Source organism: Halomonas rhizosphaerae (assembly GCF_030012485.1).
Taxonomy (GTDB): Bacteria; Pseudomonadota; Gammaproteobacteria; order Pseudomonadales; family Halomonadaceae; genus Halomonas; species Halomonas rhizosphaerae.
This window is the reverse complement of the sequence record NZ_JASCQQ010000007.1, coordinates 1-113,934: the sequence shown is the minus strand read 5'-3', so window position 1 is coordinate 113,934 and position 113,934 is coordinate 1. Positions and strand designations below refer to the sequence as shown.

Below are 113,934 nucleotides of genomic sequence, written 5' to 3'. Positions count from 1 at the left end.
GCCGTCGATGTCCAGCGCCCGGCGCGAGGCAAGGTGCTTCAGGGCCTCCTTGCGCTGGGCGGGGCAGTAGAGCCCCCCGGAGCAGCGCGCCACCACCTCGCCCTCCAGGTGCTCGATGTCCGAGCCACAGGCCGGGCAGTGCTCGGGAAAGACGATCGCTCGCGCATCGGCCGGACGGCGCTCCTCCAGCACCCGGACCACCTGGGGGATGACGTCGCCGGCCCGGCGGATCGCCACGGTATCGCCGATCATCACGCCGAGCCGGGCGATCTCGTCGGCATTGTGCAGGGTGGCGTTGGAGACGGTGACCCCGGCCACCGAGACCGGTTCTAGCCGGGCCACCGGGGTGATCGCCCCGGTGCGGCCGACCTGGAACTCCACGTCGTTGAGGCGGGTGGTCTCCTCCTGGGCGGGAAACTTGAAGGCGATGGCCCAGCGCGGGGCGCGCGCCACGAAGCCGAGTTCGCGCTGCAGGCGCAGGTCGTCGACCTTGATCACAACGCCGTCGATGTCGTAGCCGAGGCCGTCGCGCTTCTCGCCGAGCTGCCGGCAGTAGTCGATGATCCCCTCGGCCCCCTCGACCACCGCCAGTTCCTGGCTGGTGCGAAAGCCGTACTCGCCGAGCCGGGCCATCAGCTGGCTATGGCAGGCGTCGCCCCGCTCCGGCTCGAGGCGCGCCACCTGGTAGGCGCTGAACTCCAGCGGGCGCGTCGCGGTGACCCTGGGGTCGAGCTGGCGCAGGCTGCCGGCGGCGGCGTTGCGGGGATTGGCGAACACCTTGCCGTCCGACTCCCGGGCCCGCTCGTTCAACGTCTCGAAGCCCTCATGGCTCATGATCACCTCGCCGCGCACCTCCAGCAGGTCAGGCGGGTCGTCGCCACGCAGCTTCAGCGGAATGGAGCGCAGGGTGCGCAGGTTGGAGGTGATGCCCTCGCCGGTGCGGCCATCGCCGCGGGTGGCGCCACTGACCAGCATGCCCTGCTCGAAGACCAGCGACACCGCGGCACCGTCGAGCTTGGGCTCGCAGCAGAAGGCCAGCGGCTCGCCATGGGCCTCCAGCCGGTCGGCGACGCGCCTGACGAAGGCCTTGATCTCCTCCTCGCTGAAGGCGTTGTCCAGGGAGAGCATGGGCACGGCATGCCGCACCTCGGGGAAACCGGCATCGGGCGCGGCCCCCACCCGCTGGGTCGGGGAGTCGGGGGTCACCAGGTCGGGATGGGCCTCCTCGAGTTCCTGCAGGCGGCGCAGGCGGTGGTCGTAGTCGGCGTCGGTGAGCCGCGGTTCATCGAGCACATAGTAGCGGTAGTTGGCATCATCGAGCTCGGCACGCAGGCGCGTTACCTCGTCGAGGAGCTGCGGGTCGGCTTGGGTCATGGCGTCCCTGGTCTGGTTGCGTGAAGGCTCAACACTCTGGGCCCGGCATCATTCCGCATCCCTGATAACAGAACAACCCCATGGATTCATGGGGTTGTTCCTCTTCCGGCTTGCCGCTCGAGGCTTACCGCTAGTTCACCTGGTAGCGGTTGAGGCGGTTGCGCCGCTCGAACTCCTGGACCCGCTGGCGGGCGAACTCCACGGTCTGGGCGGTCATCACACTCTGGTTCTCGTCCTTCAGCTCGCCGCCAAGGTGGCGGACGATGACCATGGCGGTCTCGACCATCGCCTCGAAGGCGGCCGCGGTATCGCTGGCGCCCGGCAGCGGCATCAGCAGGGTGATGCCCTGGGTCCGGAAGTCGTCCATGGCCTCGATGGGGAAGGTCCCCGGCTTGACCACGTTGACCATGGAGAACTGCAGGCGGCTCTCGGGATCCTCGGTCTCGAAGCGATGGAAGATGCCCATGTCGCGTCCGTAGCGCAACCCACAGGCCAGCATCAGGTCGAGCAGAGCCGTACCGGAGAAACCCGCCTCGTCCCGGGACATCACGCTGATGACGATGATCTCGTCGGCCTGGCTCAGGGTCTCGCGGGCATGCTCGGCGTTGACGTCATGGCGAAGGGCCCTTTCCAGCACCGGGTGGGTGCGCACCACGTCGTCGCGCGGGGCCACGTCATCCATCGCGGCCTCGACCGGTGCCTCCTCGGGCGCCTGCCGCTGGCTACGGGAGGGCGTGAAGAGCGGGTCATCGTCATCGGCGGAGGCGACCGCCTCGGCCTCCAGGCGACGCCGTTCGGCCTCCTGGACGGCCTTCTCGTCCTCGGCCTGCTGGCGACGCGCCGCCTCGCGAGCGGCCTTCTCGGCACGCTCCTGCTCGCGGCGGACCTTCTCGCTGCGCTTGTGCTCACGCCGCTCGGCGAGGCTCTTCTGCAGGGAGGCCCCGAAGCGCTGCATGGAGGAGCCCACCCGCCTGGAACCGCTCTTGAGGGAATCGCCCATGCCCTCGAGGTCCACCAGGCGGTAATGCTCCTCGTCGGCGTAGGCGTCATGATCCTCGGGGTCGGCCGCCAGGGGCTGGGTGTCCTGCATCGCCGTAGTCTCCTTGGCCTTCTCGTCCAGGCCATCCAGGCTCGAGAGCCCGGGCTCGCGGCGCTCGTCGGCCTCGTTTTGCGCAGCAATCGCCCCCTCCGCCGCCGGATCCCGGGAGGTGGAGGCATGAGCACTGCGCTCGGGATCGCGCTGCGCCCTGAACTCAGGCTCACGGTTCACCGGCCGGACGGTCTCCCGTGCCTCGGCGGCAGGACGGGCGACGCTCGGCTCACGCTCGCCGCCACCTGCCGGCCGGCTGCCCGATGTCTCGGGGCCTTCGGCATGCCGCCGAAACTCCGCCAGCACCCGCGAGGGGCCGGGGTGCTCCTGGCGCTGCAGCTTGGGCTTGGATTGTACCCCCCGGTCTTCCGCCGGCCTGACGACCCGCGCCCCTCCGTTGGGCAGCTCCCAGTTGATTTCGGCCGCGCGGGCCGCGGCTTCAGGGTCCTCGTCGTTCCCCGTGGGGCCACGCTCGTCCCGGTCCGAGACCTGGTCGAGACGTGGAACACGACGCTGACGCTGCAGGCGACGCACACCATCGATGACGATGAGGGTCACCAGCGCCAGCCCTAGTATGATCAGCCACTCTCTTAGTTCCATGGGTCGTCATGCCTTTTGCTAAGGCGCCATGCCTGATGGTTGTCCGTCAACAGCATAGCGCGATTGCCAAAAAAAGGGCCACTTTTTTTATTTGTCAAGCTCGGCATTTTCGTGCCGCAACCCGACCGGGCCCTTCGCAATCGCCCTTCAGGTTCCCCGTGCTTCCGTGCAATGCAGTATTCATTATCTTCCTTGTTAACCCGTTTGCCGTTCACGTTCAAGCCCATCAGGCCTCGGCCAGGGCCGCGGCCTCCTCGACGCCGACCGACACCAGGCGTGATACCCCGGGCTCCTGCATGGTCACCCCCATCAAGCGTTCCGATGCCTCCATGGCGATCTTGTTGTGGGTGATGTAGATGAACTGGACGGTGTCGGACATCTCCTTCACCAGCTTCGCGTAGCGTCCCACATTGGCATCATCCAGCGGGGCATCCACCTCGTCGAGCATGCAGAAGGGCGCCGGATTGAGCTGGAAGATGGCAAATACCATCGACAGGGCGGTGAGCGCCTTTTCTCCACCGGAGAGAAGATGAATGGTGCTGTTCTTCTTGCCGGGGGGACGCGCCATGATGGCCACCCCGGTTTCCAGCAAATCCTCGCCGGTCAGGGTCAACCACGCGGTTCCCCCGCCGAATACCCGCGGGAAAAGTGCCTGCAGGCCGGCATTGACTCGCTCGAAGGTGTCGCGGAATCGCGTCCGGGTTTCCTGGTCGATGCGCCGGATGGCCCGGTCCAGGGTCTCCAGCGCCTCGGAGAGCTCGGCATGCTGGGCCTCCAGGTAGTCGCGGCGCTCGGCCTGCTGGTCGTACTCCTCGATGGCCGCCAGGTTGATGGCCCCCAGCCGGCGGACGCGCTCGCCAACCTCCTCCAGCCGGGCCTGCCAGGCGGACTCGGTGGCGTTGGGGTCAAGAGACTCGGACAGGCTCGCGGCGTCGTGGTTCAGCTCGGCGAGCTGCTCGTCCTGGGCCTCGGCCTTGAGGGAGAGGGCCTGGACCTGCATGCGCGACTCCTGGAGGCGCTCGCGGATGCCCTCGAGACTGCGCTCGTGGCCCTGGCGGGCCTGCTCGTCCTCGCGCAGCCGCTCGACCAGTTCGGCGGCCCGGGCGCGGGTCTCGTTGAGCACGCGCTCCTCGCGTTCGCGGCGCTCCAGCAGTTCGTCGAGCCGCTCGCGACGTTCCTCGTCGGGCTCATGGAGGCCTTCGCGCGCTTCCTCGAGCTCGGCACAGCGCAACTCGAGGCGCTCCCGCGACTCGCCGGCGCGGCCCAGCTGTTCGGCCAGCCCGTTGCGTTCGGTCACGGTGCGCTCCTGCTCCAGGGCCAGGCGCTGCGCCTGCTCGGCCAGGGGACGCTGACGGGCCCGCAGCGCGGCCAGCGTCTCGCGGGCCTCGCGACGCTCCCGCTCGAGCCGCTCTCGGGTCTCGGCCCCCTCCTCCAGCCGTGTCATCGCCGCCTGCCACTGTTCGCGCGACTCCTCGAGGGCCAACAGGGCCTCCTCACGGGATTCGGCCAGGCCGTCGAGCTCCTCGGCGAGTTCGGCGGCACGCCCCTCCAGGTGCTCGAGTCGGCTGGCCAGCCCGCTCTCCTGGACGGCCAGCTGCTGGCGCTGCTGTTCCAGCTCGCGCTCTTCGAGTCGCGCCTGCTCCAGGTCCGCCTCGGCCTGCTCGACCCGCGCCGCGGCCTCCTCGAGGTGGCGGTCCTGGTCGGCGAGGCGGGCTTCCACCTCGGCCAGCTCATCACGCACCTCCGCCTCACGGCGACGGCTGACCAGCAGGGCATCCGGACCGTTGCCGGCGCCACGATGGCGCACCCAGCCGAGTCCCAGCCAGAGGCCGTCAGGGGTGATCAGGCTCTCGCCGCCCGCCAGGCCCTCGCGGGCCGACCAGGCCGCCTCGCGGTCGGCGACGCAGCGGATGCCCGCCAGCCACTGGCCGGCCGCCCCGGCACCGCGCACCCTAGCCGCCAGGCTGTCGGTCGGGGCAGACGACTCGGCCGCCTCGAGCAGGCCGAGTTCGGCGTCCGGCGGCGAGGCCAGGGCCTCGCGGGTGTCGGGCAGCGACACCAGTCGCGCGCGCAGCCAGGGCGCCAGCACCCAGGAGACCGCCTCCTCCCAGCCGGGCTCGACCTCGAGGGCCTCACCGAGACGGGGCTGCTGACCCAGGCCATGGGCGGCCAGGTGCGCATCCAGGGCCTCGTCGTGATCGGCCAGGGCCGCCTGGATCAGCGCCTCCAGCGAGGCCAGCTCGCCCTGCAGGGTGCTGCGCCGCTGGCGGTCGGCCTCGCGGGCCCCCTCGGCCTCGCGCACCTGCTCCCGGGCGCCGTCGCGGCTGGCCTGATGCTCGCCGCGGCGCGCCTCGATCTCGGCCAGGCGCTCCTCGAGCTCGGCATGACGTTCGGCCAGTTCACGGCGCTGATCACCCAGGCCGGCGATGTCGGGCAGCTCCTCATGCTGCTGGCGACGACGACGCTCGTCGGCGGCCAGGCGCTCGAGTCGACTCTCCAGGTCGCGCAGCCGGTCCTGGGCGCGCTCCGCCTCGCGGCTCTGCGCCTGCCACCGCTCGCCGAAGCTCTCCCAGGCGGCGTCGGCCTCCTCGGCACGGGGTTCGGCTTCCTCCAGGGCGGCCTCCAGTTCGGCGAGCTGCTCCGCCACCTCCTCCTGTTCCGGCCCCAGGGTCTCGAGGCGCACGTCCAGGTGGGCCAGGCGTTCGCCGTCGTCGTCGCCGAGACGAGCGAGCTCGGCGAGCTCGTGACGGGCGGCCTCGAGGTCGCGGGCCAGCTGCTGGTCGCGGGCGCGGGTGTGCTCCAGGTCCTGCTCCAGGCGGGCGATGGCAGTGGTGGTCTCGAAGAAACTCGACTGCCGGCCGTCGAGCTCCTCGGCGAGGCGGTCGTGCTCGGCGCGGGCCTCCTCCAGGCGGCTCTCGGCCTGGCGCATGCCGAGTACCTCACGCTCCACGGCGGTCTCCAGCTCGCGGACGCGGGTCTCCTCCTCGGTCTGGCTGGCGCGCAGGGCGCGGCCGCGCAGCAGGGCCAGCTCGCCCTTGAGGCGATGCTCCTCCTGCTTGAGGGTCTGGTAGCGACGCGCCGCCTCGGCCTGGCGCTTGAGCCGCTCGAGCTGCTTGTCGAGTTCCTCGCGGATGTCCTCCAGGCGCTCCAGGTTTTCCTGGGTGCGCCGCATGCGGTTCTCGGTCTCGCGGCGTCGCTCCTTGTACTTGGAGATGCCGGCGGCCTCCTCGAGGGTCGAGCGCAGCTCCTCGGGGCGTGCCTCGATCAGTCGAGAGATCATGCCCTGGCCGATGATGGCATAGGAGCGCGGCCCCAGGCCGGTGCCCAGGAAGAGGTCGGCGATGTCGCGGCGACGGCACTTCTGGCCGTTGAAGAAGTAGCTGGACTGGGCGTCGCGGGTGACCTGGCGCTTGACGGCGATCTCGGCGTACTGGGCATAAGCGCCGCCCATGGCGCCGTCACGGTTGTCGAAATGCAGCTCGATGGAGGCGAGCCCCACCGGCTTTCGGCCGGTGGAGCCGTTGAAGATGACGTCGGTCATCGACTCGCCGCGCAGGGTCTTGGCCGACGACTCGCCCATCACCCAGCGCACCGCGTCGATGATGTTGGACTTGCCGCAGCCGTTGGGCCCCACGATAGCGGTCATGTTGCCGTCGAAGGGCACGGTGACCGGATCGACAAAGGACTTGAACCCCACCAGGCGGATCGACGTGAGGCGCATGGGCTTACTCGACGACCCGGTCGATCACCACCTCGACGGGCTCGCCATCGGTATCGCCCACCGTCACCCCCTCGAGGGTACCGAGCAGATCGCCGGGCTGGGGCGTGGCCTGGCCACTCTCGGAAACCCGAACCATCAGCCGCGCCTCGTCGACCTGGGAGATCCGCGCCTGGGGGGACATGGAGCGGCCATCATCGAGCACCACGGTGAGCGGCAGCTCGTGCAGCCGGGCCTGGGCCACGGCCAGCGGCGGCAGCTCCCCTTCGAGGTCCCGGGCCACCACGAAGACGGTGGCATCGGCGTCGAGCCGACCGGCGAGGTCGTCCGCCAGGCGAACCCTGACGGCGATGCCGGGCCCCTCGGCGACGGCCTGCTCGGCCTCGTCCGGCGCGATCCCCAGGCGCTGCTGGGCGACGCGGATGCCCTGGCGCAGGGCGTCGGCGGTATCGGGGTCATCCATGCCGGCGATGGCCCGACGCCACCGGTCGATGGCGGTCTCGTAGTCACCGTCGTCGAAGGCATCGATGCCGAGCATGCCAAGCACCGTGGGCTGGCTGGAATCCATCGCCAGCACCTCGTCGACCAGCGTCTGGACCTCGTCGGTCATCTCGCGGCCGGCGGCGAAGTAGCGGATCTGTGCCAGCTCGGCCAGCAGCCCGGGCTGGCGCCCCTCGAGCTCGACCAGCCGCTCCAGGGTGCGGGTGGCCTCGGCGGTGCGGCCGCTGTCACGGTAGAGCGGGAACAGCGCCCGCCAGACGTTGGGGTTGTCGGGCTGGCGGGCGGCCTGTTCCTCGAGCCGCTCGACCAGCATCGGCAATGACGCCTCGGGATCGTTCATCACCTGCTGCTGGACCGTGTAGAGGGTGAGGTCGCCCTCGGCCCCCTTCTGGACATACCAGAAGGCGCTGGCCAGCACGACGGCCACCATCACCAGCGGCACCGCCAGCTTGCCGGACGCGGCCGACTTCAGGGGCGCACGCTCCAGGTGCTCGGTGTCCTCGAGCAGGCTGCGCTCGAGCTCGAGACGATCCTCCTCGAAACGGGCCGGGTCGATGTCGCCTCGCTCCCGGGCGGCCTCCAGCGAGGCCAGCCGGCGGCGGTAGATGGCCAGGTTCTGGTCGGTCGTGCGGTCGTTGGCCTCATGATCACGCTGGGCGGCACTCACGGCGGCGGCGCGCCGCAGGGGGGCGACCAGCAGCCACAGGGCCGGCAGCAGCAGCAGGGCAAGGGCGATCCATAACAGGGTCATTCGGTCCTCTCGCGTTTGATCAGGGCATCCAGGCGCGCCCGTTCCTCGGCGCTCAGGTCGCGGGCCGAGGTGCGCCGGCGGGCACGCACCATGAGCACCACCACCAGGGCGCCCAGCAGCACCAGGCCGGCGGGGAGCCCCCACAGCAGCAGGGTGCGTCCCTCGAGGCGCGGGTTGTAGAGCACATAGTCACCGAAGCGGTTGACCATGAAGTCGAGGATCTCCTTGTCGGAACGGCCGTCCTGGAGCTGGAGATAGACCCGTTCGCGCATGTCGCCGGCGATGGGCGAGTCGGAGTCGTCGATGGCCTGGTTCTCGCACTTGGGGCAGCGCAGGGTCGCGGTGAGGTCGCGGTAGCGCTGCTCGGTGACCGGGTCATCGAACTCGCGAACCTCCACCGCCGCCTGGCCCAGGGTGGGCCACAGCAACAGGGCACACAGCAGCAGTCGGGTGATCAGCGCCATCTTTCCACCTCCGGCAGTATCGTCTCGCGCACGTCCTCCGGCCGGATGTAGCCGGTATGGTGATAGCGGATGATGCCCTCGCGATCGACCAGGAAGGTCTCCGGGGCCCCGTAGACGCCCAGCTCGAAGCCCAGGCTGCCCTCCGGGTCGAAGATGTTGACCTCGAAGGGGTTGCCGAACTCGGTGAGGAACTCGCGTCCCTTCTCCCGGGTATCCTTGTAGTCGACCCCCACCAGGCGCACGCCGCGGTCGGCGAGGTCGAGCAGCTGCGGCATCTCCTGCTTGCAGGTCGGGCACCATTCGCCCCAGACGTTGACCAGGGTGACCTCGCCCTCGAGCAGGGAGGCATCCACCACCCGCTCGGGATCCTCGAGGGTGGTGAGCTCGAAGGCCGGAAACTCCCGGGCCATCAGTGCCGAGTCGCGCTCGAAGGGATTGATCGACAATCCCATGTAGAGGAAGGCGCCGAGCACCAGGAAGCCGACCAGCGGCAGGAGCAGCAGCAGGCGACGCTTCATGTGGTGGCCTCCCGAGGCTCGGCAGCCACCGCGCGTTCCGGGTCGCGGGCCGTCACGGCGCGACGATAGCGCCGATCCGCCACGGCCAGCACGCCGCCGGAGGCCATCAGCAGCGCCCCCAGCCACAGCCAGCGCACGAAGGGCTTGTACTGGATGCGCATCGCCCAGCTGCCGTCTTCCAGGTCCTCGCCCATGGCGACGTAGAGGTCGCGGAACAGGCCGGGGCGCAGCGCGACCTGAGTCATCGGCATGCCACGGGCGATGTAGAGGCGCTTCTCGGGGGTCATGGTGAAGCTGCGCTGGCTGTCGCCGCGGCGCACCTCGATCTCGGCGGTGTCCGCCAGGTAGTTCGGCCCACGCCGGTTGGCGAGCTCGATCATGGTGAAGGTGTAACCGACCACCTCGACGCTGTCGCCCACGCCCATGCGCACGTTGCGCTCGATGGCGTAGTTGGAGACCACGGTGACGCCGATGATGGTCACCGCGATGCCCAGATGGCCGAGGATCATGCCCCAGTAGGCCAGGGAGAGGCGCCTGATGCCGGCCACGCGGCCGGCGGAGTGCCGGGACTTGGCCCAGAGGTCGCGGGCCATGGGCAGCACGATCCACAGGGCGATAACGACGCCCAGGCTCACCTTGAGGTTCCACTCGCCGCGATAGAGCAGCGGGGCAACCGCGCCGATCGCCAGGGCCGCCAGGCCGGCGAGCCAGCTGCGCCGGAAGAGGTCACGGGCCGGGGTATGCTTCCAGCGCGCCAGGGGACCCAGCCCCATGAACAGGCAGAGCACCACCGTCAGCGGCACGAAGAGGGCATTGAAGTAGGGGGGGCCCACGCTGATCTTGCCGAGGTTCAGGGCATCGAGCAGCAGCGGGTAGACCGTGCCGAGCAGCACCGTGACGGTCATGATCACCAGCAGGATGTTGTTGATCAGCAGCAGGGCGTCACGGGAGAGCCAGCTGAAGCCGACCTGGTGGCTGACCCGTGGGGCGCGCAGTGCGAACAGCAGCAGCGAGAGCCCCACGGTGATGCCCAGCAGCACCAGGATGAAGAGCCCGCGGGAGGGATCGTTGGCGAAGGCATGCACCGAGGTGAGCACGCCCGAGCGCACCAGGAAGGTCCCCATCAGCGACAGCGAGAAGGTGGTGATCGCCAGCAGCACCGTCCAGCTCTTGAAGGCGCCGCGCTTCTCGGTCACCGCCAGGGAGTGGATCAGCGCCGTGCCGGCCAGCCAGGGCAGCAGCGAGGCGTTCTCGACCGGGTCCCAGAACCACCAGCCGCCCCAGCCCAGCTCGTAGTAGGCCCACCAGCTGCCCAGGGCGATGCCCACGGTGAGGAAGGCCCAGGCGATATTGGTCCAGGGCCGCGCCCAGCGGGTCCAGGCCGCATCCAGGCGCCCGCCCAGCAGGGCGGCGATGGCGAAGGCGAAGACCACCGAGAAGCCCACGTAGCCCATGTAGAGCATCGGCGGGTGGACGATCAGGCCAAAGTCCTGCAGCAGCGGATTGAGGTCGGCGCCGTCCTGGGGGACGTTGGGCAGCAGCCGCTCGAAGGGGTTGGAGGTGATCAGCACGAAGGCCAGGAAGCCGACGCTGACCAGCCCCATCACGCCCATCACCCTCGCCAGCATGTCGCGGGGCAGCTCCCGCGAGAAGCGGCTCACCGCGAAGCTCCAGCCGGCCAGGATCAGGCTCCACAGCAGCACCGACCCCTCGTGGTTGCCCCACACGGCGCTGGCCTTGTAGTACCAGGGCAGCATCGAGTTGGAGTTGTTGGCCACGTTGGCCACGCTGAAGTCGTCCAGCAGGTAGCTGGCGGTCAGGCAGGCGTAGGCGATGGCCAGGAAGAGGAACTGGCCGGTGGCCATGGGCCGCGCGTAGGCCATCCACAGCGGGCGGCGCGTTGCCGCCCCGGCGAGTGGCATCACGCCCTGGACCAGTGCCATCAGCAGGGCAATGATCAGGGCATAGTGGCCGATCTCGGGGATCATCAGGGTCTGCATGGGCACTCCGCTCAGTTGGTCCGGCCGTCGCCGCTGTCTTCCGCCTGGGCTTCCACCTTCTTGCCCACCTCCTCGGCCTTGGCCTGGTAGTCCTCCGGCGAATAGCCGGCCTCCTCCAGGGCCTGGGCCACCTCGGGGGGCATGTAGTTCTCGTCGTGACGCGCCAGCACCTGGTCGGCTCGCAGCCAGCCGTCCTGCTGGAGTTCGCCGACCACCACCACGCCCTGCCCCTCGCGGAACAGGTCGGGGAGGATGCCGCTGTAGCGTACCTCGAGGTCGTCGACATAGTCGGTGACGGTGAAGCTCACCTCGAGGCTCTCCTTGTCGCGATCCACCGAGCCCTCCTTGACCATGCCGCCGGCTCGGATCTGCCGCTCCAGGGGAGCATCCCCGGCGGCGATCTGCACCGGGCTGAAGAAGAGGTTGATGTTGCTGCGCAGGGCGTAGAGGGTCAGGCCCACGGCGATGGCGGCCAGCGAGACCAGCCCCAGGATAACGAACAGCTTCTGCTTGCGTTTAGCTCTCACGGGCATGGCCCTCTCGATGTGAAACCGGTGTCGCGGCGGCGTCCGATGCGCCGTGGTGCTGCGCGCGACGCGCCCGGCGCCGCAGGTCACGCAGCAGCGCTCGACGCTCGGCGCGGGCATGGAGCACCACGCCCACCAGCAGCAGCCCGGTGACGCCCCAGGACGCCCAGACATAGACGCCATGGCCGCCCATGGCCAGGAAGGCCGACAGGGAATCGAACGCCATCAGCTCACCTCCCCGGCCAGCTCACGCACCCAGCGCTTGCTCGCTTCGCGACGCAGGATCTCGCTGCGGGTGCGCATCAGGGTCACCGCGATGAAGAAGGAGTAGAAGCCCAGCACCATGATCAGCAGCGGCGCCCACATCTCCACCGGCATGGCCGGACGCGAGGTGACGCTGAAGGTGGCCGGCTGGTGGAGGGTGTACCACCAGTCCACCGAGTACTTGATGATGGGGATGTTGATCACGCCGACCATGGCCAGTACGGAGGCGGCCCGGGAGGCGCTGTCGCGACTGGAGAAGGCGCCGCGCAGGGCGATGACACCGAAGTAGAGGAACAGCAGGATGAGCATCGAGGTGAGACGCGCGTCCCACATCCACCAGGTGCCCCAGGTCGGCACGCCCCACACCGCGCCGGAGAACAGCGCCACGAAGGTCATGGCGGCACCCAAGGGGGCCATCATCGCCGCCGCCATGTCGGCGATCTTGATCTTCCAGACCATGAAGATGACGCCGGCCACCGCCATGCTGACGAAGATCGACTGGGCCAGGAAGGCCGCCGGCACGTGCACGTAGATGATGCGGAAGCTGTTGCCCTGCTGGTAGTCCGCCGGGGCGAAGGCCAGCCCCCAGGCGCTGCCGACCAGGATCAGCACCGCCGCCGCCCCCCAGAACCAGGGCAGCAGGCGCGCGCTGATGGCGTAGAACCACTTGGGTGATCCGAGCTTGTGTATGAAGGCCCACATGCCGATTGTCATCCTCAACCGTTGATACTGATGCGCAGTGACGCCGCGATCGCCCAGGGGGCGAGGCTCAGCGCCACTGCCAGGAGCGCCCCCAGGATGGCCAGGTGCGCCGAGACACCATCGCCGAGGATGGCCGCCTGTACGGCCCCGGCGCCGAAGATCAGCACCGGGATATAGAGGGGCAGCACTAGCAGCGACAGCAGCACGCCGCCCCGCGAGAGCCCCACGGTCAGCGCCGCCCCGATGGCGCCGATCAGGCTCAGGCTGGCACTGCCCAGCGCCAGCGACAGTGCCAGCACCGCATAGCTGCCTGCCGGCAGCGACAGCATGATGCCCAGCAGCGGTGCCATCAGTGCCAGCGGCAGGCCGGTGAGCAGCCAGTGCACCGCCACCTTGGCCAGCGCCAGCGCCGGCAACGGCTGGGGCGAGAGAAGCAGCTGCTCCAGGGAGCCATCGTCGTAGTCGCTGCGAAACAGGCTGTCCAGGGAGAGCAGCGCCGCGAGCAGCGCCGCCACCCACAGCAGGCCCGGGGCGATGGTCGCCAGCAGCTCCGGGTCCGGCGAGATGCCGATCGGGAACAGGGTGATCACCAGGGCGAAGAACACCAGCGGGTTGAGCACCTCGCTGCGCCGGCGCATCATCAGCACCAGGTCACGCTTCAGCGTCGCTCGGATTGCGACCCCGGCACCGCCCTCGGGTTCCCGGAACAGCGGCATGTCACCCGGCTCCTGCGCCAGGCGTGACTCAGAGCGTGGCATCGTCGCCCCCCTGCCCCAGCCGGATGCGCCGCAGTGCCGGAGAGTCGGCCAATTCGTGGTGGGTGGTGACCAGCACGCAGCCGCCGCGCCGGGCATGGGCCGCCAGGCGCCCCTCGAGGGCCGCCACGCCGTCGCGATCGATGGCGGTGAAGGGCTCGTCGAGCACCCAGAGCGGACGCGGGATCAGCTCCAGCCGGGCCAGGGCCACCCGGCGCTGCTGGCCGGCGGAGAGCTGGCCGGCGGGCAGGTCCTCGAAGCCGGCGAGCCCCACGGCCGAGAGCGCCGAGAAGCGCGCGGCCTCATCATCGGGCTCGCCCGCCAGGGCCTGGTACCAGGCCAGGTTCTCCAGTGGCGTCAGCGCCGCCTTGACCCCCGGCGCATGGCCCAGGTAGAGCAGGTTGGCCAGGAAGTCCTGGCGCGTGCGTCGCATGGGGTGGTCGTTCCAGTAGAGCTCTCCCTGGAAGTCGGCCAGCTGCCCGGAAAGGATCTTCAGCAGGGTGGTCTTGCCGCTGCCGTTGGGGCCTTCCACACGCACGATCTCGCCGGCATGGATGTCCAGGTCAAGGTCTCTGAACAGCCAGCGATCGTCCCGCTCACAGGCCAGCTTTCGGGCTTGCAGCCGCAGGCTCAAGGCACTCTCCCGGCATGGGTAATTTCGCCCGGAACTCTACACGGAAAGGGCCCTGGCTACCAGTCGAGCCGTCTGCGTCAGCCGGTCGCACTTGCCCTGGATCAAGCCTTGCGTGGACAGCCATCCCTTGCCAGATTCCGGCCCCCTGCTATGCTCGTGAAACACTGTACGTATCGACAGGTTTCGACGACAGGGGAGACATCGCATGCCCAACGTCACACCGCAGTACCTGGAGCGCCGCCGCAACCTTCCGCTGGCCCAGGCCTGGGCGGCCATCGAGGCGGACGACCTGACCGAGATCCCGTTGCTCGGCCGCGTCTCGGCGGGAATGCCCATCGAGGCCTGCCCCGAGGCCGGCAGCATCCAGGTGCCCACGCGCATGGTGCGCCGCAACACCTATGCCCTGCGAGTGCGCGGCGACTCCATGGTCGATTGCAACATCTTCGACGGGGATGTGATCATCATCGAGCGCCGCGAGAGTGCCGAGAACGGCGAGACCGCGGTGGTGATGATCAACGACCAGGAGGTCACCCTGAAGAAGCTCTACATCGAGAAGTCGGGCGTGCGCCTGCAGCCGGCCAACGAGCGCATGGCCCCCATCTACCTGCGCAACGACGACATCCAGGTGATCGGCCTGGTGATGGGCGTGGTGCGTCAGGCGGAGCTGGCCGCCTGATGCGCTATCCGGTACCCGACCTGCTGCCCGGAGAGTGGCGGGAAACCGAGACCGACGTCGAGCGCAGCCGCTTTATCACCTGGCTCTGCCATACGCCGGATACGGCCGCCTTCGAGGCACTGCTGGCCGAGGCACGCCGAACCCACCCCGGCGCCAGCCACCACTGCAGCGCCTTCATCGCCGGCCCACCCGGCGAGCAGACCGCCATCGGCTTCTCCGACGACGGCGAGCCCGGCGGCACCGCCGGGCGTCCCATGTTCCAGGTGCTGGAGGGCGCCGGCCTCGGCGAGGTGGGCTGCGTGGTCACGCGCTACTTCGGCGGCACCAAGCTCGGCACCGGGGGCCTGGCGCGCGCCTACTCCCGCGCCGTGGCCGAGGGCCTGGAGGCCCTGCCGCGCCGCACGGTGGTCGAGCGCACTCCGCTGCGCCTGCGGGTCGACTTCGCCGGCGAGGCCGAGGCCCGCGCCTGGCTGGCCGGCCAGGAGGTGCCGGTCGAGCAGGCCGAGTACGGCGCCGACGGCGTGCGGCTCACGGTGGGCTGGCCAAGCGACGCCCCTGCCGACCTGACCGCCCTCGAGACACGCCTGCGGGGCCGGCTCGCATTGCTGGACGATTGACTCCGCCAGCACGAGGAACGGCGCCCGAGGGCGCCTCACCCCAGATACTTGATCATCACCCCGGCGGCCACCGCCGAGCCGATCACCCCGGCCACATTGGGGCCCATGGCGTGCATCAGCAGGAAGTTGTGGGGGTTGGACTCCAGCCCCACCTTGTTGGCCACCCGCGCCGCCATGGGCACCGCCGAGACCCCCGCGGCCCCGATCAGCGGGTTGATCGGCATCTTGCTCATCACGTTCATCAGCTTGGCCATCAGCACCCCGGCGGCGGTGCCGATGCCGAAGGCCACGATGCCCAGGCCGAGGATCCCCAGGGTCTCCATGGCCAGGAAGCTGTCGGCCATCAGCTTGGAGCCCACCGAGAGGCCCAGGAAGATGGTCACGATGTTGATCAGCGCGTTCTGGGCGGTGTCCGAGAGCCGCTCCACCACGCCACACTCGCGCATCAGGTTGCCGAAGCAGAACATCCCCAGCAGCGGCGCCGCATCCGGGAGGAAGAAGGCCACCAGCAGCAGGATCGCGATCGGGAAGACCACCTTCTCGAGCTTCGACACCGGCCGCAGCTGGGTCATGGTGATCTCGCGCTCCCGCTTCGAGGTGAGAAGCTTCATGATCGGCGGCTGGATGAGCGGGACCAGCGCCATGTAGGCATAGGCGGCCACGGCGATGGCACCCAGCAGCTCCGGGGCCAGCACGCTCGACACATAGATCGAGGTGGGGCCGTCGGCACCGCCGATGATGCCGATGGCGGCGGCCTGGTTGAGCGAGAAGTCCATCACGCCCAGGGCCGAGAGCCCTACCGCGCCGAACAGGGTGGCGAAGATGCCGAACTGGGCCGCCGCGCCCAGGAACAGGGTACGCGGGTTGGCCAGCAGCGGGCCGAAGTCGGTCATCGCCCCCACGCCCATGAAGATCACCAGCGGGGCGATGCCCGAGGCGATGGCCACGGCGTAGAAGCTGTAGAGCATGCCGTCGCCGTAGCCGACGCCGACCGCCACGTCGCGGGCGGCACGCAGCGCCTCCGGCGAGGCCCCGTCATGGGCCAGCCCCTTGAGGGTCTGGCGCCACGTCTCGGCGTCGGCCAGCGGGTCCAGGCTCGCGCCGAGGGCGGTCCCGAGCTGCTGGAGCACGGCGGGCCTGGCCACCTCGATGGCCTGGTCCAGCGCCGACAGCGCCAGGCCCGCCTCGGGAATGTTGGCCAGGATGCCGCCGAAGCCGATCGGCACCAGCAGCAGCGGCTCGAACTTCTTGCGGATCGCCAGGTAGAGCAGCACCAGCCCCACCAGGATCATCACGGCCTGGCCCAGATTCAGGTTGTAGAGCCCCGAGCCGTGCCAGAGTGTCAGTAGTTTCTCCATGAGGGGGCCCTTAGAGCTCGATCAGGACGTCACCGACGGCGACGCTGTCGCCCTCGCTGACCTTCACGGCGGAGACGGTGCCGGCGCCCGTGGCACGCACCTCGGTCTCCATCTTCATGGCCTCGAGGATGATCACCACGTCCCCCGCCTCGACGCTGTCGCCCTCGCGCACGTTGACCTTGAAGATGTTGCCGGCCAGCGGCGCGGTGATCGCCTCGCCGCTGGAGGCCGGGGCCGGCGCGGCCTCGGGCTGGGCGGGCGCGGCCTGCTCCTGGACAGCACCGACCTCGCCGCCCTCGGCGACCTCCACCACGTAGGCCTTGCCGTTTACCTTGACGGTGTAGGTCTCGGGGCCGGCCGGCGCCGTGCCCTGGGTGGCCGGGGCCCTGGCCTCGGCCTTCGCCGGCAGGCTGGCACTGGCGTCGGGGGTCTCCTTCCCGGGGGCCTGGGGCGCGGGCTCGAAGGCGTCGGGGTTGTCGCGGTTCTTGAGAAACTTCAGGCCGATCTGCGGGAAGAGCGCATAGGTCAGCACGTCGTCGATCTCGCGCTCGCCCTCGGCCAGGCGGATGCCTTCGGCCTTGGCCTTCTCCTTGAGCTCGGCGGTCAGACGGTCCATCTCCGGCTCCAGCCGGTCGGCGGGGCGGCAGGTGATCGGCTCGCCCCCCTCCAGCACGCGCGCCTGAAGCTCCTTGTTGAACGGCGCCGGGGCGGCACCGTACTCGCCCTTGAGCAGCGCCTGGACCTCCTTGGAGATCGACTTGTAGCGCTCGCCCATCATCACGTTCATCACCGCCTGGGTGCCGACGATCTGCGAGGTGGGGGTGACCAGCGGGATAAAGCCCAGATCTTCCCGTACCCTGGGAATTTCCTTCAGAACATCGTCGAGCTTGTCGCCGGCGCCCTGCTCCTTGAGCTGGCCTTCCATGTTGGTGAGCATGCCGCCCGGCACCTGGGCGATCAGGATGCGCGAGTCGATGCCCTTCAGCGAGCCCTCGAAGGCGGCGTACTTCTTGCGCACCTCGCGGAAGTAGGCGGCGATCTCCTCGAGCAGCTCGAGGTCCAGGCCGGTGTCGCGCTCGGTGCCCGCCAGGATGGCCACCACCGACTCGGTGGGGCTGTGGCCATAGGTCATGGACATCGAGGAGATGGCGGTATCGACGTTGTCGATGCCCGCCTCTGCGGCCTTGAGGGCGGTGGCGGTGGACATGCCGGTGGTGGCATGGCACTGCATGTGGATGGGGATGTCCACGGCGGCCTTGAGCTTGGTGACCAGCTCATAGGCATCGTAGGGCTTGAGCAGGCCGGCCATGTCCTTGATGGCCAGGGAGTCGGCGCCCATGGCGGCGATGGTCTTGCCGAGCTCGACCCAGCCGTCCAGGGTGTGCACCGGGCTCACGGTATAGGAGAGCGTGCCCTGGGCGTGCCCCTCGACCTTGCGGACCGCCTGAATGGCCCGCTCGAGGTTGCGCGGGTCGTTCATGGCATCGAAGACGCGGAAGACGTCGACGCCGTTGGTCCTGGCCCGCTCGACGAAACGGTCCACCACGTCATCGGCGTAGTGGCGGTAGCCGAGCAGGTTCTGGCCGCGCAGCAGCATCTGCTGGGGGGTGTTGGGCATGGCCGCCTTCAACGCCCGTATCCGCTCCCACGGATCCTCGCCGAGGTAGCGGATACAGGCGTCGAAAGTGGCCCCACCCCAGGACTCCAGCGACCAGAAGCCGACGCGGTCGAGCTTCTCGGCGATGGGCAGCATGTCATCGAGGCGCATGCGGGTGGCGAACAGCGACTGGTGGGCATCGCGCAGGACGACATCGGTGATGCCAAGCGGGCGTGTCTTGTCAGTCATGGTCGTGACCTTGTCGTTATGGATGGAAGGGGAAAGGGGGGAGTCGCCTCAGCGGCGGTGGCGGCGGCGATAGCGATGCACCGCGGCGGTGATGGCGACCATCACGTCATCGTCCTGGCGAGGCGCCGGCGGGCGGCGGTTGCCGGTCGCGGCAGGCGCGGGCGGCTCGGGGAAGAAGCGACCGATGGCCTTGGACATCAGGGTGGTGACGATCACCAGCACGGTAAGAAAAACAAAGACAAAGCCCATGCCGAGCCCCATCAGGGCAAGCCCCTCGTTGAGCAGCTGCGTGTCCTGCATGCGAATTCTCCTGCTTATTGCGCTCAGTTGGGCTCGATCTCACGAGAAAACCCGGCTTGCGCATTTTTTAGGATGCTATAACCTGCCACATCCCCGACAGATTGCAATGGCGTCATGGTGGAAGTCAGCGTTGTTAATTTACTACATAACGGGCGGATCGGCCTAGCGCCCATGGAGGGGGTCATCGATGCGGTGACTCGCGATCTCCTGACCCGCACCCCCGGTTTCGACTGGGTGGTGACAGAATTCGTGCGCGTGGTGGACGCCCGCCTGCCGCCCCGCGTCTTCCATCGGCACTGCCCGGAACTGGCGCGCCCCGGCGTCACCACGCCGAGTGGCGTCCCCGTGCAGCTGCAACTACTGGGCTCCGATCCCGAGGCCCTCGCGGCCAATGCCCGCCAGGCCCTGAGCCTCGGCGCCACCGGCCTGGACCTCAATTTCGGCTGCCCGGCCAAGCTGGTCAACCGTCACGATGGCGGCGCCTCGCTGCTGCGTGACCCGCGACGGGTTCACGCCGCCGTGTCGGCGGTGTCCCGGGCCGTGGGCGACGAGATCCCGGTGACGGCCAAGATTCGCCTGGGCTTCTCCGATCGCCGCCTGGCCCTGGCCTGCGCCCTGGCCACCCAGGACGCCGGCGCCCGGCGCCTGGTGGTCCATGGCCGTACCCGCGACGAGGGCTACCGCCCGCCGGCCCACTGGGAGTGGATCGGCCGCATCCACCAGCGCCTCTCCATCCCGGTGGTCGCCAACGGCGACATCTGGACCCTGGAGGACTACTGGAAGGCCCGCACCCTCTCCGGGTGTCGCGACGTGATGCTCGGCCGCGGCGCCCTGGCCGACCCCTGGCTGGCGGCACGCATCCGCCATTGGCAGGCAACCGGTAAGCGATTGCCCGACACGCCCTGGCAGGCCCGGGCACAGATCCTCGTCGACTTTGCTGCATTGCAGCGTAGCACACTTCCGGCGCGTGTCGTCACTGCCCTGATCAAGCAGTGGCTCAACCATATGCGCCAGCGCGACCACGAGGCGGCCCGACGCTTCCAGGCCGTGAAGCGGTTGCGCGACCTGGACGCCCTGCTGGCGGGCCTCGAGCCCCCTCTCCCCGATCACGCCGAACATCGCGCCGAGATGGCCTGACGCGGTTCACCAGCAGGCGACAGGCGCCCACAAAAAAGAGGCGCTCGTCGCATCACGACGGCGCCTCAAACGATCGCAGGGTCGGCACGCGAGACGCGCCGACCCGGCTAGCAGCACACTGCCCCCGACACACCGATGAAAGACTCGGATCAGCGGGCCCGGAAAGCAGAAGACCCGCCCTCGCAGAGAGGACGGGTCGAGATCTGGCGCGCCCGGGAGGATTCGAACCTCCGACCACCTGATTCGTAGTCAGGTACTCTATCCAGCTGAGCTACGGGCGCGTAAGGCAACGAGCAGGTTCGTTGCGGGGATCAATCAAGCGCTACACCGCCGATCACATCCGAAGTGAAGGTGGCGCGCCCGGGAGGATTCGAACCTCCGACCACCTGATTCGTAGTCAGGTACTCTATCCAGCTGAGCTACGGGCGCTTGACCTTCGCGTGACGACAATGGCGGAGAGGGAGGGATTCGAACCCTCGAAGAGGCTATAAACCCCTTACTCCCTTAGCAGGGGAGCGCCTTCAGCCACTCGGCCACCTCTCCCTCATCGACACGGTGCGTATCCTACCGTTTTAGAAGGCCATTGTCCAGCAACCCGGGCAATTTTTCGCCCTGGCCCCGCGATGGCGCTCCCGCTTCGCGCACCGGCCGCGTGCTAGTCATCGCTCTCGAGACCGGAATCGGCCTTCTCGCGCTGGATGCGCTGGTAGATCTCCTCGCGATGCACGGCGACATCCTTCGGGGCATTGACGCCGATGCGGACCTGATTGCCCTTGACGCCAAGGACGGTCACGGTGATGTCGTCACCGATCATCAGGGTTTCGCCGACACGGCGGGTCAGGATGAGCATGACTGATCTCCTTCTCAGACTTCTGGCTACGGGATGCTCGCCGGCAGGGACGACGAAATTACATTGTGCGACAAGTCGTCGTCCCTGACCAATGGCGCCGACCCATGAGACGCCCGCGCCACGTTGAAAGGAAGCCCTGTGGCACGGGGGTCGCGGCCTTCCCTACAAGCGTAGAAGGTGTCGTCGCCCCGAGAGAGCCTTATTCGGCCTCGATGTCGCTCTTGTCGAGGCCGAAGGCCTTGTGCAGCGCCTTGACCGCCAGCTCCATGTGCTTCTCGTCGATCACCACGGAGATCTTGATCTCGGAGGTGGAGACCATGCGAATGTTGATGTTCTCGTCGGCCAGCACGCGGAAGAACTTCGAGGCCACCCCGGCATGGGAGCGCATGCCCACCCCGACCAGCGAGACTTTGGCGATGTTGTCGTCCCCGCGCAGATCGCCGCCCCCCAGGTCGGGGATCACCTGCTCCTGGAGGATCTTCATGGTCTGCTTGTAGTCGCCCTTGGCCACCGTGAAGGTGAAATCGGTGTAGTCACCGGCCGGTGCCACGTTCTGGACGATCATGTCGACCTCGATGTTGGCATCGGCGATCGGCCCCAGGATGCGCGAGGCCACGCCCGGCACGTCGGGGGTGTTGAGCAAGGTCAGCTTGGCTTCGTTGGCGGTGAAGGCGATGCCGGAGATCAGCGGTTCTTCCATGGAATCCTCGTCTTGGTCGGAGTCTGCAACGATCAGGGTGCCGGGGCCATCCTCGAAGCTGGACAGCACGCGCAGCGGGACATTGTACTTGCCGGCGAACTCGACGGCGCGAATCTGCAGGACCTTGGAGCCCAGGCTCGCCAGTTCCAGCATCTCCTCGACGGTGATGGTGTCGAGACGCTGGGCCCTGGAGCAGACCCGTGGATCGGTGGTGTAGACGCCGTCGACGTCGGTATAGATCTGGCACTCGTCCGCCTTCAGCGCCGCTGCCAGCGCCACGCCGGTGGTATCGGAGCCGCCGCGGCCGAGGGTGGTGATGTTGCCCTCCTCGTCGACGCCCTGGAAGCCGGCGACCACCACCACCTGACCGTCGTCCAGATCGGCCTGCAGCTCATCGGTCTCGATGCGCTGGATGCGCGCCTTAGTGTGGGCACTGTCGGTCCGGATGCCCACCTGGGAACCGGTATAGGAGGTCGCCGGCACGCCGATCTTGTGGAGGGCCATGGCCAGCAGCGAGATGGTCACCTGCTCGCCGGTGGAGACCAGCATGTCCATCTCGCGCGGCGTCGGCTCGTCGTTGATCTCGTTGGCCATGCCGATCAGGCGATTGGTCTCGCCGCTCATGGCGGAGACCACGACGACGACCTGGTGGCCGTTGTCGCGAAAGCCCTTGACCTTCTCGGCCACGGCCTTGATGCGCTCCACGGAGCCCACCGAGGTGCCGCCGAATTTCTGTACGTATAGTGCCATATGCCGATTTCCCTCGTGCGTCGAGTGCGAATCGCGCTCGGATGAGTGAAAGGTGAGTGAAGATGACGAGGGCCGAGGCATCGCTGCCGCCGGCCCTGGTAGCCCTTACTGGAGCCGCTCCTCGACCCAGGCGGGCACGCCGTCCAGCGCGCCCGGCAGCGCCGCCACGTCGCTGCCGCCGGCCTGGGCCATGTCGGGCCGGCCACCGCCCTTGCCGCCGACCTGGGCCGCCACGTGGTTGACCAGCTCGCCGGCCTTGACCCGGCCGGTCAGGTCATCGGTGACGCCGGCGATCAGGCTGACCTTGCCGGCCTCGGCATCGGCCACGCCCAGCACCACGATGCCGGAGCCGAGCTTGTTCTTGAGCTGGTCGAGCATGCCGCGCAGCTCCTTGCCGGCCACACCTTCGAGGCGCTTGGCCAGCACCTTGACCCCCTTGACCTCCCGGGCCTCGTTGATCATGTCGTTGCCGGCGGCGCTGGCCAGCTTGGCCTTGAGGCGCTCGAGCTCCTTCTCCAGGGTGCGGTTGCGTTCGAGCAGCGCCTCGACCCGCTCCTCGGCCTGCTCCGGCTTGGCCTTGAGGCGCTCGCCGATGCGATTGAGGCGCGCTTCCTGCTCGCGGAACCAGGCCAGCGCCCCCTCGCCGGTGATCGCCTCGATGCGGCGCACGCCTGACGCGATACCCGCCTCGCTGACGATATGGAAGCAGCCGATGTCGCCGCTGCGCGCCACGTGGGTGCCGCCGCACAGCTCGATGGAGAAGTCGTCGGCGCCAATGGTCAGGACCCGCACGCTGTCGGCGTACTTGGCCTCGAAGAGCGCCGCGGCACCCTTGGCCTTGGCCTCGTCGAGGGTCATCTGCTCGATGCGGGTCGGTGCGTTGGCCAGGATCTGCTCGTTGACCAGGCGCTCCACCTCGGCCAGCTGCTCCGGGATCATGGGCTCGAAGTGGCTGAAGTCGAAGCGCAGCCGCTCGGGGGTGACCAGCGAGCCCTTCTGCGCGACGTGGTCGCCGAGCACCAGGCGCAGCGCCTTGTGCATCAGGTGGGTCGCGGAGTGGTTGCGCACCGTGGCCGCGCGCAGGCTGGCGTCGACCCGCGGGTGGACCGCGGCGCCCACCGCCAGTGTGCCCTCGAGCAGCACGCCGTGGTGCAGGTGGTGACCGCCCTGCTTCTGGGTGTCGGTGACCAGGAAGCGCCCCCCCTCCAGCTCCAGGTAGCCGGTATCGCCCACCTGGCCGCCGGACTCGCCATAGAAGGGGGTTCGGTCGAGCACCACGACGCCTCGCTGCTCCGGCTCGAGCCGCACCAGGGGATTGCCCTCCCGATCGACCAGGGCGGTGACGGTAGCGCGATCCTCCAGCAGGTCATGGCCGGTGAAGGCGGTCTCGCCCTCGAGGTCCAGAGCGGCGCCGTAGTCGGCACCGAACTGGCTCGCCGCCCGGGCGCGCTCCCGCTGGGCTTCCAGCTGGCGTTCGAAGCCAACCTCGTCGAGGGTCACGCCGCGCTCCCGGCAGACATCGGCGGTCAGGTCATAAGGGAAGCCGTAGGTATCATAGAGCTTGAAGACCGTCTCGCCGGGCAGGGTATCGCTCTCGAGGCCGGCCAGGGCTTCCTCGAGCAGGCCCATGCCGTGCTCCAGGGTACGGGCGAACTGCTCCTCCTCCTTGAGCAGGACGCGCTCGATCTGATGGCGCGCCTCGCGCAGCTCCGGATAGGCGGCGCCCATCTCCACGTCCAGCGCGCCCACCAGCTTGTGGAAGAAGTTGCCGCGCGCACCCAGCTTGTGACCGTGGCGGATGGCACGACGGATGATCCGGCGCAGCACATAGCCGCGCCCCTCGTTGGAGGGCAACACGCCATCGGCGATCAGGAAGGCGCAGGACCGGATGTGATCGGCGATCACCCGCAGCGACGGCGTGGAAGTGTCGGCATGGCCGGTGGCGCGGGCCGCGGCCTCGAGCAGGTTCTGGAAGAGGTCGATCTCGTAGTTGGAGTGCACGCCCTGCATCACCGCGGCGATGCGCTCCAGGCCCATGCCGGTATCGATAGAGGGCTTGGGCAGCGGGTGCAGGGTACCGGCCGCGTCACGGTCGAACTGCATGAATACCAGGTTCCAGATCTCGATGTAGCGGTCGCCGTCCTCCTCGGGGCTGCCCGGGGGGCCACCCCATACCTCGGGGCCGTGATCGAAGAAGATCTCGGAGCTCGGCCCGCAGGGGCCGGTGTCGCCCATCTGCCAGAAGTTGTCCTCGTCGAGCCTGGAGAAGCGCTCGGGGTCGATGCCCATCTCGTCCTTCCAGATGCGCTCGGCCTCGTCGTCGCTGAGGTGCACGGTGACCCACAGCTTTTCCTTCGGCAGGCCCAGGGTCTCGGTGAGGAATTCCCAGGCGAAGCGGATGGCATCGCGCTTGAAGTAGTCGCCGAAGCTGAAGTTGCCCAGCATCTCGAAGAAGGTGTGGTGGCGGGCGGTATAGCCGACGTTGTCCAGGTCGTTGTGCTTGCCGCCGGCGCGCACGCAGCGCTGAGACGAGGCCGCACGCACGTAGGGACGGGGGTCGCGCCCCAGGAAGACGTCCTTGAACGGTACCATGCCGGCATTGGTGAACAGCAGGGTCGGGTCGTTGCCGGGAACCAGTGAGCTGGAGGGCACGACGGTATGGCCGTGCGCCTCGAAGTAACTCAGAAAGGCCTGTCTGATGTCTGCGCTTTTCATGGGGTATCCGTGGCGATGAACGGGGTGACCCGGCGGGCGACGCTGGCTCGAGGCGGGTACCACGACGCGCGGTCTCCAGCCGCATCGTGGTGCCGCGGGATGCCACCCGGGGCGTTCGCAAAGGGAGCCATTATAGCGCAGTTGTCAAGGGACTGAAGGGGCGCCAGCGCCAGCACCCCTCATGGCTGATGCGGGGGCTGACCTGGAGGACTACTGATCTGGTGTCGAATCCCAGGCGTGCTCCAGGGCGTGGCGCACCTGGTCGAAGTCGAAGCCGCGTTGGGCCAGGAAGCGCTCGCGGCGGGCGCGCTCGCGGGGCGACTCGCCGGGTCCGGTGAAGCGCCTCGAGAGCGCCTCGCAAGCCAGGGCGAGCCAGTCGCCCTCGCCGGCCTGCTCGCTCTCGGCGAAGGCGTGACGGACCGCCTCCCGGTCGAGGCCGCGTCGCTCCAGCTCCAGCCGGATCTTCAGCGGCCCCTGGCCCCGCAGGATGCGTGAGCGCAGGAAACTCTCGGCGAAGCGGGCGTCAGACTGCAGCCCCTGCTCGGCCAGGTCGTTCAGGCACTCGGCGATGCGCTCGGGCGCGTAGCCCTTGGCCGCCAGGCGCTCGGCCAGTTCCTGGCGCGAGTGCTCCCGCCGGGCCAGCAGGCGAATGGCATCGTCCCGGGGCGACGACTCGCTGCCGGAGGACTGTCCCAGCATGCCTTATGGCTGGTCGTCGTCGCGGCCGGCCTCGGCGGTGAGCGCCTCGTCAACGGCCTGCTCCTTCTTGGGCTCCACCGGGGCGAGCAGCTGGGCGCGGATCTGGCTCTCGATCTCCTCCATCACCGCCGGGTTGTCCTCAAGGAACTGGGCGGCGTTGGCCTTGCCCTGGCCGATCTTGTTGCCCTGGTAGCTGTACCAGGCCCCCGCCTTGTCAACCAGCTTGCACTGCACACCCAGGTCGACCACCTCCCCGGCATGGTAGATCCCCTTGCCGTAGAGGATCTGGAACTCCGCCTGGCGAAACGGCGGCGCGACCTTGTTCTTGACCACCTTGACCCGGGTCTCGTTGCCGGTGACCTCGTCACCCTGCTTGACCGAACCGGTGCGGCGGATGTCCAGGCGCACGCTGGAGTAGAACTTGAGCGCATTGCCGCCTGTGGTGGTCTCGGGGCTGCCGAACATCACGCCGATCTTCATGCGGATCTGGTTGATGAAGACCACCATGCAGTTGGCGTTCTTGATATTGCCGGTGATCTTGCGCAGGGCCTGGGACATCAGGCGCGCCTGCAGGCCGACGTGGGAGTCGCCCATCTCGCCCTCGATCTCGGCCCGCGGGGTCAGTGCCGCCACCGAGTCGATGATGATCACGTCGACACCGCCGGAGCGCACCAGCATGTCGCAGATCTCGAGGGCCTGCTCGCCGGTATCCGGCTGGGAGACCAGCAGGTCGTCGAGATTGACGCCGAGCTTCTCGGCATAGCTCGGGTCCAGGGCGTGCTCGGCATCGATGAAGGCGCAGGTCTTGCCCTGCTTCTGGGCCTGGGCGATCACCGACAGGGTCAGGGTGGTCTTGCCCGAGGATTCGGGGCCGAAGATCTCGACCACCCGGCCCAGCGGCAGGCCGCCGATCCCCAGGGCGATGTCCAGGCCCAGCGAGCCGGTGGAGACCGAGGGCATCACCACGCGCGGGGCGTCGCCCAGGCGCATCACGGTGCCCTTGCCGAACTGGCGGTCGATCTGGGAAAGGGCGGCGTCCAGCGCCTTGCTGCGGTTTTCGTCCTGAGCCATGAAGGAACTCCTGAGAGGTAGCGAATGAAGATGACGATGGCCGGTAACCACTGTATGACTGCACAGTAGTATGGCGAAAAAATCCCGGCGCGACCAGCATTGCAGTCGTGGCAGCACGACCGGACCAGGGGGTCAGTCCGACGCCAGCCGCCGCACCAGGCCGATCAGCGCCTCGCGCACGGCCTGTTCGCGCACCGCTGCCCGGTCGCCCGCGAAGTGGTGGCACGCCGCCTCGACCCGTTCGGTGTCGCCCCAGGCCAGCCAGACGGTGCCAACGGGCTTGTCGGCACTGCCGCCGCCGGGGCCGGCTACCCCGCTGATCGCCACGCCCAGCTCGGCGCCGCTGCCGTGGCAGGCGCCGACCACCATCGCCTCGACGACGGCGCGGCTCACTGCCCCCTGCTCGGCCAGCAGCGCCTCCGACACGCCCAGCAGGCGGGTCTTGGCACCGTTGGCATAGGTCACGTAGCCGGTCTCGAACCAGTCGGAGCTGCCGGCCACGGCGGTGATGGCGCTGGCCACCCCGCCCCCGGTACAGGACTCGGCCGCGGTGACCGTGATGCCCCGCTCGCGGCACAATTCGCCAAGGCGCTCGGCGAGCGCCACGAGGTCGAGGTCGGCCAGGCGGGAAGCGCGGGGGGACATGGCATGACTCCTGGGCATTCGCAGCGGCCGAGACGACGTCGGCCGCGCGTGAGCGATGACTTTTCCGTACAATAACGGCTTTGCCAGCGACATGCATGGCGCATTCGACGCCAGCCATCCGTCATCCGTCATCCGTCAGAGCAGGAACCCGATGTCACAGGCCAGTGCCCAGCATACCCCCATGATGAGCCAGTACCTGAAGATCAAGCGCGAGCACCCCGACGTGCTGCTCTTCTATCGCATGGGCGACTTCTACGAGCTGTTCTTCGACGACGCCCGGCGTGCCGCCGCCCTGCTCGACATCACCCTGACCCAGCGCGGCCAGTCCGCCGGCAAGCCGATTCCCATGGCCGGGGTGCCCTACCACAGCGCCGAAGGGTACCTGGCCCGCCTGGTCACTGCCGGCGAGTCGGTGGCGATCTGCGAGCAGATCGGCGACCCGGCCACCAGCAAGGGCCCGGTGGAGCGCCGCGTGGTGCGCATCGTCACCCCCGGCACCCTCTACGACGAGGCGCTGCTGGATGCCCGCCGCGACAACCTGCTGGTCGCCGTGGCCCCGCTCGGCGAGCGCTGGGGGCTGGCCTGGCTGGAGCTCTCCAGCGGTCGCTTCAGCGTGCTGGAGGTCGAGGGCGAGGGCGAGATGCTCGCCGAACTCCAGCGCCTCGACCCCGCCGAGCTGCTGGTCGCCGAGAGCCTGGCCCTGCCGGCCGCCCTGGAGGGGCGTCGCGGCCTGCGTCGCCAGAGCGACTGGCTGTTCGACCGCGAGAGCGCGACCCGCACCCTGTGCGACCAGTTCCAGGTCCAGGACCTGCGCGGCTTCGGCTGCGCCCATCTGGAGGCCGCCATCACCGCCGCCGGCGTGCTGGTCGACTATGCCCGGGACACCCAGCGCACGGCCCTGCCCCATGTCACCGCCATCGGCGTGGAGAGCCGCGACGATGCCGTGGTGATCGATGCCGCCAGCCGTCGCAACCTGGAGATCGACGTCAACCTCGGCGGCAGCGCCGACAACACCCTGGCCAGCGTGCTCGACACCACCGCTACCGCCATGGGCTCGCGGCTGCTCAAGCGCTGGCTCAATCGCCCGCTGCGCGACCGTGCCCAGGTCGGTGGCCGCCAGGCGGCGGTGGCGCTGCTGCTCGACGACGAGGGTTTCGTGGCACTGCGCGAGTCGCTCAAGGCGATCGGCGACGTGGAACGCATCCTGGCCCGGGTGGCCCTCTACAGCGCGCGCCCCCGCGACCTGGCCCGCCTGCGCGACGCCCTGGTCGCCCTGCCCGACCTCCAGGCCGAGCTCGAGGCCTACGGCGAGGGCAGCACGCTCGACGAGCTCCGCCACCATATCCATCCCTTCCCGTCGCTGGCCGACACCCTGACCCGCGCCCTGGTGGAGAACCCGCCGGTGGTGATCCGTGACGGCGGGGTGATCGCCGAGGGCTTCGACGCCGAACTCGACGAGCACCGCGGGCTCGCCGAGCATGCCGGCGACTACCTGATTCGCCTGGAGACCCGGGAGCGCGAGCGGACCGGGCTGCCCGGCCTCAAGGTGGGCTACAACCGGGTCCACGGCTACTACATCGAGATCCCCCGCGCCCAGGCCCGGGATGCCCCCGTCGACTATGTCCGCCGCCAGACCCTGAAGAATGCCGAGCGCTTCATCATCCCCGAGCTCAAGAAGTTCGAGGACAAGGCCCTCTCGGCGAAGTCCCGCGCCCTGGCCCGCGAGAAGCTGCTCTACGATGGCCTGCTCGACACCCTGAACGCCGAGCTCGCCGCGCTGCAGGGGACCGGCCGGGCGCTGGCGGCACTGGACGTGCTGTGCGCCTTCGCCGAGCGCGCCCGGGCCCTGGACTTCGTGCGTCCGGCGCTGCCCGAGACACCGGGCATCGACATCCGCGGCGGCCGCCACCCGGTGGTCGAACAGGTCACCGAGGCCCCCTTCGTGCCCAACGACCTGGTGCTGGACGACGCGCGCCGCATGCTGGTCATCACCGGCCCCAACATGGGCGGCAAGTCCACCTACATGCGCCAGGCCGCGCTGATCACCCTGCTCGCCCATACCGGCAGCTTCGTGCCGGCGGATGCGGCCGCCATCGGACCGGTGGACCGCATCTTCACCCGCATCGGCTCCTCGGACGACCTGGCCGGCGGGCGCTCCACCTTCATGGTGGAGATGACCGAGACCGCCAGCATCCTGCACAACGCCACCGACGAAAGCCTGGTGCTGATGGACGAGATCGGCCGCGGCACCAGCACCTTCGATGGCCTCTCGCTGGCCTGGGCCAGCGCCGAGCACCTGACTCGCACCCGTGCCTTCACGCTGTTCGCCACCCACTACTTCGAGATGACGGCGCTGGCCGAGCAGGCCGAGGGGGTGGCCAACGTGCACCTGACGGCCGCGGAGCATCGCGACGGGATCGTCTTCATGCACCGGGTGGAGGACGGCCCGGCCAGCCAGAGCTACGGCCTGCAGGTGGCCCAGCTGGCCGGCGTTCCCCAGGGCGTGATCGCCCGCGCCAGGCAGAAGCTTGCCACCCTGGAGCAGCAGGAGATCGACCAGGGCAGCCGGCTGCCGTCCGTCACGGCGGGCGACGGGGAGCGGTCGGCCGCGCCCCGCCAGGCCGACCTCTTCGCCAGCACGCCCCACCCGCTGGTCGAGCAACTGGGCGGCCTGGACCCCGACGAGCTGTCGCCCCGCCAGGCCCTGGAGCTGCTCTACCGCTGGAAGGAGGCCCTGTGAATGGCCGACAATGGCGCCGAGCTTGGCTTGCGAGATTGCCCTCGCCGCGACTAGAATGGCTCGATCAAATTCCTGAAATTATAAGAATGTTTTTTCTTATAACTCATTCAGCATCATCGACTATCGGCCGCGCCCTGCCACGGCCAGAGAATGGGAGACTGGCATGACATTCGTCGTCACCGAGAACTGCATCAAGTGCAAGTACACCGACTGTGTCGAGGTCTGCCCGGTGGACTGCTTCTACGAAGGCCCCAACTTCCTGGTGATCCACCCCGACGAGTGCATCGACTGCGCCCTGTGCGAGCCGGAGTGCCCCGCCGAAGCGATCTTCTCCGAGGATGAACTCCCTGATGGCCAGGAGGCGTTCATCGAGATCAACGCCGAGCTGGCCGAGGTCTGGCCGAATATCAGCGAGAAGAAGGATCCGCCGGAGGATGCCGAGGAGTGGGACGGCAAGCCGGGCAAGCTGGAACTGCTCGAGCGCTGACCCCGGCCCCCGGAGCGCACGAAAACGCCGCCGCCGAATGTCTCACGACATTCGGCGGCGGCGTTTCTGCCCTGAGCGAAGAAGGAGAACACTCGGCAAAAAGGCGGCCCGCAGGCCGCCCGCTCCCAGCCGATCCTCGGGCGGCTCCCTCCGCCCGACTCCCGTGATGCCTTCCCTGCCCGGGAGCGGCCTCCTGCCGCACCGAGCGCATCACTTGACGCATCCCGTTGCATCCTGCCGGAAGAGCATCCCCGCTCTCCCACATCCCGAGTGCAGTGTGGCATAGCCGCATTGCAGCACAACCCCGCCCGTAACGCGTCCGCCAGGGACATCCCGGCCCGCCCTGCCAGCGCTGTCTGGGAAAAACCCTTGTAAATCAATGAAATGAAAAGACCCGACTCCGTGAAGGGTCGGGCCTTTCCGACGCAGGGATGGCGGATCTCTTCGCTACCCTGTAGGCGATCTCCTACAGGAGGTCACGCAGAAGGCAACGCTGTTCGCTTATTGCCCCTTGATCGCGGTGCGCCCCGGGTACGCCACCTGGCCGTCCAGCTCCTGCTCGATCACCAGCAGCCGGTTGTACTTGGCGACGCGGTCCGAGCGGCTCAGCGAGCCGGTCTTGATCTGGCCGGCGCTGGTGCCCACGGCGAGATCCGCGATGGTAGTGTCCTCGGTCTCGCCGGAGCGATGGGAGATCACCGCGGTAAAGCCGGCATCCTGGGCCATGCGGATCGCCTCCAGGGTCTCGGAGAGCGAGCCGATCTGGTTGAACTTGATCAGGATGGAGTTGCCGATCTGCTCGTCGATGCCGCGCTTCAGGATGCGGGTATTGGTGACGAAGAGGTCATCGCCCACCAGCTGGACCTTGTCGCCCAACCGGTCGGTCAGCGCCTTCCAGCCGTCCCAGTCGGACTCGTCCATGCCATCCTCGATGGAGACGATCGGGAACTGCTCGCAGAGCTCGGCCAGGTAGTCGACGAAGCCGGCGGCGTCGAAGCTCTTGCCTTCACCGGAGAGGTCGTACTTGCCGTCCCGGTAGAACTCGGACGAGGCGCAGTCCAGCGCCAGGGTCACGTCGTCGCCCAGACGGTAGCCGGCGTCGGCCACGGCCTGCTGGATCACCGCCAGGGCCTCGGCATTGGAGTCGAGGTTCGGCGCGAAGCCGCCCTCGTCGCCCACCGAGGTGGCAAGCCCCCGGGCCGAGAGCACCTTCTTCAGGGCATGGAAGATCTCGGCGCCCATGCGCAGGCCCTCGCGGAAGCTCGGGGCGCCCACCGGCTGGATCATGAACTCCTGGATGTCGACGTTGTTGTCGGCATGCTCGCCGCCGTTGAGGATGTTCATCATCGGCACCGGCATCAGGTACTTTCCGGGCTGGCCGTAGAGCTCGGCGATATGGGCGTAGAGCGGCATGCCCTTGGCGTTGGCCGCGGCCTTGGCCGCCGCCAGCGACACCGCCAGGATGGCATTGGCGCCAAGCGATGCCTTGTTGTCGGTGCCGTCCAGCACCAGCATGGCGTCGTCCAGCCCGCGCTGGTCACGGGCATCCATGCCCACCAGGCGCTCTCGGATGGTCGTGTTGACGGCCTCGACGGCCTTCAGTACGCCCTTGCCGAGGTAGCGGCTCTTGTCGCCGTCACGCAGCTCCAGGGCCTCGCGGGAGCCGGTGGAGGCCCCGCTGGGCGCACAGGCCACGCCCACGGCGCCGCTTTCCAGGCGTACTTCGGCCTGCACGGTGGGGTTGCCGCGTGAATCGAGCACCTCGAGGGCACGGAGTTCGACGATCTTGGTCATCTTGTGGGTCCTTGTCGTGTCAGCGTGGGGGAAATCAGGAAATCTCGAGCGGGGCAAATCCCTTCACCAGCTCATCGACGGCCTTCAGCTGGGCCAGGAAGGGCTCGAGGCGATCCAGCGGCAGGGCACAGGGGCCGTCGCACTTGGCGTTGTCGGGGTCGGGGTGGGCCTCCAGGAAGAGGCCGGCCAGGCCGACCGCCACCCCGGCTCGGGCCAGCTCGGCCACCTGCTGCCGCCGCCCGCCGGCGCTATCGGCCCGGCCGCCCGGGCGCTGCAGGGAGTGGGTGACATCGAAGAAGACGGGATATCCGGTCTGCTTCATGTCACCGAAGCCAAGCATGTCGACGACCAGGTTGTTATAGCCGAAGCTGGCGCCGCGCTCGCACAGCAGCAGCCTGTCGTTGCCGGCCTCCTCGCACTTGCGAATGATGTGGCGCACCTCATGGGGCGCCAGGAACTGCGGCTTCTTGATATTGATCACCGCCCCGGTCGCGGCCATGGCCACCACCAGGTCGGTCTGGCGCGCCAGGAAGGCCGGCAGCTGGATGATGTCGGCGACCTCGGCCGCGGGCTCGGCCTGCCAGGGTTCGTGGACGTCGGTGATGATCGGCACTCCGAAGCGCGCCTTCACCTCGGCCAGGATCGCAAGCCCCTTCTCCAGGCCGGGGCCGCGGAAGGAGTGGATGGAGCTGCGGTTGGCCTTGTCGAAGCTCGCCTTGAAGACGAAGGGCATGCCGAGGCGGCTCGTCACCTCCACATAGGTCTCGGCGACCTCCAGGGCCAGTTCGCGGGACTCCAGCACGTTCATGCCGCCCAGCAGCATCAGCGGCAACGAATTGCCGGCCTGCAGGCCGGCGAATTCAATATGGCGTTCGGGGTCGGACTCGCTCATCACGGACATGGGCCTCACTCCTGATGGGAGGACTGGGCACGGATGCGTGCCGCCTTGTGCTCCAGCGCCGCATTGACGAAGCCGGTGAACAGCGGATGGCCGTCACGCGGCGTGGAGGTGAACTCCGGGTGGAACTGGCAGGCAACGTACCAGGGGTGATCCGGCAGCTCGACCATCTCCACCAGGGAGTTGTCGACGCTCTTGCCGGAGACCACCAGGCCGGCCTCCTCCAGGTCGTCGATGAACTGGTTGTTCACCTCGAAGCGATGGCGATGGCGCTCGACGATCTCGTCGCTGCCATAGGCCTCGCGCGCCCGGCTGCCGGCCTTGAGCTGGCAGACCTGGCCGCCCAGGCGCATGGTGCCGCCGAGGTCCGAGGCTTCATCGCGCAGCTCGACCTTGCCCTCGGGGCTGAGCCATTCGGTGATCAGACCGACCACCGGATGCATGGTGTCGTGGGTAAACTCGGTGGAATTGGCATCCTCCCAGCCGGCTACATGGCGGGCGAACTCGATCACCGCTACCTGCATGCCGAGGCAGATGCCGAGATAGGGAATGCCGCTCTCGCGGGCAAAGCGGGCGGTGGCGATCTTGCCTTCCACGCCGCGCTCGCCGAAGCCGCCGGGCACCAGGATGGCATCCTTGCCGGCCAGGCGCTCGGTGCCATGGCGCTCGATGTCCTCGGAGTCGATATAGTCGACGTTGACCTTCACCCGGGTCTGGATACCGGCATGGATCAGCGCTTCGTTGAGCGACTTGTAGGCGTCGAGCAGTTCCATGTACTTGCCGACCATGGCGATGTTGATCGACTTCAGCGGATTGAGCTTGGCATCGAGCACGTGCACCCACTCGCCGAGGTCGGCCTCGTGCGCCTCGAGGCGCAGCTTGTCGCAGACGATATCGTCGAGGCCCTGCTCGTGGAGCATCAGCGGGATGCGATAGATGGTGTCGGCGTCCTGCAGCGGGATGACGGCCCGCTCCTCGACGTTGGTGAACAGCGCGATCTTGCGCCGCTCGCTCTCCTCGAGCTCCACCTCGCTGCGACAGATCAGGATGTCCGGCTGGATGCCGATGGAGCGAAGCTCCTTGACGCTGTGCTGGGTCGGCTTGGTCTTGGTCTCCCCCGCCGTCTTGATATAGGGCACTAACGTCAGGTGCATGAAGATCGCGCGGCTCGCGCCCAGCTCGCTTCTGATCTGGCGGATCGACTCCAGGAAGGGCAGCGACTCGATGTCGCCCACGGTGCCGCCGATCTCCACCAGCGCCACGTCGAAGCCCTCACCGCCGGCATAGACGCGGCGCTTGATCTCGTCGGTGATATGCGGGATCACCTGCACGGTGCCGCCCAGGTAGTCGCCGCGGCGCTCCTTGCGCAGCACGTTCTCGTAGACGCGCCCGGTGGTGAAGTTGTTGGCCTGGGTCATCTTCGTGCGGATGAAGCGCTCGTAGTGACCGAGGTCCAGGTCGGTCTCGGCGCCATCCTCGGTGACGAACACCTCGCCGTGCTGGAAGGGGCTCATGGTGCCCGGATCCACGTTGATGTAGGGATCGAGCTTGAGCATGGTGACCTTGAGGCCGCGCGCCTCGAGAATCGCCGCCAGCGAGGCCGACGCGATGCCCTTGCCGAGTGAGGACACAACGCCGCCGGTCACGAAGATATATCGTGTCATGAAGAACCTGTCGAAACGTGATCGGTAGGCACGGCAGGAAGCCGCGCCAGGATGGGACGACAGACTAGCAGAATGCGACCAAAGGCTCAATTTCAGCGCCGAGCAGCATGGTGAATCCGCTGGAGACAATCATCAATCAGCGCCCACGCGATGGGCGGCGCCGGAACGCCCTCGCCTCATGCCGCTGACGGCGATAGCCCTACCGGAGGGGTGCCATCATGGCCACCAGTGCCTCATCTCGCCACCCAGCGGGTCGCGCTCGGGGCGTGACACCTTGGTGATGCGTGACACCGCCGCATCATGCTCGGCGGGGTCGGCACGGATCAGGTCGAGCTCGCGCTGATCCTCGGGATAGGCGGCGAGCAGCAGGAAATCATCGCTCGCCTGGAGGTGGCAATGCCCGGTGCCCGCCGGCAGCACCAGCGCATCGCCGGCACGGATGTCGACGTCCTCTCCCTGCTCACCGCCCAGTCGCAACCGGCCCCACCCCGACAGCACGCCGAAGGCCTCGTGGGCGATGGAATGATAGTGGTGATAGGGATAGACGCCGCCGCGCCAGCTCGGCCGCCAGCCACTGGTGGCAAAGACCCGCTCGAAGCCGTGGGCCACGGCCTCCCGGTCGAGCCGCGAATCGAGCCCCCGCGAGCGAAACAGCAGCGTCGCCAACAGTGTATTGGGGATGCTCCCATCATCGGCGAACGTCATCCGTTCAGGCGCGAGCGGCCCGCTTTCCGCCGCTGCAAGCCCCAGGGTGGCCAGCGTCGTCTCCATGAACGCCTCCTGAGCAATGGCTATGGGAAGAGTCTAGATGAAGCGTCCCGCCGCCATGCAGCTGCCCCGACGTTGGCCGGGGCGCTGAGTGGGCGTGAGGAACGGCTCGCCGTTACACGCCGAGGTAATCGAGGATGCCCTCACCGGCCTGGCGTCCCTCGTAGATGGCGGTGACCACCAGGTCGGAGCCGCGCACCATGTCGCCGCCGGCGAAGATCTTCTCGTTGGTGGTCTGGAAGGCATGGGCGCCCCCTTCCTCGGGCGCCTTGACCCGGCCGCGCTCGTCGAGCTCGATGCCCACCGTCTCGAACCAGGGCGCCGGGCTCGGCTGGAAGCCGAAGGCCACCACCACCGCGTCGGCGGGGATGATCTCCTCGGAGCCGGGTACCACTTCCGGGCGCTGCCGGCCGTTCTCGTCGGGCTCGCCCAGGCGGGTGCGCACCACCTTGACACCCTCGACCTTGCCCTCGCCGACCACCGCCACCGGCTGGCGGTTGAAGAGGAACTCCACCCCCTCCTCGCGGGCGTTGGCCACCTCGCGCTTGGAGCCGGGCATGTTCTCCTCGTCACGGCGATAGGCACAGGTCACGCTGGTAGCACCCTGGCGGATGGCCGTGCGGTTGCAGTCCATGGCGGTATCGCCGCCGCCCAGCACCACCACGCGCTGACCCTTCAGCGAGGTGAACTCCCGGGGATCCTTCTCGAAGCCCAGGCAGTGGTTGACGTTGGCGATCAGGTAGTCGAGGGCCTTGTGCACGCCGGGCAGGTCCTCGCCGGGGAAACCGCCCTCCATGTACTTGTAGGTACCCATGCCCAGGAAGACGGCATCGTACTCCTCGAGCAGGCGGTCGAACTCGACGTCCTTGCCCACCTCGACGCCGAGGCAGAACTCCATGCCCATCTCCTCGAAGACCGCCCGACGGCGCTCCATCACCGTCTTGTCGAGCTTGAACTCGGGAATGCCGAAGGTCAGCAGCCCGCCGATTTCCGGATACTTGTCGAACACTACCGGCTTGACGCCGTTGCGGACCAGGATATCGGCGCAGCCCAGTCCCGCGGGGCCGGCACCGATCACCGCCACCTTGCGGCCGGTCGGGGTGACGCGGGAGAGGTCCGGGCGCCAGCCCATGGCGAAGGCCGTATCGGTGATGTACTTCTCCACCGAGCCGATGGTCACCGCGCCGAAGCCGTCGTTGAGGGTGCAGTCGCCCTCGCAGAGCCGATCCTGGGGGCAGACCCGCCCGCACACCTCGGGCAAGGAGTTGGTCTTGTGGCACAGCTCCACGGCCTCGAGGATGTTGCCCTCGCTGACCAGCTGCAGCCAGTTGGGGATGTAGTTGTGCACCGGACACTTCCACTCGCAGTAGGGATTGCCGCAGTGCAGGCAGCGATGCGCCTGGCTGGCCGCCTCCTGGGGCTTGTAGGGTTCGTAGATCTCGGCGAACTCCCTGGCCCGGGTGCGCGCATCCTTCTTCTGCGGGTCCTGCCGACCCACGTCGATGAACTGGAAATCGTTGCTCAAGCGGTTAGCCATGGTCTCTTCTCCTGGTCTCTGCGTGGCGATATCGTCGTCTCGACAGTCACTTATTCCGGTCGACGCCGGGATTCAGCCAGCAGACTGCCCAGGCTCGCGGCCTTGGGCTTCACCAGCCAGAAGTGACGGACGAAGTCGCTGAAGTCCTCGAGGATCGCGCGGCCGCGCGCGGAGCCGGTCTCGGCCACGTACTCCTCGATGATCTCCCGCAGATGACGCCGATAGGCCTCCATGGCCTCGGTGTTCACCCGGTGGATCTCCACCAGTTCATGATTGTACTTGTCGACGAAGGTGCGGTCCTCGTCGAGCACATAGGCGAAGCCGCCGGTCATGCCCGCGCCGAAGTTGACGCCCACCTCGCCGAGCACGCAGACCATGCCCCCGGTCATGTACTCGCAGCAATGGTCGCCGGCACCCTCGATCACCGCATGGGCGCCGGAGTTGCGCACCCCGAAGCGCTCGCCGGCGGTACCGGCGGCGAACAGCTTGCCGCCGGTGGCGCCGTAGAGGCAGGTATTGCCGACGATGGCGGTCCGGTGGCTCTCGAAGGCGCTGCTGGCCGGCGGCACGATCACCACCTTGCCGCCGTTCATGCCCTTGCCGACATAGTCGTTGGCATCACCCTCCAGGTAGAGGTTGAGGCCGCGGGCATTCCAGACGCCGAAGCTCTGGCCGGCCACGCCGGTGAAGCGCGCGGTGACCGGCGCGTCCTCGAGCCCCGCCTCGCCGTAGCGCTTGGCGATGGCCCCGGAGGTCAGCGCCCCGACGCTGCGGTCGCAGTTGGTGATGGTGAAGGCGAACTCGCCTCCAGACCGCGCCTCGATGGCATCGCGCAGCCCCTCGAGTACCTCCTGATTCTTGGCCCCCGGGTCGTGGGGCACGTTGCGGCTGACCGTGCAGAACTGCGGCGCGTCTTCCGGCACGAAGTCGTTGCCCAGCAGCCCCGACAGGTCGAGCTTGCGCTGGGAGGCGGTGACGCCCTCCAGCACCTCCAGCAGATCGGTGCGGCCGATCAGGTCGGTGAGACGACGCACACCCAGCAATGCCATCAGCTCGCGCACCTCCTCGGCGATGAAGCGGAAGTAGTGCTTGACCATGTCCACGGTGCCGCGGAAGTGCTCGTCGCGCAGGTACTGCATCTGGGTGGCCACGCCGGTGGCGCAATTGTTGAGGTGGCAGATACGCAGGTACTTGCAGCCCAGCGCCACCATGGGCGCGGTGCCGAAGCCGAAGCTCTCGGCACCGAGGATCGCCGCCTTCACCACGTCGAGGCCGGTCTTCAGGCCACCATCGGTCTGCAGGCGAATCTTGTCGCGAAGGCCGTTGATGCGCAGCGCCTGGTGCACCTCGGGCAGGCCGAGTTCCCAGGGGCTGCCAGCGTGCTTGATCGAGGTCAGCGGGCTCGCCGCGGTACCGCCGTCGTAGCCGGAGACAGTGATCAGGTCGGCATAGGCCTTGGCCACGCCGGTGGCGATGGTGCCGATGCCGGGCTCGGAGACCAGCTTCACCGAGACCTGGGCATCGGGATTGACCTGCTTCAAGTCGAAGATCAGCTGCGCCAGGTCCTCGATGGAGTAGATGTCGTGATGCGGCGGCGGCGAGATCAGGGTCACGCCGGGCACCGAGTAGCGCAGCCGGGCGATCAGCTCGTTGACCTTGCCGCCGGGCAGCTGCCCGCCCTCGCCGGGCTTGGCGCCCTGGGCCACCTTGATCTGCAGCACCTCGGCGTTGACCAGGTAGGCCGGGGTCACGCCAAAGCGCCCGGAGGCGATCTGCTTGATCTTGGAGGAGCGGATGGTGCCGTAGCGGGCCGGATCCTCGCCCCCTTCGCCGGAGTTGGAGCGCCCGCCGGCCTCGTTCATGGCCTGGGCCAGGGCCTCGTGGGCCTCCGGCGACAGCGCGCCCAGACTCATCCCGGCGCTGTCGAAGCGCGGCAGCAGGTCCTCGACCGCCTCGACCTCCTCCATCGGCAGCGGCTCGGCGGCGGGCCGGAGCTTCAAGAGGTCACGCAGGGTGGCCGGCGAGCGCTCGTTGACCAGCCGGGCAAACTTCTTCCACTTGGCGTAGTCGCCCTCCTGGACGGCCTCCTGCAGCGCCATGACCACATCGGGGTTGTAGGCGTGGTACTCGTGGCCATGGACGTACTTCATCAGGCCGCCCTGGGAGACTCCCTTGCGTGGCGTCCAGGCCTCGCGCCCTAGCAGTTCCTGTTGCAGCTGCAGCTCGCTGAAGCCGGTGCCCTCGATGCGCGAGGCCATGCCGGTGAAGCACAGGTCGACCACCTCAGAGGAGAGGCCCACCGCCTCGAAGAGCTGGGAGCCACGGTAGGAGGCGAGCGTCGAGATGCCCATCTTGGAGAGGATCTTGAACAGCCCCTTCTGCAGGCCCTTGCGGTAGTTTTCCCGGGCATCGGCGGGGTTGCCGACCAGCTCGCCAGTGTGGTGCATGTCGGCCATGACCTGGTAGGCCAGCCAGGGAAAGACCGCCGTGGCCCCCACCCCGAACAGTACCGCCATCTGGTGGGCATCGCGGGCATAGCCGGTCTCCACCACGATGTTACAGCGCGGGCGCAGGGCCAGGCGGCCCAAATGATGGTGAACCGCGCCCACGGCCAGCGCCGCATGGATGGGCACCAGCCCCTTCCCCAGCTCGGCGTCAGAGAGCACCAGGATCACCTTGCCGTCGTTGACCGCCTGCTCGGCCTGGCGGCAGAGCTCCTGGATCGCGCCCTTGAGGCCGATCTCCTGGGGATCGTAGCCCAGCGACAGGGTATGGCTGGCGAAGGCCGGGTCGTCCTGGTTCACCAGGGCGGCGTACTTGCGCGGCGAGAGGATCGGCGTGGTCAGGATGATGCGATGGGCGTGCTCCGGGGTCGCCTTGAAGACATTGAGCTCTGCGCCGATGCAGGTCTCCAGCGACATCACGATCGCCTCGCGCAGCGGGTCGATGGCCGGGTTGGTGACCTGGGCGAACTTCTGGCGGAAGTAGTCGGTGAGCAGCCGCTGCTTGCCGGAGAGCACCGCCATGGGGGTGTCGTCGCCCATGGAGCCCACCGCTTCCTGGCCGCTCTCGGCCAGCGGCCGCAGCACCTGGTCGCGCTCCTCGAAGCTGACCTGGAACATCTTCTGCTGGGTGAGCAGGGCCTCGGGATCCATGTTCTGGAAGCTGGCGAGCTCGGTCAGCGCCGACTCCAGGTACTGGGCCTCCTCTTTCAGCCAGCGCTTGTAGGGATAGGCGGACTTGAGGCGCTCGTCGATGTCCGAGGTATGCAGCACCTCACCGGTCTCGGTATCCACGGCCAGTATCTGGCCCGGGCCGACGCGGCCCTTGGCCACCACGTCCTCGGGCTTGTAGCCGTAGGTGCCGATCTCCGAGGCCAGAGTGATGTAGCCATTGCGAGTGATCACCCAGCGGGCCGGGCGCAGCCCGTTGCGGTCGAGCATGCAGACGGCCTGGCGACCATCGGTCATCACCACCCCGGCGGGGCCATCCCAGGGCTCCATGTGCATGGAGTTGTATTCGTAGAAGGCGCGCAGGTCGCCGTCCATCAGTTCCACGTTCTGCCAGGCCGGCGGCACCATCATGCGCACCGCACGATGCAGTTCCATGCCCCCGGTGAGCAGCACCTCGAGCATGTTGTCCATGCTCGAGGAGTCCGAGCCGGAGGTGTTGACGATCTCGTCGAGCCCGGCGATCTCGGGCAACCGCTCGTTGACGAAGTTCTCCTTGCGCGAGTTGGCCCAGCCGCGGTTGGCCTCCACGGTATTGATCTCGCCGTTGTGGGCCAGCAGGCGGAACGGCTGGGCCAGCGGCCAGCGTGGCGCGGTGTTGGTCGAGAATCGCTGATGGAAGACACAGATCGCCGTCTCCAGGCGCTCGTCACCCAGGTCGGGATAGAAGGCCGGCAGGTCCACCGGCATCATCAGCCCCTTGTAGGAGACCACCTCGCGGGAAAGCGAGCAGACATAGAAGTCCTCGTCGTCACGCAGCTTCTCCTCGGCGCGGCGGCGGGCCATGAACAGATCCACATCGAAGTGGCCGGCCTCGCCATCGCCCGGCTCGACGAACAACTGGCGGATCCGCGGCAGGCAGTCCAGCGCCATGGGCCCGCAGACGCTGGCATCCACCGGCACGTCGCGCCAGCCGGCAACCCGCAGGCCACGCGCCTCGAGTTCGGCGACCAGGGTCTCGCGGCCGCGGGCCTCGCGGGCGTCGTCGTCGGGCAGGAAGACCACGCCCACGGCGTAGTGTTCGCCCAACTCGACATCGAGAGATGCCTTGGCGACTTCGCGCATGAAGGCATCGGGCATCTGCAGCAGCAGCCCACAGCCATCGCCGGTCTTGCCATCGGCCGCAATGCCGCCACGGTGGGTCATGCAGGTCAGGGACTCGATGGCGGTCTTGAGCAGGTCGTGACTGGCCTGGCCTTCCATATGGGCGATCAGGCCGAACCCGCAGTTGTCACGGAACTCGCCGGGCTGATGAAGACCTCTGTTCATGGGCGTGCCTCGGGTTGAAGGGTTTTTTTGGCAGTCATCACATGATATGATTATAGGTTTTTCTTTTATCATGCGGCGCCCGAAACGGCTGCACGACTGCTCGACAAAAGGCCGACCAGCATAGCCAGAGGCACCCCCACCGCGCAATATTTCGCCCCGGGAACGCCATGAAAAACCATCGACAAATCCACCACTTGCACCGCAAGTAAATCAAAAAAACCCATTAACTCAATGGCTTGCAAGGCCCAACGACGCTCCTTCAACGCGCTGGAAAGCGCATTAGACTTTGGTCTATATGCTTGCCATTTCCCCATGCCGATCCGGCATATGCCATGCAGATACTTGTGCCCGAAAGTCGCCGCTCCCCCCCTAACACGACGACGCCCGCACAGGGCGGGCGTCGGCGGACACGCAGGTGCAGGCGGGCGTCAGCGGCGCGGGAACGCCTCGAGCAGGGCGGCCAGAGTCTCGGGCGGGGTCGCGTCATGGATGCAGGCCTCGCCCAGCGTGCGCAGCAGGATCAGGCGCAGGCGGCTGTCGAGGTTCTTCTTGTCGAGGCGCATGATGGCGAGGAAGTCCTCCACCGACATCTCGGCCGGGGCGGCCAACGGCAGCGCCGCGGCCTCGATGATCGCCCGGGTGCGCGCCACCTCCTCGTCGCTCAGCCAGCCCTGCCGGCAGGAGAGCTCGGCGGCCATCAGCATGCCGGTGCCCACGGCCTCGCCATGCAGCCAGTTGCCGTAGCCCTGGTGGGCCTCGATGGCGTGGCCGAAGGTATGGCCCAGGTTGAGCAGTGCCCTCACCCCCTGCTCGGTCTCGTCCTCGGCGACGATCTGCGACTTGAGGGTACAGCTGCGCTCGATGGCCCGGGTCAGGGCGGCGGGATCGAGGCCGCGCAGCGCGTCCATCTCGGTTTCCAGCCAGGCCAGGAAGTCGGCATCGCGGATCAGCCCGTACTTGATCACCTCGGCGAGCCCCGCGGAGAGCTCCCGCGGCGGTAGCGTCACCAGGGTATCGGTATCGACCAGCACCACCCGCGGCTGCCAGAAGGCGCCGATCATGTTCTTGCCCCGCGGATGGTTGACCCCCGTCTTGCCGCCCACCGAGGAGTCGACCTGGGCGAGCAGCGTGGTCGGCACCTGCACGAAGGCCACGCCGCGCTGGTAGCAGGCCGCGGCGAAGCCGACCATGTCGCCGATCACCCCGCCGCCCAGGGCGATGAGGGTGCAGCGACGATTGAACCCGGCCGCCAGCAGGGCATCCCAGATCCGCTCGACGCTGGCCAGCGTCTTGGTGGCCTCGCCGTCGGGCAGGACCAGCTCGCGGACCTCGAGGTCGGCGGCGAGCCCCTGACGGAGACGCGACAGATAGAGGGGTGCCACCGTCTCGTTGGTGACCACCATGACCTGGCGCCCGGCCAGGTGCGGCGCAAGCCACCGGGGATCGCCGAGCAGCCCGGGGCCGATATGGATGGGATAGCTGCGGCTGCCCAGCGCCACCTCGAGGGTGCACGGGGTATTGCGGGAATCGCTCATGGCGTCAGGCCTTGCATTGCAGGGGATCGACCAGGCGCGTGACGCGCCGCACGATCTCGTTGACCACGGCGCGGGGGCCGCGCCGGTCGGTGCGCACCACCACATCGGCAGTGGCGCGGTAGAGGGGGTCACGCAGCGCGAACATGTCGCGCAGCAGCTGCTCACGGTCGCCGCGCTGCAGCAGCGGCCGGTTGCGGTCCTTGGCGGTGCGCCTGAGTTGCTGCTCCACGGTGGTGAGCAGATAGATGACGGTACCGCTCTCGCGCAGCACCCGGCGGTTTTCCTCGCGCAGCACGGCACCGCCACCGGTGGCGATGACCACGCCTTCGCGACGGGTCAGCTCGCGGATCATCTGGGTCTCGCGGTCACGGAAGCCCGCCTCGCCCTCGACATCGAAGATCCACGGGATGTCGGCGCCGCAGCGCGCCTGGATCTCGTGGTCGCTGTCGTAGAACTCGCGTGACAGTTCGGCCGCCAGAAGGCGGCCGATGGTGCTCTTGCCGGCCCCCATGGGGCCGATCAGTATCAGGTTGGGAAGTGCCTGCATCAGCGAATGGCCAGGTTGTCGTCCAGTATTCGGGGCGTGATGAATACCAGCAACTCTACCTTATCATTGGTGTTCTCGGTATAGCGGAAGAGGTTCCCCAGCACCGGCAGATCCCCCAGGAAGGGCGTCTTGAACAGGCTGCGCACCTCTTCGGTGGTGAGGATCCCGCCCAGCACCACGGTCTCGCCGTTGTCCACCAGCACCTGGGTGGTGATCTCGTTGGTATCGATGGAGGGCACACCGTTGAAGAGCTCCCCCACCGTATCGTTGTTGATCACCAGGTCCATGATGATGCGGTTGTCCGGGGTGATCTGCGGCGTCACCTCCAGCGCCAGCACCGCCTCCTCGAACTCCACGTTGGTGGCGCCGCTGGAAGCGGACTCTTGATAGGGGATCTGGGTACCCTGCTTTATCACCGCGGTGCGCTGGTTGGCGGTGATCACCCTCGGCTGGGAGATGGTCTGGCTCTTGCCCTCGCTCTCCAGGGCGCGCAGTTCCAGGTCGAGCAAGATATCGCCGGAGAGATAGCCAAAGGCAAAGGATGAGAGGTTATTGCGGCCATCTCCACCAAGATCCACTGCCAACCCTCCTCTCTCGCGATACACGAGCTCTTCATCCACGGGGTCAAAAAATACTTGCTCCGGGCTGTTACCAGATGCCGCTCCCCCTACATTAAAACCTCGACTGCCAGGGGGACGGTTTCCTGAAACACCCCAGTTCACTCCCAGCTCGCGGGTGGCACTGTCGCGGGCGATGACGATGCGCGCCTCGATCTGCACCTGGCGCACGGCGATATCCAGGCGCTCCAGGGTTTGGATAATGCTGCCGATCTGGTCGGCGGTATCCTGGACCAGCAGGGTGTTGGTGCGCGAGTCGACGGCTACCCGCCCGCGCTCGGTCAGCAGGCCGAAACCCTCCCCACCGCGCAGCAGATTGGCCATGTCCTCGGCCTTGGCATACTTCACCTGGATGTACTCGGTCTCCAGCGGGGCCAGCGTCTCGAGCTGCTCGCGGGATTCCAGCTCCTGGCGCTCCAGGTTCGCCAGCTCGCTGGCCGGGGCCACCACGATGACGTTGCCCTCCTGGCGGCTGGCCAGGCCGTGGCTCTTGAGCACCAGGTCCAGGGCCTGGTCCCAGGGCACGTCCTGCAGGTTGAGGGTGACGCGACCGGTCACGCTGTCGCTGGCCACCAGGTTGAGGCCGGTGAAGTCGGCGATGATCGCCAGCACCGAGCGCACCTCGATGTCCTGGAAGTTCAGGGTGATGCGCTCGCCGGTGTAGGGGAACTGCTCGCGGACGCGCTCCTCGCGCTCCGCCTGGGTGACCGGCTGGGCCTCGATGGTCAGCCGGCGGCCGCTCTGGGTAGAGACCATGGCGAAGCCGCCCTCGCCCTTGATGTCCAGGGTGACGCCATCACGCCCCACCCGCGGAGTGACGCGCCGCAGCGGCGTGCCGAAGTCGCTGACGTCATAGACCTGGTCCAGGGAGGACGGCAGCTCGACCCCGCGCAGCTCGGCGACGATGCGGTTGCGGCCACTCTCGCGCACCCGGGCATCCACCCCACTGCGGTCGAAGGTCACGACCAGTCGCCCGGCCCCGTCATCGCCGCGACGGAAGTCGATGTCCTGGATGCTCGGCTCGCCGGACGCCGAGGAGGTATCCCGGCTCGGGCTCGCCGAGACGGCGGCGGTCGAGGATGCCGGGGTCGAGGCGGTCGTGGCCGCCGGCGACTGGCCGGCCCCGCCGCCGATGGAGAGTCGCAGGCGGTCGCCCTGCTGACGGGTGTCGTAGGGCAGGGGCCCCTCGAGCTCGAAGACCAGCCGCGTGCGCGAACCGGCCTCCAGGGCCGTGACCCGCTCGACCCCGCCGATGCCGAGCTCCTCGCGGCGGCGCTCCAGGGCGCTGTCGGTCTCCATCAGGTCGATGGTCAGCCGCGCCGGGTCGTCGAGGCGATAGCCGCGGACCTCGGGCACCGGACCCCGGAAGTCGAGATCCACTTCCAGTGCCCCGTCACTGCCCTGGCGGAACGCCAGGTCGGTGAGGGTGGAGGCCGCCATGGCGGCCGTGGAGACCGCCAGCAGTGCCACGATTGCGAGACCACGAATCATCGGTTGCATTGTTCCCTTCCCCCTGCTGGCCTCTGCCGCCTCCAGCCCGGCGGCATGGCGTCATGTTGTCGAGTCGTCGAGTGTCAGCCGCGTGCTGCGCTCGGTCCAGCCGCCCCGCCCGGTAGGCACGATCTCCACCAGCTGGACCGAGGCTCCGGTGATGCCGATGATGCGTCCGAAGTCGGACCCCATGTAGTTGCCGGTGCGCAGGCGATGCACCTTGCCGTCCGGCGCCTGGATCAGGGCCGAGGGCTGCCCGCCCACCGTGAGGGTGCCCACCAGCTCGAGCTCGCTCAGGTCATAGGCCTCCAGCGGCTCCTTGGGGCGCGATTCGTCCGGCGCCAGGTCGCTGTCGGCACCGCCTCCGGGCAGCTCCTCGGGCTCCGGCAGGCGCGCCTGGAAGGGGCTGCGCTCGTCGGCGAAGTCGTAATCCACCGAGGTGTAGGTCGGCATGGGCGGCACCGGCTCCAGATTCACCTCGCCGGGGTCGACCCGCATCGCCTCGAGCTCCCGCTCGAGGCCGGGCAGGTTCGCGTCGCGGCAGGCCCCCAGGGTGAACAGCAGTGCCACCAGGGCGCCTCTGGCCAGCCAGTGAGTCATGGCGTTCCCTCCTCGGCGGTGGCCTGGGGCGGGCGGTAACTGTAGGTCTTGGCCAGCATCGACAGCTGCAGGCGGTTGCCGTCATCGACCGGCGCCAGGCTGAAGTCATGCTGGGTGACGATGCGTGGCAAATCGGCGACGCCGGCGATGAAGGAGGCGATGCGGTGGTAGTCGCCGTTCACCCGGATATCGAAGGGGCGTTCGGTGTAGAACTCCTGGAGAGAGGGACTGCGCAGGCGGATGAAGTCGATGGAGAGCTGGTTGTCGAGGGCCGTTTCACTGATGTCGTCGATCAGCGACGGGATCTCGGGACCGCCCGGGAGCATGGCCACCAGCCCCGCCAGCCGCTCGTCGAGCTCCTCGACCTGTTCTCGCAGCGCCGGCAGGTTGGCGGCCTGGGCCGACTTGCTGCGGTAGTCGCGCAGCAGGCGCTGCTCCTCGCGCTGGGCCTGCTCGAGCTCCTCGACCTTGGGTGCGGCCAGGTACCAGTACATGCCGGCGAGGGTCAGGCCCAGCACCAGCACACAGCAGATCAGCTGCAGCAGGAAGGGCCAGCCACCGGACTCCTTGATGTCCAGCTCCCCCCAATCCATGTCGCGCAGTCGACGAACTTCCGTGGACAGATTCATGGCGCCTCCGTGCCTTCCCCGTCGGGCATCTGCTGGTTCACGCTGAGGTTGAAGCGACGCATCTCGTTGTCGGTGGATTCCACCTCGGAGAGCACCGGGACGTCGAAGACCTGAGAGGCCTCCAGCTGGCGCAGCTGGTCAGAGACCCGACGGTTGTCCTCGGCCAGGCCGGTGAGCCGCAGCTGACTGCCCTGGCGGTTGAGCCCGGAGTAGTAGACGCCCTCCTCCAGGCTCGCCGCCAGCGCGTTGAAGACATGAACCGTCTGCGGCCGCCCCACCTGCAGCTGCTCGAAGACCTCGATCTGTCGCTTCAGCGACGTGACCTGCTCCTCGTACTGGCTCACCGCGCGGATGTCACGGTCCAGCTCGGCGGTGCGGGCACTGATCAGCTGATGGCGCTGCTGCTGGTCGGCCAACCGTTGTTCGTAGTACCAGGTCATGCCAAAGCCGCCGCCGAGGCCGATCAGCGCCATCAACGCCAGCGCCAGGTAGAACCGCTTGCTGCGCCGGGCACGCACTTCCTCCCGCCAGGGGAGCAGGTTGATCTCGATGGTCATTTGCCTACCCTCATCGCCAAGCCGCAGGCCGTGAGCATGGCCGGGGCATCACCGGCCAGGGTCGGGACGTCGATGCGGGGGTTCACCTTCATGCGCCGGAAGGGGTTGGCGATCACCACCTCCATGCCGCTCTCCTCGGCCAGGCGTTCCGCCAGCCCCGGCAGCACGCTGGTGCCGCCCGCCAGGATCATCCGCCGCACCTCCTGCTTGCGCCCGGCGGTATAGTAGAGCTGCAGCGAGCGCCCCACCTGCTGGACCAGGGTGTCGAGGAAGGGGTCGAGCACGCTGCGCTGATAGTCATCGGGCAGGCCGCCTCGCTTCTTGGCCAGGCCGGCCTCCTCGAGGGTCAGCCCGTAGCGGTTGCGGATCTCGTCGGTCAGCTGGCGGCCACCGAACACGGTGTCGCGACTGTAGGTGACGCGCCCCTCGCGCAGCACATGGAAGGCGTTCATGGTGGCGCCGATGTCCACCAGGGCCACGCACTCCTGCTCGCCCTCGGCCGTGGGCAGCTGGTGGCGAAGCTCCTGGAAGGCGCGCTCCATGGCGAAAGTCTCGACATCCACGGCCGCCGGGGTGAGCCCGGCCTGCAGCACGGCCTCGGTCAGCTGGTTGACGTCCTGCTGGCGACAGGCGACCAGCAGCACGTCCTGCTGGTCGCCGTAGCGCGAGTTGAGTCCCAGCCGCTGGAAGTCGAAGGCGACCTCGCTGAACGGAAACGGGATGTGCTTGTCAGATTCCAGCTGGATGCGCGCCTCGATCTCGTCGTCATCGAGCGAGGCGGGCAGAGTAAGGGTCTTGGTGATGGCGGCACTGGCCGGCACGGCCACGGCGGCGTTGCGCGACCCCGGCCGGGCATGGTCCACGGCGCGCTTGAGGGCGTCCACCACGGCCGACATGTCGCGGATCCGTCGCTCGATCACGGCGCCTTCGCGCAGGGGCCGCACGGCGTAGCTTTCAACCTGGTAGTGACTACCAGCGCGTTTGAGTTCGATGACCTTGACGGTTGCCGAGGTGATATCGACACCGACCAGTCCCTTGCCGGATGCTCTCAGTCGCATCTTGAGTCATGCCCCTGCCTGATCCATGCGGCGTGCCGCTCATTATGATTATCCACTCCGAACCGGGGCGGAACAGATGAAACTCATCATACCCGATCCGTAATCGAAGGTTACATGATATTTCCGGATCTCACACGAATGACGGTGTCGCCACGCGTCAACGCTGGTGACCACTCCCTCGGCTTCCTATAATGGCGGCCGCAAGGGAAGGCCACTTTCATCGCCACCACTCCGCCCCCGTTCCCAGCATGGATACCGCGTTTTCATGAAGTTACTCAGAACCCTGGTTGTCTCCGTCCTCTGGCTGCTGGTCTCGCTCTCCGCCGCCGGGGTGCTGGGCGTGGTGGGTGCCGCGCTCTATTTCGCGCCCGGCCTGCCCGATGTGCGCCAGTTGCAGGACTTCGAGCTGCAGACCCCGCTGCGCATCCTCACGCGCGACGGCAAGCTGATCGGCGAGTTTGGCGAGGAGCGCCGCACGCCGGTGGAGTATGAGGAGATCCCCCAGGAGCTCATCGGGGCCCTGCTGGCCGCCGAGGATGCCACCTACTTCGACCACCGTGGCGTCGACCCCAAGGGCCTGGCGCGTGCCGCGGTGGAACTGGCCGCGAGCGGCGGCGACATCCAGTCCGGGGGCTCGACCATCACCATGCAGGTGGCGCGCAACTATCTGCTGACTCTGGACCGGACCTTCACCCGCAAGATCCGCGAGATCCTGCTGGCGCTGCAGATGGAGCAGATCCTCTCCAAGGAGGAGATCCTCGAGCTCTATGTCAACAAGATCTACCTGGGCAACCGTGCCTACGGCATCGCCGCCGCCGCGGAGGTCTACTACGACCGGCCGCTGGCCGAGCTGACCCTGGCCGAGACGGCGATGATCGCCGGCCTGCCCAAGGCGCCCTCCGCCTTCAACCCGCTGGCCAACGCCGAACGGGCGCTGATCCGCCGCAACTGGATCCTGTTCCGCATGCGGGAGCTCGAGATCATCGACCAGGCGGCCTACGAGGAAGCCGTGCAGGCCCCGGTCACCGCGCGGCGCCACCTCGCCCAGCTCGAGGTGGAGGCCGACTACGTCGCCGAGATGGCCCGGCAGTTCGCCGTGGAACGCTATGGCGACCGGGCCTACACCGGCGGTTATCGCATCCACACCACCCTAGACAGCGAGCTGCAGCCGCTGGCGGGCCAGGCTCTGGCCGGCGGCCTGATCGAATATGACACACGGCACGGCTGGCGCGGCCCAGAGCAGACCGACATCCCGCGCAGCCTGGCCGAGGCCCAGGAACAGACCGGACGCGAGGGCCTGGAGGAGGAACTCGCCGAGTCGCCCGAGATCATGCAGACCGCCCGGCGCGCCGCCGAGCGCAGCCAGACCGAGGTCGAGGGTATCGAGGGCGACGTCAGCAACTGGCTGCAGGTGCTCGAGCGCACCCCCGCCTATGGCCCCCTGCAGCCGGCCATCGTGGTGGAGAGCGAAGGCCGCGAGATGCGGGTGCTGGCCCGCGGCGGCGAGTTGCACACCCTCGACTGGGCCGGCCTGGAGTGGGCGCGCCCCTATCGCAGCGCCAATAGCCGGGGCGCCGCCCCGGGCGCGGCCGGCGAGATCGCCAGCCGCGGCGACCTGGTGCGCATCCTGCAGCGGGAAGACGGCAGCTGGCGCCTCTCCCAGCGCCCCGACGCCGAGGGCTCGCTGGTGGCGATGGATCCCGACACCGGGGCCATCCTGGCCCTGCAGGGCGGCTTCGACTTCGATGCCAGCAAGTTCAACCGCGCCACCCAGGCCCGCCGCCAGTCCGGCTCGATCTTCAAGCCCTTCGTCTACCTGGCGGCGCTGGACAGCGGCGAGATGAACCCGGCCAGCGTGGTCAATGACGCCCCCGTGGTGATGCAGGACGGCAGCAACGACCTGTGGCGCCCGGCGAACTCCAGCGGCGACTTCCTCGGCCCGATCCGGCTGCGCGATGCCCTGGCGCGGTCGCGCAACCTGGTCACCATCCGCGTGCTGCAGTCCCTGGGACTGGATCGCACCATCGAGTTCCTCCAGGGCTTCGGCTTCGCCGGCGATCAGCTGCCGCGCGGCCTCTCCCTGGCACTGGGCAGCGCGAGCCTGACCCCGCTGGAGATGACCAACGCCTATGCGGTGCTGGCCAACGGCGGCTTCCAGGTGTCACCCTGGTTCATCGAGCGGGTGACCCGCGGCGATGACACGACGGTCGTCGACGAGGCCAGCCCGCGCGTCGCCTGCCGCGACTGCCGCGAGGGTGAGCAGACCGTCGAGCTCGACGGCGAGACCTTCGAGGTCGCTCCCCGGGTCGCCGATCCCGCCGCCGTCTACATCCTGCGCGACATGCTGCGCGACGTGGTCGAGCGAGGCACCGCGCGCAAGGCCCTGGAACTCGGCCGCGGCGACATCGTCGGCAAGACGGGCACCACCAACGACCAGCGCGATGCCTGGTTCGCCGGCTTCAACAGCGACCTGGTGTCCACCGCCTGGGTGGGCAAGGACGACAACTCCTCCACCGCCGAGTACGGCGCCCAGGCCGCCCTGCCGATCTGGATGGACTTCATGGGCCAGGCCCTGGAGGACCAGCCGGAGCGCTGGCCGGAGCGGCCGGAGAGCGTGGTCACCGAGCGGGTCGACCCCGACACCGGACGCCTGCTGCGCGATGGCCAGGGCGGCGGCATCGAGGAGCTGTTCATGGCCGACCACCTGCCCGACTTCCAGTCGCGTCGCGTCGAGCGTGAGGTCGAGCGCGAGAGTGGCTCCCAGGGCACCGGCGCCTACGAGGCCATCTTCTAGGCCGACACCCGTAACCCGCGCCGGGCGGCAGGGACGCCGTCCGGGCAGCGCAACCTCGCACGCCGCTTCGGGCAGCTACCGACATCCGGCAACCCGGGGAGACTGACACCATGCCGCATACCGCGACACTCCCTTCGATGATTCGATGGGCGGCCCTCTGCGGCCTGCTGACGATCGCCGGCGGCACTCAGGCCGGCCCCTTCTACGCCCCGCCACCGCCCAAGGAGGATGACCAGGGCTTCAGCGGCAGCGCCGAACTGGGCTATACCCACCTCTCGGGCAACACCGAAAGCCAGACCCTGATCGGCAAGGGCCGGCTCATCTGGGTAACCGGCGACTGGACCCAAAGCCTGCGCGGCGAGGTGCGCAACGTCTCGCGCAACGGCGACACCAGCGCCGAACAATATCTGGTGGCCGGCCGCGAGCGCTACGAGCTCGACGGCCCCCACTATATATTCGGCTTCGCCCGCTGGGAGAAGGACCTGTTCAGCGGCTACGACCAGCAGTTCACCACCATCGGCGGCTATGGCCGCGACCTGCTCGACGGCAGACGACACCGGCTCTCGCTGGAGGCGGGCCCGGGCTACCGCTACGACCGCATCGAGGGGGAGGAGAACGCCTCCCTGGGCGTGGCCTACGGGGCGCTGGCCTACGAGTGGTCCTTCTCGGAGACTTCCAGCCTGGAGCAGGAGTTCTCGGTGGAGGCGACCGATGACAACACCACCTCGCGCTCGCTGACGTCGCTCACCTCACGGCTCAACTCCCATCTGGCCCTGCGGCTCTCCCACGAGATCCGGGACAACTCCCGACCGCCGGAGGGCGCCGAGGCCCGCACCGACCATACCACCAGCGCCTCCCTCCTCTACGACTGGTAGCCACCCGCGTCCCGCACGCCACAGACGACGCCGCCGGCCCGAGGGCCGGCGGCGTCGTGCAACGGGGAAGGCCTCCGCGGCTCAGCCGCCGTAGACGTCATCCACGCTCTTCAGCGGGTAGTGGGAGGGATAGGGCTTGCGCGCCACCCCGGAGTCCACCGCGGCCTGGGCCACCGCCGAGGAGATCCGGTCGAGCAGGCGGATGTCCACGGGAGTGGGAATGATGTACTCCGGCCCGAAGCTCATCTCGTCCATCTCGTAGGCCTCCAGTACCTCCTGCGGTACCGGCTCGCGGGCGAGGTCCTTCAGGGCGTGGACGGCGGCGACCTTCATCTCCTCGTTGATGCGGGTGGCGCGCACGTCGAGCGCCCCGCGGAAGATGAAGGGAAACCCCAGCACGTTGTTGACCTGGTTGGGGTAGTCGGAGCGGCCGGTAGCCATGATCACGTCCGGGCGCGCCTCCCGGGCCACGTCGGGGTGGATCTCCGGGTCCGGGTTGGTGCAGGCGAAGACCACCGGGCTGGGGGCCATGCTGCGGATGTGGTCGGCACTCATCAGTCCCGGGCCGGAGAGGCCGACGAAGACGTCGGCCCCCTCGATGGCGTCGGTCAGGGTGCGCTTGTCGGTCTCCACGGCGAACATCGCCTTGTACTGGTTCAGGTCCTCGCGACCGCTGTGGATCACCCCCTTGCGGTCGAGCATCACGATGTTCTCGGGATGCGCGCCGCAGGAGACCAGCAGCTTCATGCAGGCGATGGCCGCGGCGCCGGCCCCCAGGCAGACGATGCGGGCGCTGTCCAGCGACTTGCCGGCGATCTCCAGGGCATTGAGCATGCCCGCGGCGGTGACGATGGCCGTACCGTGCTGGTCATCATGGAACACCGGGATGCTGCACTGCTCGACCAGCGCCTGTTCGATCTCGAAGCACTCCGGGGCCTTGATGTCCTCGAGGTTGATGCCGCCCCAGGTGTCGGCGATGCGCGCCACGGTGTCGATGAAGGCCTGCGGGCTCTCGGCGTTGACCTCGATATCCACCGAGTTGATGCCGGCGAAGCGCTTGAACAGCACCCCCTTGCCTTCCATAACCGGCTTGCTGGCCAGCGGGCCCAGGTTGCCGAGACCGAGGATGGCGCTGCCGTCGGAGATCACTGCCACCAGGTTGCCCTTGCCGGTGTAGAGGTAGGCGTTCTCCGGGTCACTGGCGATCTCGCGAACCGGCTCCGCCACGCCCGGGCTGTAGGCCAGGGAGAGGTCGCGGGCGGTGGCGGTCGGCTTGGTGAGCTCCACCGACAGCTTCCCGGGGATGGGTTTCGCGTGGTAGTCCAGCGCCGCCTTCTTCTTCGCGTCAGTCATGCTGAGAGGATCCGGTAAACAGTGGGAGGTCGGCTAGCGTATACAAAAAGCCCGTCGCGCTCAACTCGGCAGACATCCACCCTGTTGTACGCTCGTTTGAAGACGTTGTCGACCATTTGGCGACACTTATGGCTGAACCCGCCAGCCATAACGCTTTGCTTATCCTGACGGCCGGCAGACAGCCAACGTGAGCGCCGACAGCCGGACATAAAGAAACCCGCCACGATGGGCGGGTTTCTCGCTGCGTCTTGCCTGGCGGCTCAGCGCTTGATGGCGGCACCGAAGCGCTTGTTGAAGCGCTCGACGCGACCACCGGTGGTCGCCTGCTTCTGCTTGCCGGTGTAGAAGGGGTGGCACTGGGAGCAGACGTCCAGGGAGAAGTCATGACCGGCGGTGGTACCGACCTCGAAGGTGGCGCCGCAGGAACAGGTCGCGTTGACCGTCTTGTAATCCGGGTGGATACCTTGTTTCATCTTGAGCCTCATGAAGCTGTATGCCGCCACCTGATCTTCTGCCAGGCACCGCATACGGGTTGTCTGTAGATGCGAACCGGTTGCCGCCACGCACTCGGGGTGTCCGCAGCGGCGAAGCATTCTAGCAGAGCCGACGCCGGAGGCCAATTGCCCGATTCCCCCTGCCCGCCCGTGCCACGCGTACTAAGCGTTGCCTTGCCCTCGCCGCTGCGCCGGCTATTCGACTACCGCCCCTGCCGCGACTCTCCCCCGGGGGGCTGGCAGCCCGGCCTGCGGGTGCAGGTACCCTTCGGCCGCCGGGAGGTCGTCGGCGTGGTCGTGGAGTGCCGCGACGAGAGTGAGCTGCCGCTCGCGAGCCTCAGGCCGGTGGCGGGCTGCCTCGACGAGGGCCCGCTGCCGGCCGACTGGCTGTGGCTGTGCCGCTTCGCCGCCCGCTACTACCAGCATGCCCTCGGCGACACCCTGCACCAGGCGATGCCGGGGCTGCTGCGCCAGGGCCGGGCGCTCGAGGCCCGCACCCGCGAGCGCTGGAGCGTCACCGCGGCCGGCCGCCAGGACGCTCCGCCGGGCCTCGCCCGAGCCCCCCGCCAGACCGAACTGCTGACCATGCTGCGCCAGCACCCCCACGGGCTGGTCAGCCAGGCGATCCTCGCCCAGTCGTTCAGCCGCGACCAGCTGCGGGCCCTGGCCGACAAGGGCCTGGTGGCCCGTCACGAGGAACCCCTGGCGGCCTCGCCGCCGGCCCAGGGCGACGCGGGGCTGGCCGACCCCGCCCTGCCGCTCAACCGGGAGCAGGCCGTGGCGCTGGCCGCCATCCACGAGCGGCTCGACGGCTTCCATCCCTGCCTGCTGCATGGCGTCACCGGCAGCGGCAAGACAGAGGTCTACCTGCAGCTGATCGAGGCGGTCATCGGCCGTCATCGCCAGGCCCTGGTGCTGGTCCCCGAGATCGGCCTGACGCCCCAGACCCTCGCCCGCTTCCGCCGCCGCTTCCGGGCGCCGGTGGTGGCGCTGCACTCGGGGCTCACCGACCATGAGCGCCTCGATGCCTGGGAAGCCGCCGCCAGCGGCCGGGCGCCCATCGTGCTGGGTACCCGGTCGGCCATCTTCACCCCCCTGGCCCGCCCCGGGGTCATCATCGTCGACGAGGAGCATGACGGCTCCTACAAGCAGCAGGACGGCCTGCGCTACCATGCCCGCGACCTGGCCGTGGCCCGCGCCCACCACCATCGCATCCCGCTGGTGCTGGGCAGCGCCACCCCGTCGCTGGAGTCCCTGCAGCGGGCGCTGCAGGGCGACTACCGCCACCTGCGCCTGACCCGTCGGGCGAGCCGCCATGCCCCGGCGCGCCTCGAGCTCGTCGACCTGCGCGGCCGCCGCCGCCAGGGCGGACTGATCCCGCCGGTGATCGAGACGGTCCGCGACACCCTGGCCGCCGGCCACCAGGTGCTGGTCTTCATCAACCGACGCGGCTTTGCCCCCACCCTGGCCTGCCATGCCTGCGGCTGGATGGCCGAGTGCGACCACTGTGATGCGCGCATGACCCTGCACCGGCAGCCGCCGCTGCTGGCCTGCCACCACTGCGACCGGCGCCGCGCCCTCCCCGACGCCTGCCCAACCTGCGGCAGCGTCGACTTGCGCCCGCTGGGCAGCGGCACCGAGCGCACCGAGGAGACCCTGACGTCGCTGTTCCCCGAGGTGCCGGTGCACCGCATCGACCGCGACAGCACCCGACGCCGCGACGCCCTCGAGCAGATGCTGGCCGAGGTACGCCGCGGCGACCCCTGCCTGCTGGTGGGGACCCAGATGCTGGCCAAGGGACACCACCTGCCCCACGTCACCCTGGTGGTGGTAGTGAATGCCGATGCCGGCCTCTATGCCAGCGACTTCCGGGCGCTGGAGCATAGCGCCCAGCTGCTCGAGCAGGTGGCGGGCCGCGCCGGCCGCGCCGCGCACCCCGGCCGGGTGCTGGTGCAGACCCTGCACACCGACGACCCGCACCTGCGCCTGCTGGCCGAGCGGGGCTACGACGCCCTCGCCGGCCAGTTGCTGGAGGAGCGGCGGGCCGCCCGGCTGCCGCCCTTCCGCTTCCTCGCCCTGCTGCGCCTCGAGGCGCCCCGCGAGCCGGCCGTGGTCGCCCTGGGGGGCCTGGCCGCCGAGGCCCTGCGCCAGCGGATCGGCGAGCGCGGCCTCGCGGTCGACTGCCTGGGCCCGGTCCCGGCCCCCATGGAGCGGCGCCAGAACCGCTACCACCTGCAGCTGATGCTGGCCGCCGACCGCCGCAGCCAGCTGCACGAGGCCGGCGCCTGGCTGGTCGCCTGGCTCGAGGGCCGCCCCGAGGCGCGACGGGTGCGCTGGTCACTGGACATCGACCCGCAGACCCTGGCCTGACCACACACCTTTAAAGCCCGGCGCCGATTGCCGATAATGGCGCCCCAGACTCGCCCGGCGGTCGCCCCGCACCGCCCACGCCACAGGACACCGGACACTTCCATGAAAGAGACCATCATCGCGCTGCTCGAGGGCGCCCTGGACAACCTCCGGAAGCAGGGCGTGCTGCCCGCCGATCTCGCGCCGACCATCAAGGTCGACCCGACCCGCGACAAGGCCCACGGCGACTACGCCACCAACCTGGCGCTGATGCTGGCCAAGCCGGCCGGCCGCAAGCCCCGCGAGCTGGCCGAGGCGCTGGTCGCGGCCCTGCCGGCGAGCGACGCCGTGCAGAAGGTGGAGATCGCCGGCCCGGGCTTCGTCAACTTCTTCGCCGCCACCGACGCCGCCGCCCAGGTCGTGCGCCAAGTGCTCGAGGCCGGGGATGCCTTCGGCCGCAACCTCATCGGCCAGGGCCGCCAGGTGCAGGTGGAGTTCGTCTCCGCCAACCCCACCGGGCCGCTGCACGTCGGCCACGGCCGCGGCGCCGCCATCGGCGACAGCATCTGTCGCCTGCTCGAGGCCACCGGCCACGAGGTGACCCGCGAGTTCTACTACAACGACGCCGGCGCCCAGATCAGCAACCTGGCGCGCTCGGTGCAGGCGCGGGTCAAGGGCATCGACCCCGGCGACCCGGGCTGGCCGGCGGACGGCTACCGCGGCGGCTACATCATCGACGTGGCCAACGCCTACCTGGCCGGGGAGACGGTGCATGCCGATGACCGTCACGTTACGGCGGCAGGCGACCCGGACGACCTCGACGCCATCCGCGACTTCGCCGTGGCCTACCTGCGTCGCGAGCAGGACCTCGACCTGAAGGCCTTCGGCGTGACGTTCGACGTCTACTTCCTGGAGTCCTCCCTCTACGAGCAGGGCAAGGTCGAGGCCACCGTCCAGCGGCTGATCGAGAAGGGCCATACCTTTGAGCAGGACGGCGCCCTGTGGCTGCGCACCACCGACTTCGGCGACGACAAGGACCGGGTGATGCGCAAGTCCGACGGCCACTACACCTACTTCCTGCCCGACGTCGCCTACCACCTGGACAAGTGGCAGCGCGGCTTCGAGACCGTGATCAACGAGCAGGGGGCCGACCACCACTCCACCGTGACCCGAGTGCGCGCCGGCCTCCAGGCCCTCGAGGCCGGCATCCCTCAAGGCTGGCCCGACTACGTCCTGCACCAGATGGTGATGGTCACCCGCTCCGGGGTCGAGGTGAAGCTCTCCAAGCGCGCCGGCAGCTACGTCACGGTGCGCGACCTGATCGACGAGGTGGGCCGCGATGCGACCCGCTTCTTCCTGGCCGCCCGCCGGGCGGACTCCCAGCTCACCTTCGACATCGACCTGGCCCGCTCCCAGTCCAACGACAACCCGGTCTACTACGTGCAGTACGCCCACGCCCGGGTGTGCAGCATGCTGCGCAAGGCCGAGGCCGAGGAGAAGCCGTTCGATCCCGCCCTGGCCATGCAGAGCCTGCCCCTGCTGGAGGCCGACCAGGAGAAGGCGCTGCTCAACCGCCTGGCCCGCTATCCCGAGGTGGTCCAGCACGCCGCCGCCGCCCACGAGCCCCAGCAGATCGCCCAGTACCTGCTCGACCTCGCCGCCGACTTCCACACCTGCTACAACGCGGTGAAGGTGATGGTCGACGAGGACGCCCTGCGCAACGCCCGGCTGGCGCTGGGGTTGGCCACGCGCCAGGTCCTGCGCAACGGCCTCGACCTGATGGGTGTCGGCGCGCCCGAGGAGATGTAAGCCATGGCCAGCAGCCGCAAACCGGCCCCCCGCAAGCGCGGCGCCACCAGCAGCCCGCGGCGCCGCTCCGCCCCGCCCCCGCGCCGCGGCATCCCGGGCTGGCTGTGGGGCCTGGTCGGCCTGGTGGCAGGCTTCCTGCTGGCCCAGCACCAGCAGGGCATCGCCCCCTGGCAGGAGGGCAGCGACTCGCCGCTGGCCACGGTGCTGACCAAACCCGGGGACCGCCAGGAATCCCGGGGAGGCGAACCTGCCGCCACCCCCGAGGAGCCGCCGATGCCGACCTTCGAGTTCTACACCCTGCTGCCGGAGTCCGAGGTGATTGCCCCCGGGGGCAAGGTGCCGGCCTCCACGGCCACCCCGCCGGAGCGCCCCGAGACGCCCGCGGCGACCACCGGCGACGACCCCATCGCCCAGGTGATCGCCGCCAACCTGGACGCCGACGCCACGGCGCCGGACGACCGCCCGGACACTCAGGCGACGGACGACCCGCCGGCCGATGCCCGCTTCATGCTGCAGGCTGCCTCCTTTCGCGAGGCGGGCGATGCCAGCAGGCTGGCGGGCCGGCTGCGTGACTTCGGCCTGCTCGCCAAGATCAGCGAGGTCAAGGCCGGTGGCGGCGACACCTGGCACCGGGTTCAGGTCGGCCCCTACAGCGACCGGCGCGAGCTCAACCGCGCCCAGGACCTGATGGTCACCCAGGGCATCGAGCCGCTGCTGATCCAGCTGCAGAACTGACCCGCCCGACCGGGCGAGGGAGGCACGACCAAGGTTGAATTCCTCGCCCCCCGCCCGCACGTCACTCCCTGAGTTCATCCACGGCGCCCCGGCCCCGCCCGCGGCGCCGCCAGTCATCGGGAGCCCTGTGCTCCCCCAAGGAGTCCCCTCCATGACCACGATCGTTTCCGTGCGCCGCGGTGACCAGGTGGCGCTGGCCGGTGACGGCCAGGTCTCGCTGGGCAATACCGTGATGAAGGGCAACGCCAGCAAGGTGCGCCGCCTCTACCACGGCCAGGTCCTGGCCGGCTTCGCCGGCGGCACCGCCGATGCCTTCACCCTCTTCGAGCGCTTCGAGGCGCAGCTCGAGAAGTACCAGGGCAACCTGGTCAAGGCCGCCGTGGAACTGGCCAAGGACTGGCGCACCGACCGTGCCCTGCGCCGTCTCGAGGCGCTGCTCGCCGTGGCCAACAAGGATGCCTCGCTGATCATCACCGGCAACGGTGACGTGGTGGAGCCCGAGGGGGGCATCATCGCCATCGGCTCCGGCGGCAACTTCGCCCTGGCCGCCGCCCGTGCCCTGCTCGAGAACACCGAACTCGGTGCCCGCGAGATCACCGAGAAGTCCCTGACCATCGCCGGTGACATCTGCGTGTTCACCAACCACAACGTCACCCTGGAAGAGCTCTGACCATGACCCGGATGACCCCCCGCGAGATCGTCCACGCCCTGGACCAGTACATCGTCGGCCAGCAGGACGCCAAGCGCGCCGTGGCCATTGCCCTGCGCAACCGCTGGCGTCGCATGCAGCTCGACGGTGAGCTGCGACATGAGGTGACGCCCAAGAACATCCTGATGATCGGCCCCACCGGCGTGGGCAAGACCGAGATCGCGCGCCGCCTGGCCAAGCTGGCCGGCGCCCCCTTCATCAAGGTCGAGGCCACCAAGTTCACCGAGGTGGGCTATGTGGGCCGCGACGTCGAATCGATCATCCGTGACCTGACCGAGGCCGCCATCAAGCTGGTGCGCGAGCAGGCCAAGGCCGAGGTGGGCCACCGTGCGGAGGACGCCGCCGAGGAGCGCATCCTCGACGCCCTGCTGCCACCGCCCCGTGGCCAGGAGGACGAGCCCCGCCAGGACAGCTCGACCCGCCAGATCTTCCGCAAGAAGCTGCGCGAGGGACAGCTCGACGACAAGGAGATCGACATCGAGGTCACGCCCCAGGGTTCCGGCGTCGACATCATGACCCCGCCAGGCATGGAGGAGATGACCAGCCAGCTGCAGAACCTGTTCGCCGGCATGGGCAAGCAGAAGAGCGAGATCCGCCGGGTGGCGGTAAAGGACGCCTTCGGCCTGCTGCGGGACGAGGAGGCCGGCAAGCTGGTCAACGAGGACGACATCAAGAGCCGCGCCGTCGAGGCGGTGGAACAGAACGGCATCGTCTTCCTCGACGAGATCGACAAGGTCTGCAAGGGCAGCGGCCAGTCCAGCGGTGGCGAGGTCTCCCGCGAGGGCGTCCAGCGCGACCTGCTGCCGCTGATCGAGGGCTCCACGGTCTCCACCAAGTACGGCATGGTGCGCACCGACCACATCCTGTTCATCGCCTCCGGTGCCTTCCACCTGTCGCGCCCGTCGGACCTGATCCCCGAGCTGCAGGGCCGGCTGCCGATCCGCGTCGAGCTCAACGCCCTGACGCCGGAGGACTTCAAGCGCATCCTCACCGAGCCCTCCGCCGCGCTGACCAAGCAGTACCAGGCGCTGCTGGCCACCGAGGGGCTCGAGGTCGCCTTCACGGAGGACGGCATCGCGCGCATCGCCGAGATCGCCTGGAAGGTGAACGAGGGCACCGAGAACATCGGCGCCCGCCGCCTGCACACCGTGATGGAGCGCCTGCTCGAGGAGGCCTCGTACCTGGGTGGCGACTTCGGCAGCCCGCTGTCGATCGATGCCGCCTACGTCGACTCCCAGCTCGGCGAGCTGGCGATGGACGAGGACCTGTCGCGGTATATTCTCTAAGCCACGGGCTTCGCACCTCGAGCCGCGCGAAGCTCGAGGTGCGAAACAAGCCAGGAGGTACCATGACAGCCCCGATTCCCACCAGGGTGCATTACCACAAGAAGGACCGCGAGCTCGAGCTCACCTACGAAGGCGGCGAGAGCTACCGGCTGCCGGTGGAGTACCTGCGGGTCTTCTCGCCCTCCGCCGAGGTACGCGGCCATGGCCCCGATACCGCCACCCTGCAGGTGGGCAAGAAGCACGTCGGCCTGAAGGACATCACCCAGACCGGCCGCTATGCCCTCAAGCTGCACTTCGACGACGGCCACGACAGCGGGCTCTTCAGCTGGGACTACCTCTACGACCTGATCCGGCGGCGCGAGGCCAACTGGGCCGACTACCTGCGCCGACTGGAAGAGGCCGGCGCCTCCCGGGAGCCCCTGGGCATCGAGATCAAGCAGCTGTAGGGGTGGCGTCAAGACAATCGTCGCCGGGGGAGGCTACAATGGCGCCCATTGCGAGGCCGCCAGGCCTCCCCCATCACAGCGATTCGGGAGCCCCCACGGCATGAGCGCCAGTGACAAGCACACCACCCACTTCGGCTATCAGGAAGTCCCGGTCGGGGAGAAGGCCTCGCGCGTGGCCCATGTCTTCCACTCGGTGGCGGCCCGCTACGACGTCATGAACGACCTGATGTCGATGGGCATCCATCGCCTGTGGAAGCGCCTGACCATCGAGCGTTCCGGCGTGCGCCCGGGCCACAGCGTGCTCGACATCGCCGGCGGCACCGGCGACCTGACGGGAAAGTTCTCGCGCATGGTGGGCCCCCGCGGCCGGGTGGTGCTGGCCGACATCAACGAGTCCATGCTGCGGGTCGGCCGCGACAAGCTGCTCGACAGGGGCATCGGCGGCAACGTCGAGTACGTGCAGGCCAACGCCGAGTGCCTGCCCTTCCCCGACAACACCTTCGACTGCATCACCATCGCCTTCGGCCTGCGCAACGTCACCGACAAGGACGCCGCGCTGCGCTCCATGACCCGAGTGCTCAAGCCCGGCGGACGCCTGCTGGTGCTGGAGTTCTCCAAGCCGGGCAACCCGTTGTTCTCCAGGGCCTACGACGAGTACTCCTTCCGCCTGCTGCCGAAGATCGGCGAGTTGGTGGCGAGCGACGCCGACAGCTACCGCTACCTGGCCGAGTCGATCCGCATGCACCCCGACCAGGAGACCCTCAAGGCGATGATGGAGGCCGCCGGGCTGGAGCGCGTCGAGTACACCAACCTCACCGGGGGCATCGTCGCCCTGCACCGCGGCATCAAGCTGTGAGGGCATGATGGCGTTGTCTCCCACCCTGCTGCTGGCCGGCCTGGAACGCACCCTGAACGCCCTGCTCGCCCGCGATCCGGCGGCGCCGTCGCGGCTGGCCCGGCTGGCTGGCCAGCGCATCCTGTTGCGCCTGGAGCGCCCCGCCCTGGCGCTGGCCATCCACTTCCACCCGGCCGGCCTCGACCTGCTGCGCCCCGTCGACACCGCCGAGGAGGGCTTCGACGCCGTGGTCGAGCTGGATGCCGAGACTCTCGGCGAACTGCTGGGCGGGGCCTCCGTCGAGCGCCTGATGTTCCAGGGCAAGCTCGCCGTGCGGGGGCGCACCCATCTGCTGGAAGCGACCCGCGACCTGCTGCTCGACCTCGACCTGGACTGGGAGGCGGAACTCGCCCGCTGGCTCGGCGACATCCCGGCCCATAGCCTGGCCGAGGGGCTGCGCAGCCTCTCCCGATGGGGCCTGCGCACCCGCCAGGAGTTCTGCGCCGACGTGGGCGAATATGTCTTCGAGGAGGCACGGCTGCTGCCGGGGCGTCACCAGCTCGAGGCGCTGCGCGACCAGCTGACCGAGGTGGAGATCGCCACCGACCGCCTCGAGGCGCGCCTGGCGCGGCTGCGACGTCGCCTGGCCCCGCCGGAGACGACTCGATGATCCTGCGGCTCACGCGCATCTTCTGGGTGATCACCCGCTACCGGCTCGATACCCTGCTGCCGCTGGAGCGGATGCCCTGGTGGCTGCGCGGCCTGTTCACGCTTTCACCGCTGCGCCTGGTGCCGATCGGCGACCGCTCCCGGGGCGTGCGCCTGCGCCTGGCGCTGGAGTCGCTGGGGCCGATCTTCGTCAAGTTCGGCCAGATGCTCTCGACCCGCCGCGACCTGCTGCCCGAGGACATAGCCGACGAACTGCAGCGGCTCCAGGACCAGGTGCCGCCCTTTCCCGGCCACCAGGCCATGGCCCTGGTCGAGGAGGAGCTGGGGATGTCGCTGGAGGATGCCTTCGCCAGCTTCGAGCCCGAGCCCCTGGCCTCGGCCTCCGTCGCCCAGGTGCATGCCGCCCGGCTGCACGGGGGCGAAGCCGTGGTGGTCAAGATCATCCGTCCGGGGATCGAGCGCGTGATGCGCCAGGACATGGCGTTGATGTATCGCTTCGCCAGCGTGCTGGCAAGAATTCCCGAGGCCCGCCGACTGCGCCCGGTGGAAGTGGTTCGCGACTACGAGGCCACGCTCTTCGACGAGCTCGACCTCACCAAGGAGGCCGCCAACACCTCCCAGCTCAAGCGCAACTTCAAGGGCTCGCCGCTGCTCTACGTGCCGGCCATCCACTGGGCGCTGACCCACCACCGGGTGATGGTGCAGGAGCGCATCTACGGGGTCCCGGTGGCCGATACCGCGGCGCTGCTCGCCCAGGGCACCGACCTCAAGAAGCTGGCCGAACGCGGCGTGGAGATCTTCTTCACCCAGGTGTTCCGCGACAACTTCTTCCATGCCGACATGCACCCGGGCAACATCTTCGTCTCTTTCGAACATCCCCACGACCCGCAGTACATCGCCATCGACTGCGGCATCGTCGGCAGCCTGACCCGCGAGGACCAGGACTACCTGGCACGCAACCTGCTGGCCTTCTTCCACCAGGACTACTACGAGGTGGCGGCGCTGCACATCGAGTCGGGCTGGGTGGGCGAGGGGACCCGCGCCAACGAGTTCGCCGCGGCGATCCGCACGGTGTGCGAGCCGATCCTCGAGAAGCCGCTCAAGGACATCTCCTTCGGCCAGGTGCTGCTGGGCCTGTTCCAGACCGCTCGACGCTTCAACATGGAGGTCCAGCCGCAGCTGGTACTGCTGCAGAAGACGCTGCTCAACATCGAGGGGCTCGGCCGCCAGCTCTACCCCGACCTGGACCTGTGGAGCACCGCCAAGCCCTACCTGGAGCGCTGGATGAAGGAGCGCGCCGGCGCCAGCGGCCTCTGGGAGTCGCTCAAGCGACAGGCCCCGGAGCTCTCTCGTCAACTGCCCGAGCTGCCGGTGCTCGCCCACCAGGTCCTCACCCGAACCGAGCTGGAACACCGCCAGCGGCGCCGCCAGGTCGACGCCATGGGCGGGATCTCCCGAGCGCTGAGCCAGCGGGGCAGGAGCCAGCGGCGGCTTCGGCTGGGCCTGCTGCTGCTGGTCGCCGCTCTCGCCTGGCAGCCGCTGAGCGAGTGGGCCGCAGGTCAGCCCTGGCCGGCCCTGGCCGCCGCCGCCCTCGGCGTGCTGCTGCTGGCCTGGCACTGATGTCCGCCCCGCTCTTCCACCCACTGCAACGGAACCTTCTCCCATGAGCGATATCCTCGACCGTCTTCACGTTGTGCTCGAAGAACGCCGCCGGGCGGAGCCACAGGATTCCTATGTGGCGGCCTTGCATCACAAGGGACTGAACAAGATACTCGAGAAGGTCGGCGAGGAAGCCACCGAGACCCTGCTGGCCGCCAAGGACGCCGAGCATGGCGACGAGTCGGCACGCCAAGCGTTGATCGCCGAAACGGCCGACCTGTGGTTTCATAGCCTGGTAATGCTCTCGCACCTGGGCCTCGACCACCGCCAGGTCCTGGATGAGCTGGCCCGCCGCTTCGGCGTCTCCGGACACGACGAGAAGGCCGCACGGCAACCCTAGCGTCAACTGGCCCTTCCGGGACCTCCCGGAGCCCCAACCTGAGGAAGCAACTATGTTAGGTGGTATCAGTATCTGGCAGCTGCTGATCGTTCTCGGCATCATCATCCTGATCTTCGGCACCAAGAAGCTGCGCAACGTCGGCGGTGACCTCGGCGGCGCCGTGAAGGGCTTCAAGAAGGCCATGCACGAGGAAGAGAAGGATAAGGACGAGGGCGAGAAGGCGGACGACCCCCAGGCCCGCGTCAGCCATGACGAAGAGGTCAATACCTACGACGTCAAGGCCGAGCAGAAGGCCCATGACAAGGAAGAGCACCAGGAAGAGCGCAAGTAACCCGCCATGTTCGATATGGGCTTTCTCGAACTGATGCTCATCGGCGTGGTGGGCCTGCTGGTGCTGGGTCCCGAGCGCCTGCCCAAGGCGGCGCGCACCCTGGGGCTGTGGATCGGCAAGATCAAGCGCACCGTCTCGGGCATGCAGCGCGAGATCAGTGCCCAGCTCGAGGCGGAGGAGCTGCGCCAGAAGCTCAACGAGCAGCAGAAGAAACTCGACGAGGGCGTCCAGCAGGTCAAGCGCGGCGTGGAGAGCATCGCCGAGGAGGAGAGCGACAAGCGCCCGTCGGCCTCGCGTGCCAACGACACCGGCGAGGCCCCGCCGGCAGCCCCGCCCGAGAAGCGGCTCGACGACGCCCTCGCCAGGGCCCGCACGGGCAGCGAGGCAGATGATTCCCAGCGCCCCGCCGATGCCTCCAACGCCGACAAGGATTCTGCCCCCCGATGAGCAAGACCGGTGACCCCAAGGAGCAGAACCAGGCCCCGCTGATCGAGCACCTGATCGAGCTGCGCTCGCGACTGATGCGCGCCGTGATCGCGATCCTGGTGATCTTCCTGGGCCTCTATGCCTTTGCCAACGACATCTACTCCTTCGTCGCCCAGCCGCTGATGGCGCTGCTGCCGGAAGGATCGCAGATGATCGCCACCGAGGTGGCCTCTCCCTTCCTCGCGCCCTTCAAGCTGACCCTGGTGGTGGCGGTGTTCGCCGCCATTCCCTACGTGCTGCACCAGGCCTGGGCCTTCGTGGCCCCGGGGCTCTACGACAACGAGAAGGCGCTGGCGCTGCCGATCCTGGCCTCCAGCGTGGCGCTGTTCTACGGTGGCGCCGCCTTCGCCTACTACGTCGTCTTCCCGCTGCTGTTCCAGTTCTTCACCCAGACCGGGCCGGAGAACGTCGCGGTGATGACCGACATCAACCAGTACCTGAACTTCGTCCTCAAGCTGTTCTTCGCCTTCGGGGTGGCCTTCGAGATCCCCATCGCCACCTTCCTGCTGATCCTCTCGGGCGCCACCACGGTGGAGAGCCTGTCGAAGAAGCGCCCCTACGTGGTGCTGGGCTGCTTCGTCATCGGCATGCTGCTCACCCCGCCAGACGTGGTCTCCCAGAGCCTGCTGGCGGTGCCGATGTACCTGCTCTACGAGGTCGGTCTGCTGTTCGGTCGCCTGGTCCGCCGCAAGCGGGAGAAGGACGAGGAAGACGAGGAAGCATAGCGCCAAGCGGCCAAGGCCAGCACGATAAGACCCGACTAAGACCCAACCCGGCAAAAGCAAGCCCCGAAGCTCGAAGACTTCGGGGCTTGCTTGTAGCTCGGCGCTCGGCGCTTAAAACTTACAGGTCCATCAATTCGTCGATGCGGTCGACCAGCTTGAAGATGCCGGTGGCGGCCTCGCTGATGCGCGTGGCCAGCATGTAGGCCGGGGTGGTCACCACGCGGTTCTCGAAATCCACCACGATGTCCTCGACCCCGCAGCTGCGGTGCAGGCCGCCCATGGCACTGATCGCCCCGGCGACGCCCGGATCGTGCCCCACGGTCACGGCGATGCCGGGGCCGAGCAGGCGCGGCACCAGCACCGGGCTGATGCACATCAGGCCGATCGGCTTGCGCGCCTCATGGAAGCCGGACAGCGCCTCGGTGAGCTCGTCGAGCACCTGCATGCCATCCCCAGCCTCGGCGAAGTTCGAGAGGTTCTTGGCGACACCGAAGCCGCCGGGGAGGATGATCGCATCGAAGTCGTCGGCCTCGAGCTCGTCGAGGGGCGCGATCTCGCCGCGGGCCAGGCGCGCCGACTCGGTCAGCACATTGCGACGCTCGCCGTCGGCCACCTCGCCGCGACGATGATCGACGACATGATGCTGCTCGATGTCGGGGGCGAAGCAGCGATAGCCCAGGCCCAGCTGATCGAGGCGCAGCAGGGTCAGGGTGGTCTCGTAGATCTCGGCACCGTCCTGCACCCCGCATCCCGAGAGGATGACCGCCACCTGTTTGCTCATGCCTTTCTCCTTGAAGGTAGGCGCCCGGCGAAGCCAGGCCCTGAAATCCGCAAGCCTTCACTTTAGAGAGTCGGCCAGGGTGCGACAAGGCGCGGCTTTCGACGCCGGGCGACACTGATATACTCGAGGCATTCGACTCCCGCTGTCATCAGGCCGTCATCCGGCATCGCCATAATGACGGGGGCGGCGGTCCCGATCCCCCTATCCGGAGAGACGCCTTGAGCTTCATGACCACACGCCAGTTCCCGACCTCACGCCTGCGCCGCATGCGCCGCGACGACTTCTCGCGCCGCCTGATGCGCGAGCACACCCTGACCGCGGCCGACCTGATCTGGCCGGTGTTCGTGCTCGAGGGCGAGGGCCAGCGCGAGGCGGTGCCCTCCATGCCGGGCGTCGAGCGGCTGTCGCTCGACCTGCTGATCGAGGAGGCCCGGGAGGCCTTTGCGCTCGGCATCCCGGCCATCGCCCTCTTCCCGGTGGTGGGCACGGCGCTGAAGAGCGAACTGGCCGAGGAGGCCTACAACGCCTCGGGCCTCGTCCAGCGCAGCGTGCGCGCCCTCAAGGAGGCGATCCCCGGGCTCGGCATCATCACCGACGTGGCGCTCGACCCCTACACCAGCCACGGCCAGGACGGCATCCTCGACGAGGCGGGCTACGTCCACAATGACCGCACCGTGGAGACCCTGCTCAAGCAGGCGCTCTCCCACGCCGAGGCGGGCGCCGATATGGTGGCCCCTTCGGACATGATGGACGGCCGCATCGGCTCGATCCGCCACGTGCTGGAGCAGGAGCAGCTGGTCAACACCCGGATCATGGCCTACAGCGCCAAGTACGCCTCGCGCTACTACGGCCCCTTCCGCGACGCCGTGGGCTCCGCCGGCAACCTGGGCAAGGCCGACAAGACCACCTACCAGATGGACCCGGGCAACGGCGACGAGGCGCTCCACGAGGTGGCCCTGGACCTGGCCGAGGGGGCCGACATGGTGATGATCAAGCCCGGCATGCCCTACCTGGACGTGGTGCGCCGGGTGAAGGACGAACTCAAGGTGCCCACCTTCGCCTACCAGGTGAGCGGCGAGTACGCCATGCACATGGCCGCCTTCGAGAACGGCTGGCTGGAGGCGGACGCGGTGATTCTCGAATCGCTGCTCTGCTTCAAGCGCGCCGGCGCCGACGGCGTGCTGACCTACTTCGCCAAGCGCGCGGCCAGGCTGCTCGCGACGACATAGCCGACGGGAGGGACAGCGCCCTTCCGCCCGACGACAGGGAAACCCCATGGAAGAGACACGCGGTCCCGACCGGCAGCCCGACATGCCCACCCAGACGGGGGGCGGCGAGCCCCCCGAGCCTCCCGCCCCGCGGTTGAACCAGACCCGCACCGGCATCAAGCCCAAGGCGCTGCCGGATCCGGAGGCAGACCTGGCCGACCCCGGGCTCTACTTCAACCGCGAGCTCTCCCACCTTCAGTTCAACGTCCGGGTGCTGGAACAGGCCCTGGACGAGGCTCATCCGCTGCTCAACCGGCTGATGTTCCTGCTGATCTTCTCGTCCAACATGGACGAGTTCTTCGAGATCCGCGTGGCGGGCCTCAAGAACCAGGTGCTGCTCGGCGATGATGCCACCGGCGCCGACGGTCGCTCGCCCCGCTCGGTGCTGGCCGAGATCGCCCAGATCGCCCATTCCCAGGTGGCGCGCCAGTACCAGATCCTCAACGAGGTCCTGATCCCCGCCCTGGAGGCCCAGCGGCTTCGCTTCCGTCGCCGCGGGGACTGGTCCGAAGCCCAGGGCGCCTGGGTGCGCGACTACTTCGAGACCGAGATCATGCCGGTGATCAGCCCCATCGGCCTGGACCCTTCCCACCCCTTCCCACGCCTGGTCAACAAGAGCCTCAACTTCATCGTCCAGCTCGAGGGCAAGGACGCCTTCGGCCGCGAGGGGGGCCTGGCCATCCTGCCGGCACCCCGCTCGCTGCCGCGGGTGATCGCCCTGCCCGAGGCGCTCTGCGAGGCGGGCTTCAGCGAGTACGTCTTCCTCTCCTCGATGATCCATGCCCATGCCGAGGAGGTCTTTCCCGGCATGACGGTACTCGGCTGCTACCAGTTCCGACTGACCCGCAACGCCGACCTCGCCGTGGACCCCGAGGAGGTTTCCGACCTCGCCTCGGCGCTGCGCGGAGAGCTGCTGTCGCGGCGCTACGGTAGCGGGGTCCGGCTGGAGGTGGCCGACAACTGCCCCGACGAGCTGGCCGAGTTCCTGCTCAGGCAGTTCCAGCTCGAGGAGCCGGACCTCTTCCGGGTCAACGGCCCGGTGAACCTGACCCGCATGATGTCGGTGCTGGGCGACGTGGAGCGTCCCGAGCTGCTCTATCGCCCCTTCACCCCCGGCCTGCCCAAGGCACTGCGCAAGGCCGACAGCGTGCTGGCCGCGATCGCCGATGGCGACATCCTGCTCCATCATCCCTTCCAGTCCTTCTCCCCGGTGGAGGAGATGCTCGGGGAGGCCGCGCGGGACCCGGACGTGCTGGCCATCAAGCAGACCCTCTACCGCACCGGCGCCGACTCGCCCATCGTCAACGCCCTGGTCGAGGCCGCCGGCAACGGCAAAGAGGTCACGGTGGTGATTGAGCTACGGGCACGCTTCGATGAGGCCGACAACCTGGCCCTGGCCTCGCGCCTGCAGGAAGCCGGGGCCATCGTCATCTACGGGGTGATGGCCTACAAGACCCACGCCAAGATGATGCACATCGTGCGTCGTGAACGGGGCAAGCTGCGCCACTATGCCCACCTGGGCACCGGCAACTACCACTCGCGGACCGCCAAGCTCTACACCGACTATAGCCTGCTCACCGCCGACCCGGTGCTCTGCGCCGACGTGCACAAGGTCTTCCAGCAGCTCTCGGGCATGGGCCGGGCCCGGCACATCGAGCAGCTGTTGCACGCCCCCTTCACCCTGCACGAACAGATGGTGGCCAAGATCGACCGGGAGGCCGAACATGCCCGCAAGGGCAAGCGCGCCCACCTGATCATCAAGTGCAACTCGCTCACCGAGCCGAAGCTGATCCAGGCCCTCTACCGGGCCTCGCGGGCCGGGGTGGAGTGCGACCTGATCATCCGTGGCATGTGCTGCCTGCGCCCGGGCATTCCCGGCATCTCGGAGAACATCCGGGTGCGCTCGATCATCGGCCGCTTCCTGGAGCACACCCGGGTGTTCCATTTCCACAACGACGGCAAGCCGGAGACCTGGGGCTCCAGCGCTGACTTCATGGCGCGCAACATGTTCCATCGGGTCGAGACCTGCTTCCCGCTATTGGACAGGAAGCTGGCCGCCCGGGTCCGCAAGGACCTCGAGACCTACCTGGTGGACAACTGCCAGAGCTGGCTGCTGCGCAGCGACGGCCTCTACGTCAAGCAGCAGCCCGGCGGTGCGGCCCCGATCAGCGCCCAGGAGACCCTGCTCTTCGCCTATGCCGCCAGGGCCTGACTCAGCCCTTGCGGAACGCATCCAGGTCATGGGGGTCGAGCCCGGATACGCGCTCGGGCAGGCCGCGCTCGCGACGGGCGGTACGCACCACCTCGCGCTCGGCGAGCAGTTCGGCATCGTCGTCCAGGGTGCGGCCATTGAGCTCGGCGAGCTGGGCCATGCCCTGGTGGTAGAAGGCGAGCACCGCCAGCGCCGTGTCGTTGCCCTCCGCCATGCCGCGGCGCAGCGCCGGCAGGTAGCCGCTGACCCGGGACAGCTGGTGCTTGAGCTGCCAGACATAGCGCATCTCGGTCATCCAGGGGCGCTCGCGCAGCACCGCGAACACCAGGCTGGTCGCGACCAGCCCCAGCAGCACGCCCAGGGCATTGAGCCAGAAGCTAGAGCCGAAGGTGGTGGTCAGCAGCTGCGAGAACACCAGCCCGAAGACGATCAGCTGGCCGGCCATGGCCAGGCTGATCAGCTTGGCCTTGCGGCGATAGGCCTCGGGGTCGTGCTCTTCGAACTGGAAGGTCATCTGTGCGTCCTGGGTGGCGAGTCGGAAATCGGGACTGATTATCCCGACATCGCCATCCGGGGTACAGGGCTAGCGAAGTCGCTCGGCTGCCGTCAGCAGCAGATGCTCGGTGGTCTCCCAGCCGATGCAGGCATCGGTGACCGAGACCCCATGGCGCAGCCGGCCCGGCGCAAGCGCTTGCTTGCCCTCGTGGAGATGGCTCTCCAGCATCAGCCCCGCCAACGCCGTCTCGCCGGCCAGGCGCTGGGCCAGCACGTCGAGCAGCACCTCGCTCTGGCGGCGGTGGTCCTTGAGCGCATTGGCGTGGCTGCAGTCGACCATCAGCCGCGGCGACAGGTTGGCGTCCTCCAGGGCGCGGCGTGCCGCCTGGACATGGGAGGCCTGGTAGTTGGGCTCGCCGTGGCCGCCGCGCAGCACAAGCTGGGTATGAGGGTTGCCTGCCGTATCGCGCACCGCCGGACGCCCCTCTTCATCGAGCCCGAAGTGGCTGTGCGGGTGCGCCGAGGCGCGCATGGCATCGAGCGCCACGCCGATGTCGCCGCCGGTAGCGTTCTTGAACCCCACCGCCGCCTCGAGGCCGCTGGCCAGCTCGCGGTGAAGCTGCGACTCGGTGGTGCGGGCCCCGATGGCCACCCAGGCGAGCAGGTCCTCCAGGTAGGGCGCCAGCATCGGCTGCAACAGTTCGGTGGCCACCGGCAGCCCCAGCTCGGCCACCTCGCGCATCAGCCGCCGCGACACCTCTAGGCCGCGGGCCATATCGCCGCTGCCGTCGAGGTCCGGGTCGTAGGCCAGCCCCTTCCAGCCCACGGTGGTGCGCGGCTTCTCCACGTAGACGCGCATCACCGGGAGCAGTCGGTCATCGACCCGGGGCGCCAGTGCGGCCAGGCGGCGGGCGTACTCCAGGGCCGCCTCGGGTTCGTGGATGGAACAGGGGCCCACCACCACCAGCAGACGGTCGTCGTGGCCGGCGAGGATCTCGTGGATGGCTCGGCGCTGGGCCCCTATCCGGGCCACCAGTTCGGGAGAAAGCGGCAGTTCGCGGCGCAGCTCGCCGGGGGTGGGCAGCGGCCGGGCCGGGTTGGCGGCGGAGCGCAGGGGCTCGGCCAGGGGGGCGGCGGCAAGGGAAGCGTTCATGGCGTCATCAACTCCGGGTAGCGGTCATACATCGTGTCGGTCGGGTGCCACCGATCTCGCTACGGCCGGGCGTGGCGGAGTGAGCCGACCGCAGCTCGCTAAATCGCCAGTAGCCATAATAGCCCGCGAAGCCCCGGGTCTGGCGGATGGCGATGGATGCGGTCATGGTCTCTCTCCTGGATGTCGGTTGTATGGACGGGGGCCGTGAAATGCGGAACCCCCGGGCGGGGCGGCCGTCCGGGGGTTCTGGCGGAGGCGGCCCTGGTGAGGTGCCTCCCGGCGATGTCGCGTCTTGCGTTCAGGACATGGCCACGGGCACCCCGGGAATAAACCAGTAACCAGACCAATAGCCGCACACAGCGAACGCCTCGCTGCCATTGCGGGCAACGTGAGACGCGGGCTTGACGCGGTGGGTCATGATCATGGGTCGCTCCTGAGGTTTCGCCTCATCCTGCCGCATTGCGGCATGGCTGGCAAGGGCCTCCGCTCAGCCGGCGAACAGCTGGTACCAGCCGATGGTGGCCGGCAGGGCGCTCATGGCCACCAGCACCACCAGGCCCAGCACCACGGACAGCAGGCCGCTGTCGTCCTTGAAGTTCGTGTCGTGTCCCGCCATGTGTCGCTCCTTTTATCGTGTCAGGGTAGAGCCGCATTCTAGCGAAGATGGCCGCATCCGGCACGACACCGATGGTCGCAGCCAGGGTTCGCTAGAGGCTGATCCAGCGCCTCGCCCCTTCCTGACTGATACTCCCCGGTGGTTGCAGGCTCAGCGCAGGTGGCGCCCGCCATCCACCGGCAGGGTCACGCCGGTGACGTAGCGATTGTCGAGCAGGTAGCGCAGGCTCTGATAGATCACCCCGGGGCCGGGAATCATCTCCATCGCCGACTTTGCGCGGGCCTTCTCGGCGTAGGCCTCGTCATCGCCCTCGTTGAGCATGATCATCGCCGGAGCGATGGCATTGACCTGGATCATCGGGGCGTACATGGCGGCGAAGGAGAGCGTCAGGTTGTCCAGTCCCGCCTTGGTGGCGGCGTAGGCGGCGTGCTTCCTGGAGCCCTTCTGCACCACATAGTCGGTCAGGTGCACGATGTCGCGCTGGGGCTCGCTGCACGCCTCGAGCAGCGCCCGGGCATGCAGGTTGATCAGGTAGGGCGCCAGCATGTGGATGCGAAACAACCGCTCGAAGGTAGCTCCCGCCTCGGGGCCGCTGGAGTCCGGCGCCCAATCGCTGGCGTTATGGACGACCGCTCTCAGGGAAGGGGTTGCCTCCTTCAGCCTGGCGAGGAACGCCAGGATGCCCGCCTCCGTCGAGAAGTCGGCCTGCAGGGTGACGATGCCCCGCTCACGCAGCGCGTCCAGCTCGGGCCGCTCGCGGCGATAGCTGATGATCGCCGGATGGCCGTCGTCGCGCAGCCGCTCGGCACAGTGGCGTCCCAGGCGCTGGGCGCCACCGGTGATCAGGATCGGCGAGGCGCTCATGACCGCCCCTCCCTCACCAGGCTGCCCGCGGTGGGCACGATAGGGTCCCGCGGCGCATAGGCGAAGACATCCGAGAAGACCCGAGAGGGCGCCAGGCCCAGCGAGGCGAGCACGTCGACGCAGGCATAGACCATGCCCGGCGAGCCGGAGACGTAGACGTCATGCCCCGAGACGTCATCGAGGGTCGTCGCCAGGGCCTGGTCGATCCGGCCGCGGTGGCCGATGACCCGCTCCCCCGCCACGGCTTCCTCGGGCGCGACCTCGGTCACGGCGTGGAAGCGGACATTGGCATGCGCTTCTACCCACGCCCGGGGCAGGCGTTCCAGGTAGAGGTCGCGACGCTCGCGGGCCGCCCACCAGAGGTCGATCTCGCGTGCCGGGTCATCGTGCAGCGCCGCCTCGACGATCGCCTTCATCTGGGAAAAGCCGGTGCCGGCGGCGACCAGCAGCAAAGGTCGCGTGCTGTCCGGGTCGAGGATGCAGTCGCCGCCGGGCAGGCGCAGGGTCAGCCGCTCGGCCACCTGCATCAGCTCGCGCAGCCGGGCGGAGTTCTCCCGCTCGGGCCAGTGCTGGATGTGAAGCTCGATGGTGCCATCGCCGGCATGGGCGTTGGCGATGGAGAACGGCACCCAGAGGTCCTCCTCCAGCTTCAGCTCCAGGTACTGGCCGGGATCATGGGCCACGGCCTCGGGCCGGCCCTCCAACTGGACGCGGAAGACGTCCGGGGTGAGATCCTCGACCTCGGTGACCAGGCAGGTCAGGGTCCTTGGCGTCATGAAAGCCTCATGAAGTAGTCAGAATGTCGCGTTGTCGGGGAGCTCGATGCCCAGCTCGTTCCAGCGCTCGCTGACGCGGGCCTTGACGGCCTCGTCCATGACGATGGGAGTGCCCCACTCGCGGTCGGTCTCGCCGGGCCACTTGCTGGTGGCGTCCAGGCCCATCTTGGAGCCGAGTCCCGCCACGGGGGAGGCGAAGTCCAGGTAGTCGATGGGGGTGTTCTCCACCATCACGGTATCCCGGGCGGGGTCCATGCGCGTGGTGATGGCCCAGATCACGTCCTTCCAGTCGCGGGCACAGACGTCGTCGTCGAGCACCACCACGAACTTGGTGTACATGAACTGGCGCAGGAAGCTCCACACGCCCATCATCACCCGCTTGGCGTGGCCCGGGTACTGCTTCTTCATGGTCACCACCGCCATGCGGTAGGAGCACCCCTCAGGCGGCAGGTAGAAGTCGACGATCTCGGGGAACTGGCGGCGCAGGATGGGCACGAACACCTCGTTCAGCGCCAGGCCCAGGATCGCCGGCTCGTCGGGCGGACGGCCGGTGTAGGTGGAGTGGTAGATCGCGTTCTCGCGCATGGTCATGCGCGTCACCGTGAACACCGGGAACTGCTCGACCTCGTTGTAGTAGCCGGTATGGTCGCCGTAGGGACCCTCGGGGGCCATGTCGTCGGGGTAGATGAACCCCTCGAGGATGATCTCGGCGGAGGCCGGTACCTGGAGGTCGGCATGGCCGCAGCTGACCAGCTCGGTGCGTGAGCCGCGCAGAAGGCCGGCGAAGGCATACTCGGAGAGGCTGTCGGGCACCGGCGTCACCGCCCCCAGGATGGTGGCCGGGTCGGCGCCCAGCGCCACCGCCACAGGGAAGGGCTCGCCGGGATGGGCCTGCTGGAACTCCTGGAAGTCCAGCGACCCGCCGCGATGGGAGAGCCAGCGCATGATCAGGCGGTTCCTCCCGAGCTTCTGCTGGCGATAGATCCCCAGGTTCTGGCGGGTCTTGTGGGGTCCCTTGGTGATCACCAGGGGCCAGGTGACCAGCGGCGCGGCGTCGCCGGGCCAGCAGTGCTGGATCGGCAGGCGGTCGAGGTCGACCTCGTCGCCCTCGTAGGCGAGCGCCTGCACCGGTGCCGAGCGCACCGTCTTCGGCCCCATGCTCATCACCTGCCGGAAGATCGGCAGCTTGCTCCAGGCGTCGCGAAACCCCTTGGGCGGTTCGGGCTCCTTGAGGAAGGCGAGCAGCTCCCCCACCTCGCGCAATGCGGCGACCGAGTCCTGGCCCATGCCCATGGCCACCCGCTTCGGCGTGCCGAAGAGGTTGCCGAGCAGCGGCATGGCATGGCCCTTGACGTTCTCGAACAGCAGCGCCGGGCCCCCGGCACGCAGGGTACGGTCGCAGATCTCGGTGATCTCGAGGTAGGGGTCGACCTCGGCGGTGATGCGCTTGAGCTCGCCCTGGGCCTCGAGCACCGCGATGAACTCGCGCAGGTCCTTGTACTTCATTCGGATTTCCCGATTCCAGAATGACGAAAGGGGCAGCATAGCATGCCCCTTGAATACGTCTGCTGTGTTGCCCTGGCAAGCGACGCCGGGGACAGGCCGGAGAGGGGGTTACAGCGCCTCTTCGACGGTCCGGCGCTCCGGGGCCTGTCGCCGGGTCAGCCGCGCAGTGGCATTCCCGGCAGCCATGGTCAGCGGCGTTTCATCGCTTCGAAGAACTCGAGGTTGGTCTTGGTATCCTTCAGGCGGTCGATCAGGAACTCGGTGGCCGCGGTATCCTCCATGGGATTGAGCAGCTTGCGCAGGATCCACATGCGCTGCATCTCGTCCTCGGAGGCGATCAGGTCCTCGCGGCGGGTGCCGGAGCGGCGGATGTTGATCGCCGGGTAGACGCGGCGCTCGGCCAGCTTGCGGTCCAGGTGCGCCTCCATGTTGCCGGTGCCCTTGAACTCCTCGAAGATCACCTCGTCCATCTTGGAGCCGGTATCGACCAGCGCCGTGGCGATGATGGTCAGGCTGCCGCCCTCCTCGATGTTGCGGGCCGCACCGAAGAAGCGCTTGGGCTTCTCCAGGGCATGGGCGTCGACGCCGCCCGTGAGCACCTTGCCGGAGCTCGGCACCACGGTGTTGTAGGCCCGCGCCAGGCGGGTGATGGAGTCGAGCAGGATCACCACGTCCTTCTTGTGCTCGACCAGGCGCTTGGCCTTCTCGATCACCATCTCGGCGACCTGCACGTGGCGCGCCGGCGGCTCGTCGAAGGTCGAGGCCACCACCTCGCCGCGCACCGTGCGCGACATCTCGGTCACTTCCTCCGGGCGCTCGTCGATCAGCAGCACGATCAGGTGGCACTCGGGGTTGTTGCGGGTGATGGAGGTGGCGATGTTCTGCAGCATCAGGGTCTTGCCCGCCTTGGGCGGGGAGACCAGCAGGCCGCGCTGGCCCTTGCCGATGGGCGCCACCAGGTCGATGATCCGCGCCGTGAGGTCCTCGGTGGAGCCGTTGCCGATCTCCATGCGCAGCCGCTCCTGGGGGAACAGCGGCGTGAGGTTCTCGAACAGGATCTTGTGCTTGGCGTTCTCCGGCTTGTCGAAGTTGATCTCGCTGACCTTGAGCAGCGCGAAGTAGCGCTCCCCTTCCTTCGGCGGGCGAATCTTGCCGGAGATGGAGTCGCCCTTGCGCAGGTTGAAGCGCCGGATCTGGGAGGGCGAGACATAGATGTCGTCGGGACCGGCCAGGTAGGAGCTGTCGGCACTGCGCAGGAAGCCGAATCCATCCTGCAGGATCTCCAGCACGCCATCACCGAAGATCGGCTCGCCGCTCTTGGCATGCTTCTTGAGGATGGCGAAGATGATGTCCTGCTTGCGGGAACGTGCCAGGTTGTCGATGCCCATCTCGCGGGCAATCTCCAGAAGCTCCGGCACTGGCTTTTGCTTGAGTTCGGTAAGATTCATCGGTGTGTTCAGAATTCGCTCGTGGAAGCCGGGCGGCAGTGCGCCGTGAGGAAAGACAGGAGGCGAGACGATGACGCCCTGTGGATGCGTTCAGAGCCCGGACAGGCTACCTCTCGTCATGCTGCATCGTATGGCCATGGGCGGGCGACCGCATTCTGGGTTGCCGGGCCGATATCGGAAGCGAGGAAGCAGGTTCGTTTTCGCCTGACCTGCGGGTCCGGGCCAGGCGGCCGGGATCGCGGGCTGAAGCAGTGGGCTGTCTGACGACTTGGAAACTGACCGTGACGGGATCGCCGCGAGACGGTCGGGAAGCATTCGGAACAGGCGAACGACCCGATACTAGTCAAGCCGGCGGGCGAACGCAAGCCCTGGGACCCGCGACAATTGACACGATCGGGAGCGCCGCGCACCCTTGCCCCTGACCGATCCGAAGGAACTGCCATGACCTCGCCACAGGACCCGGCGCCCTCCGCTGCCGCCCCACTTACGGCTGCCGTGGCCGGCGATCCCACCCGGCTCGCCGCCATTGACCTCGGCTCCAACAGCTTCCACCTGCTGGTGGCCAACTATCAGGACGACCGCCTGCAGGTGGTGGCCCGCCTCGGCGAGAAGGTCCAGCTGGCCGCCGGCCTCGACGAGGACGGCCGGCTCGGCGAGGAGGCCATGCAGCGCGCCCTGGACTGCCTGGCACGCTTTGCCCCCTTCCTCGAGGATATCACCCCGGGGCACCTGCGGGTGGTGGGCACCAACGCGCTGCGCGATGCGATCAACAGCCAGGCGCTGATCGAGCGCGCCGAGGCCCTGCTCGGCCACCGCATCGAGATCATCGCCGGCCGCGAGGAGGCCCGCCTGATCTATCTGGGCGCGGCCCACGCCCTGGCCGAGGACGGCCGCCGACTGATCGTCGACATCGGCGGCGGCTCCACGGAGTTCATCATCGGCGAGCGCTTCGAGCCCCTGGCGCTGGAGAGCCTGCGCATGGGCTGCGTGACCTTCACCCGCCGCTTCTTCGAGGGGGGCGAGATCAGCGAGAAGCGCATGCGCCAGGCGGAGCTTGCCGCCCTCTCGGAGCTGGCCAACATCCAGCGCCCCTACCAGCGCCTGGGCTGGGTCGACCCGGTGGGGTCCAGCGGCACCATCAAGGCGGCGGCCGCGGTGATCGCGGCCGCCGGGGATGCCCCCGACGGGGTGATCACCCGCAACGGCCTGGCCGCCCTGCGCAAGCGCCTGATCAAGTGCAGGAAGCTCGACAAGGTGGCCATGGAGGGACTCAAGGCCGACCGCTCGCGGGTCTTTCCGGCCGGGGTGGCGATTCTCGGCGCGGTCTTCGAGGCCTTCGACCTGGAGCGGATGCGCTATGCCGACGGCGCCCTGCGCGAGGGGGTGCTCTACGACATGGTGGGGCGCAACAGTCCCGAGGACTCGCGCCTCAAGACCCTGGACGGCCTGGCCCGCAGCTACCAGGTGGACGGCCGGCAGGCCGACAACGTGGCGGCCACCGCCGGCGCCCTGCTCGACCAGGTCCGCGGGACCTGGGGCCTCGACGACGACCAGGCGCGCTTCCTCGACTGGGGCAGCCGCCTGCACGAGATCGGCCTGGCCATCTCCCACAGCCAGTTCCATCGCCACGGCGCCTACCTGCTGGAGTACTCCGACCTGGCCGGCTTCTCGCGGCCGGAACAACGACTGCTGGCCTTCCTGGTGCGCGCCCACCGCCGCAAGTTCCCGGTCAAGGAGTGGCAGGCGCTGCCCGAGTCGGAGCGCCGTCCCCACGCCCGGCTGGCCCGACTGCTGCGCCTGGCGGTGATCCTCAATCACTCCCGTCCCGAGCAGCCCCCGGCCGTGCCGCGGCTCGAAGCGGAGGGCGAGGCGCTGACGCTGACGCTGGTCGGCGAGGAGACCCCGGCGCTGCTGCTCAACGATCTGGAGCAGGAGGCGGCCTACCAGCAGGCCGCGGACTTCCCCCTGGTGCTGCGCCGCGGCTGACCCAGCCCTCGCCGAGCGCCAGCCACGCCTCATCCACCGGATCGAGCACCGCCACCGCGGTTTCTCCCAGCCGAACCACCAGCAGCCGCCCACGCGCCCAGGGCGGCACGTCGAGCTCCTGCAGCAGCCGCTTGAGGTCGCGCCGGCCACGGCCGGGCAGCCGCAGCCGCTCTCCCCCTCGCCGCGGTACTACCTGCAGACGGACCGGTGCACCATCGCCCCGGCCCAGCGAGACCCGCACCTCTCCCCATGGCGTGACCAGCGGTGAGCGGCCATCCCACCCGGCCTGCCAGTCGACCGGCAGCGGCTCAGGAGGCGCCAGCAGATAAAGCTGCCCTCGCCAGACCCTGGCCTCCGCGCCGGGCCAGGCCACCCGCACCTCGGCATCCTGCCTGGCACCGAGCTGGGCCAGCAGCGTCGCCAGCCGCCGCGCCGGCGGCGTCGGCAGGCCCAGCCGTGCGCAGCAGTGGCGCACCAGCAGACGCCGGCGAGCATCCGACGACAGCCAGGCCAGCCCATCAAGCTTCAAACGCGCAGGGTCGCCACCCAGGCGCTCGAGATCCAGCCCGGCGAGCTCGCCAAGCAGGGTATCTGCCTCACCGGCCAGCACCGCGCTGCGGGAGAGGGCCTCGCCGGCATGGGGCCAGCGGGACGCCAGCAGCGGCAGCACGGCGTGGCGCAGGAAGTTGCGGTCCAGGGTCTCGTCGTCGTTGGAGGGGTCCTCCACCCAGGCCAGGCCCCGGCGCCCCGCCTCGGCCTCGAGGGTCGGCCGCGCCATAGCCAGAAAGGGGCGCTCGAGCCGCCGGCCCCGCCAGTCGCGGCCCATCGTCATCCCGGCCAGGCCGCGCACCCCGCTGCCACGCAGGGCGGCCAGCAGGAAGGTCTCGGCCTGGTCATCCCGATGCTGGGCCAGCCAGAGGGTCTCCCCCGGGGCCACTCGCCCGGCGAAGGCGGCGAAGCGCGCCGCCCGGGCCGCCCCTTCCAGCCCCTGCCCGGCGGATCGGTCGACGGCGACACCTTCCACGAACAGCGGCACGCCGAGTCGCGAACAGAGCCGCCGGCAGTGACGCTCGAAGCCGTCGGCGGCGGGCTGCAGGCCATGGTGGACATGCAGGGCCCGCAGGGGGCGGGGATGACGACGACCGGCCGTGGCCGCCAGGGTCAGCAGCAGCGAGGAGTCCAGCCCCCCCGAGAGGGCCACCCAGACACAACGCCCCGGCGGGGTCTGGGCCAGGGCGTCATCGATCAGACGTTGCAGGGACATGGCCGAACGCAGCAAGGCCCCTTAGACAGGTGCCCCGTAGCTCATCAGGCGCTCGTAGCGACGCTCCAGCATGCGGTCCGTGTCCATCGCCTCCAGGCGGTCGAGGCTCGCCAGCAGCGACGCCTTGACCCGCTCGGCGGTGGACACCGGGTGGCGATGGGCACCACCCAGGGGCTCGGGGATCAGGGTATCGACCAGCCCCAGCTCCTTGAGACGCTCGGCGGTGATGCCCATCGCCTGGGCGGCGTCGGAGGCCTTCTCGGCGCTCTTCCAGAGGATGGAGGCGCAGCCCTCGGGGGAGATCACCGAGTAGGTGGAGTACTGCAGCATGGCCAGTTCGTCGCAGACGCCGATGGCCAGCGCCCCGCCGGAACCGCCCTCGCCGACCACGGTGGCGACGATCGGCGTGCGAAGTCGCGACATCACCGCCAGGTTGTAGGCGATGGCCTCGGACTGGCCGCGCTCCTCGGCGTCGATGCCGGGATAGGCCCCCGGCGTATCGATAAAGGTCAGTACCGGCATGCGGAAGCGCTCGGCCATCTCCATCAGGCGGCAGGCCTTGCGGTAGCCCTCGGGGCGCGGCATGCCGAAGTTGCGGCGCACCTTCTCGTGGACGTCGCGGCCCTTCTGGTGGCCGATCACCATCACCGGCCGGTCATCCAGGCGCGCCACGCCGCCGACGATGGCGGCGTCGTCGGCGAACTTGCGATCGCCATGCAGCTCGTCGAAGTCGCTGAAGACGTGCACCAGGTAGTCCAGGGTGTAGGGGCGCTGGGGATGGCGCGAGAGCTGCGAGACCTGCCAGGGGCTCAAGTCCTTGAAGATCGACTCGGTGAGCTTGCGGCTCTTCTCCTCGAGCCGGCCGATCTCGTCGCTGAGGTTGACCTGGCTGTCGTTGCCGACCAGCCGCAGCTCCTCGATCTTGGCCTGGAGTTCGGCGATGGGCTGTTCGAAGTCGAGATAGTTCGGATTCATTGGCCGGATGCCTTGTCGTGTTTCACCGCCCTGCCCGTCGAGGCCAGGCGCGGCGCGAAAAGTGAAGTGGCTGGCATTATCGCACCCTCAACGCGCCACGCAAGGCGACACAGCTACTGCTGGCGACTGCTCGGGACTGATCCGGCGGAAGGCCCCGGAACGCCGGACCGTCGAGGAGGCGCTGTGAACCCCTCCCTGGGCGCTACCGACGCCCTGCTTCGCTCTCGCGTCCCGCTTCGCTTGCAGGTCCGGTGCTGGCCATCCTTGACCAGCCCGTTCGGAGGGATCCTTCTCACCCCTGGCGTAGGACCTCCTCTACGGCCTGCCCCCGGGGCCCCTCGCGGACATGCTGAAGGCCACGGCCAGTTTACCGATACTTCAGTCTTACCCCATCCTGTCCCTGCACCTCGCGCAGGCCGGTGAGCAGCTCGTCGCTGGGGGTGACGCGCCACTCCTCGGCGAGCTCCAGCCAGCCCGAGGCCTCGGCATTGCGGTAGCGCAGCCGGACCGGCAGGCCCTCCCCGTCGCAGAAGGGGGCGAGGCTCGCGCGCAGCGAATCCACCAGCCGCCCGTTGAGGCGACCGCCGTCCAGGGAGAGCTCCACCGCCTGGCCGAAGCGGCTGCGCGCCTCGACCATCGGCGTGACCTCCTTGCCGCGCAGACGCAGTCCGCCGGAGTAGTCGTCGCTGGAGACCTCGCCCTCGACGATCATCACCTGGTCGGCCTCGAGACGGCCGCGCAGCCGGTCATAGAGCTCACCGAACAGCGACGCCTCGATGCGCCCGGTGCGGTCGTCCAGGGTGATGAAGGCCATGGTATCGCCGCGCTTGGACTTCATGGTCCGCACGCCGACCACCAGGCCCGCCACCCGCTGGGGCTCCCGGGAGGGCTTGAGGTCGCTGATGCGGGTGGAGACGAAGCGGGCGAGCTCGCCCTCGTACTCGTCGATGGGGTGGCCGGTGAGGTAGAGGCCCAGGGTCTCCTTCTCGCCGGCGAGGCGCTCCTTGTCGCTCCACTCCCGAGCCTGGCGGTAATCGCCGTAGGCATCGGCGGCCGATTCGTCGACGAAGGCCTCGCCGAACATGTCCATCATGCCCAGGTTCTGATTGGTCTGGGTCTGGACCGCCGCCTTCAGGGCATCCTCCAGCGCCGCGCTGAGCACCGCACGGCTCGGCCCCAGGGTGTCCAGGGCGCCGGAGCGGATCAGCGCCTCCAGGGTGCGCTTGTTCATGCGCTTGGGATCGACCCGGCGGCAGAAGTCGAAGAGATCCTCGAAGGGGCCGTCCGCGTCGCGGGCCTCGACGATGGCGCCGATGGGGCCCTCGCCGACCCCGCGGATCGCCCCCAGGCCATAGACGACCCGTGCCTGGTCGTCGACGGTGAACTTGTAGCCGCCGACGTTGACGTCGGGCGGGGTCACCGTGAGCGAGAGGTGACGGCACTCCTCGATCAGCGGCACCACCTTGTCGAGGTTGTCCATCTCGGTGGACATCACCGCCGCCATGAAGGGGCCGGGATAATGCGCCTTCAGCCAGGCGGTCTGGTAGGAGACCAGCGCATAGGCCGCCGAGTGGGACTTGTTGAAGCCGTAGCCGGCGAACTTCTCCACCAGGTCGAAGATGTTGCCGGCGAGGTCCTTGTCGATGCCGTTGGCCGCACAGCCCTCCATGAAGCCGGCGCGCTGCTTGGCCATCTCCTCGGGCTTCTTCTTGCCCATGGCGCGGCGCAGCATGTCGGCCTGGCCCAGCGAGTAGCCCGCCATCACCTGGGCGATCTGCATCACCTGCTCCTGGTAGAGGATGATGCCGTAGGTGGGGGCGAGCACCGACTTGAGCAGCTCGTGCTGGTAGTCCGGGTGGGGGTAGGAGATCTCCGCCCGGCCATGCTTGCGGTTGATGAAGTCGTCGACCATCCCCGACTGCAGGGGGCCGGGGCGAAACAGCGCCACCAGGGCGATCATGTCCTCCAGGGAGTCGGGCAGCAGGCGCTTGATCAGCTCCTTCATGCCACGTGACTCGAGCTGGAAGACCGCCGTGGTCTCGGCCTTCTTGAGCATCTCGAAGGTCGGCACGTCATCCAGCGGGATGGTGTCGATGTCCAGCGGCCCCTGGCCCTCGGTGGCGCGGACCTTGTCGACCATCTCCAGCGCCCAGTCGATGATGGTCAGGGTGCGCAGGCCGAGGAAGTCGAACTTGACCAGCCCCGCCTCCTCGATATCGTTCTTGTCGAACTGCACCACCAGGCCGTTGCCGTCCTCGTCGCAGAGCAGCGGCGAGAAGTCGGTGAGCTTGGTCGGCGCGATCACCACGCCGCCGGCGTGCTTGCCGGTGCCGCGGGTGACGCCCTCGAGCTTCTTGGCCATCTCCCAGATCTCGGCGGCCTCCTCGTCGTTGTCGAGGAACTCCTTGAGCGCCGGCTCGGCCTCGATGGCCTTGGCCAGCGTCATGCCCACCTCGAAGGGGATCAGCTTGGAGAGCTTGTCGCCCAGCGAGTAGGGCTTGCCCTGGGCACGCGCCACGTCGCGCACCACCGCCTTGGCCGCCATGGTGCCGAAGGTGACGATCTGGGACACCGCGTCGCGCCCGTAGCGGTCGGCCACGTAGTCGATCACCCGGTCGCGCTTCTCCATGCAGAAGTCGACGTCGAAGTCGGGCATCGAGACCCGTTCCGGGTTGAGGAAGCGCTCGAACAGCAGGTCGTAGCCGATGGGGTCGAGGTCGGTGATCTTCTGGGCGTAGGCCACCAGCGAGCCCGCACCGGAGCCGCGCCCGGGCCCCACCGGGACGTCGTTGTCCTTGGCCCACTGGATGAAGTCCATCACGATCAGGAAGTAGCCGGGGAAGCCCATCTGGATGATGATGTCGAGCTCGAAGTCGAGCCGCTTGCGGTAGCGGGCGTCGATCTCGGCATACTCCGCCCCGTCGCGCGGATAACGTTCTGCCGGATAGAGGACGTCCAGGCGCTCGGTGAGGCCGTCATGGGAGATCTTGCGGAAGTACTCGTCCTGGGTCATGCCCTCGGGAATCGCGAACTCCGGCAGGAAGATCTCGCCCAGGCGCACCTCCACGTTGCAGCGCGCGGCGATCATCACGCTGTTTTCGAGCGCCTCGGGGATGTCGGCGAACAGCTCGGCCATCTCCGCGGGGCTCTTGAGGTACTGCTCCTCGGTGTAGCGCCGCTCGCGGCGCTTGTCGTCCAGCGCCTTGCCCTCGCCGATGGCCACCCGGGTCTCGTGGGCCCAGAAGTCCTCGCGCGCGAGGAAGCGCACGTCGTTGGTGGCCACCACCGGAATGCCGGTCTCGACGGCCAGGTCCACCGAGAGGTGCACGCACTCCTCTTCCAGCGGCCGGCCGGTACGGGTCAGCTCCAGGTAGAAGCGTCCCGGGAAGGCGGCGCTCCACTCCTCGAGCAGGGCGCGAGCCTCGTCGTGATGGTCGCTCAACAGGTGTCGGCCGACCTCCCCTTCCCGGCCCCCGGACAGGGCGATCAGCCCCGCGCTCTGCTCGAGCACCCAGGCCTTGTCCAGCAGGGCCAGGCCCTGGCGCTGGCCGTGCATCCATCCCCGCGAGATCAGCTCGGTGAGGTTGCGATAGCCCGTCTCGTCCATGGCCAGCAGCGTCAGGCGATAGGGATGCCCCTCGTCATGGGGATTGGCCAGCCAGAGGTCGCTGCCGATGATCGGCTTGAGCCCCGCCCCCTGGGCGCCCTTGTAGAACTTGACCAGGCCGAAGAGGTTGGCCTCGTCGGTCAGCGTCAGGGCCGGCAGGCCCTGGTCAACGGCGGCCTGGACCAGCGGCTTGAGACGCACCAGGCCGTCGACCAGGGAAAACTCGCTGTGGACGCGAAGATGAACGAAGGGCGTGGTCATGATGGGCTCGGGATTGGTGAATCAGAACAGTGCCAGCTGGCGCTTTACCGGACCGAAGGAGCGACGATGGTCGGGCAGCGGCCCCAGGCGCTCCAGGGCGGCCAGGTGTTCGCGGGTCGGGTAGCCCTTGTGGCGGGCGAAACCGTAGTCGGGATACCGGGCATCGAGGGCCACCATGCCCGCGTCGCGGGCGACCTTGGCCAGTATCGAGGCGGCGGCGATGGCCGGATGGCGAGCATCGCCCTTGACCACCGCCTGGCCGGGAACATGATGCCCGGGCAACCGGTTGCCGTCCACCAGCAGGTACTCGGCCGCCGGCACCAGGGCGTCGATGGCACGGCGCATGGCCAGGTGGGTGGCATGGTAGATATTGAGCGCGTCCACCTCGGCGGCCGACGCCTCGGCCACGGCAAAGGCCAGCGCCCGTTCGCGGATCTCGAGCGCCAGGGCCTCGCGACGCCGGGCGGTGAGCGCCTTGGAGTCGGCAAGGCCCGCGATGGACCGTGCCGGGTCGAGGATTACCGCGGCGGCGACCACCGGGCCGACCAGCGGGCCACGCCCCACCTCGTCGACACCGGCCAGGCGGTCTCCCGGATAGTCGATCACCAGCGGCGGCAGCTCGCGGCCCCCCTTCCCACTCGCGCGCGCCTTGACCGTCACGGCGACACCTCGTCGGCCAGCTCCGGGGCCACGCTGGCCGGCAGCGGACGGCCCGCCACCAGGGCCTCGATGGCCTCGGCCGCCCGGCGGCTGGCATCGCGCTGCAGGCCGGCATGCATGGCGGCGAAGCGCGCCTCCAGGGCCGCACGACCCGCGGGATCATCGAGCATGGCGCCTAGTCCCGCGGCGATCGCCTCGGGGTTGGCCGCATCCTGGATCAGCTCCGGCACCAGGGCCTCGCGGGCGATCAGGTTGGGCAGCGAGATCCACTCGGTCTTCACCAGTCGCTTCGCCAGCCAGTGGGTCATGGGCGCCATCCGGTAGGCGACCAGCATCGCACGATGGCAGAGCATCGCCTCCAGGGCCGCGGTGCCCGAGGCGAGCAGCACCGCATCGCTTGCCACCATGGCCTCCCGGGCCCGGCCGTCGACCAGGGTCAGGCGGTCCACCAGGGCGGGGTGCTCGGCCATCAGCGCCTCCAGTTCGGTGCGGCGCTCGGGCGTCGCCGCCGGGACCACCACCCGCAGCCCGGGGCGCGAGGCGCAGAGCCGCTCGACGGCGGCGAGGAAGGTCTCGCCCAGGAAGTGGATCTCGCTGGCCCGGGAACCGGGCAGCACGGCCAGCACCGGGCCGTGGGCGGGCAGGCCCAGCTCGGCACGCGCGGCGGTGCGGTCGTTGTCGAGGGGCAGTTCGTCGGCCAGGGGATGGCCGACGAAGGCCACCGGCACGCGGTGGCGGGCGTAGAAGGCGGCCTCGAAGGGCAGGAAGGTGAGCATGGCGTCGACGGAGCGGGCGATGCCCTTGACCCGCCCCTGCCGCCAGGCCCAGACGGAGGGGCTGACGTAGTGGGCGGTGGTCAGGCCCGCCTCGCGCAGCTGCCGCTCCAGCCCGAGGTTGAAATCCGGGGCATCGATGCCGATGGCGATATCGGGCCGCCAGGCCAGGGCATCGCGCCTGAGTTCACGCCGCACCCGGACCAGCCCGGGCAGGTGCCTGAGCACCTCGACCAGGCCCATCACCGACAGGGTCTCCAGGGGAAAGCGGCTGTCGATGCCCTCGGCGATCATGCGCGGGCCGCCGATGCCACGGAACGCGACCCCCGGATGACACGCCTTCAGCGCACGCATCAGGCCGGCTCCCAGGATGTCGCCGGAGAGCTCGCCGGCGACCAGGTAGACGCGACGGACCGTCATGACGCCGCCATGCTCAGCGGATGATGCCGCGGGTCGAGGCCTCGATGGAGGCGGCGAAGGCCTCGGTCTCGGGCAGCGCGAAGCGCTCCCGGATCTGATCCAGAGCCTGCTCGGTGGTCAACCCCTGGCGATAGACCAGCTTGTAGGCCTCGCCCAGCGCACGGATGGCCTCCCGGGAGAAGCCGCGGCGCTTGAGCCCCACCAGATTGAGCCCGTGGACCTGGGCCGGATTGCCGTTGATCATCACATAGGCCGGGGTGTCCTTGGTGATGATCGAACCGCCACCCGCCATGGCGTGGTCGCCGAAGTGGCAGAACTGATGGATGGCCGAGAGGCCGCCGATAATGACGAAATCGCCCAGATGTACGTGGCCGGCGAGCGTCACCTGGTTGGCCAGGATGCAGTCGTCGCCGATCACGCAATCATGGCCGACGTGCACGTAGGCCATGAAGAGGTTGCGCGAGCCGATGGTGGTCTCGCCGCGATCCTGCGCGGTGCCGCGATGCAGGGTCGCCCCTTCGCGGATGACGTTGTCATCGCGCATCACCAGGCGGGTCGGCTCCCCGGCATACTTCTTGTCCTGGCAGTCCTCGCCGACCGACGCGAACTGGAAGATGCGGGTCCGCGCACCCAGCACGGTGGGGCCCTTGAGCACGACGTGGGGGCCGATATGGCTGCCGGGCCCGATCTCGACATCGGGCCCGATCACCGTGAAGGGCCCGACCTCGACATCGTCGGCCAGGCGCGCCGCGGGATCGATGAGGGCGGTAGGGTGTATCAAGCGACCTTCCTCTCGGCGCAGGTGATGTCGGCCTCGCAGATCAGCTCGCCATCCACCGTGGCGCGGCAGGCGAACTTCCAGATGCCCCGCTTGGTGCGCTCGACCCTGGCCTCCAGCACCAGCTGGTCGCCGGGCATCACCGGGCGCTTGAAGCGCACGTTGTCGCTGGCCACTAGGTAGTAGACGTAGCCGTCGGCGGGCAGCTTGTTGACGGTCTTGAAGCCGAGGATGCCACAGGCCTGGGCCAGCGCCTCGATCACCAGCACCCCGGGCATGATCGGGTGATGCGGGAAGTGGCCGTTGAAGAAGGGTTCATTGATGCTGACATTCTTGTAGGCAACGATGGCTTCGCCCAGGGTGATCTCCGTCACCCGATCCACCAGCAGGAAGGGGTAGCGGTGGGGCAGATACTCACGAATCTCGTTGATGTCCATTACCATCGTAGCAACCTCTGAAATGACAGGATGCCCGTCCCGCGGAAGGGCATGGCCGGCAGCAGGGGCCGGCGCAGACAGGCGGTGGATTATACCGCCCTGCGACACGGCCTCAACCGCTGCGGCCGGCCTTCTCGAGCCGCGCCAGGCGCCGGGCGATGTCGTCGAGCTGCTTGAAGCGCACCGCGTTGCGGCGCCACTGGGCATTGTCCATGGCGCCGGTCCCCGACGAGTAGATCCCGGGCTCGAGGATCGAGTTGGTCACCAGGCTCATGCCGGTGACCTGTACCCCGTCGGCGATGGTCAGGTGGCCGGAGAGCCCCACGCCGCCCCCCAGCATGCAGTGTCGGCCCACCCGGGTGGAACCGGCGATGCCCACGCAGCCGGCCAGGGCACTGTGGTCGCCGATCTGCACGTTGTGGGCGATCTGCACCTGGCTGTCGATCTTGACGTCGTCGCCGATCAGGGTGTCGCCGAGCGCGCCGCGATCGATGCTCGAGCAGCTGCCCACCTCGACGTCGTCGCCCAGCACCACGCCGCCCAGCTGGGCGATCTTGTGCCAGCGCGCCCCGTCGTGGGCGAAACCGAAGCCGTCGCCGCCGATCACGCAGCCGCTGTGCAGGATGGCCCGGGCGCCGATCACCACGCCATGGCAGACGGTGACATTGGCGTGCAGGCGCGACCCGGGACCGATGCGCGAGTCGGCGCCCACCACGCAGCCCGGGCCGATCACCACCTCGTCACCCAGCTCGACCCCCGACTCGATCACCGCCTGGGGGCCGATGGCCACCTCCGCGCCCAGGCGGACGTCGTCGGCGACCACCGCCGTGGGGTGGATACCGGCCGGGGTACGCCCGGCCAGGGGATCGAAGAGCCGCGACAGCTCGGCGTAGCCGAGGTAGGGGTTGTCCATCTCCAGGCGCGCCACCGGGCAGGTCCCGGCATGGCCGGGTGCCAGCAGCACCGCCGCGGCCCGGGTCCCCGGCAGGTCCTTGAGGTAGGCGCGATTGGCGAGGAAGGCCACCTGGTCCGGCTCGGCCTCCCTGAGCGTGGCCAGGCCGCTCACCCGCCGGCCGCCGTCACCCTTCAGGCGGGCTCCCAGGCGCTCGGCGATCTCGGCCAGTGTGAGGGTTCGGGCGTCTTGGTTCATGGGGCCTCGCTGTCGTGGGGCGGCCGGCTCAGTAGAGGGTGTTGAGGATCTCGGTGACTTCCCCGGTCAGGTTCTGCAGCTCCCGTTCGGAATGCAGCACGCCGTTCGGGTCCACGAGCACCTCGACCCCGTGGCGGTCGATGACCTGCTGGACGGCCTGGTCCAGCTTGGGCTCGGCCTGCTGGAGGAACTGCTGCTCGGACTGCTGGCGCGCCTGGCCGATCTCCTGGCGCAGCTGCTCGAAGCGCTGCCCCTTCTGCTGGAACTCCTGCATGGCCGTGCGCCGCTCGGTCTCGGTCATGCTCTCGCCCTGCTGCTGCAGGCGCTGCTGGGTCTGCTGGAGCTCCTGGCCCAGAGACTCGGCCTCCTGCTGCTGACCGGCGAGGCGGTTGCGCAGCTCGTTCATGGAGCGCTGGGCGGCATCGGTCTCCATCAGCGCGGCGCGCCAGTCGAGCACGGCCACCTCGTCGGCCTGGGCCGGCAGGGTCACGGCGGCCAGCAGGCCGAGGCAGAGAGCGGCGGACAGCTTGCGCATGGGGGAGACTCCTCGATAGGGGGCCGGATCAGAAGGTCTGACCCAGCGAGAACTGGAAGAACTGGGTGTCGTCACCGTCCTCGTCGTTGAGCGGCTCGGCGACGCTGAAGGTCAGCGGCCCCACCGGGGTCAACCAGGAGAGGCCGACCCCCGCGCTGTAGCGCAGCTCGCCCAGGTCGACGCCGGAGTCGCATGTCGAGGTGAATCCCTCAGGCACGTCGTAGCAGTCGGTCAGGAAGGTATTGCCGGCATCCAGGAACAGCGAGGCCTGCAGCGAGCGCTGGTCCTCGACGAAGGGCACCGGGAAGAGCACCTCGGCGCTGCCCTCCACCAGGACGTTGCCGCCCAGGGTGCGGTCGTCGCCACCGTTGCGCTCGGTGGTGGCCGGCCCCAGGGTGTTGCCGGTGAAGCCGCGGACCGAGCCCAGGCCGCCGGAGAAGAAGTTCTCGTAGAACGGATAGGGGTCGTCGCCGCCGACGGTGTCCGCATAGCCCAGCTCGCCGCTGAACTTCAGGCCCCAGGTCTGCTCCTCGTTGAAGGGGAAGATCTGGCGGGCCTGGGCGCGCAGCTTGTAGTACTCGGCGTCGCTGCCCGGCACCGCGCTCTCCAGCGACAGGCGCTGGTAGTTGCCGGCGGTGGGCATGATGCCGCGATTGAGGTTGTTGCGGGTCCAGCTGGCGGTGAGCTTCAGGCTCTGGGCATCGCTGCCCTGGTCATTTTCATACTGGATGATCTCGGCCGGCGTATCGCGATAGGTCTTGAGCGACAGGTCCTCGAGAGCAGCCCCGAAGTTCAGGCGAGTCAGCTCGTTGATCGGGTAGCCGAAGTTGATGCCCCCACCGAAGGCGTCGGTGGAGTAGGTCGAGATGTCGGAGTCCTCGTAGTCGGTCTCGCGGTAGTAGAGGTTATAGCCGCGGGAGATGCCGTCGAGGGTCCAGTACGGGTCGGTGAAACCGAAGTTGAGGCTGGTGAAGGTGTCGCTGCGCTGGGCACCGAGGTTGACCCGGTTGCCGGTGCCGAGAAAGTTGTTCTGGGACAGCGAGGCACCGTAGATCACCCCGGCGCTCTGGGAGAAGCCGATGCTCGCCGAGATCGAGCCGGAGGGCTGCTCCTCCACGGTGTAGGTGACGTCGAGCTTGTCGGGCTCGCCGGCCACCGGTCGCGTCTCCACGTCGACCTGCTTGAAGAAGCCCAGGCGCTCCAGGCGCTGGCGCGACTGGCTGATCGACTCGGTGGAGGCCGGCGCCCCCTCCATCTGGACCATCTCGCGCCGCAGCACCTCGTCCTGGGTGGTGGTGTTGCCGGCGAACTCGATGCGCCGCACGTAAGCCCGGCGGCCGGGCTCGACGCGGAAGGTCAGGTCCACGGTGTCGCCGCTGGTGGCGACCTCGGGAATGCCGTCCACGTTGGCGAAGGCGAAGCCCTCGGCACCCAGCCGCGAGCGCAGGGCCTCCGAGGAGGCGGTGACGTCGCTGCGAGAGAAGATCTCGCCGCTCTCCACGTCCAGCAGCTCACGGGCCTCGCGCTCGGGGATCCGCAGATCGCCGGCGAAGCGGATGTCGCCCAGCCGGTACTGCCGCCCCTCGTCGATGTTCACGGTAACGAAGATCCGCGACTTGTCGGGGCTGATCGAGACCTGGGAGGACTCGATGTTGAAGTTCACGTAGCCGCGGTCCAGGTAGAAGGAGCGCAGCCGTTCCAGGTCACCGGCCAGGGCCTCGCGGGAGTACTCGTCGCTGGAGAACCAGCCGAAGAAGAACCCCGGCTTGTCCTCGAGCTCGAAGACCTCGCGCAGCTCCTCATCGTCGAAGTCACGATTGCCGACGATGTTGATCTGGCGGATCTTGGCCACCGCCCCCTCGTCGATGTCGATGTTGACCTGGACCTGGCCCTCACTGACCTCCTCGACGGAGGTCTCGATCCGGGCGCTGTAGCGCCCTTGGGACTGGTAGACCCCCTCGAGTTCGCGCTGGATCTCCTCGAGGGTGGAGAGCTGCAGCACCTGCCCCTCCTCCAGCCCGGCCTGCTTGAGGCCGTCGCGCAGGTCCTCATCGGGGATCTGGTCGTTGCCCTCGATATCGAGGCGCGCGATGGTCGGGCGCTCCACCACCTGGATGATCAGCACGTCCCCCTCGCGGGCCAGGCTGACGTCCTCGAACAGGCCGGTGGCGAAGAGCTCGCGGGCCGCCTCGGCCAGCTCGCGCTCGTCGACCCGGTCGCGGGCGCTGACAGGAAAGGCATTGAACACCGAGGCGGGGGAAACCCGCTGCAGCCCCTCTACCCTTATGTCGGAAACGTCGAAAGGTTCCGCCTGTGCCGCCTGGGCACCTACGAGCAGCAGCGCCGCCAGTCCGATGGTCTTGATTTTCATGCAGTCGATTCGCTCGCGTTGATCTGCCGTCCTGTCCAGACAGGCACCTTATACATTTGTACTGGCCACTGACAAGCCGGCGCCCGGCTACCAGAGCCGCATCAGGTCGAAATAGAGCGCCATCAGCATCAGGGTGCCGACCAGCGCCAGGCCGATGCGCAGGCCCACGGCCTGGGCCTGCTCGGACACCGGGCGACCGCGCACCACCTCGAGCAGGTAATAGAGCAGGTGGCCGCCGTCGAGCACCGGGATCGGCAGCAGGTTGAGCACCCCCAGGCTGATCGAGAGGTAGGCCAGGAAGCTGACGAAGCTCTCCAGGCCCGCCCGCGCCGAGTCGCCGGAGATCCGGGCGATGGTGATGGGGCCGGAGAGGTTGGACGGCGAGATCAGCCCCACCACCATCTTGCGAATGGCCCCCAGGGTCAGCACCGTCATCTCGCCGGTACGCGCCAGCGACTGGCCCACGGCGGCCACCGGGCCGTAACGGATCTCGCGACGGTACTCGTCGGGCCAGCTGACGGCCTCGACACCGGCGCCGATGTAGCCGATGGCCACGCCCTCCTCCAGCTCGTTGCGGCCGGGCGTGACGGTGATCGAGAGGCGCTCATCGTCGCGCAGCACCTCGAGGTCGAGGGGCTCACCCGGACTGGCGCGGACCCGGTCGACGAAGGCCATCCAGTCCGTCACCGGGTCGCCGTCCACCGCCACGACCTCGTCGCCTACCTGCAGGCCGGCCTCGGCGGCCGCCTCGCCCTCGACCAGCTGACCCAGCACCGCCGGGATCTCGGGCTGCCAGGGGGTCAGCCCCAGGCTCGGCAGCGGCCGCGGGGGATCCTGGCGTACCAGCCACTCCTCCACCGGCAGGCGATAGGTCCGTGGGTCGGCGGTGGCCTCGTCCCGGGCCTGCACCTCGAGCTCGCCGCTCTCGCCGATGGCCGCGACCAGCTTGAGGTTGATCTCGTCCCAGGAGCGCACCGCCTCGCCCCGTACCGCGGTAATTTCCTGGCCCGCCTCGAGGCCGCCACGGCTGGCCGGGGAATCCGGCGTCACGCTGCCGATCACCGGCGCCACCGTGGTGGTGCCGGCCACGAACAGCGCCCAGTAGGCGACGATGGCCAGCAGGAAGTTGGCCAGGGGGCCGGCCGCGACGACGGCGATGCGCTGCCAGACCGTCTTGTTGTTGAAGGCCTGTTGCCGCTCGGCGGGGTCGACGGGCCCCTCGCGCTCGTCGAGCATCTTTACGTAGCCGCCCAGCGGGATGGCGGCCACCACGAACTCGGTGCCGTGACGATCGCGGCGCGACCACAGCGGCTTTCCGAAGCCCACCGAGAAGCGCAGCACCTTCACGCCGCAGCGCCGGGCCACCCAGAAGTGGCCGAACTCGTGGAAGGTGATCAAGAGGCCGAGCACCACGATCACGGCCAGCACGTTCTGGATCAGGCCCAAGGCAATCTCCTTGCAGTCAACAGCGTCGAGGCGCGCGCATCATTGCCGCGCCAGCCAGGCGTGTGCCGCCCGCCGGGCGATAACATCGGCCTCGAGGATGGTCTCGAGGTCCCCCGCCGGCACGACCGGGCGCTCATCACGCACCCGGGCCACCAGCTCTGCGATATCGGTGAAGCCGAGGCGGCCGGCCAGGAAGGCCTCCACCGCCACCTCGTTGGCGGCATTGAGCACCGCCGGTGCCGTGCCGCCTGCGGCCATGGCCTCCCGGGCCAGGCGCAGGCAGGGAAAGGCCGTCTCGTCGGCGGGCTCGAAGTCGAGCCGCGCGACCTGGAAGAGGTCCAGCGCCTCCACCCCGGCGTCGATGCGCTCGGGCCAGGCAAGGCCGTAGGCGATGGGGGTCCGCATGTCCGGGTTGCCCAGCTGGGCAATCACCGAGCCGTCGCTGTAGGCCGCCATGGAGTGGATCACGCTCTGGGGGTGCACCACCACCTGGACCTGGTCGGGACGGGCCTCGAAGAGCCAGCACGCCTCGATCAGCTCGAGTCCCTTGTTCATCAGGGTGGCGCTGTCCACCGAGATCTTGCGCCCCATGGACCAGTTGGGGTGGGCACAGGCCTGGTCCGGGGTCACGCGGGCCAGGTCATCCCGCGACCAGCCACGGAAGGGACCGCCCGAGGCGGTCAGCAGCAGTTGCCTCACCCCATGGCGCCCCAGGCCACCGCGGTGCTCGACGGGTAGACACTGGAAGATGGCATTATGTTCGGAATCGATGGGCAGGAGGGTGGCGCCATGGCGCGTGACGGCGTCCATGAACAGCGCCCCGGACATCACCAGGGCCTCCTTGTTGGCCAGCAGGACCCGCTTGCCGGCCTTCACCGCGGCCAGCGTCGGCAGCAGGCCGGCGGCGCCGACGATGGCCGACATCACGGTATCCACCTCGCGGGCCTCGGCCACCTCGACCAGCGCCTCGCGGCCGGCCCGCACCTCGGTGGTGGCGAGCCCCGCCTCGGCCAGTTGCCCGCGCAGCCAGGCGGCATCCTCCTCGGCGTCGAGCACGGCCACCGCCGGCCGGTGGCGCCGGCACTGGGCCAGCAGCGCCTCCCGTGAGCGGTGGGCGGTCAGGGCATGCACCCGGTAGCGTTCCGGATGACGGCCGAGCACGTCCAGGGTACTGGAGCCGATGGAGCCGGTGGCGCCCAGCACGGTCACGCGACGCGGTGTCACAGCAGCCCCCCGTGCAGCAGGGCGAACAGCGGCACCGCCGCGGTCAGGCTGTCGACCCGGTCGAGCACCCCACCGTGACCCGGCAGCAGCCGGCTGGAGTCCTTGATCCCGCGATGGCGCTTGAGCATGCTCTCGAGCAGGTCGCCCAGCACCGAGGCCAGGGTCACCACCGCCGTCGCCAGCAGCAACAGCAGGCCACCGGCGACGCCGAGGCCCTGCCAGGCGGCGAAGCCGACCGCCAGCAGCGAAGTGGAGGCCAGGCCCCCGGCCACGCCCTCCCAGGTCTTGCCGGGGCTGACGCTGGGGGCCAGCTTGTGTCGGCCGAGGGCCCGACCGACGAAGTAGGCGCCGATGTCGGCGCCCCACACCAGCAGCAGCACGAAGAGCAGCCAGACGACACCGCCCTCGCGCAGCACGCTGAAGCCCACCCAGGTCGGCAGCAGCACCCAGAGCCCCATGGCCAGGCGCATGCCGGTCGACTGCCACTGCGCGAGACGCGCGGGGTAGCCGGTCACCCAGTAGAGGTTGACCAGCCAGCCCAGCGCGCCGAGCCACAGCGGCCAGGTCGACAGCACGACGCCGGTCGCCCAGCAGAGCGCCATCAGCACGGCGAGGCCCGCCACCGGGAGCAGGCGACGGCCCGGCGAGGTGATGCCGGCGAGGTTGGCCCATTCCCAGGCGGCGAGCAGCACGATGGCGGCGGTGAACAGCCGGAACCCCTCGCCCTCTAGGCCGAACAGCCCGAACAGGGCCAGGGGAATCAGCCAGGCCGCGGTGAGGATCCGTTGTCTAAGCACCCTGTGCCTCGACCTGTTCGTCGGTCATGCCGAAGCGCCGCTGACGCCCCTGGAAGTCGGCCAGTGCACGGTCGAAGGCGGCGCCATCGAAGTCGGGCCACAACACGGGAGTGAAATGGAGCTCGGCATAGGCCATCTGCCAGAGCAGGAAGTTGGAGATGCGCTGCTCGCCGCTGGTGCGGATGCACAGATCCACCGGCGCATCGCCGGACAGGCTCACCTCCTCGTCGAGGGCTTGCTCGTCGACCTCCTCGGGATCGAGCTCGCCGGCGGCGACCCGCTCGGCCAGGCGACGGGCGGCACCGGCGATATCCCAGCGCCCCCCGTAATTGGCCGCGATCACCAGGTGCAGGCCGGTATTGTCCCGCGTCAGCGCCTCGGCGCCGGCGATGTGTTTCTGGATCGAGGAGGAGAAGCCGCTGCGGTCACCGATCACCGACAGGCGGATGCCGTGCCGGTGAAGCTTCTTGACCTCGCGCTTGAGCGCCATGAGGAAGAGCTCCATCAGGGCATTGACCTCGCTGGCGGGCCGCTTCCAGTTCTCGCTGGAGAAGGCGAACAGCGTGAGGGTCTCGATGCCGCGCTCGGCGGCGCGGCGGATGACGGCGCGTACCGCCTCGACGCCGGCATGGTGGCCACGCACGCCGGACATGCCACGCGCCCTCGCCCAGCGGTTGTTGCCGTCCATGATGATGGCCACGTGGCGCGGCAGGGGGGCCTCGCCGGCGGTGGGCCCGTCGTCGGGGGTGACCCCGGAGCGGGGAGACTGCGGTGACGTCATGATGTCTCGCATGGCGGGTAAGAGCATGAAGGCCGTCGAACCGCGGACGCCTTGCCCGCGGTTCGCCGAGGGGCGATCCGTCGCCGGCGGCGCCGTTCGCCGGTGCCGCCCGCCGTCATCAGACCTGCATCAGGTCGTGTTCCTTGGACTCCAGCGCCTTGTCGATCTCGGCGATGATGCTGTCGGTGAGCTTCTGGATGGCCTCCTCGGCCTGGTGCTGCTCGTCCTCGGTGATCTCCTTCTCCTTGAGCAGCGACTTGAGATCACCGTTGGCATCGCGGCGCACGTTGCGCACCGCCACCCGGGCGTGTTCGGCCTCCTGGCGGGCCTGCTTGATGTAGCCCTTGCGGGTCTCCTCGGTGAGCATCGGCATGGGCACGCGGATCACGTTGCCGGCGCTCGCCGGGTTGAGGCCGAGATCGGAGGTCATGATGGCCTTCTCGATCTTGGGCACCATCTGCTGCTCCCAGGGCACCACGCTCAGGGTCCTGGCGTCCTCGACGTTGATCGAGGCCACCTGGTTGAGCGGCACCTGGCCGCCGTAGTAGTCCACGGTCACCGCATCCAGGATACTGGAGTGCGCCCGACCGGTACGGATCTTGTTGAAGTTCTGGTGAAGGGCCTCGAGGCTCTTCTTCATGCGACTCTGCGCATCCTTCTTGATGTCGTCGATCACTGTCTCACCCTCTGTCAATCAGCGTGCCTTCCTTGCCACCCACCACCAGGTTCAGCAGGGCACCCGGCTTGTTCATGTTGAAGACCCGCACCGGCATGTCATGGTCCCGCACCAGGCAGATGGCGGTCAAATCCATCACCCCGAGCTTCTGGTCGAGCGCGTCATCATAGGACAGCTGCTCGTACTTGACCGCATCCGAGTGCTTGACCGGGTCCTTGTCGTAGACCCCATCCACCTTGGTGGCCTTCACCACCACGTCGGCGTCGATCTCGATGCCGCGCAGGCAGGCCGCGGAGTCCGTGGTGAAGAAGGGATTGCCGGTGCCGGCCGAGAACAGTACCACGTCGCCGGACGTCAGGTAGCGGATGGCGGTACGGCGGTCGTAATGCTCCACCACGCCACTCATCGGAATCGCCGACATCACCCGCGAGCGGATGTTGGAGCGCTCCAGGGCATCGCGCATGGCCAGGGCATTCATCACCGTGGCCAGCATGCCCATGTGGTCACCGGTGACCCGGTCCATGCCCGCCTCGTGCAGGGCCGCCCCGCGAAAGAGGTTGCCGCCGCCGACGACGATGCCGACCTGGACGCCGATCCCCACCAGCTGGCCGATCTCCAGCGCCAGGCGATCCAGTACCTTGGGGTCTATGCCGAACTCGGCATCGCCGGTCAGGGCCTCGCCGGAGAGCTTGAGCAGGATACGCTTGTACTTGGACACCTCGGCGCGGGTCTTCTCGGGCTTGCTGGGGGCGGGGTGATCGGCACTGGTCATGGGGTGTCTCCCGGGTTCTCGACGCATGGGACCTGGTGGATGGCCGGATTCACCGGCCGGATACGCGAAGGCGTGCGCTCGCGCGCACGCCATCGTCACACTGGAACCTGCGACCTCAGCTGCGCTTGGCCTGTTCCATCACTTCCTTGGCGAAGTCGACCTCTTCCTTCTCGATGCCCTCGCCCACCTCGAAACGGGTGAAGCCGACCACCTCGCCGCCGGCCGCCTTGACGAACTCGGCCACGGACTGGTCCGGGTTCTTGACGAAGGGCTGCTCGGTCAGGCTGTTCTCGGCAAGGTACTTCTTCAGGCGGCCCTGGACCATCTTCTCGGCGATCTGCTCGGGCTTGCCGGCCATGTCGGGCTGGGCCAGGATGATCGCCTTCTCGGCGTCCAGCTGCTCCTGGGGCATGTCCTCGGGACGGGCCACCGCCGGGTTGATGGCGGCGACGTGCATGGCGACGTCCTTGGCCACCTCGGCGTTGCCGCCCTTGAGCACGGTCAGCACGCCGATGCGGCCGCCGTGGACGTACTCGCCGACCAGGTTGCCGTCACCGGCCTCGACCACGACGCTGCGACGCACGCCGATGTTCTCGCCGATCTTCTGCACCAGCTGCTCGCGGGCGGTCTCGAGCTCGCCGTCCATGACGGCGGCCACGTCCTCGCTCTTGGCGGCGAAGAAGGCATCGGCGATCTTCTCGGCGAACGCCTTGAAGTTGTCGTCACGGGCGACGAAGTCGGTCTCGGAGTTGATCTCGACCATCACGCCATAGCTGCCGTCCTCGGCCACGCGGGTGACCACGGTGCCCTCGGCGGCGGTGCGGCCGGCCTTCTTGGCGGCCTTGAGGCCGGAGTTCTTGCGCAGGTTCTCGATGGCCTGCTCGATGTCACCATCGGTCTCGGTGAGTGCCTTCTTGCACTCCATCATGCCGAGCCCGGTGCGCTCGCGCAGTTCCTTGACCTGGGAGGCGCTGATAGCTGCCATGGTAGTGTCCTCTGAATGGTTCGACCTGGAATGGGTAGCGGAAAAGAAGAGAAGAAAGGGGGCCTGGGCCCCCTTGCGCCTGTCCGGCGGGCCGCCACCGGAGTGGGGGTGGCGGCACGGCGACCGGCCCAGGCGGGCCGACGATCACTCGGCGGCCGCGTCGCTCTGGCTCTCTTCGGCTTCGGTGACCTCGACGAACTCGTCGGGACGACCTTCCTTCGCGCGGGCGCAGGCGTCGGCGATGGCCTTGACGTAGATCTGGATCGCGCGGATGGAGTCATCGTTGCCCGGGATCACATAGTCGACGCCGTCGGGATCGGAGTTGGTGTCCACCACGCCGATGACCGGGATGCCCAGCTTGTTCGCCTCGTTGATGGCGATGCGCTCATGGTCGACGTCGATCACGAACAGGGCATCGGGCAGGCCGCCCATTTCCTTGATGCCACCCACGGACCGCTCGAGCTTGTCCTGCTCGCGGGTCGCCATCAGCACTTCCTTCTTGGTCAGCTTCTCGAAGGTGCCGTCCTCGTGCATGGTCTCGAGGTCGCGCAGGCGCTTGATGGAGACGCGGATGGTCTTGTAGTTGGTCAGCATGCCGCCGAGCCAGCGATGGTTGACGAACGGCTGGCCGACGCGGTTGGCCTCTTCCTTGATGATCTTGCTCGCGCTGCGCTTGGTGCCGACGAACAGGATCTTGTTGTTGGCCGCTGCCATCTTCTCGACCACATCGATGGCCTCGTTGAGGGCCGGCAGGGTGTGCTCGAGGTTGATGATGTGGATCTTGTTGCGAGCGCCGAAGATGAACTTGCTCATCTTTGGGTTCCAGTACTTGGTCTGGTGACCGAAGTGAGCGCCTGCCTTCAGCAGGTCACGCATGTTGACGTGTGCCATGGATGACTCCTGGAAAATCGGGTTAGGCCTCCACGCACCCCATGGATCCGACCGCCGGAGCAACCGGCAGCACCCGGGACCATGTGACGGTGCATGTGTGATTTCAAGGCATTGCATTGATTGAGCGCACTTCCCGGGCTTCGCCGAGGCGCCGACGGGTCGACAGGGCTCCGCGATTGCAGGAAAGCGCGCAGCTTTATACCATGGATGGCCTCCGAGATGAAGTCGTCCGATGCTCGAGCCCGCCGTCCCTCGGGCGACACCACCCCTGATTCGAGATTCCATGAACGTACCCATCAAGACGCCCGACGAGATCGAGAAGATGCGCGAGGCGGGCCGCCAGGCCGCCAGCGTGTTCGAAATGATCATCCCCCACGTCAAGGCCGGCGTGAGCACCGGCGAGCTGGACCGGCTCTGCCACGACTATATCGTCGACGAACTGGGCTCCACCCCGGCGCCGCTCGACTATCACGGCTTCCCCAAGTCGATCTGCACCTCGATCAACCACGTGGTCTGCCACGGCATCCCCGATGACGCCAAGAAGCTCAAGAAGGGCGACATCATGAACATCGACATCACCGTGAAGACCGCCGACGGCTATCACGGCGACTCCAGCATGATGTTCATCATCGGCGAGACCATCCAGGGCGAGCGCCTCTGCCGGGTCACCCAGGAGTGCCTCTACCGCAGCATCGCCCTGGTGCGCCCGGGCGTACACCTCTCGGAACTGGCCCGCGCCATCCAGTCCCACGCCGAGGCCAACGGCTACTCGGTGGTGCGTGACTTCTGCGGGCACGGTATCGGCGCCGGCTTCCACGAGGATCCCCAGATCCTGCACTACGACGGCTATGCCCCCGAGGCCGACATCGCCCTCGAGGAAGGCATGTGCTTCACCATCGAGCCGATGATCAACGTCGGCGACCATCGCACCAAGGTACTGCGCGACGGCTGGACCGCCGTGACCAAGGACAGGAGCCTGACCGCCCAGTGGGAGCACACCCTGCTGGTCACCGCGACGGGGGTGGAGGTGCTCACCGCCCGCCACGACGAAGACCTCTCCTTCCTCGACCGCTGAGTCGATCGCCATGCTCCTGCACCACTACCGTTTCGTCCCCGACGACAGCCTCTTCGCTGTCGACGCCTTCCGCGCCGAGCTCGCCGGCGAGCGCTCGCCGATCGCCCCCTTCAAGGCGGCACTGCGTGGCATCCAGGCCCGCCTCGACGAGCGCTTCCGCGCCGGTGCCGACATCCGCGACCTGGTGCACGGCCGGGCCTGGTGCCTGGACCGCCTGCTGGCCATCGCCTGGGAGCAGCACGACTGGCCCGACGACGGGGTGGCGCTGCTCGCCGTGGGCGGCTACGGCCGCGGCGAGCTGCATCCCCACTCCGACATCGACCTGCTGCTGCTGCTCGAGCAGGACGACGACATGCCGTATCGCGAGCCGCTGACGGCCTTCATCACCTTCCTGTGGGACATCGGCCTGGAGATCGGCCACAGCGTGCGCTCGCTCGCCGACTGCGAGCGCGAGGCCGAGGCCGACGTGACGGTGATCACCAACCTGCTCGAGACCCGTACCCTGGCCGGGCCCGAGCACCTGCGCGAGGCGATGCAGGCACGCCTGTCCACCGACCGGCTGTGGCCGGCGGACCGCTTTTTCGAGGCCAAGTGGCAGGAGCAGATCAGCCGTCACTACCGCTACAACAACTCCGAGTACCACCTCGAGCCCAACATCAAGAGCTCGCCGGGCGGGCTGCGCGACATCCAGATGATCGGCTGGGTGGCCAAGCGCCACTTCGGCACCCAGCGCTACGAGGACCTGGTCGCCGGCGGCTTCATGAACGATCCGGAGCTGCGCATCCTCAGCCAGGGCCAGGCCTTCCTGTGGCAGGTGCGCTACGCCCTGCACATGCTCACCGACCGCGCCGAGGACCGCCTGCTGTTCGACCACCAGCGCACCATCGCCGAGCTGTTCGGCTATCGCGACACCCCGGAGCGCCTGGCCGTGGAGCAGTTCATGAAGCGCTACTATCGCCATGTCACGGCGCTGGCCGGGCTCAACGACATGCTGCTGCAGCACTTCGACGAGGCGATCCTGCACGCCGGCGAGGCGCTCACCACCGTGCCCCTCAACGAGCGCTTCGAGATCAAGGGGGGGTATATCCAGGCCCGCTCGCGCCATGTCTTCCGCCGGCGCCCCTCGGCACTCCTCGAGCTCTTCCTGCTGATGGCCGAGCACCCGGAGATCGAGGGGGTGCGTGCCGACACCATCCGCCTGATCCGCGACCACCGCCACCAGATCGATGACCTCTATCGCGACGACCTTCGCCACCAGAGCCTGTTCATGGCCCTGCTGCGCTCGGGCGGCAACGTGGCCCGCCAGCTGCGGCGCATGAACCGCTATGGGGTGCTCGGCAAGTACCTGCCCGAGTTCGGCCAGGCGGTGGGGCTGATGCAGCATGACCTCTTCCACATCTACACGGTGGACGCCCATACGCTGCGCTTGCTCAAGTGCATCCACGGCTTCCGCAAGCCCGAGGCGAAGGAGGAGTTCCCGGTCGCCGCCAACCTGATCCACCAGCTGCCCAAGCTGGAGCTCTTGTGGATCGCCGGCCTCTACCACGACATCGGCAAGGGGCGCGGCGGCGACCACTCGACCCTCGGTGCCCGGGATGCCGAGGCCTTCTGCGAGCGCCACGGGCTTTCCAGCCGCGACACGCGCCTGGTGAGCTGGCTGGTGGAGCACCACCTGATGATGTCCATGGTCGCCCAGAAGCGCGACATCACCGACCCCGACGTGATCGCCGAGTTCGCCCGCCTGGTCGGCGACGAGACGAGACTCGACTACCTCTACGTGCTGACGGTGGCCGACATCAACGCCACCAACCCGACCCTGTGGAACGGCTGGCGGGCCTCGCTGCTGCGCCAGCTGCACGGCGAGACCAAGCGCGCCCTGCGCCGCGGCCTCGAGAACCCCCTGGAGCGCGACGACTGGGTGCAGGAAACGCGCAGCGAGGCCCACTCCCTGCTGGCCTCGGTGGGCGCCGACATGGCCCGGGTCGACCGGCTCTGGGAGTCGCTGGGCGAGGACTACTTCCTGCAGTACGCGCCCAGCGAGATCGTCTGGCAGACCCAGGGCATCCTCGACCACGGCGACAGCCAGCTGCCGCTGATCCTGATCAACGCCCCCACCGACGACATGGCCGAGGGCGGCACCAAGGTCTTCATCCACACCCGCTCGGTGGACGACCTCTTCGCCGCCACCGCCGCCGCCATGGACCAGCTGGGGCTGTCGATCCACGATGCCCGCATCGCCACTTCCAGCAACGACTGGACGCTGAACACCTTCATCGTGCTGGACGACCACGGCCAGGCGATCCGCGACCGCGAGCGCATCGAGGAGATCCGCCGCCACCTGGTGGAGGAGCTCGACGACCCGGACGACTATCCGCAGATCGTCACCCGGCACACCCCGCGTCAGCTCAAGCACTTCCGCGTGCCCACCGAGGTCAGCATCGAGCAGGACCCGGCCAACGAACGCACCCTGCTCGAGCTCGTCGCGCCCGACCGCCCCGGCCTGCTGGCCCGGGTGGGCCGCATCTTCATGGAACAGGACATCGCGCTGTCGGCGGCCAAGATCGCCACCCTGGGCGAGCGGGTCGAGGACGTCTTCTTCATCACCGACAAGGCCGGTGCGCCGCTCATCGACCCGCAGCGCCAGCAGCGCCTGCGCGAGCGCCTCATCGAGGTCCTGGCCATCCCCGGCTGACGCCGACCACCGGGCACGAGGGCGGGCCGGCGTTTGAGGCCGCCCCGGGGCTTCCCTATAATCGACGCCCTGCCCGCCCGCGCGCCGCCGCCGGCACGCGGGCCATCACCGACAACGACGCCGGACGCTTGCTTCTGTCCCAGGCGCATCTGGACACCCATGAACCCCGACCTCGACGCCCTCAAGCCCTACCCCTTCGAGAAGCTCGCCGCCCTCAAGGCCGGCGTGACGCCGCCCGAGGGACTGGCGCCTATCTCGCTGACCATCGGCGAGCCGCAGCATGCGCCCTTCGCGGCGGCCCTCGAGGCGCTCACGGCCCACCGCCAGGACTTCGCCCGCTACCCGGCCACCGCCGGGACGAGCGAGCTGCGCGCGGCGATCGCCGGCTGGGCGATGCGACGCTTCGCCCTGGCCGGCCTCGACGCCGACCGCCAGGTGCTGCCGGTGAACGGCACCCGGGAGGCGATCTTCGCCTTCGTCCAGGCGGCGCTCGACCGCACCCGCCCGGCCGGCGTGGCGATGCCCAACCCCTTCTACCAGATCTACGAGGGGGCCACCCTGCTCGCCGGCGGACAGCCGCTCTACCTGGACGGCACGGCCGAGAGCGGCTTCCGGCCGGACCTGGACAGCGTGCCCGCCGAGACCTGGCGCGACGTCCAGCTGGTGTTCCTCTGCTCGCCGGCCAATCCCAGCGGGGCGGTCACGCCGTTGGCCGAGTTCGAGAAGCTCATCGCTCTGGCGGATGAACACGACTTCCTGATCGCCTCGGACGAGTGCTACTCGGAGCTCTACCTGAACGAGGCCGCTCCACCCCCGGGGCTGCTCGAGGCCTGCGCGCGCCTCGGCCGCCACGACTACCGACGCTGCCTGGTGTTCCACTCGCTCTCAAAGCGCTCCAACCTGCCGGGGCTGCGCTCCGGGTTCGTGGCCGGCGACGCCGAGCTCATCGCCCCGTTCCGGCGCTATCGCACCTACCACGGCTGCGCCATGTCGCTGCCCGTTCAGCAGGCCTCGATCACCGCCTGGAACGACGAGGCCCACGTGCGCGCCAACCGCGACGCCTACCGCGAGACGTTCGCCGCGGTGACCGAGGTCCTCGCCCCGGTGCTGGACTTCCCCGCCCCCGAGGCGAGCTTCTACCTGTGGCCGGCGGTGCCCGGCGGGGACGACGAGGCCTTCACCCGCGCGCTCCATGCCGAGGCGAACGTCAGCGTGCTGCCCGGCAGCTACATGGGCCGGGTCGGCAGCACCGGCACCAACCCCGGCAGCGGCCGGCTACGCCTGGCGCTGGTCGCCGATACGGCGGCCACGGTGGAAGCCGCCTGGCGCATCCGTCGCTTCATCGAGAGGAGTTCCTGATGCTGACGCTCTATGTGATCAAGAACTGCGACACCTGTCGCCGCGCCCGCAAGGCCCTGGATGGCAAGGGCATCCCCTACCAGGTCCATGACCTGCGCGAGGACGGCCTCTCGGCCCCGCTGCTGGAGCACATCCTGCACCGCGTGCCGGTCATGGAGGTGCTCAACAGGCGCAGTACCACCTGGCGGGAGCTCGATGACGAGGAGAAGGCCGACATCGACGCCAACAAGGCCCGCGAGCTGATGCTGGCCCACCCTACCCTGCTCAGGCGCCCGCTGCTCGATACCGGCGACGAGATCCTCGTCGGCTACCGCGACGGCGACTACGACTCACTCTAGGGCCCACCCGGGCCCTCCCCTACGCTTCCAGAGGACACCACCCCCATGCTGAGCTTTGCACTCGGAATCGGCACCCAGAATACCCAGGGCGACTGGCTGGAGATCTACTATCCGGCCCCGCTGCTCGACCCCGACGCCGGCCTGGTGGCCGCTGCCGCCAAGGTGCTCGATGCCCCCGACGGCAACGCCGCGGTCAGCTTCCTGCCCGAGCAGTGCGGCGAGCTGGCCGGCGCGCTGAAGGCCGCCGGCCACGAGGAGCAGGCCGAACTGGCCGAGACCCTGGCCGCGAGCCGGCGCCCGCTGGTGGCCATGTTCCTGGACGTGGACACCCCGCCCCAGAGCGCCCCGGAGGTCTACCTCAAGCTGCACCTGCTCTCCCACCGCCTGGTGAAGCCCCACGGCCTGGACCTCACCGGCATGTTCGGCCTGCTGCGCAACATCGCCTGGACCAGTGAGGGGGCGATCGACATCGAGGAGTTGCCGGCCCGCCGTCTCAAGGCCCGCCTGGAAGGGCGTCCGCTCTCCGTGGACTGCGTCGACAAGTTCCCCAAGATGACCGACTACGTTGTGCCCGGCGGCGTACGCATCGGCGACACCGCCCGGGTGCGCCTGGGCGCCTACCTCGGCGAGGGCACCACGGTGATGCACGAGGGCTTCGTCAACTTCAACGCCGGCACCGAGGGGCCGGGCATGATCGAGGGTCGCATCTCCGCTGGCGTGATGGTCGGCAAGGGCTCGGACCTCGGTGGTGGCTGCTCCACCATGGGCACCCTTTCCGGCGGCGGCAACATCGTCATCAAGGTGGGCGAGGGCTGCCTGATCGGCGCCAATGCCGGCATCGGCATCCCGCTGGGCGACCGCTGCACCGTGGAGGCCGGCCTCTACATTACCGCCGGTGCCAAGGTCACCCTGCTCGACGACCAGGGCCAGGAGGTCAAGACCGTGGCCGCCCGCGAACTGGCCGGCCAGGACGACCTGCTGCTGCGCCGCAACTCGCAGAACGGGCGCATCGAGTGCCTCACCAACAAGAGCGCCATCGCGCTCAATGAGGCGCTGCATGCCAACAATTGAGCCGCCCGCGCTCTCCCCGACCCTGGCGCTGGCCTTCGAGCTCATCCGGCGCCCCTCGGTGACCCCGGATGACCTGGGCTGCCAGGACCTGATGGTCGAGCGCCTCGAGGCGCTCGGCTTCCGGGTCGAGCGCCTGCCCTTCGGCGACGTGGAGAACGTCTGGGCGACCCGCGGCCACCATGGGCCACTGCTGGCCTTCGCCGGGCACACCGACGTGGTCCCCAGCGGCCCCCATACCCGCTGGGACTTCCCGCCCTTCGAGCCGTGCATCGATGAGGCGGGCATGCTGCGGGGCAGAGGCGCCGCCGACATGAAGGGCAGCCTGGCGGCGATGGTCACCGCGGTGGAGCGCTTCGTCGCGGCTCATCCGGACCACCACGGGCGCATCGGCTTTTTGATCACCTCCGACGAGGAGGGACCGGCGGTGGATGGCACCCGGGCCGTGGTCGAGCACCTGCGCGAGGCCCACGAGCGGCTCGACTACTGCATCGTCGGCGAGCCCTCCTCCACCGACCGCCTCGGGGACGTGATCAAGAACGGTCGACGCGGCTCGCTGGGCGGGGTGCTGCACATCAGGGGCATCCAGGGCCACGTGGCCTACCCGCACCTGGCGCGCAACCCCATCCACCAGGCGCTGCCGGCGCTGGACGCCCTGGCGCGGGAGCACTGGGACGCCGGCAACGCCTTCTTCCCCGCCACCAGCTTCCAGGTCTCCAATATCCGCGCGGGGACCGGCGCCACCAACGTCATCCCCGGCGACGTCGAGGTGGTATTCAACTTCCGCTTCTCCACCGAGGTGACCCATGAGCAGCTGAAGCAACGCACCGAGGCACTGCTGGAGGCCCATGGCCTCGACTATCACCTGGACTGGACGCTCAACGGCGACCCCTTCCTCACCGCCGAGGGCGAACTCGTGGAGGCCGCCGTCACCGGCGTCGAGGATGCCCTGGGACACCGCCCCGAGCTTTCCACCGCCGGTGGCACGTCCGACGGGCGCTTCATCGCCACCCTGGGCAGCCAGGTGGTCGAGCTTGGCCCCTGCAACGCCACCATCCACCAGGTCAACGAGCGAGTGCTGGCCTCGGATCTCGACGACCTCAGCCGGGTCTATGAGGCGATTCTCGCCAGACTCTTCGTCAACGGCACGGCACGGCCCTGAGGCGCCCATGCAATCCTATCCCGATATCGAGATCTACCTGGCCCACTGCGACATCGCGCGTCTGGATGCCTGGCTCCGGCAGGCCATCGGCGCCGGGCCGCTCTCGCCCGCCGGCAAGCGCCAGTGGCGCACCCTCGGCCACGCGGCGGCCGGCGAGGTGCCCGTGCTGGTGGTGGAGAAGGCCGCCGACGGCTTCGCCAGCCTGTGGCTCGACAGCCCCGAGACGCCCTGGGCGACCGACACGGCGTGTGCCCGGGAGGCCGCCGCCCGGCTGGGCTGCGAGGTACGCTGCTCGCTGGGTGGCTGGCAGCCCGGCGACGACCCGGACCGTTTCCTGCAGGTGCTGCCCGACGGCACCGAGCAGCCGATCGACTGGCCCGACTCCGGCCAGTGATTCCCCGGAACGACAACGCCCCGCGCACTCTACCAGAGCGTGCGGGGCGTCGGGGCGACGGATCGCGAGGGATTCAGGTGATGACGGTAACGTCGTCGGCCTGCAGCCCCCGCTCGTTCTGGATGACGTGGTAGCGCACCTTCTGCCCCTCGGCCAGGGTACGATGCCCCCGCCCGCGGATGGCACGGAAGTGCACGAAGACATCCTCCCCGTCGTCACGGGTAATGAAGCCGTACCCCTTGTTGACGTTGAACCACTTGACCTCGCCGATCTCGCGATCGTCATCCTCGACCTCGGCCAGGTTGACCAGCTGGGGCGTCAGGGCGTTGACCGCCAGGGTGGCGACCAGCAGCACCAGGAATACCGCGGCGGCGGCGGCGAAATAGACCACGGCCACGCCGCCGACCTGGAGGCTGGAAAACAGCTCACGGGACAGCACGCCGCCGGTGAGATGGACGAACAGGGCAATCAGCAGCGGGGCCGGCGCGGCCAGCAGCAGGCTGATGAGACTGCAACGAAACACGACCTTTCGATTCATGGACCTGTAAAACTCTCTTGTCGGGGTGAAAGGAAGGAAGAAACCATCATGATCATGAAGGTGCCACGATGAACGGCGACACCCAGCGCGAGGATTCTACCATGAGCACCGATACGACGCCTGCCGAGCTGGCACGGCGCCTCGAGGCCCTGGAGAGCCGCATCGCCTACCAGGAGCACTGGCTCGACACCCTGGACGCGGCCGTGGCCGGCCAGGAGCAGCGACTATCACGCCTCGAGCGGCTCAATGCGCTGATGAAGGAACGACTGCGCGACCAGCAACGGGCGCTGCAGGAGAACGACACGGCGACGCCTCGCCCCGAGGACGAGCTGCCGCCGCACTACTAGCCACAAGCGCCGAGCGCCGAGCGCCGAGCGCCGAGCGCCGAGCGCCGAGCGCCGAGCGCCGAGCGCCGAGCGCCGAGCGCCGAGCGCCGAGCGCCGCAGAATGATCGCTGACACCTAGCTTGTGTCAACAATTGACCCCGTTGGCTTTCACCACCAACGGGGTCAATCTTGTTTCAGCACCAACAACCCTGCCCGCCCTTGTCCGCTTGGCGCTGGGCGCTTGCGGCTTGGCGCTGCCCGAAGGGCGCTTACAGCTCGTCCAGGTAGCGCTCGGCGTCCAGCGCGGCCATGCAGCCGGTACCGGCAGAAGTCACGGCCTGGCGGTAGACATGATCCATCACGTCGCCGGCGGCGAACACACCCGGCACGCTGGTCGCGGTGGCGTTGCCGTCGAGGCCGGACTGGACCCTGATATAGCCGCCGGCCATCTCGAGCTGGCCCTCGAAGATACCGGTGTTGGGGCTGTGGCCGATGGCGATGAACAGTCCCGGGGCCGCGATCTCCTGGGTGCTGCCATCCACGGTGGACTTGAGGCGCACCCCGGTCACGCCGCTGTTGTCGCCCAGCACCTCGTCCAGGGTCTGGTTCCACTCCAGCACCACGTTGCCGTTCTCGGCCTTCTCGAACAACTTGTCCTGGAGGATCTTCTCGGCACGCAGGCTGTCCCGGCGGTGCACCAGGGTCACCTTCGAGGCGATGTTGGAGAGGTAGAGCGCCTCCTCCACGGCGGTATTGCCGCCGCCCACCACGACCACCTCCTGGTTGCGGTAGAAGAAACCGTCGCAGGTCGCACAGGCCGAGACCCCCTGCCCCATGAACTTCTGCTCCGACTCGAGGCCCAGGTAGCGGGCGCTGGCGCCAGTGGCGATGATCAGGGCGTCACAGGTGTAGGTGCCATTGTCGCCCTTGAGCGTGAAGGGGCGCTGGCGCAGTTCCACCTCGTGGACATGGTCGAAGAGCACCTCGGTATCGAAGCGCTCGGCATGGCGTTTCATGCGCTCCATCAGCTCGGGGCCCTGGACGCCGGACTCGTCCCCTGGCCAATTGTCCACATCGGTGGTGGTGGTCAGCTGGCCGCCGGCCTGGATGCCGGTGATCAGCAGGGGCTTCAGGTTGGCGCGGGCCGCATAGACGGCCGCGGTGTAACCGGCGGGGCCGGAGCCCAGGATGATCAGGCGTTCGTGACGCGCGTCGCTCATGAAATGACCTCGTGGAGTCGGGAATGGCGCAGTGGACTGGGCGATGCCGACACGAGCCGGCATGGCGCAGCCCGCGGCGAGGGCGCGGGGCTAGGATGCTGTCAGGCGAGGCGGAGCCCAGGCCCGAATCTCGCGGGTCGTGCCGGGCTAGAGCACATCGTCATCACGCCCCAGGTCGAGGGAGACCAGCTCGCCACTGGCCGGCGACACCTCGATGCGCAGCTGGATCGGCGCACAGCACTGCGGGCAGTCCTCCCAGGTGGCATGGCTGCCCTGGGAGAGGTCGACCAGCAGTTCGAACGGCGTATCGCAGTAGGGGCAGTGCACTGCCCGCGACTCGAGCTCTTCCTCGTGCATCCGGCCTCCCGTGACCATCATGCCGTATTGCAGCAATATGCGGGGGCGGGGCCGGCATTTCAAGGGCACCCGATCGGCACGCTCCCAGGCGGCGCTTGAAAAGGCCAACTATCATGACCATGTCATCAGCAAGGTGCCAGGATGGTGCCCTCACTCCCCGCGATGCGAAAGGAGGACAGACAGCATGAGCAACGAGTCCACACCGGATACCCTGCAGACGCTGGACGCCGGCGGCACGACCTACCACTACCACAGCCTGGCGAAGGCCGCCGACGCACTGGGCAACATCGACCGCCTGCCCAAGACCCTGAAGATCCTGCTGGAGAACCAGCTGCGCTTCGCCGATGACGAGAGCGTCTCCCGCGAGGACATGCAGGCGCTGGTCGACTGGCAGCAACAGGGACACTCCGACCGCGAGATCGGCTATCGCCCGGCGCGGGTGCTGATGCAGGACTTCACCGGCGTGCCCGGGGTCGTCGACCTGGCCTCCATGCGCGCCGCGGTGGAATCCCTCGGCGAGGATCCGGCCCGCATCAACCCGCTGTCGCCGGTGGACCTGGTCATCGACCACTCGGTGATGGTCGACAAGTTCGGCAACCCCACGGCGTTCAAGGACAACGTGGCCATCGAGATGGAACGCAACCACGAGCGCTACGAGTTCCTGCGCTGGGGCCAGCAGGCCTTCGACAACTTCCGCGTGGTGCCGCCCGGCACCGGCATCTGCCACCAGGTCAACCTCGAGTACCTGGGCAGGACCGTCTGGACGAAAGAGCAGGACGGCAGGACGCTGGCCTACCCGGATACCCTGGTGGGCACCGACTCCCACACCACCATGATCAACGGCCTGGGCGTGCTCGGCTGGGGCGTGGGCGGCATCGAGGCCGAAGCCGCCATGCTGGGCCAGCCGGTCTCCATGCTGATTCCCGAGGTAGTGGGCTTCAAGCTCACCGGCAAGCTGCGCGAGGGCATCACCGCCACCGACCTGGTGCTGACGGTGACCCAGATGCTGCGCAATCACGGCGTGGTGGGCAAGTTCGTCGAGTTCTATGGCGATGGCCTCAAGGACCTGCCGCTGGCCGACCGCGCCACCATCGCCAACATGGCCCCGGAGTACGGCGCCACCTGCGGCTTCTTCCCGGTGGACGACGAGACGCTGACCTACATGCGCCTCACCGGCCGCGAGGACGCCCAGCTGGCACTGGTGGAGGCCTACAGCAAGGCCCAGGGGCTGTGGCGCGAGCCCGGCGACGAGCCGGTCTTCAGCGACACCCTGGCGCTGGACATGACCGAGGTCGAGGCCAGCCTGGCGGGCCCCAAGCGGCCCCAGGACCGGGTGGCGCTCAAGGACATGAAGTCGGTCTTCGCCAAGGTCATGGAGGACGACGGCAAGCCGCTCTCCACCACCGAGAAGGGCAAGCTGATGTCCGAGGGCGGCCAGACTGCCGTGGGCGTCGAGGAGAGCTACGAACACCATGACAGCAAGGACGTGGACCTCGACGGCGAGGCCTTCCGGCTGAATCCGGGGGCCGTGGTGATCGCCGCCATCACCTCCTGCACCAACACCTCCAACCCCAGCGTGATGATGGCCGCCGGCCTGCTGGCCCGGAAGGCCCGCGAGAAGGGCCTGCACACCAAGCCCTGGGTGAAGACCTCCCTGGCACCGGGGTCCAAGGTGGTCACCGACTACCTGGTCGCCGGCGGTGTGCAGGATGACCTGAATGCCCTGGGCTTCAACCTGGTGGGCTATGGCTGCACCACCTGCATCGGCAACTCCGGCCCCCTGGCGGGCCCCATCGAGGAGGCCATCGAGGAGGGCGACCTGACCGTGGCCTCGGTGCTCTCCGGCAACCGCAACTTCGAGGGCCGGGTGCACCCGCTGGTCAAGACCAACTGGCTGGCCTCGCCGCCGCTGGTGGTGGCCTATGCCCTGGCCGGCAACGTCCAGCTCGACCTGACCCGTGATCCCCTGGGCATCGACCATCACGGCAAGCCGGTTTATCTCAGGGACCTCTGGCCCAGCCAGGCGGAGATCGCCGAGGCCGTGGAGCAGGTCAACACCGCCATGTTCCGCAAGCAGTATGCCGAGGTGTTCGACGGCGACGAGGTCTGGCAGGCCATCGAGGTGCCGCAGAGCAAGGTCTACCAGTGGTCAAAGGACTCCACCTACATCCAGCATCCCCCCTTCTTCGAGGGCATGGGACGCACGCCTCCCGCCATCGAGGACGTCAAGGACGCCCGGGTACTCGCCATGCTGGGCGATTCCGTGACCACCGACCATATCTCGCCGGCCGGCGCCATCAAGCCCGACAGCCCCGCCGGGCGCTACCTTCAGGAGCGGGGCGTGAAGCCGGTGGACTTCAACTCCTACGGGTCGCGTCGCGGCAACCACGAGGTGATGATGCGCGGCACCTTCGCCAACGTGCGCATCAGGAACGAGATGCTCGATGGCGTGGTCGGCGGCGAGACCCGCCATGTGCCCTCCGGTGAGCAGATGGCGATCTACGACGCCGCCATGACGTACCAGCAGGAGGGGACGCCGCTGGTGGTGATCGCCGGCAAGGAGTACGGCACGGGCTCCTCCCGCGACTGGGCCGCCAAGGGCACCCGCCTGCTCGGCGTGCGAGCGGTACTGGCCGAGTCCTATGAGCGCATCCACCGCTCCAACCTGATCGGCATGGGCGTGGTCCCGCTGCAGTTCCCGGAAGGCGAGAGCCGCAAGACGCTGTGCCTGACCGGCGACGAGACGGTCTCCATCGAGGGGCTCGGTGAGCTCACCCCGGGCGGCAAGGTCAAGGTGACCATCGCCTCCGACAAGGGCGAGAAGACGCTCGAGGCGCTGTGCCGCATCGATACCGCCAACGAGCTGGAGTACTACCGCCACGGCGGCATCCTCCACTACGTGCTGCGCAAGATGATCGG

The 113,934-nt window shown here is 68.5% G+C and carries 99 protein-coding genes and 3 tRNA genes (1 of these 102 only partly in view); 32 read left to right on the top strand and 70 right to left on the bottom strand.

The features are described from left to right. The 12 genes from ligA to ccmA form a co-directional block, all read right to left on the bottom strand. On the bottom strand, positions 1-1,374 hold the 5' portion of the coding sequence (ligA, locus tag QLQ86_RS02920) for an NAD-dependent DNA ligase LigA (protein ID WP_282815846.1). Its footprint begins 672 nt before the window's first position; only the first 1,374 of its 2,046 coding nucleotides appear in the window; its start codon is at positions 1,372-1,374; the stop codon falls past the left edge of the window. Positions 1,375-1,504: 130 nt separating this feature from the next. Next, positions 1,505-3,064 carry a cell division protein ZipA gene (gene zipA / locus QLQ86_RS02915; protein WP_282815845.1) on the bottom strand — a complete coding sequence of 520 codons (1,560 nt, stop codon included), beginning with the start codon at positions 3,062-3,064 and terminating at the stop codon, positions 1,505-1,507. A 226-nt stretch (positions 3,065-3,290) separates the two neighbouring features. Beyond that, positions 3,291-6,785 (bottom strand): chromosome segregation protein SMC, encoded by a 3,495-nt coding sequence (smc, locus tag QLQ86_RS02910; protein WP_282815844.1) that lies wholly within the window; start codon positions 6,783-6,785, stop codon positions 3,291-3,293. 4 nt (positions 6,786-6,789) lie between these two features. Further along, the gene (ccmI, locus tag QLQ86_RS02905) at positions 6,790-8,034 is read right to left on the bottom strand and encodes a c-type cytochrome biogenesis protein CcmI (RefSeq protein WP_282815843.1); all 1,245 of its coding nucleotides are present in this window, start codon (positions 8,032-8,034) and stop codon (positions 6,790-6,792) included. Continuing rightward, positions 8,031-8,498, bottom strand: coding sequence for a cytochrome c-type biogenesis protein (locus tag QLQ86_RS02900; RefSeq protein WP_282734239.1), 468 nt, complete (start codon positions 8,496-8,498; stop codon positions 8,031-8,033). The genes ccmI and QLQ86_RS02900 overlap by 4 nt, the downstream gene beginning before the upstream one ends. Beyond that, the gene (locus QLQ86_RS02895; RefSeq protein ID WP_282734238.1) at positions 8,489-9,016 is read right to left on the bottom strand and encodes a DsbE family thiol:disulfide interchange protein; all 528 of its coding nucleotides are present in this window, start codon (positions 9,014-9,016) and stop codon (positions 8,489-8,491) included. Before QLQ86_RS02895 ends, QLQ86_RS02900 begins: the two co-directional genes overlap by 10 nt. Then, on the bottom strand, positions 9,013-11,004 hold the full coding sequence (locus tag QLQ86_RS02890; RefSeq protein WP_456066439.1) for a heme lyase CcmF/NrfE family subunit: 1,992 nt from the start codon (positions 11,002-11,004) through the stop codon (positions 9,013-9,015). The genes QLQ86_RS02895 and QLQ86_RS02890 overlap by 4 nt, the downstream gene beginning before the upstream one ends. A 23-nt stretch (positions 11,005-11,027) precedes the next feature. Then, a complete protein-coding gene (ccmE, locus tag QLQ86_RS02885; RefSeq protein WP_282815952.1) occupies positions 11,028-11,543 on the bottom strand; it encodes a cytochrome c maturation protein CcmE in 516 nt (171 codons plus the stop codon). Next, positions 11,533-11,769, bottom strand: a complete 237-nt coding sequence (gene ccmD / locus QLQ86_RS02880; RefSeq protein ID WP_282734236.1) for a heme exporter protein CcmD — start codon at positions 11,767-11,769, stop codon at positions 11,533-11,535. Before ccmD ends, ccmE begins: the two co-directional genes overlap by 11 nt. Next, positions 11,769-12,509, bottom strand: a complete 741-nt coding sequence (locus tag QLQ86_RS02875; RefSeq protein ID WP_282815841.1) for a heme ABC transporter permease — start codon at positions 12,507-12,509, stop codon at positions 11,769-11,771. The genes ccmD and QLQ86_RS02875 overlap by 1 nt, the downstream gene beginning before the upstream one ends. 14 nt (positions 12,510-12,523) lie before the next feature. Then, positions 12,524-13,267, bottom strand: coding sequence for a heme exporter protein CcmB (ccmB, locus tag QLQ86_RS02870; RefSeq protein ID WP_407650030.1), 744 nt, complete (start codon positions 13,265-13,267; stop codon positions 12,524-12,526). Next, on the bottom strand, positions 13,254-13,898 hold the full coding sequence (gene ccmA, locus QLQ86_RS02865) for a cytochrome c biogenesis heme-transporting ATPase CcmA (RefSeq protein ID WP_282734233.1): 645 nt from the start codon (positions 13,896-13,898) through the stop codon (positions 13,254-13,256). Before ccmA ends, ccmB begins: the two co-directional genes overlap by 14 nt. A 205-nt stretch (positions 13,899-14,103) precedes the next feature. On the opposite strand from ccmA, the gene lexA reads away from it, so the two are divergent. Both lexA and QLQ86_RS02855 read left to right on the top strand, forming a co-directional pair. Continuing rightward, positions 14,104-14,574, top strand: a complete 471-nt coding sequence (gene lexA / locus QLQ86_RS02860) for a transcriptional repressor LexA (protein ID WP_282734232.1) — start codon at positions 14,104-14,106, stop codon at positions 14,572-14,574. Continuing rightward, positions 14,574-15,191, top strand: a complete 618-nt coding sequence (locus QLQ86_RS02855; RefSeq protein WP_282815840.1) for an IMPACT family protein — start codon at positions 14,574-14,576, stop codon at positions 15,189-15,191. Before lexA ends, QLQ86_RS02855 begins: the two co-directional genes overlap by 1 nt. A gap of 35 nt (positions 15,192-15,226) precedes the next feature. Here QLQ86_RS02855 and QLQ86_RS02850 read toward each other — a convergent pair whose 3' ends face one another. Genes QLQ86_RS02850 through QLQ86_RS02840 form a run of 3 tightly spaced genes read right to left on the bottom strand, consistent with a single transcriptional unit; the run spans position 15,227 to position 18,695 of the window. Next, on the bottom strand, positions 15,227-16,549 hold the full coding sequence (locus tag QLQ86_RS02850; RefSeq protein WP_282815839.1) for a sodium ion-translocating decarboxylase subunit beta: 1,323 nt from the start codon (positions 16,547-16,549) through the stop codon (positions 15,227-15,229). A gap of 10 nt (positions 16,550-16,559) precedes the next feature. Further along, positions 16,560-18,395, bottom strand: a complete 1,836-nt coding sequence (oadA, locus tag QLQ86_RS02845; protein WP_282815838.1) for a sodium-extruding oxaloacetate decarboxylase subunit alpha — start codon at positions 18,393-18,395, stop codon at positions 16,560-16,562. Positions 18,396-18,443: 48 nt separating this feature from the next. After that, positions 18,444-18,695 (bottom strand): OadG family protein, encoded by a 252-nt coding sequence (locus QLQ86_RS02840; RefSeq protein WP_282734228.1) that lies wholly within the window; start codon positions 18,693-18,695, stop codon positions 18,444-18,446. Positions 18,696-18,866: 171 nt separating this feature from the next. Between QLQ86_RS02840 and QLQ86_RS02835 the strand changes: the two genes are divergently transcribed. Continuing rightward, positions 18,867-19,832, top strand: a complete 966-nt coding sequence (locus QLQ86_RS02835) for a tRNA dihydrouridine synthase (RefSeq protein WP_282815837.1) — start codon at positions 18,867-18,869, stop codon at positions 19,830-19,832. A 204-nt stretch (positions 19,833-20,036) separates the two neighbouring features. Here QLQ86_RS02835 and QLQ86_RS02830 read toward each other — a convergent pair. From QLQ86_RS02830 to QLQ86_RS02790, 9 genes are all read right to left on the bottom strand, one after another. Next, a tRNA-Arg gene (locus QLQ86_RS02830) sits at positions 20,037-20,113 on the bottom strand. 71 nt (positions 20,114-20,184) lie between these two features. Then, a tRNA-Arg gene (locus QLQ86_RS02825) sits at positions 20,185-20,261 on the bottom strand. Positions 20,262-20,282: 21 nt separating this feature from the next. Further along, positions 20,283-20,375 (bottom strand) — tRNA-Ser (locus tag QLQ86_RS02820). Positions 20,376-20,487: 112 nt separating this feature from the next. Continuing rightward, the gene (csrA, locus tag QLQ86_RS02815; RefSeq protein ID WP_089712664.1) at positions 20,488-20,682 is read right to left on the bottom strand and encodes a carbon storage regulator CsrA; all 195 of its coding nucleotides are present in this window, start codon (positions 20,680-20,682) and stop codon (positions 20,488-20,490) included. Between the two features lie 199 nt (positions 20,683-20,881). Continuing rightward, on the bottom strand, positions 20,882-22,132 hold the full coding sequence (locus tag QLQ86_RS02810) for an aspartate kinase (RefSeq protein WP_282734226.1): 1,251 nt from the start codon (positions 22,130-22,132) through the stop codon (positions 20,882-20,884). Between the two features lie 105 nt (positions 22,133-22,237). Then, the gene (alaS, locus tag QLQ86_RS02805; protein WP_282815836.1) at positions 22,238-24,847 is read right to left on the bottom strand and encodes an alanine--tRNA ligase; all 2,610 of its coding nucleotides are present in this window, start codon (positions 24,845-24,847) and stop codon (positions 22,238-22,240) included. Between the two features lie 210 nt (positions 24,848-25,057). Further along, positions 25,058-25,546: a regulatory protein RecX gene (locus tag QLQ86_RS02800; protein WP_282734224.1), complete on the bottom strand. Its 489-nt coding sequence runs from the start codon at positions 25,544-25,546 to the stop codon at positions 25,058-25,060. A 3-nt stretch (positions 25,547-25,549) separates the two neighbouring features. Next, the gene (gene recA, locus QLQ86_RS02795; protein ID WP_282734223.1) at positions 25,550-26,617 is read right to left on the bottom strand and encodes a recombinase RecA; all 1,068 of its coding nucleotides are present in this window, start codon (positions 26,615-26,617) and stop codon (positions 25,550-25,552) included. Between the two features lie 132 nt (positions 26,618-26,749). Next, entirely contained in the window at positions 26,750-27,262 is a 513-nt protein-coding gene (locus QLQ86_RS02790) for a CinA family protein (protein ID WP_282815835.1), read from the bottom strand. 151 nt (positions 27,263-27,413) lie between these two features. On the opposite strand from QLQ86_RS02790, the gene mutS reads away from it, so the two are divergent. Further along, on the top strand, positions 27,414-30,002 hold the full coding sequence (gene mutS, locus QLQ86_RS02785; protein ID WP_282815834.1) for a DNA mismatch repair protein MutS: 2,589 nt from the start codon (positions 27,414-27,416) through the stop codon (positions 30,000-30,002). Positions 30,003-30,165: 163 nt separating this feature from the next. Then, positions 30,166-30,489, top strand: coding sequence for a ferredoxin FdxA (gene fdxA, locus QLQ86_RS02780; RefSeq protein ID WP_133635702.1), 324 nt, complete (start codon positions 30,166-30,168; stop codon positions 30,487-30,489). Between the two features lie 501 nt (positions 30,490-30,990). On the opposite strand, the gene eno is transcribed toward fdxA, so the two are convergent. The 14 genes from eno to pilM all read right to left on the bottom strand — a co-directional run bounded on the left by eno (position 30,991) and on the right by pilM (position 48,683). Next, positions 30,991-32,283: a phosphopyruvate hydratase gene (gene eno / locus QLQ86_RS02775; RefSeq protein ID WP_282734220.1), complete on the bottom strand. Its 1,293-nt coding sequence runs from the start codon at positions 32,281-32,283 to the stop codon at positions 30,991-30,993. 34 nt (positions 32,284-32,317) lie between these two features. Beyond that, a complete protein-coding gene (gene kdsA / locus QLQ86_RS02770; protein ID WP_282815950.1) occupies positions 32,318-33,175 on the bottom strand; it encodes a 3-deoxy-8-phosphooctulonate synthase in 858 nt (285 codons plus the stop codon). A 14-nt stretch (positions 33,176-33,189) separates the two neighbouring features. Beyond that, on the bottom strand, positions 33,190-34,845 hold the full coding sequence (locus QLQ86_RS02765) for a CTP synthase (protein WP_282815833.1): 1,656 nt from the start codon (positions 34,843-34,845) through the stop codon (positions 33,190-33,192). 216 nt (positions 34,846-35,061) lie between these two features. Then, positions 35,062-35,616, bottom strand: coding sequence for a cupin domain-containing protein (locus QLQ86_RS02760; RefSeq protein ID WP_282734218.1), 555 nt, complete (start codon positions 35,614-35,616; stop codon positions 35,062-35,064). Between the two features lie 112 nt (positions 35,617-35,728). Then, positions 35,729-37,150 (bottom strand): FAD-dependent oxidoreductase, encoded by a 1,422-nt coding sequence (locus tag QLQ86_RS02755; RefSeq protein WP_282815832.1) that lies wholly within the window; start codon positions 37,148-37,150, stop codon positions 35,729-35,731. A 50-nt stretch (positions 37,151-37,200) separates the two neighbouring features. Beyond that, positions 37,201-41,649 (bottom strand): glutamate synthase large subunit, encoded by a 4,449-nt coding sequence (gene gltB / locus QLQ86_RS02750; RefSeq protein WP_282815831.1) that lies wholly within the window; start codon positions 41,647-41,649, stop codon positions 37,201-37,203. A 68-nt stretch (positions 41,650-41,717) separates the two neighbouring features. Continuing rightward, positions 41,718-41,891, bottom strand: a complete 174-nt coding sequence (locus QLQ86_RS02745) for a hypothetical protein (protein ID WP_282734215.1) — start codon at positions 41,889-41,891, stop codon at positions 41,718-41,720. A 186-nt stretch (positions 41,892-42,077) separates the two neighbouring features. Beyond that, entirely contained in the window at positions 42,078-43,184 is a 1,107-nt protein-coding gene (gene aroB, locus QLQ86_RS02740) for a 3-dehydroquinate synthase (protein WP_282815830.1), read from the bottom strand. Positions 43,185-43,188: 4 nt separating this feature from the next. After that, positions 43,189-43,731, bottom strand: coding sequence for a shikimate kinase AroK (gene aroK / locus QLQ86_RS02735; RefSeq protein WP_282734213.1), 543 nt, complete (start codon positions 43,729-43,731; stop codon positions 43,189-43,191). Next, a complete protein-coding gene (gene pilQ / locus QLQ86_RS02730; protein ID WP_282815829.1) occupies positions 43,731-45,848 on the bottom strand; it encodes a type IV pilus secretin PilQ in 2,118 nt (705 codons plus the stop codon). The genes aroK and pilQ overlap by 1 nt, the downstream gene beginning before the upstream one ends. Positions 45,849-45,899: 51 nt before the next feature. Continuing rightward, positions 45,900-46,439, bottom strand: a complete 540-nt coding sequence (locus tag QLQ86_RS02725; protein WP_282734211.1) for a pilus assembly protein PilP — start codon at positions 46,437-46,439, stop codon at positions 45,900-45,902. Next, positions 46,436-47,068 carry a type IV pilus inner membrane component PilO gene (locus QLQ86_RS02720; RefSeq protein ID WP_282734210.1) on the bottom strand — a complete coding sequence of 211 codons (633 nt, stop codon included), beginning with the start codon at positions 47,066-47,068 and terminating at the stop codon, positions 46,436-46,438. Before QLQ86_RS02720 ends, QLQ86_RS02725 begins: the two co-directional genes overlap by 4 nt. Further along, positions 47,065-47,625: a PilN domain-containing protein gene (locus tag QLQ86_RS02715; RefSeq protein WP_282734209.1), complete on the bottom strand. Its 561-nt coding sequence runs from the start codon at positions 47,623-47,625 to the stop codon at positions 47,065-47,067. The genes QLQ86_RS02720 and QLQ86_RS02715 overlap by 4 nt, the downstream gene beginning before the upstream one ends. After that, entirely contained in the window at positions 47,622-48,683 is a 1,062-nt protein-coding gene (pilM, locus tag QLQ86_RS02710) for a type IV pilus assembly protein PilM (protein WP_282734208.1), read from the bottom strand. The genes QLQ86_RS02715 and pilM overlap by 4 nt, the downstream gene beginning before the upstream one ends. A gap of 265 nt (positions 48,684-48,948) precedes the next feature. Between pilM and QLQ86_RS02705 the strand changes: the two genes are divergently transcribed. Together QLQ86_RS02705 and QLQ86_RS02700 are read left to right on the top strand one after the other, a co-directional pair. After that, on the top strand, positions 48,949-51,477 hold the full coding sequence (locus QLQ86_RS02705; protein WP_282734207.1) for a penicillin-binding protein 1A: 2,529 nt from the start codon (positions 48,949-48,951) through the stop codon (positions 51,475-51,477). A 110-nt stretch (positions 51,478-51,587) separates the two neighbouring features. Beyond that, positions 51,588-52,352: a DUF481 domain-containing protein gene (locus QLQ86_RS02700; RefSeq protein WP_407650029.1), complete on the top strand. Its 765-nt coding sequence runs from the start codon at positions 51,588-51,590 to the stop codon at positions 52,350-52,352. Between the two features lie 81 nt (positions 52,353-52,433). Here the strand turns inward: QLQ86_RS02700 and QLQ86_RS02695 are convergent, their stop codons facing one another. Together QLQ86_RS02695 and rpmE are read right to left on the bottom strand one after the other, a co-directional pair. Then, complete coding sequence (locus QLQ86_RS02695) at positions 52,434-53,705, bottom strand: malic enzyme-like NAD(P)-binding protein (RefSeq protein ID WP_282815828.1); 1,272 nt, start codon at positions 53,703-53,705, stop codon at positions 52,434-52,436. Positions 53,706-53,965: 260 nt separating this feature from the next. After that, positions 53,966-54,178 carry a 50S ribosomal protein L31 gene (gene rpmE / locus QLQ86_RS02690; RefSeq protein ID WP_040185115.1) on the bottom strand — a complete coding sequence of 71 codons (213 nt, stop codon included), beginning with the start codon at positions 54,176-54,178 and terminating at the stop codon, positions 53,966-53,968. A 147-nt stretch (positions 54,179-54,325) separates the two neighbouring features. Here rpmE and QLQ86_RS02685 point away from each other — a divergent pair, with 147 nt between their 5' ends. The 13 genes from QLQ86_RS02685 to tatC all read left to right on the top strand — a co-directional run bounded on the left by QLQ86_RS02685 (position 54,326) and on the right by tatC (position 66,578). Continuing rightward, positions 54,326-56,569, top strand: coding sequence for a primosomal protein N' (locus tag QLQ86_RS02685; RefSeq protein ID WP_282815827.1), 2,244 nt, complete (start codon positions 54,326-54,328; stop codon positions 56,567-56,569). Positions 56,570-56,671: 102 nt separating this feature from the next. Continuing rightward, on the top strand, positions 56,672-58,357 hold the full coding sequence (argS, locus tag QLQ86_RS02680; protein ID WP_282815826.1) for an arginine--tRNA ligase: 1,686 nt from the start codon (positions 56,672-56,674) through the stop codon (positions 58,355-58,357). A 3-nt stretch (positions 58,358-58,360) separates the two neighbouring features. Further along, a complete protein-coding gene (locus QLQ86_RS02675; protein WP_282815825.1) occupies positions 58,361-59,092 on the top strand; it encodes an SPOR domain-containing protein in 732 nt (243 codons plus the stop codon). Positions 59,093-59,243: 151 nt separating this feature from the next. Beyond that, positions 59,244-59,762: an ATP-dependent protease subunit HslV gene (gene hslV, locus QLQ86_RS02670; RefSeq protein WP_282734202.1), complete on the top strand. Its 519-nt coding sequence runs from the start codon at positions 59,244-59,246 to the stop codon at positions 59,760-59,762. A 2-nt stretch (positions 59,763-59,764) separates the two neighbouring features. After that, positions 59,765-61,087, top strand: coding sequence for an ATP-dependent protease ATPase subunit HslU (gene hslU, locus QLQ86_RS02665; RefSeq protein ID WP_282734201.1), 1,323 nt, complete (start codon positions 59,765-59,767; stop codon positions 61,085-61,087). A gap of 62 nt (positions 61,088-61,149) precedes the next feature. After that, positions 61,150-61,533 carry a DUF971 domain-containing protein gene (locus QLQ86_RS02660; protein WP_282734200.1) on the top strand — a complete coding sequence of 128 codons (384 nt, stop codon included), beginning with the start codon at positions 61,150-61,152 and terminating at the stop codon, positions 61,531-61,533. 100 nt (positions 61,534-61,633) lie between these two features. Beyond that, entirely contained in the window at positions 61,634-62,389 is a 756-nt protein-coding gene (gene ubiE / locus QLQ86_RS02655) for a bifunctional demethylmenaquinone methyltransferase/2-methoxy-6-polyprenyl-1,4-benzoquinol methylase UbiE (RefSeq protein ID WP_282734199.1), read from the top strand. 7 nt (positions 62,390-62,396) lie between these two features. Then, positions 62,397-63,038 carry a ubiquinone biosynthesis accessory factor UbiJ gene (locus tag QLQ86_RS02650; RefSeq protein ID WP_282734198.1) on the top strand — a complete coding sequence of 214 codons (642 nt, stop codon included), beginning with the start codon at positions 62,397-62,399 and terminating at the stop codon, positions 63,036-63,038. Next, positions 63,035-64,657: a ubiquinone biosynthesis regulatory protein kinase UbiB gene (gene ubiB, locus QLQ86_RS02645; protein WP_282734197.1), complete on the top strand. Its 1,623-nt coding sequence runs from the start codon at positions 63,035-63,037 to the stop codon at positions 64,655-64,657. The genes QLQ86_RS02650 and ubiB overlap by 4 nt, the downstream gene beginning before the upstream one ends. Positions 64,658-64,700: 43 nt before the next feature. Further along, positions 64,701-65,036 (top strand): phosphoribosyl-ATP diphosphatase, encoded by a 336-nt coding sequence (locus QLQ86_RS02640; RefSeq protein ID WP_282734196.1) that lies wholly within the window; start codon positions 64,701-64,703, stop codon positions 65,034-65,036. A 52-nt stretch (positions 65,037-65,088) separates the two neighbouring features. Continuing rightward, the gene (gene tatA / locus QLQ86_RS02635; protein ID WP_282734195.1) at positions 65,089-65,367 is read left to right on the top strand and encodes a Sec-independent protein translocase subunit TatA; all 279 of its coding nucleotides are present in this window, start codon (positions 65,089-65,091) and stop codon (positions 65,365-65,367) included. Positions 65,368-65,373: 6 nt separating this feature from the next. Further along, the gene (tatB, locus tag QLQ86_RS02630; RefSeq protein ID WP_282815824.1) at positions 65,374-65,814 is read left to right on the top strand and encodes a Sec-independent protein translocase protein TatB; all 441 of its coding nucleotides are present in this window, start codon (positions 65,374-65,376) and stop codon (positions 65,812-65,814) included. Next, positions 65,811-66,578 (top strand): twin-arginine translocase subunit TatC, encoded by a 768-nt coding sequence (gene tatC / locus QLQ86_RS02625; protein ID WP_282734193.1) that lies wholly within the window; start codon positions 65,811-65,813, stop codon positions 66,576-66,578. Before tatB ends, tatC begins: the two co-directional genes overlap by 4 nt. 118 nt (positions 66,579-66,696) lie before the next feature. Here tatC and elbB read toward each other — a convergent pair whose 3' ends face one another. Beyond that, positions 66,697-67,359 carry an isoprenoid biosynthesis glyoxalase ElbB gene (elbB, locus tag QLQ86_RS02620; protein WP_282734192.1) on the bottom strand — a complete coding sequence of 221 codons (663 nt, stop codon included), beginning with the start codon at positions 67,357-67,359 and terminating at the stop codon, positions 66,697-66,699. Between the two features lie 227 nt (positions 67,360-67,586). Between elbB and hemB the strand changes: the two genes are divergently transcribed. Together hemB and ppk1 are read left to right on the top strand one after the other, a co-directional pair. Further along, positions 67,587-68,588 carry a porphobilinogen synthase gene (gene hemB / locus QLQ86_RS02615; protein WP_407650039.1) on the top strand — a complete coding sequence of 334 codons (1,002 nt, stop codon included), beginning with the start codon at positions 67,587-67,589 and terminating at the stop codon, positions 68,586-68,588. Between the two features lie 46 nt (positions 68,589-68,634). After that, positions 68,635-70,839, top strand: coding sequence for a polyphosphate kinase 1 (ppk1, locus tag QLQ86_RS02610; RefSeq protein WP_407650028.1), 2,205 nt, complete (start codon positions 68,635-68,637; stop codon positions 70,837-70,839). A 1-nt stretch (position 70,840) separates the two neighbouring features. Here ppk1 and QLQ86_RS02605 read toward each other — a convergent pair whose 3' ends face one another. The 8 genes from QLQ86_RS02605 to rho all read right to left on the bottom strand — a co-directional run bounded on the left by QLQ86_RS02605 (position 70,841) and on the right by rho (position 77,697). Continuing rightward, entirely contained in the window at positions 70,841-71,353 is a 513-nt protein-coding gene (locus QLQ86_RS02605) for a DUF3087 family protein (protein WP_282815822.1), read from the bottom strand. A gap of 69 nt (positions 71,354-71,422) precedes the next feature. Continuing rightward, positions 71,423-72,487, bottom strand: coding sequence for a 3-deoxy-7-phosphoheptulonate synthase (locus tag QLQ86_RS02600; RefSeq protein WP_282815821.1), 1,065 nt, complete (start codon positions 72,485-72,487; stop codon positions 71,423-71,425). Positions 72,488-72,785: 298 nt separating this feature from the next. Further along, positions 72,786-72,911 carry a hypothetical protein gene (locus tag QLQ86_RS02595; protein ID WP_282734188.1) on the bottom strand — a complete coding sequence of 42 codons (126 nt, stop codon included), beginning with the start codon at positions 72,909-72,911 and terminating at the stop codon, positions 72,786-72,788. 63 nt (positions 72,912-72,974) lie between these two features. Then, positions 72,975-73,103 (bottom strand): hypothetical protein, encoded by a 129-nt coding sequence (locus QLQ86_RS02590; RefSeq protein ID WP_257125510.1) that lies wholly within the window; start codon positions 73,101-73,103, stop codon positions 72,975-72,977. A 150-nt stretch (positions 73,104-73,253) separates the two neighbouring features. Next, a complete protein-coding gene (gene folM, locus QLQ86_RS02585; RefSeq protein ID WP_282815820.1) occupies positions 73,254-73,967 on the bottom strand; it encodes a dihydromonapterin reductase in 714 nt (237 codons plus the stop codon). Continuing rightward, positions 73,964-74,743, bottom strand: a complete 780-nt coding sequence (locus QLQ86_RS02580) for an NAD(P)H-flavin reductase (RefSeq protein WP_282815819.1) — start codon at positions 74,741-74,743, stop codon at positions 73,964-73,966. The genes folM and QLQ86_RS02580 overlap by 4 nt, the downstream gene beginning before the upstream one ends. Positions 74,744-74,761: 18 nt before the next feature. After that, positions 74,762-76,249, bottom strand: a complete 1,488-nt coding sequence (gene ubiD, locus QLQ86_RS02575) for a 4-hydroxy-3-polyprenylbenzoate decarboxylase (RefSeq protein WP_282815818.1) — start codon at positions 76,247-76,249, stop codon at positions 74,762-74,764. A gap of 188 nt (positions 76,250-76,437) precedes the next feature. After that, a complete protein-coding gene (gene rho / locus QLQ86_RS02570; RefSeq protein ID WP_282734184.1) occupies positions 76,438-77,697 on the bottom strand; it encodes a transcription termination factor Rho in 1,260 nt (419 codons plus the stop codon). A gap of 441 nt (positions 77,698-78,138) precedes the next feature. Between rho and ppx the strand changes: the two genes are divergently transcribed. Then, positions 78,139-79,683, top strand: a complete 1,545-nt coding sequence (gene ppx, locus QLQ86_RS02565; protein ID WP_282815817.1) for an exopolyphosphatase — start codon at positions 78,139-78,141, stop codon at positions 79,681-79,683. Here ppx and tilS read toward each other — a convergent pair. The 18 genes from tilS to rpsB form a co-directional block, all read right to left on the bottom strand. Further along, positions 79,613-80,947, bottom strand: coding sequence for a tRNA lysidine(34) synthetase TilS (gene tilS / locus QLQ86_RS02560; protein ID WP_282815816.1), 1,335 nt, complete (start codon positions 80,945-80,947; stop codon positions 79,613-79,615). The genes ppx and tilS overlap by 71 nt on opposite strands. Before the next feature lie 21 nt (positions 80,948-80,968). Next, positions 80,969-81,922, bottom strand: a complete 954-nt coding sequence (gene accA / locus QLQ86_RS02555) for an acetyl-CoA carboxylase carboxyl transferase subunit alpha (protein ID WP_282815815.1) — start codon at positions 81,920-81,922, stop codon at positions 80,969-80,971. Between the two features lie 367 nt (positions 81,923-82,289). Further along, entirely contained in the window at positions 82,290-85,790 is a 3,501-nt protein-coding gene (gene dnaE, locus QLQ86_RS02550) for a DNA polymerase III subunit alpha (RefSeq protein ID WP_282734180.1), read from the bottom strand. Positions 85,791-85,811: 21 nt separating this feature from the next. Beyond that, entirely contained in the window at positions 85,812-86,450 is a 639-nt protein-coding gene (gene rnhB, locus QLQ86_RS02545; RefSeq protein ID WP_282815814.1) for a ribonuclease HII, read from the bottom strand. Then, the gene (lpxB, locus tag QLQ86_RS02540) at positions 86,447-87,643 is read right to left on the bottom strand and encodes a lipid-A-disaccharide synthase (protein WP_282815813.1); all 1,197 of its coding nucleotides are present in this window, start codon (positions 87,641-87,643) and stop codon (positions 86,447-86,449) included. Before lpxB ends, rnhB begins: the two co-directional genes overlap by 4 nt. A gap of 13 nt (positions 87,644-87,656) precedes the next feature. Continuing rightward, positions 87,657-88,424, bottom strand: a complete 768-nt coding sequence (gene lpxA / locus QLQ86_RS02535) for an acyl-ACP--UDP-N-acetylglucosamine O-acyltransferase (protein WP_282815812.1) — start codon at positions 88,422-88,424, stop codon at positions 87,657-87,659. Beyond that, on the bottom strand, positions 88,421-88,864 hold the full coding sequence (fabZ, locus tag QLQ86_RS02530) for a 3-hydroxyacyl-ACP dehydratase FabZ (RefSeq protein ID WP_282734176.1): 444 nt from the start codon (positions 88,862-88,864) through the stop codon (positions 88,421-88,423). Before fabZ ends, lpxA begins: the two co-directional genes overlap by 4 nt. Before the next feature lie 106 nt (positions 88,865-88,970). After that, positions 88,971-90,008, bottom strand: a complete 1,038-nt coding sequence (gene lpxD, locus QLQ86_RS02525) for a UDP-3-O-(3-hydroxymyristoyl)glucosamine N-acyltransferase (RefSeq protein ID WP_282815811.1) — start codon at positions 90,006-90,008, stop codon at positions 88,971-88,973. Between the two features lie 28 nt (positions 90,009-90,036). Then, complete coding sequence (locus tag QLQ86_RS02520) at positions 90,037-90,543, bottom strand: OmpH family outer membrane protein (RefSeq protein WP_282815810.1); 507 nt, start codon at positions 90,541-90,543, stop codon at positions 90,037-90,039. A 28-nt stretch (positions 90,544-90,571) separates the two neighbouring features. Continuing rightward, positions 90,572-92,914 carry an outer membrane protein assembly factor BamA gene (gene bamA, locus QLQ86_RS02515; protein ID WP_282734173.1) on the bottom strand — a complete coding sequence of 781 codons (2,343 nt, stop codon included), beginning with the start codon at positions 92,912-92,914 and terminating at the stop codon, positions 90,572-90,574. 87 nt (positions 92,915-93,001) lie between these two features. After that, positions 93,002-94,360, bottom strand: a complete 1,359-nt coding sequence (rseP, locus tag QLQ86_RS02510) for a sigma E protease regulator RseP (protein ID WP_282734172.1) — start codon at positions 94,358-94,360, stop codon at positions 93,002-93,004. Positions 94,361-94,399: 39 nt separating this feature from the next. Then, the gene (gene ispC / locus QLQ86_RS02505; RefSeq protein WP_282734171.1) at positions 94,400-95,584 is read right to left on the bottom strand and encodes a 1-deoxy-D-xylulose-5-phosphate reductoisomerase; all 1,185 of its coding nucleotides are present in this window, start codon (positions 95,582-95,584) and stop codon (positions 94,400-94,402) included. Next, the gene (locus QLQ86_RS02500) at positions 95,581-96,381 is read right to left on the bottom strand and encodes a phosphatidate cytidylyltransferase (protein WP_282734170.1); all 801 of its coding nucleotides are present in this window, start codon (positions 96,379-96,381) and stop codon (positions 95,581-95,583) included. The genes ispC and QLQ86_RS02500 overlap by 4 nt, the downstream gene beginning before the upstream one ends. After that, positions 96,374-97,162: a polyprenyl diphosphate synthase gene (uppS, locus tag QLQ86_RS02495; protein ID WP_282734169.1), complete on the bottom strand. Its 789-nt coding sequence runs from the start codon at positions 97,160-97,162 to the stop codon at positions 96,374-96,376. Before uppS ends, QLQ86_RS02500 begins: the two co-directional genes overlap by 8 nt. A gap of 118 nt (positions 97,163-97,280) precedes the next feature. Beyond that, positions 97,281-97,838 (bottom strand): ribosome recycling factor, encoded by a 558-nt coding sequence (gene frr, locus QLQ86_RS02490; RefSeq protein WP_282734168.1) that lies wholly within the window; start codon positions 97,836-97,838, stop codon positions 97,281-97,283. A gap of 4 nt (positions 97,839-97,842) precedes the next feature. After that, positions 97,843-98,610, bottom strand: a complete 768-nt coding sequence (gene pyrH / locus QLQ86_RS02485) for a UMP kinase (RefSeq protein ID WP_282734167.1) — start codon at positions 98,608-98,610, stop codon at positions 97,843-97,845. A gap of 115 nt (positions 98,611-98,725) precedes the next feature. Next, positions 98,726-99,595, bottom strand: coding sequence for a translation elongation factor Ts (gene tsf, locus QLQ86_RS02480; protein WP_106231404.1), 870 nt, complete (start codon positions 99,593-99,595; stop codon positions 98,726-98,728). A 144-nt stretch (positions 99,596-99,739) separates the two neighbouring features. Continuing rightward, entirely contained in the window at positions 99,740-100,486 is a 747-nt protein-coding gene (gene rpsB, locus QLQ86_RS02475) for a 30S ribosomal protein S2 (protein ID WP_282734164.1), read from the bottom strand. 283 nt (positions 100,487-100,769) lie between these two features. Here rpsB and map point away from each other — a divergent pair, with 283 nt between their 5' ends. The 7 genes from map to QLQ86_RS02440 all read left to right on the top strand — a co-directional run bounded on the left by map (position 100,770) and on the right by QLQ86_RS02440 (position 108,574). Continuing rightward, positions 100,770-101,561 (top strand): type I methionyl aminopeptidase, encoded by a 792-nt coding sequence (map, locus tag QLQ86_RS02470; protein WP_282815809.1) that lies wholly within the window; start codon positions 100,770-100,772, stop codon positions 101,559-101,561. A gap of 10 nt (positions 101,562-101,571) precedes the next feature. Further along, on the top strand, positions 101,572-104,253 hold the full coding sequence (locus tag QLQ86_RS02465) for a [protein-PII] uridylyltransferase (RefSeq protein ID WP_282815808.1): 2,682 nt from the start codon (positions 101,572-101,574) through the stop codon (positions 104,251-104,253). A 159-nt stretch (positions 104,254-104,412) separates the two neighbouring features. Further along, entirely contained in the window at positions 104,413-105,612 is a 1,200-nt protein-coding gene (gene dapC, locus QLQ86_RS02460) for a succinyldiaminopimelate transaminase (RefSeq protein WP_282815807.1), read from the top strand. Next, positions 105,612-105,950: an arsenate reductase gene (locus tag QLQ86_RS02455; RefSeq protein WP_282734160.1), complete on the top strand. Its 339-nt coding sequence runs from the start codon at positions 105,612-105,614 to the stop codon at positions 105,948-105,950. The genes dapC and QLQ86_RS02455 overlap by 1 nt, the downstream gene beginning before the upstream one ends. 45 nt (positions 105,951-105,995) lie before the next feature. Then, on the top strand, positions 105,996-107,021 hold the full coding sequence (gene dapD / locus QLQ86_RS02450; RefSeq protein WP_282734159.1) for a 2,3,4,5-tetrahydropyridine-2,6-dicarboxylate N-succinyltransferase: 1,026 nt from the start codon (positions 105,996-105,998) through the stop codon (positions 107,019-107,021). Beyond that, positions 107,008-108,180 (top strand): succinyl-diaminopimelate desuccinylase, encoded by a 1,173-nt coding sequence (gene dapE / locus QLQ86_RS02445; protein WP_282734158.1) that lies wholly within the window; start codon positions 107,008-107,010, stop codon positions 108,178-108,180. Before dapD ends, dapE begins: the two co-directional genes overlap by 14 nt. Before the next feature lie 7 nt (positions 108,181-108,187). Continuing rightward, positions 108,188-108,574 (top strand): hypothetical protein, encoded by a 387-nt coding sequence (locus tag QLQ86_RS02440; protein WP_282734157.1) that lies wholly within the window; start codon positions 108,188-108,190, stop codon positions 108,572-108,574. Positions 108,575-108,647: 73 nt separating this feature from the next. Here QLQ86_RS02440 and QLQ86_RS02435 read toward each other — a convergent pair whose 3' ends face one another. After that, positions 108,648-109,112: a cold-shock protein gene (locus tag QLQ86_RS02435; RefSeq protein WP_106231396.1), complete on the bottom strand. Its 465-nt coding sequence runs from the start codon at positions 109,110-109,112 to the stop codon at positions 108,648-108,650. A 101-nt stretch (positions 109,113-109,213) separates the two neighbouring features. On the opposite strand from QLQ86_RS02435, the gene QLQ86_RS02430 reads away from it, so the two are divergent. Further along, a complete protein-coding gene (locus QLQ86_RS02430; RefSeq protein ID WP_282815806.1) occupies positions 109,214-109,459 on the top strand; it encodes a SlyX family protein in 246 nt (81 codons plus the stop codon). A gap of 248 nt (positions 109,460-109,707) precedes the next feature. On the opposite strand, the gene trxB is transcribed toward QLQ86_RS02430, so the two are convergent. Both trxB and QLQ86_RS02420 read right to left on the bottom strand, forming a co-directional pair. Next, positions 109,708-110,658: a thioredoxin-disulfide reductase gene (gene trxB / locus QLQ86_RS02425; RefSeq protein ID WP_282734155.1), complete on the bottom strand. Its 951-nt coding sequence runs from the start codon at positions 110,656-110,658 to the stop codon at positions 109,708-109,710. Positions 110,659-110,805: 147 nt separating this feature from the next. Next, a complete protein-coding gene (locus QLQ86_RS02420; RefSeq protein ID WP_282734154.1) occupies positions 110,806-111,015 on the bottom strand; it encodes a CPXCG motif-containing cysteine-rich protein in 210 nt (69 codons plus the stop codon). A 184-nt stretch (positions 111,016-111,199) separates the two neighbouring features. Here QLQ86_RS02420 and acnA point away from each other — a divergent pair. After that, the coding region (gene acnA / locus QLQ86_RS02415) for an aconitate hydratase AcnA (protein WP_282815805.1) at positions 111,200-113,934 on the top strand (2,735 nt) is incomplete at its 3' end.

Bases quoted from the DNA above. Each gene is read 5' to 3' on its own strand.
- zipA (WP_282815845.1), bottom strand. From the start codon at position 3,064: ATGGAACTAAGAGAGTGGCTGATCATACTAGGGCTGGCGCTGGTGACC.
- smc (WP_282815844.1), bottom strand. From the start codon at position 6,785: ATGCGCCTCACGTCGATCCGCCTGGTGGGGTTCAAGTCCTTTGTCGAT.
- ccmI (WP_282815843.1), bottom strand. From the start codon at position 8,034: ATGACCCTGTTATGGATCGCCCTTGCCCTGCTGCTGCTGCCGGCCCTG.
- QLQ86_RS02900 (WP_282734239.1), bottom strand. From the start codon at position 8,498: ATGGCGCTGATCACCCGACTGCTGCTGTGTGCCCTGTTGCTGTGGCCC.
- QLQ86_RS02895 (WP_282734238.1), bottom strand. From the start codon at position 9,016: ATGAAGCGTCGCCTGCTGCTGCTCCTGCCGCTGGTCGGCTTCCTGGTG.
- QLQ86_RS02890 (WP_456066439.1), bottom strand. From the start codon at position 11,004: ATGATCCCCGAGATCGGCCACTATGCCCTGATCATTGCCCTGCTGATG.
- ccmD (WP_282734236.1), bottom strand. From the start codon at position 11,769: ATGGCGTTCGATTCCCTGTCGGCCTTCCTGGCCATGGGCGGCCATGGC.
- QLQ86_RS02875 (WP_282815841.1), bottom strand. From the start codon at position 12,509: ATGTGGGCCTTCATACACAAGCTCGGATCACCCAAGTGGTTCTACGCC.
- ccmB (WP_407650030.1), bottom strand. From the start codon at position 13,267: ATGCCACGCTCTGAGTCACGCCTGGCGCAGGAGCCGGGTGACATGCCG.
- lexA (WP_282734232.1), top strand. From the start codon at position 14,104: ATGCCCAACGTCACACCGCAGTACCTGGAGCGCCGCCGCAACCTTCCG.
- QLQ86_RS02855 (WP_282815840.1), top strand. From the start codon at position 14,574: ATGCGCTATCCGGTACCCGACCTGCTGCCCGGAGAGTGGCGGGAAACC.
- QLQ86_RS02850 (WP_282815839.1), bottom strand. From the start codon at position 16,549: ATGGAGAAACTACTGACACTCTGGCACGGCTCGGGGCTCTACAACCTG.
- oadA (WP_282815838.1), bottom strand. From the start codon at position 18,395: ATGACTGACAAGACACGCCCGCTTGGCATCACCGATGTCGTCCTGCGC.
- QLQ86_RS02840 (WP_282734228.1), bottom strand. From the start codon at position 18,695: ATGCAGGACACGCAGCTGCTCAACGAGGGGCTTGCCCTGATGGGGCTC.
- QLQ86_RS02835 (WP_282815837.1), top strand. From the start codon at position 18,867: ATGGAGGGGGTCATCGATGCGGTGACTCGCGATCTCCTGACCCGCACC.
- csrA (WP_089712664.1), bottom strand. From the start codon at position 20,682: ATGCTCATCCTGACCCGCCGTGTCGGCGAAACCCTGATGATCGGTGAC.
- QLQ86_RS02810 (WP_282734226.1), bottom strand. From the start codon at position 22,132: ATGGCACTATACGTACAGAAATTCGGCGGCACCTCGGTGGGCTCCGTG.
- alaS (WP_282815836.1), bottom strand. From the start codon at position 24,847: ATGAAAAGCGCAGACATCAGACAGGCCTTTCTGAGTTACTTCGAGGCG.
- QLQ86_RS02800 (WP_282734224.1), bottom strand. From the start codon at position 25,546: ATGCTGGGACAGTCCTCCGGCAGCGAGTCGTCGCCCCGGGACGATGCC.
- recA (WP_282734223.1), bottom strand. From the start codon at position 26,617: ATGGCTCAGGACGAAAACCGCAGCAAGGCGCTGGACGCCGCCCTTTCC.
- QLQ86_RS02790 (WP_282815835.1), bottom strand. From the start codon at position 27,262: ATGTCCCCCCGCGCTTCCCGCCTGGCCGACCTCGACCTCGTGGCGCTC.
- mutS (WP_282815834.1), top strand. From the start codon at position 27,414: ATGTCACAGGCCAGTGCCCAGCATACCCCCATGATGAGCCAGTACCTG.
- fdxA (WP_133635702.1), top strand. From the start codon at position 30,166: ATGACATTCGTCGTCACCGAGAACTGCATCAAGTGCAAGTACACCGAC.
- eno (WP_282734220.1), bottom strand. From the start codon at position 32,283: ATGACCAAGATCGTCGAACTCCGTGCCCTCGAGGTGCTCGATTCACGC.
- kdsA (WP_282815950.1), bottom strand. From the start codon at position 33,175: ATGAGCGAGTCCGACCCCGAACGCCATATTGAATTCGCCGGCCTGCAG.
- QLQ86_RS02765 (WP_282815833.1), bottom strand. From the start codon at position 34,845: ATGACACGATATATCTTCGTGACCGGCGGCGTTGTGTCCTCACTCGGC.
- QLQ86_RS02760 (WP_282734218.1), bottom strand. From the start codon at position 35,616: ATGGAGACGACGCTGGCCACCCTGGGGCTTGCAGCGGCGGAAAGCGGG.
- QLQ86_RS02755 (WP_282815832.1), bottom strand. From the start codon at position 37,150: ATGGCTAACCGCTTGAGCAACGATTTCCAGTTCATCGACGTGGGTCGG.
- gltB (WP_282815831.1), bottom strand. From the start codon at position 41,649: ATGAACAGAGGTCTTCATCAGCCCGGCGAGTTCCGTGACAACTGCGGG.
- aroB (WP_282815830.1), bottom strand. From the start codon at position 43,184: ATGAGCGATTCCCGCAATACCCCGTGCACCCTCGAGGTGGCGCTGGGC.
- aroK (WP_282734213.1), bottom strand. From the start codon at position 43,731: ATGCAGGCACTTCCCAACCTGATACTGATCGGCCCCATGGGGGCCGGC.
- pilQ (WP_282815829.1), bottom strand. From the start codon at position 45,848: ATGCAACCGATGATTCGTGGTCTCGCAATCGTGGCACTGCTGGCGGTC.
- QLQ86_RS02725 (WP_282734211.1), bottom strand. From the start codon at position 46,439: ATGACTCACTGGCTGGCCAGAGGCGCCCTGGTGGCACTGCTGTTCACC.
- QLQ86_RS02720 (WP_282734210.1), bottom strand. From the start codon at position 47,068: ATGAATCTGTCCACGGAAGTTCGTCGACTGCGCGACATGGATTGGGGG.
- QLQ86_RS02715 (WP_282734209.1), bottom strand. From the start codon at position 47,625: ATGACCATCGAGATCAACCTGCTCCCCTGGCGGGAGGAAGTGCGTGCC.
- pilM (WP_282734208.1), bottom strand. From the start codon at position 48,683: ATGCGACTGAGAGCATCCGGCAAGGGACTGGTCGGTGTCGATATCACC.
- QLQ86_RS02705 (WP_282734207.1), top strand. From the start codon at position 48,949: ATGAAGTTACTCAGAACCCTGGTTGTCTCCGTCCTCTGGCTGCTGGTC.
- QLQ86_RS02700 (WP_407650029.1), top strand. From the start codon at position 51,588: ATGCCGCATACCGCGACACTCCCTTCGATGATTCGATGGGCGGCCCTC.
- QLQ86_RS02695 (WP_282815828.1), bottom strand. From the start codon at position 53,705: ATGACTGACGCGAAGAAGAAGGCGGCGCTGGACTACCACGCGAAACCC.
- rpmE (WP_040185115.1), bottom strand. From the start codon at position 54,178: ATGAAACAAGGTATCCACCCGGATTACAAGACGGTCAACGCGACCTGT.
- argS (WP_282815826.1), top strand. From the start codon at position 56,672: ATGAAAGAGACCATCATCGCGCTGCTCGAGGGCGCCCTGGACAACCTC.
- QLQ86_RS02675 (WP_282815825.1), top strand. From the start codon at position 58,361: ATGGCCAGCAGCCGCAAACCGGCCCCCCGCAAGCGCGGCGCCACCAGC.
- hslV (WP_282734202.1), top strand. From the start codon at position 59,244: ATGACCACGATCGTTTCCGTGCGCCGCGGTGACCAGGTGGCGCTGGCC.
- hslU (WP_282734201.1), top strand. From the start codon at position 59,765: ATGACCCGGATGACCCCCCGCGAGATCGTCCACGCCCTGGACCAGTAC.
- QLQ86_RS02660 (WP_282734200.1), top strand. From the start codon at position 61,150: ATGACAGCCCCGATTCCCACCAGGGTGCATTACCACAAGAAGGACCGC.
- ubiE (WP_282734199.1), top strand. From the start codon at position 61,634: ATGAGCGCCAGTGACAAGCACACCACCCACTTCGGCTATCAGGAAGTC.
- QLQ86_RS02650 (WP_282734198.1), top strand. From the start codon at position 62,397: ATGGCGTTGTCTCCCACCCTGCTGCTGGCCGGCCTGGAACGCACCCTG.
- ubiB (WP_282734197.1), top strand. From the start codon at position 63,035: ATGATCCTGCGGCTCACGCGCATCTTCTGGGTGATCACCCGCTACCGG.
- QLQ86_RS02640 (WP_282734196.1), top strand. From the start codon at position 64,701: ATGAGCGATATCCTCGACCGTCTTCACGTTGTGCTCGAAGAACGCCGC.
- tatA (WP_282734195.1), top strand. From the start codon at position 65,089: ATGTTAGGTGGTATCAGTATCTGGCAGCTGCTGATCGTTCTCGGCATC.
- tatB (WP_282815824.1), top strand. From the start codon at position 65,374: ATGTTCGATATGGGCTTTCTCGAACTGATGCTCATCGGCGTGGTGGGC.
- tatC (WP_282734193.1), top strand. From the start codon at position 65,811: ATGAGCAAGACCGGTGACCCCAAGGAGCAGAACCAGGCCCCGCTGATC.
- elbB (WP_282734192.1), bottom strand. From the start codon at position 67,359: ATGAGCAAACAGGTGGCGGTCATCCTCTCGGGATGCGGGGTGCAGGAC.
- hemB (WP_407650039.1), top strand. From the start codon at position 67,587: ATGACCACACGCCAGTTCCCGACCTCACGCCTGCGCCGCATGCGCCGC.
- ppk1 (WP_407650028.1), top strand. From the start codon at position 68,635: ATGGAAGAGACACGCGGTCCCGACCGGCAGCCCGACATGCCCACCCAG.
- QLQ86_RS02605 (WP_282815822.1), bottom strand. From the start codon at position 71,353: ATGACCTTCCAGTTCGAAGAGCACGACCCCGAGGCCTATCGCCGCAAG.
- QLQ86_RS02600 (WP_282815821.1), bottom strand. From the start codon at position 72,487: ATGAACGCTTCCCTTGCCGCCGCCCCCCTGGCCGAGCCCCTGCGCTCC.
- QLQ86_RS02595 (WP_282734188.1), bottom strand. From the start codon at position 72,911: ATGATCATGACCCACCGCGTCAAGCCCGCGTCTCACGTTGCCCGCAAT.
- QLQ86_RS02590 (WP_257125510.1), bottom strand. From the start codon at position 73,103: ATGGCGGGACACGACACGAACTTCAAGGACGACAGCGGCCTGCTGTCC.
- folM (WP_282815820.1), bottom strand. From the start codon at position 73,967: ATGAGCGCCTCGCCGATCCTGATCACCGGTGGCGCCCAGCGCCTGGGA.
- QLQ86_RS02580 (WP_282815819.1), bottom strand. From the start codon at position 74,743: ATGACGCCAAGGACCCTGACCTGCCTGGTCACCGAGGTCGAGGATCTC.
- ubiD (WP_282815818.1), bottom strand. From the start codon at position 76,249: ATGAAGTACAAGGACCTGCGCGAGTTCATCGCGGTGCTCGAGGCCCAG.
- rho (WP_282734184.1), bottom strand. From the start codon at position 77,697: ATGAATCTTACCGAACTCAAGCAAAAGCCAGTGCCGGAGCTTCTGGAG.
- ppx (WP_282815817.1), top strand. From the start codon at position 78,139: ATGACCTCGCCACAGGACCCGGCGCCCTCCGCTGCCGCCCCACTTACG.
- tilS (WP_282815816.1), bottom strand. From the start codon at position 80,947: ATGTCCCTGCAACGTCTGATCGATGACGCCCTGGCCCAGACCCCGCCG.
- accA (WP_282815815.1), bottom strand. From the start codon at position 81,922: ATGAATCCGAACTATCTCGACTTCGAACAGCCCATCGCCGAACTCCAG.
- dnaE (WP_282734180.1), bottom strand. From the start codon at position 85,790: ATGACCACGCCCTTCGTTCATCTTCGCGTCCACAGCGAGTTTTCCCTG.
- lpxB (WP_282815813.1), bottom strand. From the start codon at position 87,643: ATGACGGTCCGTCGCGTCTACCTGGTCGCCGGCGAGCTCTCCGGCGAC.
- fabZ (WP_282734176.1), bottom strand. From the start codon at position 88,864: ATGGTAATGGACATCAACGAGATTCGTGAGTATCTGCCCCACCGCTAC.
- lpxD (WP_282815811.1), bottom strand. From the start codon at position 90,008: ATGAACCAAGACGCCCGAACCCTCACACTGGCCGAGATCGCCGAGCGC.
- QLQ86_RS02520 (WP_282815810.1), bottom strand. From the start codon at position 90,543: ATGCGCAAGCTGTCCGCCGCTCTCTGCCTCGGCCTGCTGGCCGCCGTG.
- bamA (WP_282734173.1), bottom strand. From the start codon at position 92,914: ATGAAAATCAAGACCATCGGACTGGCGGCGCTGCTGCTCGTAGGTGCC.
- uppS (WP_282734169.1), bottom strand. From the start codon at position 97,162: ATGACGTCACCGCAGTCTCCCCGCTCCGGGGTCACCCCCGACGACGGG.
- pyrH (WP_282734167.1), bottom strand. From the start codon at position 98,610: ATGACCAGTGCCGATCACCCCGCCCCCAGCAAGCCCGAGAAGACCCGC.
- tsf (WP_106231404.1), bottom strand. From the start codon at position 99,595: ATGGCAGCTATCAGCGCCTCCCAGGTCAAGGAACTGCGCGAGCGCACC.
- rpsB (WP_282734164.1), bottom strand. From the start codon at position 100,486: ATGGCACACGTCAACATGCGTGACCTGCTGAAGGCAGGCGCTCACTTC.
- map (WP_282815809.1), top strand. From the start codon at position 100,770: ATGAACGTACCCATCAAGACGCCCGACGAGATCGAGAAGATGCGCGAG.
- QLQ86_RS02465 (WP_282815808.1), top strand. From the start codon at position 101,572: ATGCTCCTGCACCACTACCGTTTCGTCCCCGACGACAGCCTCTTCGCT.
- dapC (WP_282815807.1), top strand. From the start codon at position 104,413: ATGAACCCCGACCTCGACGCCCTCAAGCCCTACCCCTTCGAGAAGCTC.
- QLQ86_RS02455 (WP_282734160.1), top strand. From the start codon at position 105,612: ATGCTGACGCTCTATGTGATCAAGAACTGCGACACCTGTCGCCGCGCC.
- dapD (WP_282734159.1), top strand. From the start codon at position 105,996: ATGCTGAGCTTTGCACTCGGAATCGGCACCCAGAATACCCAGGGCGAC.
- dapE (WP_282734158.1), top strand. From the start codon at position 107,008: ATGCCAACAATTGAGCCGCCCGCGCTCTCCCCGACCCTGGCGCTGGCC.
- QLQ86_RS02440 (WP_282734157.1), top strand. From the start codon at position 108,188: ATGCAATCCTATCCCGATATCGAGATCTACCTGGCCCACTGCGACATC.
- QLQ86_RS02435 (WP_106231396.1), bottom strand. From the start codon at position 109,112: ATGAATCGAAAGGTCGTGTTTCGTTGCAGTCTCATCAGCCTGCTGCTG.
- QLQ86_RS02430 (WP_282815806.1), top strand. From the start codon at position 109,214: ATGAGCACCGATACGACGCCTGCCGAGCTGGCACGGCGCCTCGAGGCC.
- trxB (WP_282734155.1), bottom strand. From the start codon at position 110,658: ATGAGCGACGCGCGTCACGAACGCCTGATCATCCTGGGCTCCGGCCCC.
- QLQ86_RS02420 (WP_282734154.1), bottom strand. From the start codon at position 111,015: ATGCACGAGGAAGAGCTCGAGTCGCGGGCAGTGCACTGCCCCTACTGC.